95 protein-coding genes and 1 riboswitch (1 of these 96 running past the window's edge) are annotated in these 115,343 nt (G+C 33.2%); of the genes, 34 read left to right on the top strand and 61 right to left on the bottom strand.

From position 1 onward, the window contains the following. Window positions 1–1,674 carry the 5' portion of a heavy metal translocating P-type ATPase gene (locus TD29_RS00475; RefSeq protein ID WP_040278113.1) on the bottom strand. Its footprint begins 699 nt before the window's first position, so the window shows 1,674 of its 2,373 coding nt (coding positions 1–1,674); it begins with the start codon at window positions 1,672–1,674; its stop codon lies beyond the left edge, outside the window. A gap of 106 nt (window positions 1,675–1,780) precedes the next feature. On the opposite strand from TD29_RS00475, the gene TD29_RS00470 reads away from it, so the two are divergent. The 3 genes from TD29_RS00470 to TD29_RS00460 all read left to right on the top strand — a co-directional run bounded on the left by TD29_RS00470 (window position 1,781) and on the right by TD29_RS00460 (window position 5,212). After that, the gene (locus TD29_RS00470) at window positions 1,781–2,458 is read left to right on the top strand and encodes a Crp/Fnr family transcriptional regulator (RefSeq protein ID WP_040278112.1); all 678 of its coding nucleotides are present in this window, start codon (window positions 1,781–1,783) and stop codon (window positions 2,456–2,458) included. Between the two features lie 54 nt (window positions 2,459–2,512). Beyond that, complete coding sequence (locus tag TD29_RS00465; protein WP_040278111.1) at window positions 2,513–3,640, top strand: vWA domain-containing protein; 1,128 nt, start codon at window positions 2,513–2,515, stop codon at window positions 3,638–3,640. Window positions 3,641–3,745: 105 nt separating this feature from the next. Then, the gene (locus TD29_RS00460; RefSeq protein ID WP_040278110.1) at window positions 3,746–5,212 is read left to right on the top strand and encodes a sigma 54-interacting transcriptional regulator; all 1,467 of its coding nucleotides are present in this window, start codon (window positions 3,746–3,748) and stop codon (window positions 5,210–5,212) included. On the opposite strand, the gene TD29_RS00455 is transcribed toward TD29_RS00460, so the two are convergent. Genes TD29_RS00455 through TD29_RS00440 form a run of 4 tightly spaced genes read right to left on the bottom strand, consistent with a single transcriptional unit; the run spans window position 5,213 to window position 9,922 of the window. Next, window positions 5,213–5,776, bottom strand: a complete 564-nt coding sequence (locus TD29_RS00455; protein WP_040278108.1) for a YdeI/OmpD-associated family protein — start codon at window positions 5,774–5,776, stop codon at window positions 5,213–5,215. A gap of 47 nt (window positions 5,777–5,823) precedes the next feature. Next, window positions 5,824–7,155 carry a M28 family peptidase gene (locus TD29_RS00450; RefSeq protein WP_040278107.1) on the bottom strand — a complete coding sequence of 444 codons (1,332 nt, stop codon included), beginning with the start codon at window positions 7,153–7,155 and terminating at the stop codon, window positions 5,824–5,826. A gap of 6 nt (window positions 7,156–7,161) precedes the next feature. Next, window positions 7,162–8,331: a DUF6265 family protein gene (locus TD29_RS18140; RefSeq protein WP_084203359.1), complete on the bottom strand. Its 1,170-nt coding sequence runs from the start codon at window positions 8,329–8,331 to the stop codon at window positions 7,162–7,164. Between the two features lie 7 nt (window positions 8,332–8,338). Then, a complete protein-coding gene (locus TD29_RS00440; RefSeq protein WP_040278105.1) occupies window positions 8,339–9,922 on the bottom strand; it encodes a nuclear transport factor 2 family protein in 1,584 nt (527 codons plus the stop codon). An 89-nt stretch (window positions 9,923–10,011) separates the two neighbouring features. Between TD29_RS00440 and TD29_RS00435 the strand changes: the two genes are divergently transcribed. After that, complete coding sequence (locus tag TD29_RS00435) at window positions 10,012–10,392, top strand: BlaI/MecI/CopY family transcriptional regulator (protein ID WP_084203358.1); 381 nt, start codon at window positions 10,012–10,014, stop codon at window positions 10,390–10,392. Further along, on the top strand, window positions 10,393–11,802 hold the full coding sequence (locus tag TD29_RS00430) for an N-acetylmuramoyl-L-alanine amidase (protein WP_040278104.1): 1,410 nt from the start codon (window positions 10,393–10,395) through the stop codon (window positions 11,800–11,802). Between the two features lie 96 nt (window positions 11,803–11,898). Here the strand turns inward: TD29_RS00430 and TD29_RS00425 are convergent, their stop codons facing one another. The 6 genes from TD29_RS00425 to TD29_RS00400 all read right to left on the bottom strand — a co-directional run bounded on the left by TD29_RS00425 (window position 11,899) and on the right by TD29_RS00400 (window position 20,240). Continuing rightward, window positions 11,899–13,707, bottom strand: coding sequence for an acyl-CoA dehydrogenase family protein (locus TD29_RS00425; RefSeq protein WP_040278102.1), 1,809 nt, complete (start codon window positions 13,705–13,707; stop codon window positions 11,899–11,901). 35 nt (window positions 13,708–13,742) lie between these two features. After that, window positions 13,743–14,099 (bottom strand): four helix bundle protein, encoded by a 357-nt coding sequence (locus TD29_RS00420; protein ID WP_040278101.1) that lies wholly within the window; start codon window positions 14,097–14,099, stop codon window positions 13,743–13,745. A gap of 46 nt (window positions 14,100–14,145) precedes the next feature. Next, window positions 14,146–15,336, bottom strand: a complete 1,191-nt coding sequence (locus TD29_RS00415; protein ID WP_040278100.1) for an acetyl-CoA C-acyltransferase — start codon at window positions 15,334–15,336, stop codon at window positions 14,146–14,148. A gap of 120 nt (window positions 15,337–15,456) precedes the next feature. Continuing rightward, complete coding sequence (locus TD29_RS00410) at window positions 15,457–17,865, bottom strand: 3-hydroxyacyl-CoA dehydrogenase NAD-binding domain-containing protein (protein ID WP_040278099.1); 2,409 nt, start codon at window positions 17,863–17,865, stop codon at window positions 15,457–15,459. A gap of 1 nt (window position 17,866) precedes the next feature. After that, window positions 17,867–18,322 carry a MarR family winged helix-turn-helix transcriptional regulator gene (locus TD29_RS00405; RefSeq protein ID WP_040278096.1) on the bottom strand — a complete coding sequence of 152 codons (456 nt, stop codon included), beginning with the start codon at window positions 18,320–18,322 and terminating at the stop codon, window positions 17,867–17,869. Between the two features lie 142 nt (window positions 18,323–18,464). Next, the gene (locus TD29_RS00400; RefSeq protein ID WP_040278094.1) at window positions 18,465–20,240 is read right to left on the bottom strand and encodes an AMP-dependent synthetase/ligase; all 1,776 of its coding nucleotides are present in this window, start codon (window positions 20,238–20,240) and stop codon (window positions 18,465–18,467) included. Between the two features lie 205 nt (window positions 20,241–20,445). Here TD29_RS00400 and TD29_RS00395 point away from each other — a divergent pair, with 205 nt between their 5' ends. Further along, window positions 20,446–20,997, top strand: a complete 552-nt coding sequence (locus tag TD29_RS00395; RefSeq protein ID WP_040278093.1) for a hypothetical protein — start codon at window positions 20,446–20,448, stop codon at window positions 20,995–20,997. Next, complete coding sequence (locus TD29_RS00390; RefSeq protein WP_040278091.1) at window positions 20,988–21,467, top strand: hypothetical protein; 480 nt, start codon at window positions 20,988–20,990, stop codon at window positions 21,465–21,467. Before TD29_RS00395 ends, TD29_RS00390 begins: the two co-directional genes overlap by 10 nt. A gap of 63 nt (window positions 21,468–21,530) precedes the next feature. On the opposite strand, the gene purL is transcribed toward TD29_RS00390, so the two are convergent. The 4 genes from purL to TD29_RS00370 form a co-directional block, all read right to left on the bottom strand. After that, window positions 21,531–25,238: a phosphoribosylformylglycinamidine synthase gene (purL, locus tag TD29_RS00385; protein ID WP_262501075.1), complete on the bottom strand. Its 3,708-nt coding sequence runs from the start codon at window positions 25,236–25,238 to the stop codon at window positions 21,531–21,533. A gap of 165 nt (window positions 25,239–25,403) precedes the next feature. Beyond that, a complete protein-coding gene (locus TD29_RS00380) occupies window positions 25,404–26,489 on the bottom strand; it encodes an endonuclease (protein WP_052466913.1) in 1,086 nt (361 codons plus the stop codon). 179 nt (window positions 26,490–26,668) lie between these two features. Next, the gene (locus tag TD29_RS00375) at window positions 26,669–27,811 is read right to left on the bottom strand and encodes an endonuclease (RefSeq protein WP_040278089.1); all 1,143 of its coding nucleotides are present in this window, start codon (window positions 27,809–27,811) and stop codon (window positions 26,669–26,671) included. Between the two features lie 11 nt (window positions 27,812–27,822). Beyond that, a complete protein-coding gene (locus TD29_RS00370; RefSeq protein ID WP_040278087.1) occupies window positions 27,823–29,034 on the bottom strand; it encodes an RsmB/NOP family class I SAM-dependent RNA methyltransferase in 1,212 nt (403 codons plus the stop codon). A gap of 435 nt (window positions 29,035–29,469) precedes the next feature. Between TD29_RS00370 and TD29_RS00360 the strand changes: the two genes are divergently transcribed. After that, the gene (locus TD29_RS00360) at window positions 29,470–30,582 is read left to right on the top strand and encodes a WD40/YVTN/BNR-like repeat-containing protein (protein WP_040278085.1); all 1,113 of its coding nucleotides are present in this window, start codon (window positions 29,470–29,472) and stop codon (window positions 30,580–30,582) included. A 27-nt stretch (window positions 30,583–30,609) separates the two neighbouring features. Here TD29_RS00360 and TD29_RS00355 read toward each other — a convergent pair whose 3' ends face one another. From TD29_RS00355 to TD29_RS00325, 7 genes are all read right to left on the bottom strand, one after another. After that, window positions 30,610–31,059 (bottom strand): hypothetical protein, encoded by a 450-nt coding sequence (locus TD29_RS00355; protein WP_040278084.1) that lies wholly within the window; start codon window positions 31,057–31,059, stop codon window positions 30,610–30,612. 4 nt (window positions 31,060–31,063) lie between these two features. Next, on the bottom strand, window positions 31,064–31,564 hold the full coding sequence (locus tag TD29_RS00350; protein WP_040278082.1) for a hypothetical protein: 501 nt from the start codon (window positions 31,562–31,564) through the stop codon (window positions 31,064–31,066). 30 nt (window positions 31,565–31,594) lie between these two features. Then, complete coding sequence (locus tag TD29_RS00345; protein ID WP_040278246.1) at window positions 31,595–32,137, bottom strand: RNA polymerase sigma factor; 543 nt, start codon at window positions 32,135–32,137, stop codon at window positions 31,595–31,597. A gap of 300 nt (window positions 32,138–32,437) precedes the next feature. Continuing rightward, window positions 32,438–34,276 (bottom strand): ABC transporter ATP-binding protein, encoded by a 1,839-nt coding sequence (locus TD29_RS00340; protein WP_040278080.1) that lies wholly within the window; start codon window positions 34,274–34,276, stop codon window positions 32,438–32,440. Continuing rightward, a complete protein-coding gene (locus TD29_RS00335) occupies window positions 34,276–36,006 on the bottom strand; it encodes a phospho-sugar mutase (protein WP_040278079.1) in 1,731 nt (576 codons plus the stop codon). The genes TD29_RS00340 and TD29_RS00335 overlap by 1 nt, the downstream gene beginning before the upstream one ends. Before the next feature lie 96 nt (window positions 36,007–36,102). Next, the gene (locus TD29_RS00330) at window positions 36,103–37,050 is read right to left on the bottom strand and encodes a glycosyltransferase family 2 protein (RefSeq protein ID WP_040278078.1); all 948 of its coding nucleotides are present in this window, start codon (window positions 37,048–37,050) and stop codon (window positions 36,103–36,105) included. A gap of 58 nt (window positions 37,051–37,108) precedes the next feature. Continuing rightward, a complete protein-coding gene (locus TD29_RS00325; RefSeq protein WP_040278076.1) occupies window positions 37,109–37,624 on the bottom strand; it encodes a DUF4199 domain-containing protein in 516 nt (171 codons plus the stop codon). Window positions 37,625–37,799: 175 nt separating this feature from the next. On the opposite strand from TD29_RS00325, the gene TD29_RS00320 reads away from it, so the two are divergent. From TD29_RS00320 to TD29_RS00310, 3 genes are all read left to right on the top strand, one after another. Then, entirely contained in the window at window positions 37,800–38,051 is a 252-nt protein-coding gene (locus tag TD29_RS00320) for a type B 50S ribosomal protein L31 (protein WP_040278075.1), read from the top strand. 146 nt (window positions 38,052–38,197) lie between these two features. Further along, window positions 38,198–39,373: a GlmU family protein gene (locus TD29_RS00315; RefSeq protein ID WP_040278074.1), complete on the top strand. Its 1,176-nt coding sequence runs from the start codon at window positions 38,198–38,200 to the stop codon at window positions 39,371–39,373. 18 nt (window positions 39,374–39,391) lie between these two features. Next, on the top strand, window positions 39,392–40,291 hold the full coding sequence (locus TD29_RS00310; RefSeq protein ID WP_084203357.1) for a TolB family protein: 900 nt from the start codon (window positions 39,392–39,394) through the stop codon (window positions 40,289–40,291). On the opposite strand, the gene TD29_RS00305 is transcribed toward TD29_RS00310, so the two are convergent. The 3 genes from TD29_RS00305 to TD29_RS00295 are packed head-to-tail and all read right to left on the bottom strand — an operon-like array spanning window position 40,278 to window position 44,843. Further along, window positions 40,278–41,891 carry an ABC transporter substrate-binding protein gene (locus TD29_RS00305; RefSeq protein ID WP_040278073.1) on the bottom strand — a complete coding sequence of 538 codons (1,614 nt, stop codon included), beginning with the start codon at window positions 41,889–41,891 and terminating at the stop codon, window positions 40,278–40,280. The two genes, TD29_RS00310 and TD29_RS00305, sit on opposite strands and share 14 nt — an antisense overlap. Before the next feature lie 3 nt (window positions 41,892–41,894). Beyond that, entirely contained in the window at window positions 41,895–43,679 is a 1,785-nt protein-coding gene (locus TD29_RS17745) for a hypothetical protein (protein WP_052466911.1), read from the bottom strand. Between the two features lie 12 nt (window positions 43,680–43,691). Further along, the gene (locus tag TD29_RS00295) at window positions 43,692–44,843 is read right to left on the bottom strand and encodes an ATP-binding cassette domain-containing protein (protein ID WP_040278242.1); all 1,152 of its coding nucleotides are present in this window, start codon (window positions 44,841–44,843) and stop codon (window positions 43,692–43,694) included. Window positions 44,844–45,186: 343 nt separating this feature from the next. On the opposite strand from TD29_RS00295, the gene TD29_RS00290 reads away from it, so the two are divergent. Together TD29_RS00290 and mtaB are read left to right on the top strand one after the other, a co-directional pair. Continuing rightward, a complete protein-coding gene (locus tag TD29_RS00290) occupies window positions 45,187–46,083 on the top strand; it encodes a T9SS type A sorting domain-containing protein (RefSeq protein WP_040278072.1) in 897 nt (298 codons plus the stop codon). Between the two features lie 84 nt (window positions 46,084–46,167). Continuing rightward, window positions 46,168–47,499: a tRNA (N(6)-L-threonylcarbamoyladenosine(37)-C(2))-methylthiotransferase MtaB gene (gene mtaB, locus TD29_RS00285; RefSeq protein ID WP_040278071.1), complete on the top strand. Its 1,332-nt coding sequence runs from the start codon at window positions 46,168–46,170 to the stop codon at window positions 47,497–47,499. A 110-nt stretch (window positions 47,500–47,609) separates the two neighbouring features. Here the strand turns inward: mtaB and TD29_RS00280 are convergent, their stop codons facing one another. Further along, entirely contained in the window at window positions 47,610–47,906 is a 297-nt protein-coding gene (locus TD29_RS00280; RefSeq protein ID WP_174435333.1) for a GNAT family N-acetyltransferase, read from the bottom strand. Between the two features lie 116 nt (window positions 47,907–48,022). On the opposite strand from TD29_RS00280, the gene TD29_RS00275 reads away from it, so the two are divergent. The 3 genes from TD29_RS00275 (at window position 48,023) to cls (ending at window position 51,171) form a co-directional block, all read left to right on the top strand. Further along, the gene (locus TD29_RS00275; RefSeq protein WP_040278070.1) at window positions 48,023–48,688 is read left to right on the top strand and encodes an alpha/beta hydrolase family protein; all 666 of its coding nucleotides are present in this window, start codon (window positions 48,023–48,025) and stop codon (window positions 48,686–48,688) included. A gap of 72 nt (window positions 48,689–48,760) precedes the next feature. Further along, window positions 48,761–49,717: a lytic transglycosylase domain-containing protein gene (locus TD29_RS00270; RefSeq protein WP_040278068.1), complete on the top strand. Its 957-nt coding sequence runs from the start codon at window positions 48,761–48,763 to the stop codon at window positions 49,715–49,717. Next, entirely contained in the window at window positions 49,717–51,171 is a 1,455-nt protein-coding gene (cls, locus tag TD29_RS00265) for a cardiolipin synthase (RefSeq protein ID WP_040278067.1), read from the top strand. The genes TD29_RS00270 and cls overlap by 1 nt, the downstream gene beginning before the upstream one ends. A gap of 4 nt (window positions 51,172–51,175) precedes the next feature. Here cls and TD29_RS00260 read toward each other — a convergent pair whose 3' ends face one another. The 3 genes from TD29_RS00260 to TD29_RS00250 form a co-directional block, all read right to left on the bottom strand. Next, on the bottom strand, window positions 51,176–51,859 hold the full coding sequence (locus TD29_RS00260) for a hypothetical protein (RefSeq protein WP_040278066.1): 684 nt from the start codon (window positions 51,857–51,859) through the stop codon (window positions 51,176–51,178). A gap of 145 nt (window positions 51,860–52,004) precedes the next feature. Further along, entirely contained in the window at window positions 52,005–52,565 is a 561-nt protein-coding gene (locus TD29_RS00255) for a membrane protein (protein WP_040278065.1), read from the bottom strand. After that, complete coding sequence (locus TD29_RS00250) at window positions 52,555–53,454, bottom strand: DUF6263 family protein (protein ID WP_040278064.1); 900 nt, start codon at window positions 53,452–53,454, stop codon at window positions 52,555–52,557. The genes TD29_RS00255 and TD29_RS00250 overlap by 11 nt, the downstream gene beginning before the upstream one ends. A 196-nt stretch (window positions 53,455–53,650) precedes the next feature. On the opposite strand from TD29_RS00250, the gene rpmH reads away from it, so the two are divergent. The 4 genes from rpmH (at window position 53,651) to TD29_RS00230 (ending at window position 58,670) form a co-directional block, all read left to right on the top strand. Next, complete coding sequence (gene rpmH, locus TD29_RS00245; protein WP_040278062.1) at window positions 53,651–53,812, top strand: 50S ribosomal protein L34; 162 nt, start codon at window positions 53,651–53,653, stop codon at window positions 53,810–53,812. A 98-nt stretch (window positions 53,813–53,910) separates the two neighbouring features. Then, complete coding sequence (gene carB, locus TD29_RS00240; RefSeq protein ID WP_040278061.1) at window positions 53,911–56,763, top strand: carbamoyl-phosphate synthase large subunit; 2,853 nt, start codon at window positions 53,911–53,913, stop codon at window positions 56,761–56,763. Between the two features lie 140 nt (window positions 56,764–56,903). Continuing rightward, window positions 56,904–57,773 carry a T9SS type A sorting domain-containing protein gene (locus TD29_RS00235; RefSeq protein ID WP_040278060.1) on the top strand — a complete coding sequence of 290 codons (870 nt, stop codon included), beginning with the start codon at window positions 56,904–56,906 and terminating at the stop codon, window positions 57,771–57,773. 129 nt (window positions 57,774–57,902) lie between these two features. Next, complete coding sequence (locus TD29_RS00230; RefSeq protein ID WP_040278059.1) at window positions 57,903–58,670, top strand: T9SS type A sorting domain-containing protein; 768 nt, start codon at window positions 57,903–57,905, stop codon at window positions 58,668–58,670. A 152-nt stretch (window positions 58,671–58,822) separates the two neighbouring features. Here TD29_RS00230 and TD29_RS00225 read toward each other — a convergent pair whose 3' ends face one another. The 5 genes from TD29_RS00225 to TD29_RS00205 form a co-directional block, all read right to left on the bottom strand. Beyond that, complete coding sequence (locus TD29_RS00225) at window positions 58,823–59,374, bottom strand: acyl-CoA thioesterase (protein WP_040278058.1); 552 nt, start codon at window positions 59,372–59,374, stop codon at window positions 58,823–58,825. Between the two features lie 5 nt (window positions 59,375–59,379). After that, window positions 59,380–60,765: a DNA recombination protein RmuC gene (locus tag TD29_RS00220; RefSeq protein WP_040278057.1), complete on the bottom strand. Its 1,386-nt coding sequence runs from the start codon at window positions 60,763–60,765 to the stop codon at window positions 59,380–59,382. Between the two features lie 150 nt (window positions 60,766–60,915). Then, entirely contained in the window at window positions 60,916–61,710 is a 795-nt protein-coding gene (locus TD29_RS00215; RefSeq protein ID WP_040278056.1) for an ABC transporter ATP-binding protein, read from the bottom strand. Beyond that, the gene (locus TD29_RS00210) at window positions 61,711–62,694 is read right to left on the bottom strand and encodes a FecCD family ABC transporter permease (RefSeq protein ID WP_241485189.1); all 984 of its coding nucleotides are present in this window, start codon (window positions 62,692–62,694) and stop codon (window positions 61,711–61,713) included. 163 nt (window positions 62,695–62,857) lie between these two features. Then, a complete protein-coding gene (locus tag TD29_RS00205) occupies window positions 62,858–64,018 on the bottom strand; it encodes an ABC transporter substrate-binding protein (protein ID WP_040278055.1) in 1,161 nt (386 codons plus the stop codon). Window positions 64,019–64,256: 238 nt separating this feature from the next. Then, window positions 64,257–64,579, top strand: a riboswitch (cobalamin riboswitch). 29 nt (window positions 64,580–64,608) lie between these two features. On the opposite strand from TD29_RS00205, the gene TD29_RS00200 reads away from it, so the two are divergent. Further along, window positions 64,609–66,441 carry a TonB-dependent receptor plug domain-containing protein gene (locus TD29_RS00200; RefSeq protein ID WP_040278053.1) on the top strand — a complete coding sequence of 611 codons (1,833 nt, stop codon included), beginning with the start codon at window positions 64,609–64,611 and terminating at the stop codon, window positions 66,439–66,441. A gap of 2 nt (window positions 66,442–66,443) precedes the next feature. After that, window positions 66,444–67,838 carry a DUF5074 domain-containing protein gene (locus TD29_RS00195; protein ID WP_084203356.1) on the top strand — a complete coding sequence of 465 codons (1,395 nt, stop codon included), beginning with the start codon at window positions 66,444–66,446 and terminating at the stop codon, window positions 67,836–67,838. A 79-nt stretch (window positions 67,839–67,917) separates the two neighbouring features. Here TD29_RS00195 and TD29_RS00190 read toward each other — a convergent pair whose 3' ends face one another. Further along, the gene (locus tag TD29_RS00190; RefSeq protein ID WP_040278052.1) at window positions 67,918–69,360 is read right to left on the bottom strand and encodes a S41 family peptidase; all 1,443 of its coding nucleotides are present in this window, start codon (window positions 69,358–69,360) and stop codon (window positions 67,918–67,920) included. 239 nt (window positions 69,361–69,599) lie between these two features. Here TD29_RS00190 and TD29_RS00185 point away from each other — a divergent pair, with 239 nt between their 5' ends. From TD29_RS00185 to TD29_RS00170, 4 genes are all read left to right on the top strand, one after another. Continuing rightward, a complete protein-coding gene (locus TD29_RS00185) occupies window positions 69,600–70,109 on the top strand; it encodes an RNA polymerase sigma factor (protein ID WP_040278050.1) in 510 nt (169 codons plus the stop codon). Then, on the top strand, window positions 70,096–70,617 hold the full coding sequence (locus TD29_RS00180) for a hypothetical protein (RefSeq protein WP_040278049.1): 522 nt from the start codon (window positions 70,096–70,098) through the stop codon (window positions 70,615–70,617). The genes TD29_RS00185 and TD29_RS00180 overlap by 14 nt, the downstream gene beginning before the upstream one ends. Before the next feature lie 11 nt (window positions 70,618–70,628). Then, window positions 70,629–71,198: a DUF4252 domain-containing protein gene (locus TD29_RS00175; RefSeq protein WP_040278047.1), complete on the top strand. Its 570-nt coding sequence runs from the start codon at window positions 70,629–70,631 to the stop codon at window positions 71,196–71,198. A 92-nt stretch (window positions 71,199–71,290) separates the two neighbouring features. Continuing rightward, entirely contained in the window at window positions 71,291–71,836 is a 546-nt protein-coding gene (locus TD29_RS00170) for a DUF4252 domain-containing protein (RefSeq protein ID WP_040278045.1), read from the top strand. 158 nt (window positions 71,837–71,994) lie between these two features. Here TD29_RS00170 and TD29_RS00165 read toward each other — a convergent pair whose 3' ends face one another. The 4 genes from TD29_RS00165 to TD29_RS00155 all read right to left on the bottom strand — a co-directional run bounded on the left by TD29_RS00165 (window position 71,995) and on the right by TD29_RS00155 (window position 74,809). Then, on the bottom strand, window positions 71,995–72,513 hold the full coding sequence (locus TD29_RS00165; RefSeq protein ID WP_040278044.1) for a hypothetical protein: 519 nt from the start codon (window positions 72,511–72,513) through the stop codon (window positions 71,995–71,997). A 118-nt stretch (window positions 72,514–72,631) separates the two neighbouring features. Further along, the gene (locus tag TD29_RS18325) at window positions 72,632–72,811 is read right to left on the bottom strand and encodes a hypothetical protein (protein ID WP_152611433.1); all 180 of its coding nucleotides are present in this window, start codon (window positions 72,809–72,811) and stop codon (window positions 72,632–72,634) included. A gap of 10 nt (window positions 72,812–72,821) precedes the next feature. Continuing rightward, a complete protein-coding gene (gene purB / locus TD29_RS00160) occupies window positions 72,822–74,165 on the bottom strand; it encodes an adenylosuccinate lyase (protein ID WP_040278043.1) in 1,344 nt (447 codons plus the stop codon). A 65-nt stretch (window positions 74,166–74,230) separates the two neighbouring features. Beyond that, on the bottom strand, window positions 74,231–74,809 hold the full coding sequence (locus tag TD29_RS00155) for a hypothetical protein (RefSeq protein ID WP_040278042.1): 579 nt from the start codon (window positions 74,807–74,809) through the stop codon (window positions 74,231–74,233). Between the two features lie 48 nt (window positions 74,810–74,857). Here TD29_RS00155 and TD29_RS00150 point away from each other — a divergent pair, with 48 nt between their 5' ends. Both TD29_RS00150 and TD29_RS00145 read left to right on the top strand, forming a co-directional pair. After that, window positions 74,858–75,331 carry a heme-binding domain-containing protein gene (locus tag TD29_RS00150; RefSeq protein WP_040278040.1) on the top strand — a complete coding sequence of 158 codons (474 nt, stop codon included), beginning with the start codon at window positions 74,858–74,860 and terminating at the stop codon, window positions 75,329–75,331. Between the two features lie 4 nt (window positions 75,332–75,335). Beyond that, window positions 75,336–76,565, top strand: a complete 1,230-nt coding sequence (locus TD29_RS00145) for a glycosyltransferase (RefSeq protein WP_040278039.1) — start codon at window positions 75,336–75,338, stop codon at window positions 76,563–76,565. Between the two features lie 1,081 nt (window positions 76,566–77,646). Here the strand turns inward: TD29_RS00145 and TD29_RS00140 are convergent. The 7 genes from TD29_RS00140 to gcvT all read right to left on the bottom strand — a co-directional run bounded on the left by TD29_RS00140 (window position 77,647) and on the right by gcvT (window position 84,916). Further along, window positions 77,647–78,396, bottom strand: a complete 750-nt coding sequence (locus tag TD29_RS00140; RefSeq protein ID WP_040278038.1) for a YebC/PmpR family DNA-binding transcriptional regulator — start codon at window positions 78,394–78,396, stop codon at window positions 77,647–77,649. A gap of 129 nt (window positions 78,397–78,525) precedes the next feature. Next, complete coding sequence (locus TD29_RS00135; protein WP_040278037.1) at window positions 78,526–79,560, bottom strand: LIC11966 family surface protein; 1,035 nt, start codon at window positions 79,558–79,560, stop codon at window positions 78,526–78,528. A gap of 2 nt (window positions 79,561–79,562) precedes the next feature. Then, window positions 79,563–81,620, bottom strand: coding sequence for a carboxy terminal-processing peptidase (locus tag TD29_RS00130; protein WP_040278036.1), 2,058 nt, complete (start codon window positions 81,618–81,620; stop codon window positions 79,563–79,565). 52 nt (window positions 81,621–81,672) lie between these two features. After that, the gene (locus TD29_RS00125) at window positions 81,673–81,963 is read right to left on the bottom strand and encodes a 4a-hydroxytetrahydrobiopterin dehydratase (protein WP_040278034.1); all 291 of its coding nucleotides are present in this window, start codon (window positions 81,961–81,963) and stop codon (window positions 81,673–81,675) included. Between the two features lie 105 nt (window positions 81,964–82,068). Then, on the bottom strand, window positions 82,069–82,902 hold the full coding sequence (locus TD29_RS00120) for a sugar nucleotide-binding protein (RefSeq protein ID WP_040278033.1): 834 nt from the start codon (window positions 82,900–82,902) through the stop codon (window positions 82,069–82,071). Window positions 82,903–82,924: 22 nt separating this feature from the next. Next, a complete protein-coding gene (locus tag TD29_RS00115; protein WP_040278032.1) occupies window positions 82,925–83,839 on the bottom strand; it encodes a glutaminase in 915 nt (304 codons plus the stop codon). A 6-nt stretch (window positions 83,840–83,845) separates the two neighbouring features. Then, a complete protein-coding gene (gene gcvT / locus TD29_RS00110; protein ID WP_040278031.1) occupies window positions 83,846–84,916 on the bottom strand; it encodes a glycine cleavage system aminomethyltransferase GcvT in 1,071 nt (356 codons plus the stop codon). 170 nt (window positions 84,917–85,086) lie between these two features. On the opposite strand from gcvT, the gene TD29_RS00105 reads away from it, so the two are divergent. Beyond that, window positions 85,087–86,565 (top strand): aminopeptidase P N-terminal domain-containing protein, encoded by a 1,479-nt coding sequence (locus tag TD29_RS00105; RefSeq protein WP_040278030.1) that lies wholly within the window; start codon window positions 85,087–85,089, stop codon window positions 86,563–86,565. Between the two features lie 147 nt (window positions 86,566–86,712). Here the strand turns inward: TD29_RS00105 and TD29_RS00100 are convergent, their stop codons facing one another. The 4 genes from TD29_RS00100 to TD29_RS00085 form a co-directional block, all read right to left on the bottom strand. After that, window positions 86,713–87,234 carry a YybH family protein gene (locus tag TD29_RS00100; RefSeq protein WP_040278029.1) on the bottom strand — a complete coding sequence of 174 codons (522 nt, stop codon included), beginning with the start codon at window positions 87,232–87,234 and terminating at the stop codon, window positions 86,713–86,715. A 162-nt stretch (window positions 87,235–87,396) separates the two neighbouring features. Next, window positions 87,397–87,660: a hypothetical protein gene (locus tag TD29_RS00095; protein ID WP_040278027.1), complete on the bottom strand. Its 264-nt coding sequence runs from the start codon at window positions 87,658–87,660 to the stop codon at window positions 87,397–87,399. A gap of 103 nt (window positions 87,661–87,763) precedes the next feature. Then, window positions 87,764–88,084, bottom strand: a complete 321-nt coding sequence (locus tag TD29_RS00090) for a hypothetical protein (RefSeq protein WP_040278026.1) — start codon at window positions 88,082–88,084, stop codon at window positions 87,764–87,766. 49 nt (window positions 88,085–88,133) lie between these two features. Continuing rightward, window positions 88,134–88,667: a GNAT family N-acetyltransferase gene (locus TD29_RS00085; RefSeq protein WP_040278025.1), complete on the bottom strand. Its 534-nt coding sequence runs from the start codon at window positions 88,665–88,667 to the stop codon at window positions 88,134–88,136. Window positions 88,668–88,883: 216 nt separating this feature from the next. Here TD29_RS00085 and TD29_RS00080 point away from each other — a divergent pair, with 216 nt between their 5' ends. Further along, a complete protein-coding gene (locus tag TD29_RS00080; RefSeq protein WP_040278023.1) occupies window positions 88,884–90,359 on the top strand; it encodes a T9SS type A sorting domain-containing protein in 1,476 nt (491 codons plus the stop codon). 84 nt (window positions 90,360–90,443) lie between these two features. On the opposite strand, the gene arsB is transcribed toward TD29_RS00080, so the two are convergent. From arsB to TD29_RS00055, 5 genes are all read right to left on the bottom strand, one after another. Next, a complete protein-coding gene (gene arsB, locus TD29_RS00075; protein ID WP_040278022.1) occupies window positions 90,444–91,484 on the bottom strand; it encodes an ACR3 family arsenite efflux transporter in 1,041 nt (346 codons plus the stop codon). Between the two features lie 3 nt (window positions 91,485–91,487). Continuing rightward, on the bottom strand, window positions 91,488–92,102 hold the full coding sequence (locus TD29_RS00070; protein WP_040278021.1) for an arsenate-mycothiol transferase ArsC: 615 nt from the start codon (window positions 92,100–92,102) through the stop codon (window positions 91,488–91,490). A 37-nt stretch (window positions 92,103–92,139) separates the two neighbouring features. Further along, window positions 92,140–92,607, bottom strand: coding sequence for a DUF6428 family protein (locus tag TD29_RS00065; protein ID WP_040278019.1), 468 nt, complete (start codon window positions 92,605–92,607; stop codon window positions 92,140–92,142). A gap of 54 nt (window positions 92,608–92,661) precedes the next feature. Next, complete coding sequence (locus tag TD29_RS00060; RefSeq protein WP_040278018.1) at window positions 92,662–92,991, bottom strand: ArsR/SmtB family transcription factor; 330 nt, start codon at window positions 92,989–92,991, stop codon at window positions 92,662–92,664. A gap of 76 nt (window positions 92,992–93,067) precedes the next feature. Next, window positions 93,068–93,580: a VOC family protein gene (locus TD29_RS00055; RefSeq protein ID WP_040278017.1), complete on the bottom strand. Its 513-nt coding sequence runs from the start codon at window positions 93,578–93,580 to the stop codon at window positions 93,068–93,070. A 157-nt stretch (window positions 93,581–93,737) separates the two neighbouring features. Between TD29_RS00055 and TD29_RS00050 the strand changes: the two genes are divergently transcribed. Beyond that, a complete protein-coding gene (locus tag TD29_RS00050; RefSeq protein ID WP_052466909.1) occupies window positions 93,738–94,016 on the top strand; it encodes a winged helix-turn-helix transcriptional regulator in 279 nt (92 codons plus the stop codon). Between the two features lie 134 nt (window positions 94,017–94,150). On the opposite strand, the gene TD29_RS00045 is transcribed toward TD29_RS00050, so the two are convergent. From TD29_RS00045 to thrA, 5 genes are all read right to left on the bottom strand, one after another. Continuing rightward, window positions 94,151–95,320 carry an SIR2 family protein gene (locus tag TD29_RS00045; RefSeq protein ID WP_084203354.1) on the bottom strand — a complete coding sequence of 390 codons (1,170 nt, stop codon included), beginning with the start codon at window positions 95,318–95,320 and terminating at the stop codon, window positions 94,151–94,153. A 119-nt stretch (window positions 95,321–95,439) separates the two neighbouring features. Then, a complete protein-coding gene (locus tag TD29_RS00040; RefSeq protein WP_040278013.1) occupies window positions 95,440–95,868 on the bottom strand; it encodes a hypothetical protein in 429 nt (142 codons plus the stop codon). A 41-nt stretch (window positions 95,869–95,909) separates the two neighbouring features. Further along, window positions 95,910–97,208: a threonine synthase gene (thrC, locus tag TD29_RS00035; RefSeq protein ID WP_040278012.1), complete on the bottom strand. Its 1,299-nt coding sequence runs from the start codon at window positions 97,206–97,208 to the stop codon at window positions 95,910–95,912. Window positions 97,209–97,274: 66 nt separating this feature from the next. Next, entirely contained in the window at window positions 97,275–98,207 is a 933-nt protein-coding gene (locus TD29_RS00030) for a homoserine kinase (RefSeq protein WP_040278011.1), read from the bottom strand. 107 nt (window positions 98,208–98,314) lie between these two features. Further along, window positions 98,315–100,762 (bottom strand): bifunctional aspartate kinase/homoserine dehydrogenase I, encoded by a 2,448-nt coding sequence (gene thrA, locus TD29_RS00025; RefSeq protein WP_040278008.1) that lies wholly within the window; start codon window positions 100,760–100,762, stop codon window positions 98,315–98,317. 323 nt (window positions 100,763–101,085) lie between these two features. Between thrA and TD29_RS00020 the strand changes: the two genes are divergently transcribed. Then, on the top strand, window positions 101,086–102,642 hold the full coding sequence (locus TD29_RS00020) for a bifunctional ADP-dependent NAD(P)H-hydrate dehydratase/NAD(P)H-hydrate epimerase (RefSeq protein WP_040278007.1): 1,557 nt from the start codon (window positions 101,086–101,088) through the stop codon (window positions 102,640–102,642). 85 nt (window positions 102,643–102,727) lie between these two features. Here TD29_RS00020 and TD29_RS00015 read toward each other — a convergent pair whose 3' ends face one another. Further along, window positions 102,728–104,113, bottom strand: coding sequence for a TlpA family protein disulfide reductase (locus tag TD29_RS00015; protein ID WP_040278006.1), 1,386 nt, complete (start codon window positions 104,111–104,113; stop codon window positions 102,728–102,730). Between the two features lie 128 nt (window positions 104,114–104,241). Between TD29_RS00015 and hutH the strand changes: the two genes are divergently transcribed. After that, entirely contained in the window at window positions 104,242–105,753 is a 1,512-nt protein-coding gene (gene hutH, locus TD29_RS00010) for a histidine ammonia-lyase (RefSeq protein ID WP_040278005.1), read from the top strand. A gap of 473 nt (window positions 105,754–106,226) precedes the next feature. After that, the coding region (locus TD29_RS00005; RefSeq protein WP_040278003.1) for an HYR-like domain-containing protein at window positions 106,227–115,343 on the top strand (9,117 nt) is incomplete at its 3' end.

Below are 115,343 nucleotides of genomic sequence, written 5' to 3'. Positions count from 1 at the left end.
TTCAAAATGATTGAGAGAAATGATATTATTTTCATCTAAAATATCATAAAGCGTTCTACTTAATGGATGGTTAGAACCACGAAGCGTGTTTTTAAGTAATAGTTCTTCGGAAGGGCTTAAAGCCAACCCATCGTATTGTGCTGTGCTTTTTTTGTTAGACGTTATGGTTCCGGTTTTGTCAAAAATTATAGTGTTTATAGCAGCTAATTGTTCTATAACTGCAGCGTTTTTGACGTAAAATTTTAATTTTCCGAAGATACGAAGCAAATTACCAAAGGTAAAGGGAGCAGAGAGTGCAATTGCGCAAGGACAGGCAATAATCAACACTGCTGTGAATACATTCATTGCTTTTGAGGGATTTACAAATAGCCAAAATAAAGTAGCAATTACTGCTATGCTAAGTATGATAATTGTAAATTTTTTGCTTATTCTATTGGTTAAGTTTGTAAAACCATCGTCTTTATTTTTGCTAAAAATATCGTTACTCCAAAGTTGTGTGAGGTAACTTTGTTCAACAGATTTAATGGCTTCCATTTCAATAACTCCAGAGGTTTGCTTGCCACCAGCAAAGAGTTTGTCGCCAGATTGTTTACTCACACTATCAGACTCTCCTGTGACAAAACTGTAGTCTATTCGTGCATTTCCGTTAATGAGAATGCCATCAACAGGAATGAGTTCTTCGTTTCTAATGAGAAGTCGGTCTCCTTTTTTAATATCATAGACTTGTATTGGGTGCTCGCCAATTTCCGAAGATATTTTAGTAACCGCAATTGGGAAATAGGATTTGTAATCGCGCTCAAAAGATAAAAAGGAGTACGTTTTTTGCTGGAAAAATTTACCTAATAGTAAAAAGAATACGAGCCCTGTTAAGCTATCAAAAAAACCAGAACCAAGATCAAAAATAATTTCGATGGTACTTCTAATAAACAACACTGAAATTCCTAAAGCAATAGGCACATCAATATTTAAAAGTTTTGAACGCAGCCCTTTAAATGCAGAGATGAAATAATCGGCTCCAGCATAAAAAACTACAGGTATTGAGAATACAAACATCAACCAACGAAATAAATGTTTGTATTGTTCTAGCCAATATTCTCCCACTTGAAAATATTCAGGAAACGATAAAAACATGACATTACCAAAGGCAAAACCGGCAATTCCTAATTTGTAAATTAGATTTCTATTAACGTTTTGCTGTCCAGTTTTATAATCGTCTAAAGAAATATAAGGTTCATAACCTATTGAGCTTAATAATAAAACAACGGCTTTGAGCGATGTCGTTTGAGAGTTGTACGTGACTCTCACGTTCTTTTTACCAAAATTAACTTGAGACGATGATATGTTTGGATTTAATTTGTTGAGGTTTTCTAAAATCCATATACAAGAGCTACAATGTATGTGCGGAATGTATAAGGTTGCGATTTGCGTGTTTCCATCGTTAAATTCAGTTAGTTTTTCAATGATATTATCTTGCGATAAAAAATCATATTTACCCTCAATTTCTTTAGGGATTGTACCTGGAGAAGCCTGCAAATCATAATAACATGTTAAGTCATTTTCTGAGAAAATCTCATAAACAGTCTTGCAGCCATTACAGCAGAAGTTTTTTTCATCATAGGCAATAATTGTAGAGTTACAATCATCACCACAGTGGAAACAAATAGTTTGTTCCATAATTTTTGCTCATTTATACCTGTAACAAAAGTCACAAAACAAGTGGTTTTAAAATATGATATTTGTCATGTTTTAATTATTTTTACATAAGCGCAAATAAAAGGGTATGAGTAGATGCGAAAGTTGTATTGCAAGACAGTTAAACTCAATGAAGTCTATGACTAAAGCTGAGTTGAAACGAGTTTCAGATTGCAAGACCACCAAATTTTTTAAAAAAGGAGATGTTATTTTTGATGAAGGAGAATCCTTAAATGGAGTTTTTTGCGTACGAGATGGTGTCGCAAAATTGACAAAACTTAGTGCAAACGGAAATAATCAAACCATTAAGTTATTAGGTAAAGGAGAACTTCTTGGTCAACGCTCTATCATATCTGATGAGCGCACTAATTTAAGTGCTATTGCATTAAATGATATTGAATTATGTTATGTTCCTAAAGATCCAATTATGGATCCTCTGCAGGTAAATCAAGTGTTTTCTTTTGATGTATTGCAGCATTTGGCTAAAGATTTAAGAGAGGCAGAAGATGATATGATAGACATGGCTCAAAAAAGCGTAAAACAACGTGTTGCACAAGCACTTGTATATGTTGATAAAACATTTGGTGTTGATGATAACGGCTATTTAAATTTAATTTTATCTAGAGATGATTATGCAAGTATTGTTGGCACTGCAACAGAATCTGCAATTAGAATTATATCTCAATTTAAAAAAGATAAATTAATATCTACACGTGGAAAACAGATTAAAATAGAGAATCTTCAAAAATTAAAACTCATCGAGTAGTTTTATAAAAACTTTACGAAAATTACATTGAAATAGTTGTATTTTTATACGGCTATGACAAAACAAAATAATTTTAAAAAAGGGTTTGTTTTTAAACCTTATGAAGCTCCAAATCAATCTCCTTTTGAAAAGCTTTTTGAGATTTTCAAAGAATTAATTACTCACACTTCAGGTGATTTTGACGAAGCTATTTCTTGGCTTCGAGAATTAGATAAAGAATACGAATTAACAACGTCTGAGTATACCATTGACGATTTTATAGAAGATCTTAAAAAGAAAGGTTACATCAAAGAAGACATTGATCCCGATGGTAATGGAGCCATGGCAATTACTGCAAAAACCGAACGCGCAATTCGGCAACAAGCCTTAGAGCATATCTTCGGAAAAATTAAACGAAGCGGTCAAGGCAATCATAAAAGTAAAGGCGTTGGTCTTGGAGATGAACATACAGGAGATTTTAGAAACTACCAATTTGGTGATGCCTTAGATAAGGTCTCGATGACCGAAAGTTTACGAAACGCACAAATAAATCATGGTATTGGCGATTTTAGCCTAACTGAAGATGATTTGGTGGTTGAAGAAACGCTGCACAAATCTCAAATGAGTACTGTACTTATGATAGATATTAGCCACAGCATGATTTTGTATGGAGAAGATCGTATCACTCCAGCTAAGCGAGTAGCGATGGCCTTGGCCGAATTGATTACCACACGTTACCCAAAAGATACTTTAGATATTATTGTCTTCGGAAATGACTCTTGGCAAATAGAAATCAAAGATTTACCATATCTTAAAGTTGGACCTTATCATACCAATACCGTTGCAGGATTACAATTAGCAATGGATTTACTAAGACGAAAGCGTAATACTAACAAGCAAATTTTTATGATTACCGATGGTAAACCTAGTTGCTTAAAGCTGCCAGATGGTCAATATTATAAAGATAGTAATGGTCTCAATCCATACATCACCAATAAATGCTATGCGATGGCGCAGCAAGCCAGAAAATTACATATACCAATTACAACGTTTATGATTGCACAAGATCGTTATTTGATGCAATTTGTAGACGAGTTTACTAGAGCAAATCAAGGAAAAGCGTTTTATACAGGTTTAAAAGGCTTGGGTGAAATGATTTTTGAGGATTATGAGACCAATAGAAAGAAAAGAATTAAAGGGTAAAAAATAAAGAATAAAAAATAAAGAATAAAGAGAATAGAGCAAAGACTGAAGTTGTTCAGTATTGAGGGCGTTTTTTGTCTATGATCTCTTTTGTAAACATTACATATGAAAATAGAAAACATAAATACTTTAGGCGAACTAAAAGCATCAGGTTATCAATCAAAATCTATAAAAGATGAATTGCGTGATAATTTGATAGAAAAGTTAAAGAACAAACAAACAGCTTTTGAAGGTGTGCACGGTTATGAAAATACTGTAATACCAGAATTAGAACGTGCGATTTTATCAAGACATAATATTAATTTATTAGGACTTCGCGGACAAGCAAAAACACGGTTAGCACGATTAATGTTGAATTTGTTGGATGATTACATTCCTGTGGTTGACGGTTCTGAAATTAATGACGATCCTTTAAATCCTATATCTCGTTTTGCCATGGAGTTAATTACCCAAAAAGGTGATGAGACTCCAATAACGTGGCTACATAGACATGATCGTTTTGCTGAAAAACTAGCAACTCCAGATGTTACAGTGGCAGATTTAATTGGTGATGTAGACCCAATAAAAGCAGCAAATTTAAAATTGAGTTATGCCGATGATCGTGTGATTCACTACGGAATGATCCCTAGAGCCAATCGTTGCATTTTTGTAATTAATGAGTTACCAGACTTACAAGCTAGAATACAAGTGGCTTTATTTAATATTTTGCAAGAAGGTGATATTCAAATTCGCGGCTTTAAATTAAGATTGCCTTTGGATGTTCAGTTTATTTTTACAGCAAATCCTGAAGATTATACCAATAGAGGAAGTATTGTAACACCTTTAAAAGACAGAATTGGAAGCCAAATTTTAACACATTACCCAACAGATATTGAAACGGCACGATTAATAACAGAGCAAGAAGCAAAATTTGTTGAAAGTCAAAAAGAGACGGTTTCAGTTCCTGATTTAGCTAGAGATGTATTAGAACAAATTGTATTTGAAGCAAGAGATAGTGAATATATAGATGAAAAAAGTGGTGTAAGTGCACGATTAAGTATTACTGCTTTAGAGAATCTATTAAGTACGGCAGAGCGTCGTGCGTTAACCTCAGGTGATTCTCATACAATGGTGCGTTTGAGTGATTTTGTTGGAATCATTCCGTCAATTACGGGTAAAGTAGAATTGGTTTATGAAGGTGAGCAAGAAGGCGCAGCTATGGTGGCTTTTAATTTAATTGGTGAAGCAGTTAAAAGCTTGTTTCCAGAATTTTTTCCGAAGATAGAAAAATTAAAAAAAGATACCGATGAAACACCTTATGATGATATTATATCTTGGTTTTTTAATCAACAAGAAGGTTTTGAAATCTTAGATGATTTGAGAGATAAGGAGTATAAATCGATGTTAGATAGCGTATCACCTTTAGATGATTTATTAGGCGAATACCAACCTAAACTGTCTAAAGAAGATAGTTATTTCGTTAAAGAATTTGTGCTTTGGGCTTTAGTAGAATATAAGCAATTAAGTAAATATCGTTTTACTGAAGGGATTCAATTTAAAGATCCTTACGGAAGTTATATAAGTGGGATTTAATTACCTATTATCTCTACTTTTAATATTAGCATCGCAGAGTTTTATAATCTCTGCGATTCTTTTTTGTTTAGTGTCTTCTCTTTTGGCTTGATGTAACCAATAGAGATAGCTTTTTCTATACGATGGCGCAAAGTTTTGATAGTTGTTAAATGCAACTGCGTTAGTATTAAAAGCCTGCTGCAACTCTGTTGGGATGATCCCTTTTTCAACGTTGTCTAATGCTGTCCAACTGCCATTTTGTTTTGCAATTTCAATAGATTTTAACCCGTAATTATGCATCAAGTTCTCCTTAATTAATACTTTGATATGCTTTTTATTTAAAGCGCTCCAAACACTTTTAGGTTTTCTTGGGCAGAAATACTGTTTACGTTTGCCATTACCTAAACTTTTTACTGTAGAATCTATCCATCCATAACATAATGCAACTTTAACAGCTTCTTCCCATCGCATAGATGGTTCTTTATGATCTACTTTGTAAAATATGAGATAAATGCCATTGGTTTGGGTGTGGTTTTCTTCAAGCCATTGTCGCCATTTTGTATCTGTTTTAAAGTAGAGTTCCATTGTTGTTATTAGAATTTTGAAGTTTCAGGATGAGCAATCTATAGAGGTTATCTTATTATTTCATTAGGAAACACAACCACACTTTCAAAACCTTCTTCATCTACAGATGCAATTCCGAAGTAAAAATTGTCAATCACAATACCTTTCAAAGTAAATTCAGTAACGTTTTCTACATATCTGCTATGATCCCATGTTGGTGATGTGGTATCTCTCCAGTAAATTTTGTAACCTTTTGCACCATCAACCGCATTCCATTTTAATTTTGCTGATGCTTCAACAATACCACCAATAGCAACTTTTGTAGGTGCAGAAGGCGCAGAGGCCAAACTAGCCATATTAATGGCATTTACTGCAGTGAGTTTTTTTGCGTAACCAAAGTTGACGTGCTCAAATGTATCTCCATAGTTGATACCGTTTTCGGTTCTAATATCTTGGTGTTGTTGCGTATAATTTTCATGAGCTTCCATAATTCTTATACCAGGAAAGCCCAAGTCGTTAAACGGTCTATGATGTCCGCCACGACCAAAACGATCTAAACGATATACCATCATTGGGTTCATTTCTGGCATATACGTTTTAGTGGTTTTATGAATGTATCTTGCCAACTGACGAGAAACTCCATCAACCTCACCTCCATAAAAGCGTCTAGCGTTGCGTTGACGTTCGGTTTCATTTGGAGGTACTGGTTCTGAGAAAATTCTGAAAGTACGATTATCAATTACGCCATCAACACCTTTGATATTTCCAATCATGTCATTATTTAAAATGCCAATGATATCCCAACCTTTATCTTTGGCATAGGCAGCTAATCCTGCACCACCAAAAAGACCTTGCTCTTCACCAGATAAACCAACATAAATAATACTGCTTTCAAATTCATATTGAGATAAAACTCGAGCTGCTTCAATAGCTCCAGCCATACCAGAAGCATTGTCGTTTGCTCCAGGAGCATCGGTTGTAAAATCCATAGTGTCACTAGCACGAGAATCAATATCGCCACTCATAATGATATAGCGATTTGGGTATTTAGTGCCTTTTTGAATCGCAACAACATTAACAACCCAAGCATCATGAGGTACACGACGATTACCTGCTTTTGTAACAAAATCTTTTTGGTAAAATACATTTAGGCAATTGTTACAATTTTTAGAAATGGTCTCAAATTCAGTTTTAATCCATCGTCTTGCAGCACCAATTCCTCTAGTGTTGCTTACAGTATCGCTAAAGGTGTTTCTGGTTCCAAATTCTGTAAGTGTTTTTACATCTTGCCTTATTCTTTCTTCGGAAATGTGATCAATAATATCATATATCTTTTGATTAGTTTGAGCCGTCGCAACGAGACTAAACGTTGCTAATATTAGAGTGAATATGTTTTTCATAACGGTTTAATTTCTAAGTCTTAAAGTTCCGAAGATATTAGCATCAATCCAACCTTTATTTTTATCTTCTCCTTCTACAAATACAGAGCCTATAAAGTTTTCTCGTGTTTCACTTTTATCGTTATCACAATACGCCAAGGCAAAACCTATTATTTGTCCAGGTTGAAGTTTTAAAGGAGTGTTGTTTTCGTGATCGTTATAAGTGTCATCAAACAATGAAATTTTTACTTCCCAAATTGAAGTATTACCTGTTGTAATGCGCTTAGATTCTAAATGAGAATTATATAGTTTCCCTTTTTTTTCTGTAGACATATCCACAACATTGCCATCTAATGCAATGTGATAAGCAAAAGCATTGTGGTTGTATTGATGTTCGCCACCACTATTATCTGCATCAATAAAAATTTCTAAACAATCATCGTCCCACCAAGCCACTAAGGGATCATCATTATTATCAACTAAAACATCATCTTGTATTTCAGCTAATAGATAAAGTGCATCCTCAGACCATGACAATTTATAGCGACCAGCAAAATCATTTTTAGTGTAAGCGTTTCCAAGCCATAGTTGATCTAGAGGAAACCAAAACTTTGATGACCAAATATCATCATCTGCTTTACCATCAATAATAGGTTCGTTTTTAGCTTTATCTACAAAAATAATTTGGTTAATATGTTTTGGTTTAACAATATTCTTTTTATAATTAAATGTGACAATTTCTATTTCGCCTTCATCATTTTCAATATCGACATAAACATTCATTTCATTTTGACTTACTTTTTCAAAACTCATTCCTTCAAAAATGACTTGGGTTGGTGTAATTTTTTTCAACGGAAAATCAACAGTTTCATTTTTAGTTTCCCAGCCTTTTAAATCATTGTCAAAATGTTTTAACTGGAGCACTAGTGAGTTTTCGACCTCGCGTATGATTTCAATTTCATAAAACGAGACCTGATTGTCATTAATTAATTTAAATGTAGCCATCATAGAACCACCCGAAGGTTCGCTCCAAATTTCTTCAACTTGACCACCAAAGGCTTCGCCTTTCCAATGGCCAGAAATCCATTTGATGTTTTCTAGTTTTGGAGCTAGAGAATCTTTTGTTGTAATATAAGTTTCAGTTTGAGCAGATATATTTAAACTAAATATAAAGAGCAGGCTAAATAAATATTTCATATTTTTTTTATTGCATAAATGTAACTGTTGTTATTAATCCTTTTTCAATCTCATATATAGCTATGGCATAAACAATTTGTCCGTTTATAGTTACTTTTTCTTTATCAATCACCATGTTGCCTAGTATGATTCTATTGACTATTTCAACATTTAAATCTGGTGTGTTTTTAAAGAAAGCGTCATAACTTTTTTTTAGAGCAGATCTTCCATCGGTTGTTACGTTATTTGGAAACGAGTAGAGCTTTACATTTTTTGAAAACGTATTGGCAAACGCTTTAATATCTCTCTCATTATACTTGGCTAATTGATTATTTACTACGGTTTCAGGATTTTCTGTTACGGTAGAGGTTGATAAAAAAGTCATGGCATTTATTCCATTTCTATCGATTTCATAAATAGTAGCTTGGCGTCTTGTGATGTTGTTGATAAGCGCTAATTCCTCATCAATAACATAATTTTTAAAATGTATTCTATTTAATACTTTAATATTTAATTTGTCATGCTCCTTAAAAATGGTGTTGTACGTCTCTTCTAGTTTTGTTTTACCTTCATATAATTTGTCATCTGGAAAAAAATGTACCGTAACATCATCATTAAACGCATTAACAAAGTTAGCAAGTTGTTTTGTATTGTAAGGCTCAATACGTCTATCTACAATTTGAGAAGCGTCCTCTTCACTAATTGGTTGGTTTGGGTCAATTATTTCTTCTTTTACTTTTGGTACTGTTTTAATATCACCTGTAACTAGAAGTTTTGTACCATCACTATTAGTTGCTAAACGCGATATTTTGATGATACCTTCTTGATAAAGATCCTTAACTTTTTTCCAATTATTATCAACTCTCATAGTAAGTTTATAGAGAGTGCTACCATCACTAGAAAGGAGATTTTTTTTATTTAACCAACATATATCTTCTACATTAGCAATGGTGTTTGCAATAAGCCTAATTTGTCCAGAGACTGGATTTAACGATTTTATTTGCCATTGTTTTTCATTTTCTTTTGAAATAAAACTCACTAAATCTGAATTTGGAATTCTATGAAAAGAGCGCCCAACATTACTGGCCAATTTTTTACTATTACCTGTATTTAAATTCGTGCGATATAAATTGAGTTGATCACCTTCAATTACTGCCGAAACAATAATTTCTTCATTAAACCATGTGTAATATGCCACTACCAAATCTTTGATGAGCTCAGTAGATGCACCGTTTTCTAAATTATAACGATATAAGCGTTGTTTCCCATCGTTGTCTAATCTTACGGCCGAAATGTCTTTTTTCTTCGGAAATTTTAAGGGTGTATATTCTCCGCCTTCTGTTTCATTTATAAAGCTTATCGAATTGTCGTTGAGGTTATATGTGGCAATATCAGTTTGATTATTTCTGGTTGCAGCAAATAGAATGGTATGGCTATCGTAAAACGACGGTTGATTATCATAGCCATTATTATTAGATAGGTTTCTCGGATTTTCTATTTCAATTTTAGAATTGACAGTGGTAACATCAAAAAGGAAAATCTCTGGGTTAGTTTGACTATTAATCGTGATGGGTAGTGAAAGTAAACAGAATAAAATGAGATAATTACGCATAACAAATAGTTTCTTGAAAGATAGAAATTTTAAGGTAGATTTGCATGTTAATTTTTTATTACTACATTTGTAGTACTAAAACTATACTTGTGGATATAAAACAACTAAATAAAACCGAATTACAAATCATGAAATATCTATGGATTCTTAAAAAAGGATTTATGAAAGATATTGTTGAGCAATTCCCAGAGCCTAAACCGGCTTATACTACCATTTCAACATTACTTAAACGTATGTGTGATAAAGATTATATAGGTTTTGAACGTCTAGGAAGAGATAAGCAATATTATCCCGTCCTCAAGAAAAACGATTATTTTTCTAAGCAAGTTAATGGTATGATTACCCACTTTTTTAACGATTCTAAAGCACAATTTGCTTCATTTTTTACTAAAAATGCAGATCTCTCAATGAAAGAGATGCAAGAACTTCAAGAACTTTTACAAGAGAAAATTAATAATAAAAAGACTTAAATGATTGATTACATTTTTTATACCATAATAAGTTTGGGATGTTCATTCTTAGTCTATTATTTACTTCTTAAAAACCAAAAAACGTTTCAGTTTAATCGCTTTTACCTTTTAATAAGTAGCGCACTTTGTTTGTTAGCACCAATACTTGAAATTAGTACGATAGAGTCTGTGCCAAGCCTAACTGAAATTTCATTGCAATCGTTTGAAGCACATCACGTTTCCGAAGCGATTGAAATTATTGGAACACCTACGGCAACTACAACATCTAGTTTTACATTATCTAGGATACTTTGGAGTATCTATGTCATTATCTCTATTTGCCTTCTATTTAGATTTTTTAAAAATTTATTTGGCATTATAAAACTCACAAAGCAAAATTATTCTCGCATTGGGCCTTTAAAAATAGTTGAGACTAGTGATCATAAAAATGCGTCAAGTTTTTTTAATTATCTGTTTATAAATTCTGAAAGTTTAAATGATGAACCGTATTCTAAAAGTATCATTCAACATGAGCTCGTGCATTGTAACGAGTTGCACACTTTAGATGTAATTTTTATTGAACTATTACTTTGTGTGTTCTGGTTTAATCCATTTATATGGTTGTACAAAGGAGCGATAATTCAAAATCATGAATTTATTGCAGATAGTCAAACTGTAAATTCTGGAATTGATATAGAAGTCTATTCTCAAACCATTATAAAATCGGGACTTAAGGAATACCGCGTTCCTTTAACTAGCGGATTTAATTTTATTCAAATCAAAAATCGAATTATTATGTTACATCAATTAAAATCATCTTTATTAAACCGAACTTTAAAAATCTCATCTGTGATCATACTATTTGCAGGTATTTTACTACTAAGCTCTTACAAAGATTTAAAAGAACCACTTCTAGTTGTTATCGATGCAGGACATGGCGGAAAAGACTCAGGCAATTCTAATGAAAAAGATATTGTATTAGAAATCACAAATGCATTAGCGTCATTAAGCGACGACAACGTTGAAATTATACTCACAAGAAGTCATGATGAATTTTTAACCTTAAAAGATCGAGCAGAATTTGTAAACAGAAACACACCAGATTTATTTTTAAGTTTACATTGTAATGCATCTCAAAACAAGTCAATTAATGGCGTAGAAGCTTATTATGACTCTAATAATGAACATCATGATTTAAGTTTGAATTATGCTGAAATTTTAGTAGAACATCAATTAGAACTTTTTGAAAGTAGAGGTGTAAAAAGGGCTAGTTTCTTTCTTTTGAAAAATACGACTGTACCAGGACTTGTTTTAGAAATAGGATTTTTAACCAATGAAGGCGATAGAGTAGTGTTAACAGATAAGGAGAAGCAGATAGAAATAGCTAAGTCTTTATATGAAGGTTTACTCGAGATAAGAGATTTACAATAAATTTGTAAACTACAAAAGCCAATTCTAACCAAGTTTTATCTTGGAAGAATTGGCTTTCTAATTAGAATTATTTGAGTTAGTCTAATTATTGAGTTTTTAGAAGCAGTATTTCTTTTCTGCTTTTACTTTTTCTGCTATTTCGATACGTAAATCTACGATATCTGGATAGTTTGCATATTTTGTAAATCGCTTAAGTCCCATTAATAGCATGCGTTGTTCGTCACCTTCAGCAAAAGAAATAATGCTTTCTTTTCCTTTTTCTTCAACGATATCTACAGCATGATATAAATATAATTTAGCCATAGCGATTTGTGCAGATTGCTCAGCTTCGCTAGTACGTTTTACATTCTTTTCTGTTCTCAAAATTGCAGATTCTGCCATATAGATTTCAATTAAGATATCTGCAGCTGCAATTAATAATTGTTGATGCTCTTCTAATTGAGGACCAAATTTTTGAACAGCTCCACCTGCAACCATTAAGAACGTTTTCTTAAGTTTAGCAATCATTTGCTTTTCTTCAGAAAATAATTCAGAATAATCTGGAGTTTCAAAAGAAGGAATACCCATTAATTCTTCTTGTACTTTTTGTGCAGGACCTAAAAGATCTACATGTCCTTTCATTGCTTTTTTAACAAGCATCCCAACGGTTAACATTCTGTTGATTTCGTTAGTACCTTCATAAATACGAGCAATTCTAGCATCTCTCCAAGCTGCTTCCATAGGCGTTTCTTCTGAGAATCCCATTCCACCAAAAATTTGAATACCTTCATCTGCACAGTTTTGTACATCTTCAGACACAGCAACTTTTAAAATAGAACATTCTATAGCATATTCTTCAACACCTTTAAGTTCTGCTTCTTGGTGTGAATTTCCTGCAGCCTCACGTAAAGCAATTCTGTCTTCAATGTTTTTAGCAGCTCTGTAAGTAGCCGATTCTCCAGCATAGGCACTAGCAGCCATTTCTGCTATTTTAGTCTTAATAGCACCAAAGTCTGCAATAGGTGTTTTAAATTGTTTACGTTCGGTAGCATATTCTACAGCTGTTGTTAAAATTCTTCGTTGTGAATCTAAACAAGCTGCAGCTAATTTAATACGACCAACATTTAATGCATTCATGGCAATTTTAAAACCTTCACCACGTCCAGCTAACATATTTTCAGCAGGAACAACAGTATCGTTAAAAAATACTTGACGCGTAGAAGACGCACGAATACCTAATTTGTGTTCTTCTTCACCTAAAGTGATTCCATTAGCATTATCAGCATCATATTCAACAATGAAGCCAGTAATGTTTTTGTCATCTTCAATACGAGCAAAAACAATCATTACGCTACAGAAACCTGCATTTGAGATCCACATTTTTTGTCCGTTAATTTTATAGCTTTTTCCATCTGCCGAAAGTTCTGCAGTAGTTTTACCAGAATTTGCATCAGATCCTGCTCCAGGTTCTGTTAGGCAGTAAGCACCAAACCACTCACCAGTAGCTAATTTAGGAACGTATTTTTGTTTTTGTTCTTCTGTACCATATAAAGTAATTGGCATGGTACCAATTCCTGTATGTGCACCAAATGCCGTACTGAAAGATCCTGTACCAGAAGAAATATAATCACACGTTAAAACTGTAGATACAAATCCCATTCCTAATCCTTCATAAGCTTCAGGAACCGCAACACCTAAAAAGCCCATTTCACCAGCTTTTCGCATTACTTCTTCGGTTAAAGCATAATCTTTAGCTTCAAATCTAGGTTTGTGTGCAATGATTTCACGTTCGTTGAATTCCATTACGGATTCCTTCATCATTGTTTGTTCTTCTGAAAAATCTTCAGGAGTAAAAATGTCTTCACAATTTGTTTCTTTTACAAGGAATTGTCCTCCTCTTAAGATGTCTTTTTCTTCTGTTGCCATGTTTATGTTAGATTATTAGATACAAGAACCAGGAATCACGACAGCTTAAGTCTGGATTTGAAACTTGAAATCATTTTTTGTATTTGTTTTATTTTGTTTTCTAATTCTTTAAATTTTTCTTCTGAAATATAACTTTCATTAAAAGCGACATTCAGTTGTGTTTCCCATTCAAATGCCGAACCTAAACTGTGCTCTAAATAATTTGAGAAATGTTTATTTGAACTTTTACTTGTTCCTTCAGATATATTAGAAGGAATGGATACAGCACATCTATTCATTTGACTCATTAATCCATAAGTTTCAAACTTTGGAAAACTTCGAGTTATTTTGTAAGACTCTGAAACTAACTCCATACTTTCATTCCAAATTTTTAATTTTTTGAAGTTATGCATAGCGTCTAGTTTTCGTCTTGCCTCTTGGTTCTAACCGTCTTGATTCTTAATTAAGAAACTCAAATATCCCACAAGCACCTTGACCAGTACCAACACACATGGTAACTGCACCATATTTTCCTTTCATGTCTTGCTTACGCATTTCGTCAAAAAGTTGTACCGATAGTTTTGCTCCTGTGCATCCTAATGGATGACCCAATGCAATAGCTCCACCATTTACGTTAATAATATCTGGGTTAAGGTTTAGCTCTCTAATTACCGCTAAAGATTGTGAAGCAAAGGCCTCGTTTAATTCAATTAAGGCTAAATCGTCTTGTTTTAAACCTGCTTGTTTTAATGCTTTTGGAATGGCTTTTACTGGTCCGATTCCCATAATACGAGGCTCAACACCTGCCGCTGCATAGTTAACCATTCTTGCAATTGGCTCTAAACCTAACTCTTTAACCATATCTTCACTCATAACCATTACAAACGCAGCACCATCACTCATTTGTGACGAATTACCAGCAGTAACACTTCCACCAGCAGCAAATACTGCTCTTAGTTTTGCTAAAGCTTCTTTGTTGGTGCCTTTTCTAGGACCTTCATCTTTAGTTACAGTGTATGATTTAGTCGCTTTTTTACCATTAGCATCAATGTAAGTTTGTTCTACATCGATTGGTACAATTTGATCTTGAAAACGATTTTCAGCTTGCGCTCTTAAGGCTTTCATATGGGAATTGTATGCAAATTCATCTTGGTCTTCACGAGATACTTTAAACTGTTTTGCAACAGCTTCAGCCGTATTTCCCATTCCCCAATAATAATCTTCGTGACCAGATTTTACAATGTCATAGTTTAATTCTGGTTTAAAACCTGTCATTGGTACACTACTCATGCTTTCTGCACCACCAGCAATAATACAATCTGCCATTCCAGCTTGTATTTTCGCCGTTGCCATACCGATTGTTTCGACTCCTGAAGAGCAAAAACGGTTAACGGTTACTCCAGGAACATCAACGATATCTAATCCCATTAAAGAGATTAAACGTGCCATGTTTAAACCTTGAGAACCTTCTGGCATTGCATTACCAACAATAACATCGTCAATACGCTTTGGGTCTAAATTAGGCAATTCTTTCATCATGTGTTTGATGGTTTCTGCAGCTAATTCGTCTGTTCTTTTAAAACGGAACACGCCTTTTGGTGCTTTACCAACTGCTGTTCTGTATGCTTTTACTATATATGCGGTCTTCATAATTTTATTGTTTATTTTGAAAACGAGAGATAAGAAAATAGAGTAGAGAGAAAAGACTTTCAAATCTGTCTCTAAATATTCTCGTTTAAAGTCTACATTCTATTCTCTTTATTCTTTTTTCTAATTACGTAACGGTTTCCCTTTGGTTAACATGTGTTGAATACGTTCTAAAGTTTTACGTTCTGTACATAAACTTAAGAAAGCTTCGCGCTCTAAATCCAATAAATATTGCTCAGTAACTTTAGTTGGTTCAGATAAATCTCCACCAGCCATAACGTAAGCTAATTTATTAGCAATTTTCATATCGTGTTCTGAAATGTAGTTAGAGTCTTCCATAGAGTCTGTTCCTACTAAAAACATACCTAAGGCTTGTTTACCAAGTACTAAAACATCATCTCTTTTTACAGGTTGCGTATAACCAGAGTTAGCCATTAACATTGCGTGTTGTTTTGCAACCGCTATTTGACGGTCTTTATTTACAACCACGACATCTTTTCCTTTTTGAAGTAGGTTTAAATCGAAAGCTTCATATGCTGAAGTCGATACTTTTGCCATACCAATAGTTAAAAAATGCTCTTGTAACACATTAAGTTGTACGTCTCCTTTTTGGAAAAGATCTTGTGCTCTTAAAGCCATTTCTTTAGATCCACCACCACCAGGAATCACACCAACACCAAACTCTACAAGTCCCATGTAAGTTTCTGCAGCAGCAACCACTTTATCTGCGTGAAGTGATAATTCACATCCGCCACCTAAAGCCATGCCGTGAGGAGCAGAGATAGTTGGAATAGAAGAGTAGCGCATACGCATCATTGTATCTTGAAAATATTTGATAGCCATATTAAGCTCGTCATACTCTTGCTCTGCAGCCATCATGAAAATCATTCCGATGTTTGCACCAACCGAGAAGTTTGCAGCTTGGTTACCAACAACTAATCCAGCAAAATCTTTTTCGGCTAAATCAATACCTTTATTCAATCCTGCTAAAACGTCTCCACCAATGGTATTCATTTTAGATTGGAATTCTACGTTAAGGATTCCGTCTCCTAAATCTTCAATAACAACGCCTGAATTTTTAAAGACTTCGTTTGTTTTTCTAATATTATCTAAGATGATGAAACTATCTTGACCAGGAATTTTTGTTTGTGTTTTAGAAGGAATATCATAGAAATATGTTGCACCTTCTTTTACTGTATAGAAAGATGTACTTCCAGAAGCAATCATCTCATTAACCCAAGCAGCAGGCTCTAATCCTTCGGCTTTCATTAGTTCAATTCCTTTTTCTACACCAATAGCATCCCAAATTTGGAAAGGACCATGTTGCCAACCAAAACCAGCTTTCATGGCATCGTCAATTTTATAAACATCGTCTGAAATTTCAGGAATACGGTTTGATACGTAAGCAAATAATGCGGTGAAGCTTTTTCTGTAAAACTCACCTGCTTTATCTTTTCCTTTGACTAATACTTTAAAACGATCAACAACCTTATCGATTGTTTTAGTCATTTCTAAAGTCGCAAATTTTGCTTTTTTAGAAGGTCTATATTCTAAGGTGTTTAAGTCTAAAGCTAAAATTTCTTTTTTACCTTCCGCAGAAACACTCTTTTTATAAAACCCTTGTCCTGTTTTACTTCCTAACCATTTGTTTTCCATCATTGTATTGATGAAGTCTGGTAATTCAAACAGTTCTAAACGTTCGTCATTAGGACAGTTTTCTCTAATTCCGTTTGCTACGTGAACTAAAGTGTCTAATCCTACAACATCAACCGTACGGAAAGTTGCAGATTTAGGACGACCAATTACTGGTCCTGATAATTTATCTACTTCTTCAACTGTTAAATCTAAATCTTTAACTGCGTGAAATAAACTTTGTATACTGAAAATACCAACTCTATTTCCGATGAAAGCAGGTGTGTCTTTAGCAACAACAGATGTTTTTCCTAAGAATTTTTCACCATATTCATTTAAAAACTCAAGCACAGAAGCGTCTGTATCTGGTCCTGGAATGATTTCGAATAATTTTAAGTAACGTGCTGGATTGAAAAAGTGAGTTCCGCAGAAATGCTTTTGAAAATCTTCACTACGTCCTTCGTTCATGAATTTAATTGGAATACCAGAAGTATTAGAGGTAATTAACGTTCCTGGCGTTCTATATTGCTCTAATGTTTCAAAAACTTGTTGTTTAATGTTAAGTCTTTCTACAACAACTTCCATAATCCAATCGACATCTGCTACTTTCGCAATGTCGTCTTCTAAATTACCTGTGGTAATGCGACTTGCAAAAGCTTGACTATAAATAGGAGACGGTTTAGATTTTAAAGACGCCGTTAATGCATCATTAACTAACCTGTTTCTAACGACTTTATCCTCTAAGGTTAAACCTTTAGCTTTTTCTTTGTCGTTTAGTTCTCTAGGAACGATATCTAATAACAATACATCTACACCAATATTGGCGAAGTGACAAGCGATACCAGATCCCATAATACCGGAACCAATAATCGCAACTTTTTTAATTCTACGTTTGCTCATATTATTTTAATGTGTGTTCTTTTTGATTGTATATTTTTTTATTTGAAATCATATTGTTTATGACTTCGGAAACTTTATAAAAATGATTTAACTCTTCTATTGAAACATTGGCTTTAATAGTTTCATTAAATGTTAATACTTTTTCTTTAGAATAGGCTCTTTTTTCTCTTCCAAAATCGGTTAAGAAAATAAGAACACCACGACCATCCTCTGGATTAGGTTTACGTTCTATCAACCCTTTTTCTTCCATCATTTTTAATGTTCTGGAAAGACTAGTCGCTTCCATTCCCATTTTTGGTCCTAAAGATGTTGAAGGCGTTCCATTTTCTGGATCAATACTTAACAAAGCAAAACCTGTTGCCATCGTAACACCAAATTGAGAAGCTTCTTCATTATACATTTTGTTGACTGCTAACCATGTAGTTCTTAAGACGTAGTCAATGGTTTTATCCTTCATAATTTGAATTTAGAAATCCAAATATACTAAAAAATACTATGCATGCATAGTATTTTAACAAAAATTATGCATGCATAGTATTTATTTTTTCAGACTAAATGCTATAATCAGAAATATACTTGAACTAAATTAAAATGTGAGTTTATACACGATAAATTTTATCATACAAATCTTGATAGATATCAATGATAATGGCGCGTTTCATTTTCATAGTAGGAGTTAGGTGTCCGCCATCAATAGACCAAATATCTGGTGTGAGTTCAAAACGTTTTATTTGTTCCCATTTTCCGAAGTTTTTATTATACTTATCTACTTCTTTTTGAATACGTTTTATTACAATTTCAGAATTTGCAATGTCAACATCAGTGGTGCCAATTTTTAAGTTTTTATCAGCTATCCAACCACGAATAAAGTCAAAATTAGGTTGGATAATTGCAGCTGGCATTTTCTCACCTTCACCAACAACCATAATTTGTTCAATGAAAAGTGATTGTTTCATGTCATTTTCTAAAAGGGGAGGAATCACATATTTTCCGCCAGAGGTTTTAAACATTTCTTTTTTACGACCAGTAATTTTTAGGAAACCGTCGTCATCAATCATACCTTTATCTCCTGTATGGAAATAATCTCCCGTCATGACTTCGGCAGTTTTTTCTGGATCTTTATAATAACCTAGCATGACATTTGGTCCTTTTACAAGAACCTCACCATCATCAGCAATTTTGACATCTACATTTTTAATAGGTTTACCAACAGTACCAACTCTAAAATGATGATTGGCATACATTTCAACTGAAATAACTGGTGAAGTTTCTGTCAGGCCATAACCTTGCATGACTTGCATGCCTGCTGCTGCAAAAATTCTAGATAATCGAGGTTGTAGTGCAGCACTACCAGATACCATTGTGTGCAGTTCTCCACCAAGGGCTTCTCGCCATTTGCTAAAAATTAATTTGTTGGCTATTTTAAGCTTAAATTCATACCAAGCGCCATTGGCTCCATAAGGTTTCCATGTTTCTCCTAAACGTACAGCCCAGAAAAAAAGTGATTTTTTAATACCTGGTAAGTCTTCGCCTTTTGCTATAATTTTGTCAAATACTTTTTCTAATAAACGAGGGACAACGCTCATTAAATTAGGCTTTATTTCTTTTGCATTATCACCAATTTTATCGATGGCTTCAGCGAAATATATGCTAGCTCCAGCGTATTGGTATAGGTAAATGAGTACACGTTCAAAAACATGACATATAGGTAAGAAGCTTAATATTCGGGTTTCTGTGTCTTTTAATAGTGGTAAGCGAAATGATGCATCTAACGCGTTACTGGTAATATTGTTATGTGAAAGCATTACACCTTTTGGTTTACCTGTAGTTCCTGAGGTATAAATTATTGTTGCTAAGTCATGAGGTGAAACAGCCGCTTTTCTAGCTTCCACTTCTGGTTGTGTACTTTCATCTTTTCCTAGTTCAAATAATTCTGAATAGTGTTTGCAACCTTCAATATGATCAAAAGAATAGACATCTTTAATTTTTGTGTTGGCTTGTACTTTTCTAACTTTTGCGAGTACATCAACATCAGAAACAAAGCAGTAAGTTGATTCGCTATGGTTTAAAACGTATTCATAATCTTCAGCACAAATCGTTGGATAAATAGGAATGTTTTGTGCTCCAAGTTGCAGGATCCCTATATCCATGATATTCCATTCTGTTCTATTAGTAGTTGAAATTACTGCAATTTTATCATTTTTTTGAATCCCTAATTTTAATAAAGCTCGGCTCATGGCATTTGCTTTATCTAAATAGTCTTTGGTAGACGTTTTTACCCATGTACCATTGTATTTGGTAACCAAAGCTGCATCTAAATTATATGTTTCTAGTTGATAATATGGAAAATCAAAAAGTCTAGTTATTTCTGTCATTAAATGAAAGGGATAAGATTGTAGTATTGCAAAGTATGAAAATAAAAGGGATTTTCAAATATGACATAAATAAAAGGACTTAGTGATAATTAATACTTATTATTTTTATGAATTTGACAATATCTATAGATTATGATTTTAAGGCATTTAAAAGTAAAACTTAAACAGTAATATTACTTATTTTTGAAATAGAATTAAATAAATTATGATTAAAAAGCGTGTAAAACAACTTGCTTTTATTTTAATAATACTTTGTCATTTAGGCTTTTTAGCTGCAATTTTATACGAGAAACAAAATAATATTCTTGTTTCAGGATTTGTTGTTTTTGTATTAATATTACTTGTTATTTCTTATAAGAAAACGCCGTTAAGTATTACAAACCATAGTTTTGAACATGTATTAACAATTGCATTTGTTTTTTTTGGAGCTATTCTTACGTATATTTTATGCGCTTATTTTCTAATAAGTAGTGTGTTGGCTGCTGGTTTGGTGGGTTTAGCGGTAAGTTTTATTCCTGATTTTTTTAAAGATAACCGTTTTGTTAAAACAATGCCTACTGCTGTTTATTGCGGCACTTTTGTTGGTATGACAAATCTAAGTATTGCTACAGACTATATGTTTATCACATTAGCAAGCATTATAACAGGTTTACTTTTAGTAGGTACCAAAGATACTTTTAATGGTGTTGGAGGTAAGTTAGGAACTTTAGCTTTTGGAGGTGTTGTAATTACATTTTTAATCTCTCAATGGATATAGATCATTTTATATTGTTTTTAGCAGGCGCAATTTCTTCTATAGTGACTTTTGTTTTACAAATACACTATAAGTTAGGAGCTGTTAGAGCATCTGCCTTAATTGGTGTTTTTGTTGGAGTTTTTGTCTTGCTATTCCCTAAATTATGCTCTCCCTATTTGACTGAGAATTTACCATTAGTTTGTTTTGGAGCTTCGTTTATAGGTATGGTTTCTTCCGATGTTTTATCAAATTATTTTTTAATAGGAATTTCAGGAATATTATTTACCATCATATTTTTAAATACTAGTGTGTATTTCGAAGGTTTTGGAGGAGGATTAGGTTCTGCAGCTTGTATTGGGCTATTGGTAACTTTAAGTGTACCTATTTTGAAAAAAAACGGAACGTTTAGTAATGGTTTTGCGCAATTAAGAAGACAAATTCAAATTAAAAAGAGAAAGAAAAGAAAAAGAAAAGAAAAAAATAAATTTTAAATCATGTTAAAAAAAAACGGTTTAAGATGGATTCTTAAACCGTTTTTTTTATTAAAAATAATTTTATTTGTTTGTAGTTTCAATCCAAAGTCTAGCATTCACAAAAGCTTCTAGCCAAGGTGATACTTCGTCTTTTCTGCCAGCTGGATAATTTGCCCAATTCCATTGAAATGTTGATCGCTCAATATGAGGCATCATCACTAAATGACGACCTGTTTTATCACACATCATAGCTGTGTTAAAGTCAGATCCGTTGGGATTAGCAGGATAACTATCATAACCATACTTTGCAACAATATTATAGTGGTCTTCATTCTCAGGGAGACTAAATTTACCTTCACCATGAGAAATCCAAACACCTAATGTGCTATCTTTTAAAGTAGATAGCATAACCGAGTTGTTTTCTTGAATCGTTACCGATGTAAACGCACTCTCATGTTTTTGAGAATTATTATGACCCATTTTTCCATGCACGTTATGCTCAGGATTAATAAGTTCTAATTCCATAAATAACTGGCAACCGTTGCAAATTCCTACAGACAGCGTATTCTCTCTTTCAAAGAAATTTTTAATCGCCTTATTCGCATTTTCATTATATTTAATTGCACCAGCCCAACCTTTTGCAGATCCTAAAACATCACTATTAGAAAAGCCTCCAACTGCTCCTAAAAACTGAATGTCCTCTAAAGTTTCTCGACCAGAAATTAAATCTGTCATATGTACATCCTTCACATCAAAACCAGCTAAATACATCGCATTTGCCATCTCTCGTTCAGAATTTGACCCTTTTTCGCGCAGGATTGCTGCTTTTGGTCTCGGTCTGTTAGAATCTATATTTGGTAATTTTCCTGTAAAGTGCTTCGGAAATTTATAAACAAGTGGTGATTGTGCATAATTTTCAAATCGTGCTTTAGCCAAGCCGTTTGCCGTTTGCTTTTGATCTAATAAAAAAGACGTTTTGTACCATGCTGTTCTCATTTCAGAAACATTAAAAGAAAACTGATCGTCATTATTTGTTATGGTAACATTTTCTGAGTCATTAACAGATCCTATGTTAAAAAACTCAATATCTTGATCTTTTAAAATGTGTTCTACGGAAACATCTGCTTGAAAGACTAATCCTGCATTTTCAGCAAATAATACCTTTATAGAATCGTCTTCGTTTAATACTGAAATATCAATATCTGCTCCTAAATCTCTATCTGCAAAACACAGTTCTAATAGCGTCGTTATCAATCCGCCAGAAGCCACATCATGTCCTGCCGAAATTTTGTCGGCCTTTATAAGGTCTTGTATCGTGTTGAAAGTATTTTTTAAAAAGCTAGCGTTTTTAACATCTGGAGCTTGGTTACCAATCGTGTTTAAGGTTTGATAAAAAGAGCTTCCTCCTAATTTAAAATCATCTTGAGAAATATTGATATAATAAATGTTTTCACCATTGTTTTGAAAAACAGGTTCTATAACTTTAGTAATCTCATTACAATTTCCTGCTGCAGAAATAATAACTGTTCCTGGAGAAATTACTTCGCCTTCAGGATATTTTTGTTTCATTGATAATGAATCTTTACCAGTAGGAACATTGATGCCCAAATCTATAGAAAACTCAGAAATAGCTTTCACAGCTTGATATAAACGCGCATCTTCACCTTCATTTTTACAAGGCCACATCCAGTTTGCCGATAATGATACCGACTGTAAATTGTCTTTTAAAGGCGCCCAAATAATATTGGTTAAAGCTTCTGTAATAGAATTTCTACTTCCAGCTTCTGGATGAATTAAACCAGAAATAGGAGAGTGGCCAATAGAGGTCGCAACACCTTCTTTTCCATTATAATCTAATGCCATGACACCAACATTATTTAAAGGAATTTGTAGCGATCCAACACACTGTTGCTTTGCAACTTTACCACCAACACAGCGATCTACTTTGTTTGTTAACCAGTCTTTACAGGCTACAGCTTCGAGTTGCAATACTTGATTTAAGTAGATTTTGATATTTTTGGTTTTATATCTTGAGTTTTTATAGTTTCTTTTTATGGTTTGATCTGTTAGGATGGTTTTAGGCGAGGATCCAAACATATCTTCTAAAGCCAGATCCATGGGTTTATCACCTTTAGTTTTAGATTCAAAAGTAAATCTGTTGTCTCCAGTGACATCACCAACAGTGTACATTGGTGAGCGCTCACGATCTGCTATTTTTTGAAGCGTTTTTGTGTGTTCTTCAGAAATCACCAAGCCCATACGTTCTTGTGACTCGTTACCAATGATTTCTTTAGCAGAGAGTGTAGGATCTCCAACAGGTAATTTATCTAAATCAATTTTTCCACCTGTGTCTTCTACCAATTCTGATAAGCAATTTAAATGGCCTCCAGCACCATGATCATGAATTGAAACAATAAAATTTTCTTCACTTTCTACCATGCCACGAACAGCATTTGCTGCACGTTTTTGCATTTCGGGATTAGAACGTTGTACAGCATTAAGCTCAATGCCAGATGCAAATTCTCCGGTATCGGCAGATGATACAGCAGCTCCACCCATTCCTATTCTATAATTTTCACCACCAAGAATAACAATTTTATCTCCTTCTTTTGGTGTGTCTTTTAATGCTTGCTCTGCTTTACCATAACCAATACCTCCAGCTTGCATGATGACTTTGTCGTATCCTAATTTTCTAGCTGCAGATGCGCTTGACGATGCGTTTTCTTCATGCTCAAAAGTTAATACAGAACCACAAATTAACGGCTGTCCAAATTTATTCCCAAAGTCTGAAGCGCCATTAGATGCTTTAATCAAAATATCCATTGGTGTTTGGTATAACCAATCTCTAGCTTCAAATTTTTGTTCCCATGGACGATTTTCTTCTAATCGAGAGTATGAGGTCATATATACTGCAGTTCCTGCTAATGGCAATGAGCCTTTTCCTCCAGCTAATCGGTCACGAATTTCACCACCTGATCCTGTCGCAGCTCCATTAAATGGCTCAACTGTTGTTGGGAAGTTGTGTGTTTCAGCTTTTAAAGAGATGACAGATTCAAAATCTTTTTTAGTGTAGAAATCTGGAATATCTGCTCTTTTTGGTGCAAATTGTTCCACTTTAGGGCCTTTTATAAATGCAACGTTATCTTTATAGGCCGAAACGATATCATTAGGATTTTGCTTTGATGTTTCTTTAATCATTTTGAAAAGCGAAGTAGGCATTTCTTCTCCATCAATAACAAATGTGCCGTTAAATATTTTATGACGACAATGCTCACTATTTACTTGCGAAAACCCAAATACTTCAGAGTCTGTTAATGGTCGCCCTATTTTTTTAGCAACACCTTCTAGGTATTCTATTTCTTCATCATTAAGAGCTAAACCTTCTTGTTGATTATATGCTGAAATATCTTCTATGTTTAAAATCGCTTCGGGTTGAATATCTATTGTAAACGATTCTTGATTTAGACCGTCAAATTTTTCTGATATCATTGGGTCATAATCAGAAAAGTTTTCAGAAACAGCCTGGAATTCTTCAATACGAATGATGTTATCAATACCCATGTTTTGAGTTATTTCAACTGCATTGGTACTCCATGGCGTTATCATAGCTGCTCGTGGTCCAACAAAAAAAGCATCGAGAGATGCTTGTTCTAGTTTGGGTTGGTCGCCAAATAACCATGTCAATTTAGCTATGGTTTGCGTTGATAATTCTTTTGTTGCTTGAACAGCAAATATTTTACTGTTTTGGTTTCCGAAGAAATGAATCATTATATCGTATTTAGTTGTGATTTTTGTAAGCTCAAATTTACACTTTTTTCATGATAATTAAAGTGCTAATTGTTAGTGAAAATTTATAGTTATTCACGCTTTATTAACCAAAAAAAAAGCGACTTTTAGGTTGACTTTAATTTGTAAAGTTCCTAATAGTCGCTTTTGTTATAAGTGGTTTAATTGTTATTGTTTTATCAATTTTTTTGTGGTGCTTCCATTTTCCGAAGTGAATTTTACCACATAAACACCTTTAGATATACCAGAGATATTTAAGGTATTATGATTAGCTGTAATTGTTTGGACTTGTACTTTTTTGCCTAGAAGGTCATAAACTTCAGCCGCTAGTTGGTAATTAGATAGAATAGTTATTTCATTTCCTTTGGCAGGATTAGGATACATTTTGATTGTATTTGCGATTTCAAAATCATCTACAGATAAACTTTCCCATCTATTTTGTGCATCTGGTCCTCCCCAAATTACAGTTGCTAAGTAAGGGTTGTCAATAAACGGATTTCTATTGCCTTGCGCATAAGTGTTGCTTGCATTACCATGATAATCATTACGAGCAATTTCGATATCTGAAACTGGATCTTGTGCGTTCCATTCTAAAAATAAATCTATCATATCATCTGGTGTTGAGGCGTCACTACCTATGCCTACACCTGTTGGTAAACAGCGATCTCCATAGCGCAAATACATATACATTATGATACGTGCACAATCTCCTTTCCATTCGTCTCCTGGATACCAGCCACCATTAGAATTTCCAGATTCTCCATTTATAAATTGACCAGTACTTTTATCGGCAAATCTTAAGCTACCTCTAGAACCATTGCGTTGCACATCTGTTGGTCTAAGCATTTGGGCGTCAGATCCTGGTCCTGAAGTTCCTAAATTTGGGCTTCCTAAAGATTTTGGGTAGACATGTTCTCTGTTCCAATCACCAACACTTCCGCCATTATCATACTTATTTCTAGAACGATCTGTGGTCACGTTACCATCGGTATTATTATAACCGTAAAGTAGGATAACATTACTAGAATTATTAGGATCTTCGTCTGTGATTCTCGAAGCATCCCAAACATCGCTATACGATAGATAATTGACATGCTTATCAATTGTTAAATCGATGAGTTCACTTTTTAATGTAAGTCCTGTAGAATTAATTTCACTACCATAATAGGATTGTAAATCTGAAGGAGGTGTTAATTGAGCATTTGCTGTAAATGAGGTTACAAATGCTAGTAGGATAATGTATATTATTTTCATGTAATTGGGATTTTTAGTTTTAGGTGCGAGTGCAAACTTACAATATTTTGCAAAATATTCTTGAGGATATTCAGCAGGATCATGTTTAGTTATTCACGCTTTATTAACTAAAAAAAAGCGGAACTACACTTTGATATTATAGTGAATAGGATCGCTCTTTTTGTAAAATGTTGATATGATTACTGTTTTATTAATTTTTTTGTAATACTTCCATTTTCCGAAGTCAATTTTACTAAATAAACACCTCTAGATAAAGTAGATATTTGTAATTGTTTTTGATTAGTATTTATAGTTTGAACGTTTACTTTTTTACCAAGAACGTCATATACTTCGGCAACGAGGTTTATATTGGAATCTATGTATACGATGTTTCCATTTGCAGGATTTGGATACATTTTTACAATGTCTTGGGTTTGAAACTCATCTACAGATAATGCTGTTTGCCAAATTTCAAAAACAAATTGTGGGTTATCAATAAAAGGGTTTCTGTTATCTTGTCTATTAAAAATGGCATTATTTCTATCAATTTCTCTTTGAGAAACTGGATCGTTGATGTGCCAATTGTATAAGACATCTAAAAATGGTTGGTCAATTGCTTGGTTTTGTGTGCCATCAAACATAACGTAATTGAAACCATCAATTTGATCTTCATAACGTGTTGCAAAGAAAAAATACATTCTTGCGATATCCCCTTTAAATTCGTCAATAGGTTCAAAAACATCACCATTATAGCTAGATCCAACTCCTGTAGTTGTGTTTTCTCCTCGTTTTGTTCCGTTAGAATATTCATCGAATTGTGTAGTCGTATCTACAAACCCGTATGGTAAATTGGCTCTTTGTGCATTAACGTATTTATCTGAAGGAATCACAAAATGTGCATCATTACGCATTGGAGAGGCGCTATTAAATGACGATTGTGGTATAACATGTTCTCTATTAAAACGTTGACCTTCTGCTGTTCCTAATGTACCATCATCTTGTTGGTTAGAACCGTAAGTATACTCATAAGCATCTGGTAAATTTGTACTAGTGTTGTCTGGATTTTGAAAAACACCTTCAGAATACATGTCTAATAGGGTGCCATTATTTTCAAAATATACATCTATATCAGAGAATTCATAGGTGTCATAAAGTGCAGAATATCCTAAATCTTGAGCGATGTACTCTGTAGCCAGACCATCGTTATTATTATCAATAATGTTTTTTAGCTGAGTTTTTAGCACAAACCCAGTTCCTGTAGCCGAATCATAATATCCAGTTGGTATTTGAGAGAAAGCAACAGTAGAAATTAATAATGTGAGTATTAAGTCAATGTGTTTCATGCGTTTCGTTTTTATTTCTTTTCTAGTAATGCCATATAAAAACCATCAAAACCAGTTTTATGAGACAAAATACTTTTGTCTTTAACAAAAGTAAAGTCTTTTCCTAACTCAGATGTTAAAAATAGGTCAACCTGCGCTTTGTTTTCAGAAGGTAAAATAGAACACGTTGCATATACTAGTTGTCCACCTGTTTTTACCATTCTAGAGTATTGTTGTAAAATCTCTTGTTGTGTGATTTTGATGTTATCAATGAATTCTGGTTGTAATTTCCATTTTGCATCAGGATTACGTCGTAACACACCTAATCCAGAACATGGTGCATCAATTAAAACGCGGTCTGCTTTGTCGTATAGTTTTTTAATAACCTTGGTAGATTCTATAGGTCGTGTTTCTATATTCCAAGCACCATTACGCTTAGCTCTGCGTTTAAGTTCATGTAATTTGTTAGCATAAATATCTAAAGCAATGATTTGTCCCTTGTTTTCCATTAAAGTAGCTAGGTGAAGTGTTTTTCCTCCAGCTCCTGCACAAGTATCAACAACTCGCATTCCAGGTTTTACATCTAAAAATTCTGCAACTAATTGCGATGAGGCATCTTGCACTTCAAAATAGCCTTTTTTGAATGCTTCAGTTTGAAATACGTTTGCTCTTTCCTTAAGTTTAAGTGCGTTTGCATATCCTTTGATGCTTTCGGTTTCTATGCCATCATCAAATAGTAATGCTTGTAATTTTTCTTTTGTAGTATTAAGTGTGTTAACTCTTAAAACAACATCTGCTTGTTCGTTTAGAGCAGCAATTTCTTTGGTCCAAATAGATTCACCTAATTCTTTGACACCTAATTCATCTAGCCAATCAGGAATAGATTCTTTAAATTTTCGGGTATTAGATAATTCGTCAAAACGTCCTTTTATTTTACGCGTTGGTGTATTTTCAAAATAGCTCCAATCGGGTAATTTAATACCTCTTAAAGTAGCCCAAACTGCAAATATGCGCCAAATATTCTCACGATCATAAGGGGCTTTAACTTCTGCAATTTCAGTGTACAAACGTTTCCATCTAACAATATCGTAAGTGGTTTCTGCAACAAAGCCACGATCTCTACTTCCCCAACGCTTGTCACGTTTTAGAAGTTGTTGAATGACTTTATCGGCATATTTGCCTTCGTTAAGGATTAGTGTTAATCCATCGATGACTGCAAAACATAAATTTCTGTGTAGACGCATTATAAAAAATTAAGCATGCAAAGGTACATTAAAAGTTGGTATATATAGAAGACTCTAAAAAATGTTATCTTCTGAAAAGAAGTATTATGCTTAAAAAAAATGGGGTTATTGATAACAAATGGCATTTGGTCGTTGGAGATAAGAATGCTATTTATGTACTTGGTAGCGCTTAATATTTTATTGAAAATGATATTGGAGAACCTGAAAGAATTGATAATTTTCTGCACACAGAAAACTTTTTTCACATACGTAAAAATAGAGACATTAGGTATGTATAATAGGCTTAATAGAGCATCTATGGCACAATTAATTATAGATGTTAAGGCGCTTAAAAATGAAGTTTGATTGATAGTGTATTTTTGTTTTTTTTGAAAAGCTTAATGATTATGTCATGGAGCTTTTCTATTTTTAGACACACACTTCAAATTTCATGTTATGAAAAGACTATTGGTTATTGTATTGGGACCTATATTGATAATAGGACTGGGAAGTTGCGGTTTATTTAGAGCTAATACATTTAAATACGAAGCTGTTGCAAGTAAGATTCCTAAGCTTGAAATCGAAATTTTAATGCAGGATTCTACTTTAAATGTTAGAGCTTTAGAAGTTGATAAGGCAGGCACAGGGATTTTTGCGACCTCAAAAGGTGATGTAGGGTTTATTTATGAATCAAAGGGTTTAAATTTAGATTATAATCAAGAGGAGGAGTTGAGGTGTGATATATTTTATGGACTAAATTTTGGTAAAGATTCGGTAGCCAATTTTAGATCTGTCGCTAAAACGAAAAATACATTTTTTGCATTAACCATTGGGAATCCTGCAATTATGTTTTCTGCCATAGATGATGAGATTAGACCGTTTTTATATGAAGAACATCATCCAAACGTGTTTTATGATGCTATGGAGTTTTGGAATGACGAAGAAGGTATTGCTATTGGTGATAGCATAGACGGTTGCTTGTCTGTAATCATTACAAGAGATGGTGGTAATACATGGGCAAAATTAACTTGTGATCAATTACCAAAAGGTATAGAAGGAGAAGGCGCTTTTGCAGCTAGTGATACTAATATTGCTATTGTGGGTGATCATACTTGGGTAGCAACAACAGCTGGAAGACTATATTTTTCTGATGATAAAGGTCTAACATGGTCAATTTACAATACACCAATTGTTAAAGATAAAGACACAGAAGGTATTTATTCTATAGCTTTTTACGATATTAAAAACGGTTTCGCTATTGGTGGTGATTATACAAAACCAGAAGAAAATACTGCCAATAAGATGAGAACTAGAGATGGTGGTAAGACATGGCAATTAGTGGCTCAAAATGAAAGTCCGGGTTATAGAAGTTGTGTACAGTATGTGCCAGAATCTAAGGCTCAAAAGTTAGTTGCATTAGGTTTTAAAGGAATTGATTACTCTGATGATGCTGGAGATTCATGGACACATTTAAGTGACGAAAGTTTTTATACTATAAGATTTTTAAATGATAGTGTTGCCTATGCTGCAGGAGATAAAAGAATTGCTAAACTCACATTTAGGAAATAAAAAAGAAGCCTTAGGGCTTCTTTTGTTTTAAGGTGTATTTTTTTTATGCTTTTCTTTTCTTTTTTGAAACTCTTCTAGCATTTGTCTTTTAAATTGTTCTTCAGCAATTTTAAGTAGAATAATTTTTTTTGCAGGTATTGCTGTTAACAAGCTTTCAAATAGATCTGCTTTGAGATTGTGCTGTTCTTTTTCAAAAGCTATAAAATCTTTAAGAGCAGTTTTAGCTTCGGTTTCAGTAAGTGATTCTAATTTTATATTACGTCGTTTTTCTTTTTCTGTGTGACGTAGCATATCTTTTTCTTTTTCATAGGCATTGTAAATAGGCCAAAATTTTTGTGCTTCGGTTTCATTGAGTTCTAATCGCTCTGTGATGTAGGCTATTTTTAAAGCTTTAAAGCGCTCTCGTTTACCTTTGTTTTGTGAAAATGCTGTGAGCGTAATAATGCAAACTATGAGTGTTAAAATTGTTTTTTTCATATGGTTATTCTATAATAAGATCTTCAATATTAGAACTATTTAATAAATAGTCTTTTAATTGATCTTGGGTGATTTCTGATTCTAAAAAATTGTCATTACTAAGCTCTTCATAAGTTAAAAGCTGAGATAATTCATAACTGGTAAAATTTTCATCGGCTATATAATCTTCAATAGAAGCAAGGTCAAGCGAGTCAAACGTTAATTCTTCCGAAGCATTATAAAAAACATTAAACATTAATACTAATGAAGCAGCTATAGCAGAACCATAGATTACTTTTTTCCAATTAATAAGAGGAATAACTTTTGTGTCTTGTGTTGTATCTAATGATTCAAAGATGCGTTCTTCTAAAGTGTCAAAATAAGAATCTGGAATATCAAAACCAGAGTGCTCAACCTTGTTTTTTAAAGGTGTGTCACTAAGTATTTGCTCTTCAACTTGTGAAAAGTAATCTTTAGGCACTTTAAATCCTGAAGTGTTGATATCGTCTAATTTTTTTTGTTTCATATGTATAAGACTCAAAAGTTTATCATTAGTTTAATCTTGAGTTAAATAGGCTTCAATTTTTTTGGCTGCAATATGATACGATGCCTTTAAAGCGCCTTCACTTGTTTCTAAAATATCAGACATGTCTTTATATTTAATATCCTGAAAATATCTCATGTTAAAAACGAGTTGCTGTTTTTCTGGCAATGTAGCAATTGCTTTTTGTAATTTGAGTTGTATCTCATCACCTTCAAAATAGACATCTGCTGTTAAATTATTAATGGCATTTTGTTGTAATTCTTCCGAAGAAAATTTTAAACGTTTAGCATTTTTATTAAGATGTGTTATAGATTCGTTAGTTGCAATACGGTACATCCATGAAAATAATTTGCTATCACCTTTAAAATTATCTAGGTTTTTATAAACCTTTATAAACGTATTTTGTAATACATCATCTGCGTCGTCATGGGATTTTACAATATGACGTATATGCCAATATAAGCGCTCTTTATAAAGTGTTAAGAGTTCTTTATAGGCTGTGTCTTTTGTAGCAGGTTGCGTAAGTTGTTGTATAAACTGTTGCTCGTTATCCAATAAAAACGTTTTTATTTTAGACGCATTAATGTACATAAAGTTTAATGGAACAAAATATTTTTTATAAATAGTTGTAAATCAGTAGATTAAATTCATAAATATCGATAAAGTGTAAAAAATAACGATGAAATGCATATTTTTTTTGTTTTGTATGATAATTTGGATTAAATTTGTTTAAGTTTAACCTACTTTCTATTACCTTTTTCCCCAAATATGGTAATTAAACAAAAAAGGATGCTACCTCATTAGCATCCTTTTTTATATTTAAATATGGTTTTATTTTACTTCGGAAATATCTATTTATTCAAAACTCTGCATATCTACTAGTTTTTTATAAACCCCTTTTTTAGCGATGAGTTCGCTGTGCGTTCCTTGCTCAGCAATTTCTCCTTTATTCATGACGATAATTTCATCTGCATTTTGAATGGTTGATAAACGATGCGCAATGATGATAGAGGTTCTATTTACCATCATTTTTTCTAATGCATCTTGCACGAGACGTTCACTTTCGGTATCAAGTGCTGAGGTTGCTTCATCGAGAATCATAATTGGAGGATTTTTTAAAACGGCTCTTGCAATACTAAGGCGTTGTTGTTGTCCGCCAGATAATTTACCGCCAGAATCTCCAATATTGGTTTCAATACCATTAGAGAGGTCTTTAACAAACTCCCAAGCGTTAGCTACTTTTAGAGCTTCAATGATTTCTTCATCTGTTGCATTTTCTTTTCCTAAAAGCATATTGTTTTTGATAGAATCATTGAACAATATAGAATCTTGAGTTACTAATCCCATTAAATTTCTTAATGAATGTTTAGTGATGTCTCTTATGTCTTGACCATCAATAGAAATTGAACCGTCGGTAACATCATAAAAACGAGTTACGAGATTAGCGATGGTTGATTTCCCACTTCCCGATTGACCAACGAGCGCCACACTTTTTCCTTTAGGGACTTTTATAGAAAAGTTTTTTAAGACTAAATCATCTTCATATTTAAACGAAATGTTATTGATGCCAATTTCCGAAGTAAAATTAGGTTTTACAACCGCATTTGGTTTGTCTTCTAGAGTAGAAGGTGTATTGAGAATTTCTAAAACACGTTCTGCAGCAGCATTACCTTTTTTAACACTGTAACTGGCTTTACTTATTGATTTGGCTGGTGTTAAAATGTTATACGCAAGTCCCATGTAAGCAATAAAAGAACTGGCATCTAACGTCCCTTCAATAAGCACCATTCGTCCACCATACCAAAGTAAAATAGAAATTACTGTGATACCTAAAAACTCACTTGTAGGAGAGGCAAAATTTTGGCGATTCAATAATTTATTTGAGAAATTGAAAAAGCGGTATGTAGATGCTTTAAATTTATTATAAAACGAACTTTCTCCATTAAAGCCTTTAATTACTTTTAATCCGCCTAAAGTTTCTTCAACAATAGATAAGAAATTACCTTGTTCTCTTTGTACGCGATCTGATTTCTTTTTTAATGATTTTCCAATTCTAGAAATTATAAATCCAGATAATGGAATAAAAATAAATACAAATAAGGTAAGTTGAGGACTAATTAATAACATCATTATGATGGTAAAAATAATGGTAAGAGGTTCTCTAACGATGAGTTCTAATATTGATAAAAATGAGCCTTGAATTTCTTGTACATCATTAGATATTCTTGCAATAGTATCTCCTTTTCTTTTTTCTGAAAAGAAAGCGATAGGAAGCTTAGTAATTTTGTCAAATATGGCATTTCTTAAATCTTTTAATACACCATTTCTTAAAAATGTAATGAAAAACATTGCTAAATAATTAGAGATGTTTTTTAAAAAGAATAGAATAATAACCAAGCCAATTACTAGAATTAAAGCTTTTGAAGGATCATTTAAAGCATACTCATTAACTTGATAACTCATGGTGTCTTTAAAAAAATCCATTGTGTTTCCAATACCTGTCCATACAGGTTTTGTAATTGCTTCTTGCTTTACATTTGGTTGAGATGTTGGAAATAAAACATCTAACATTGGTATTAACGCAATAAAAGATAAGGCGCTAAATAATGCATAAAATATATTGCAGATAATATTTAATATGGCGAATTTTTTATAAGGTCTCGCAAAACCAAGTATTTGCTTAAAGTAATTCATTAACTAAGTTTCATGTCTTTTAAAATGGCATCAATCTTAGCTTCCAATTGTTGTTCCGTTTCTTTAAATGCAGACACATTGTCAAGTGTTGTGTTAACACTTATGTAAAATTTAATTTTTGGTTCTGTTCCACTAGGTCGTAGAGCAATTTTGCTTCCATCTTCTGTATGGTAAATTAATACATTAGATTTAGGAATATCTATAGCAGTCGTATCTCCTGTTATAGGGTTTTTAGATGTAGATAGTTGATAGTCTTCAATTAAAACTACTTTAGAGTTGTTAACCACTTTTAAAGGGTTTTCACGAGCATCAATCATCATTTGTTTGATTTCTTGAGCACCTTCAATACCTTTTTTAGTTAATGACACCAGGCGTTCTTTATAAATACCATGTTCTACATATAATTTTATTAATTCTTCATAAACACTGCTGCCTTTTGATTTTGCTTGAGCTGCTATTTCACATGCTAAAAGGGTAGAGGTTACTGCGTCTTTATCTCTTACAAAGTCACCAACCATAAAACCGAAACTTTCTTCTCCACCACCAATAAAATCTAGTTTTGGGAAATCATGTATTAATTTAGCAATCCATTTAAAACCTGTTAATACAATTTTGCAATCTACATCATATGATTTTGCTAAAACTGGCAACATAGGTGTAGATACGATTGTGCTTGCTATAAATTGATTTCCGTTAATTTTATTGTCAGTTTTCCATTGTTTTAAAAGAAAATCTGTCATTAATAACATGGCTTGGTTACCATTTAATATAACAAGTTTGTTGTCTAAATCTCTTACCACAACACCTAGTCTATCGCAATCTGGATCTGTACCAATAACAATATCACCATCAACTTTATCTGCTAACTCAATGGCCATTTTTAAGGCTTCTGGCTCTTCAGGGTTTGGAGATACAACGGTTGGAAAATCACCATTAGGTTCGCGTTGCTCTTCAACAATGTTTACGTTGGTGTAACCTGCACGTTTTAAGGTTTCTGGTACTGCTGTAATTGATGTGCCATGAAGCGAAGTAAATACAATGTTTAATTGTTTTCTAGCTTCTTCGGAAGTATTAAAGCTTCCGTTTTTTACAGATTCAGTAATAAATATATCATCAATATCTTCACCTATATATTGAATAAGATTATTATTGGCTTTAAAGTTTATTTCTGAATATTCTAAACCATTTATTACTGAAATTAATTCGGCATCTTGAGGTGGTACTAATTGTCCGCCATCTTGCCAATATACTTTATAACCATTATATTCTGGAGGATTGTGAGATGCTGTTAACACAATGCCACAATGACAATTTAAATGTTTGACAGCAAATGATAACTCTGGTGTAGCGCGTAAATCTTCAAAAAGATAGACTTGTATTCCGTTTGCAGAAAACACATCAGCAACCACTTTTGCTAATGATTTACTATTGTGTCTACAATCGTACGCAATGGCAACTTTTAATGTTTCCGAAGGAAATTGAGTTTTCATATAATTACTCAAGCCTTGGGTATTTTTTCCTAAGGTATATTTATTAATTCGGTTGGTGCCAACTCCCATAATACCACGCATGCCACCTGTTCCAAACTCTGCGTCTTTGTAAAAACTTTCTTTGAGGGTGTTTGTATCGTTGGCGATTAGATCTTTGATAGTGTTTTGTGTGTCTTGGTCAAAGGTTGGCGAAAGCCAAGAGTTTACACGTTCTAATAGTTGTGGTTCGATGTGTGTCATGAGAATTGTTTATAATAAAAAATCAAAATGGTTTCTAGGTAAAAATACGGAATTCAATAATTTTTAGAGCTTAGCAATTAAAAAATAATTTCGATTTTAAAAATTAAGTTCTTGTTTGATTAAATAGCGACTGCTATTGCGTTTAGAACGTAAAATAAGTTCGCCTAAAAATCCTGCTACAAAAAACTGAGATCCTAAAATCATGGTAGTTAATGCGATATAAAATTGAGGACGCTCAGTAATGAGTCGGCCAGTTTGATTTAGAATTAATTTATCAATACCTAAATACATCGCAAATACAAAGCCGATAGCAAACATAAATACGCCTAAAGCACCAAAAAGGTGCATTGGCCGTTTTCCGAAGCGTGATAAAAACCAAATGGTAATTAAATCAAGAAATCCATTGATAAAACGATCCATTCCAAATTTAGTTTCACCATATTTTCTAGCTTGATGTAGCACTACTTTTTCACCAATTTTAGTAAATCCTGCATTTTTGGCAAGCACAGGAATATAGCGATGCATTTCTCCATTAACATCAATATTCTTAACAACGTTGTTACTGTAGGCTTTTAGTCCGCAATTAAAATCATTCAATGTAACACCAGAAGTTCGTCGTGCTGCCCAATTAAATAGTTTTGAAGGTAAGTTTTTAGAAAGGACAGAATCGTAGCGTTTCTTTTTCCATCCAGAGACGAGGTCAAACTTATCTATAACAATCATGTTGTAGAGTTCTGGGATTTCTTCTGGATTATCTTGCAAATCTGCATCCATAGTAATGATAACATCACCTTCTGCCTTTGCAAATCCTGCGTGTAAGGCTTGTGATTTTCCGAAGTTTTTAAGAAAACGAATGCCTTTAACACTCTCGTTTTTTTGAGATAATGTCATTATGGTTGCCCAAGAATCATCGGTACTACCATCATCAATAAAAATGATTTCATATGAAAAACGATTGGACTGCATGACTTTTGCAATCCAATCGTGTAATTCTGTTATTGATTCTTGTTCGTTAAGTAGTGGTATGACTACTGATATATTCATTTAGTAATTTTGAAAATTTAATACCTCAAAAATAATGAATTTATTTAAGCTCAATAGATTATTTACTTTTCATTACTAATCCTGCTATTAAAGACCAAATTAGTCCAAAAAGTGCACTCATACCTATCCAGAATGCACTAATAATTCCTGGGCTTTGAAACATTTCAACAAATTTCATTCCTTGATCTATTTGATCTTGTGTCATATTTGGGTTTTGAGCGAGCATGTTTTCTTCTGCTACTTCTGATAATTGAGACATAAATTCTGGATCAATTACATAATTAAATATTAAAAAGTAAACGATATAAGCTATAGCGCTTATCACACCAATAATTACACCTAATTTAATAGCGTTGCCTAAGGTTAGTGTGTTGGCATTGTGTGATTTGTATTTGCTAATGGCATAAAATATAACCACAGGAAATATAATGTAGTATAAGTAATTTGGCCATTGAACACCTTCTAATGCCATACCTGTAACGTAAGTAATTACTGAAATAGCAATCATTACAACACCTAATATAATGCCGTAATTAATTCCAAATTTTCCTGCTGTAATTGGTTGAGTTTCCATAAATTTTAGTTGATTAATTAGTTAATATGTTTGGTTAGTATATATTTGTTTTGAAATGTTACAATTTTCTTCGGAATAAAATAGAATTAAAAAAAGAAAATAATTTATTGGTAATTTACAAAAATTACTTAAATTTGCACCTCCAAAATAGTAAGGAATTTTAAAGCATAAAGCGATGAGAAAAGGAATACATCCAGAAAATTATAGATTAGTAGCATTTAAAGACATGTCTAACGATGACGTTTTTTTAACTAAATCTACTGCTGAGACTAGTGAAACAATTGACGTTGATGGTGTTGAATACCCAGTAGTTAAATTAGAAATCTCTAGAACATCTCACCCATTTTACACTGGTAAGTCTAAATTAGTAGATACGGCTGGTCGTATTGATAAATTCAAAAACAAATACGCTAAGTTTAAAAAATAAGCTTAGAATTTATATAGTAACAAAGCCTTCAGGATTTTTCTCGAAGGCTTTTTTGTTTTCTATAATTAATCTACATTTGATACTTAATCAAACTTTTAAGTTAGAACTTTACAATTAACTTTAAACTTCAAACGACTCATATTGTTATGAACTATATTCTTTTTGATGGACCATCACGTCATAATCTTTTGCCTTTTACATATACGAGACCTGTTGCAGATATAAGAGTTGGAATCCTTACCATTAGAGAAAAATGGGAGAAACATTTAGGATGTACTACAACTACTATTACAGAAGAGTATTTGTCTGAAAAATACCCAATGGTTGAGCTTGATCAAAACGTAATGATTAATGCTTCATTTTTGCCTAATGCTAAGTTAGTTGCAATTATTAAAGGCTTGCAAGAAAATCAAGCTGTGTTCTCTGGTGAAGATGTGATTGCGTTTTTTACAAAAGACTCGCAAGACGAAGTCAATTTTGAAACCTATGAAGCTATTGAGTTTAATGAATCCGTTTTAAAAATAGAGCATACTTGGGATATTTTTGCAAAAAATGGAGATGCTATCCAAGCAGATTTTGATGTATTAACTCAAGATAGAACCTCACAACCTATTCCAAGCACATGTAATGTTCTTGGTGATGAACATATATTTATAGAAGAAGGTGCTACACTAAAGTTTGCTACGTTAAACGCTACTACTGGTCCAATTTATATTGGTAAAGATGCCGAAGTTATGGAAGGCAGTATCATTAGAGGTCCTTTAGCGCTTTGTGAGCACGCCACAATAAAGTTAGGGGCTAAAATTTATGGACCAACTACAGTTGGACCTCATAGTAAAGTGGGTGGAGAAGTTAATAACTCAGTCATTTTTGGGTATTCAAATAAAGGCCATGATGGGTTTTTAGGGAATTCAGTATTGGGAGAATGGTGTAACCTTGGTGCAGATACTAATAATTCTAATCTTAAAAATAACTATGCCGAAGTAAGACTTTGGGATTATCAAACCGAAGGTTTTGCAAAAACCGGATTGCAATTTTGTGGACTTATGATGGGAGATCACAGTAAATGTGGCATCAATACCATGTTTAATACTGGTACAGTTGTTGGAGTTAGTGCTAATATCTTTGGAAGCGGATTTCCTAGAAATTTTATACCAAGTTTTTCTTGGGGAGGAAGTTCAGGCTTTACAACATATTTAACTAAAAAAGCGTTTGAAGTTGCTGAAGTCGTTATGAAACGTAGAGGTATCGCGTTTACTGATGTCGATAAAAATATATTAGAACACGTTTTTGAGGAAACTCAAAAATGGAGAAAAAGTTAACCTTAAATTACATAAAACATGAAATTTATTAGTCTTATACTGTTATTATTGGCATTAAATTTTGGGTTTGCCCAAACCTATAGCATTAAAAACCTAGAGCTTAATGATGATAAAAGTCAATATGGAGTTGTATTCTATAATGGTGATAAAGTCTATTATACATCATATATGTTAGATAATAGAAATAGAGCAAGACGAGATAATGATAAACGATTAATCTTTACCATGTTTGAAGGTCAAATGACCAAAGAGGGAGAAATTATTAACCCGAAACAGTTTAATAAGTCTGAGAAATTCGTTTTTAATACCTCAAGTGCAGGTTTTAGTAATGATGGTAAATACATGTACATTACAACTAACTTCATGAAACGCGGTAAATCGTACAAAAGAAAATTAAAATCTATCAATCTCAATATTCAAAGAGGTGAATATGTTGAAGGTCGTGGTTGGACTAATTTTGAACCTTTACCTTTTTGTAAACCGAACTATAATTATGGACACGCGACGTTGAGTCCAGATGGATCTACCATGTATTTTACATCAAATGCAGATGGAGCTCATGGCCAAACCGATTTATTTAAAGTGAAAATTTTAGGAAATGGTGAGTATGGCAAAGTTGAAAATTTAGGTAAAAAAATTAATTCGCCTAGAAAAGATATGTTCCCTTTTGTGAGTAAAGACAATGTATTATACTTTGCTTCAGATCGTGTAGGAGGTGTAGGAGGATTGGATATTTATAGTTATGATTTAAATGGGGATCCAGAAACGACAGAGCCAATAAATTTACAACAACCTATTAATAGTAGGAGTGATGATTTTTGCTACATCATACATGAAGATGGTAAACGAGGTTATTTTTCATCAAGACGACCAAAGGGAGAAGGCGATGATGATATTTACTACTTTACTTTAGACTAGATTTTTTAACACGTTTTAAATCCAGCATATTAATTGGGTTGATGCCCAAACCATTAACATTTTTTCGTGTAAAGCGTACCACTTCATCATAAAATAAAGGCACAATAGGAGTTTGTGACATGACTAAACTATCCATTTTTGTATAAAGTGCCTCACGTTGCTTTGTATCGGTGATTGTAAATGCTTCTTGATACCAAGCATCAAATTGTTCACTTCGGAAATGTGTATAATTTGGACCATTAGGCGCGAAATTTTTACTAGAAAATAATGACAAGTAGTTTTCTGCATCTGGATAATCTGCAACCCAACTTGCTCTAAACATGTTTAATTTACCATTAGCTTTAGCATCTTTTAAAGTGGCTGCAGGTATAACATCAACATTAACAACAATGCCAATTTTTTGAAGCTCTCGTTGTATGTACTCACAAAAACTTAAATAATTACTGGTTGTAGTGATTGTAATTTCAGGATTTGAAATTCCCGTTTCTTGTTTAAATTGCTTTACAAGTTGTTTGGCTTTTTCTGGCTCAAATGCAAAACCTATAGATGCGTTGTAGCCTGGTAATCCCTTTGGAATAAAACCTCCATGCGCAGCAATCCCAATACCGTTACGTAAATAGGTCATCATTTTTTGCTTGTCAAAGCCGTAATTAATAGCTTGACGTAAGATTTGTGATTGCATTTCTGAAACTTCAGAATCCATAAAAAAAGCTAAATACTCTGTGTTTAGATAAGGACCTCTTATCATTTTTACATCTTTAGCATAACTGTCACGCAGCGATCCTGTAGCCGTTAAAATCTCATCTTTGTACGAGGCGTCTAAGCCAGATACAAAATCTATATTGCCTTGTGCAAATTGTAAAAATTCACTCTGCTTGTCTGGTAAAAATGTAATAGCAACAGCTTCTAGATATGGTAATTGCTTGCCATGAGTATCAATTTCAAAATACTCATCATGTCTTCGGAAAACGAGCTTTAAATTTTCTTCCCATCGTTTAAATTTAAATGGTCCTGTGCCAATTGGGTTTGATCTAAAGTCTGAATTATAATGCTCCACAATTTCTTTTGGCACTACTGAGCAATACTTCATAGTTAATAAACCTAGAAATGCAGGAAAGGGTTGTTTTAATGTGACTTGAAACAAGGTGTCGTTAACAGCTTTAAAGGTGTCTACTTTGTTGAGTGTCCATCGTCCAGGAGATGCTAATTTTTTGTCTAATAAACGGTTGAGACTGTATACAAAATCTGAAGCAACAACTGTTCTAGTAGAGTCATTTCCGAAGCGTATATGTTTATGAAACTTGACATCATCGCGTAATGAAAAAGAGTAGGTGAGTGCGTCTTGTGAAATGGTCCAATCTTTTGCAATACATGGTTGTACATTGAGATTTTCATCCATTTGCACCAAGCCATTAAAAAGTTGATTGATGGCCCAATTATCTGCATTGTCTTTTGCAAAGGCAGGATCTAATGAGCCTATGTTTTTATGTTCGTTATATCTAAAAACAAGATGATCAGTTGGTGTTGTTGTTTCATTTCCGCAGGACAAGAAAATGAAAGTCAAAAGTGATATTAATATGTATTTATAATTATGGAGCATAGGTTAACCTTCGGGAAGAGATTTCCAGTTTTTGATGATTTTGGTATAGAAGAAGATGAATATAATTCCGGAGAAAAATATAACCCAGCTCCAACCAAATTCTATTGAAGTTAATAATGTTGGGCAATCAGTATAGGTATTGTAATAATCTAAATGATAATTACAAGCATCCCTTTGATGCATGCTAATAATAGAAACTATAAGTAAAATGTATAACGGAAATCCTACCATAGAAATATTTAAAGTAATGGCAACGATGAGCTTTTTGAGGCTTTTGTAAAAAGCAAAAGGGGTTATTAAAATTAAAGTGGCAATAGCAAAAATAAGGTATACCATAAAATACTCTGAACCATCATTGTAGTCTATAATATAAAAGACTAATGCAGCAATGAGCGATATTAATAAGGTAAGTACACCAACAGATATAATACTAAATAGTAATGGTTTGAGTCCAGTGACTCTAAACATAAATATTATGGTAGCAATAAAAAAGGCTATCCACATAAATATATGAATACTTTTTAAGGGATCACTTGCTTTAATGTCTTCTATGTTTTCAAATACATTACGAAGCGCACTGTTTTCATAATGAAAGTCTGTGAGGTTGTTGTAATAAAACTCTTCAGTTTTGGTTCTATCAACTGCAATGACTTCTGGGTAATCAAATTCGCTTTTAGCGTCATCTCTAATAAAGTTTTTGACTTCAAAATTATTGGGATGATATATTAAGTTCATCCAATTAGAGGCTGTTAAGTTATGATCAATTTTGTAATAATTTGAAAATTTTAAAAAGTCTTCTAAAAGTTGATTAATTTCTTGCTTATCGTTTCGTTCTAAAAGTTCATAGTTGCGTTTATTTCTTAAGCGGTCTCTTATTGAGAATGATGTTGTATAGTTATACTCATAAGTTGAGTAATCATTATAATTATAATCATAGGTGTAATCATCATCTATTAGTGTGTCATTTCTAGAAACAAAAAAAGTAGAAGACATATTATAATAACTAGGAAAAGCCGTTTTAACTAAGCCTTGCATATTAACAACAGAGTCTTTAAAATAGTATATTCTAATAGAATCTACCGTTTTATTAAATACATAACCTGTATTTTGATTAAATTCATTTGGGCTCTCAATAACTCTGCTAGTATAAGGTTCGTTAATAGAGGTTTCTTCGGTACGAAGAGAATAGTATTGATAATCATCATCTTCAAAAGAAAGATATGATTTATTGTAATCAATAAACTTTGAGTTATTCTCGCAGTATAGCTCATAAAAAGGTTTAGGAAACCTACGTTTGTTTAAGGTGTAGTTTTCAATATCTTCAGAGAGAAATAATGCCGCATCATTAGCAATTTCAATTTCTTTAGTGATCTGCTCATCAGGATAAGTAGTAGCAATTTGAGTTTTCATTCCGTATTGATATGATATATAGAATGTCGTACAACTAAAAATAATGACGAGATAGGAGATAAATTGCCCAAATAATTTTAGCCTAGTTGATGGGTAAAAGTTTTTAAATGCATTATTTTTAAACATGTAGATGACCCAAGCAACAATCAATAAAATGGAAATAACGATAGATAAAAAGATGGATCCATTTTCAAAAAATATGCTTTTAACATGTCGTTCCTGGAGCATTTTAGGATTGGCAAGTGTAAATAAGCCAAATACAAAAAATAGTAAATGCAAAATAAAAGCTAATGAGAGCATCCAAACCAATTTTGTATTCCAAATTGTAGGATAGCGCTCAAGTAAATATTGGTTTGTTTTATATATAAATTTTTTCATGTTGAAGCAAGATTAAGAAACGAAGAATCGTCTAGTAGATTTAGTAATATTTCTAGTATAAGTAACATCAACTTTGTGTTTACCAAGCGATTCTAAAACTGAAGAAAATGGAGTGCTTTCATTAAAGTATGCTACATACAATCCGCCATTATAAATAAGTTTTTCGAGATTTAAATGCTCAAAAATAGCCATGAGTTCATCTCGTTTGGCTTCGCAATCAATTTCTACAATAAGTTGGTTGTCTTCATCAGTAACTACTTGTTTGTTGTCTTTATACTGTCCGTCTTTAAGGTAAATAACTTTATCAGAAATTTTCTCAACCTCATACAATTGCTGTGAACTTAAAATTAGAGCAATTGGGTTATTTATGGAGTTACACATAGATTTTAAGTCTTCTAAAATCACTTGTTGTGCTAGTACATCGAGATTGGCAAGCGGTTCATCAAGGAGTAATAATTCTGGTTGACGAAGTAGTGTCCTAGCTAACTCAAAACGCATTTTATAACCAGAAGACAATTCACTCCATTTAAGGTGTTTGTAATTCCATAAACCAAAACGAGCAATCATCATTAAAACTCTTGTTTCGTTTTCTTCTGGCGGAATTCCATAATTAGACAATACAAATTTGAGGTTGTCTTTTAAGCTACCATACCATTTTTGGGTACGTTGAGGTATGTAAACTAAATTGGTTCTCAAATCATACTCTGAGGCGTAAGTTGTGTCAAACTTAAAATTTAACTCACCTTCGTTATGTTTAATTTCTTTAGCTAAAACACGTAATAGCGTTGTTTTACCATTTCCATTTTCTCCCACCAAACCATAAACTTCTCCTTTGTGAATTTTTACAGATATTGGACCAAGCTTAAACCTATTATAGCCATAACTCTTAATCAAATCACGACCAATAACTACTGGGTTTTTTGTGTTATATTCTGAAATTGGAATCTTTGCAACCCGTTCTAAAATAGTAAGTGATCGCTTAATTAACTCTTCTTCTTTCTCTGGATATTGTTCTTTCCAATCGGTCAACGCAATGACTTCTCTATACAAATCCAAATCTTGAGTATCGATGACACAATCCATGAGTTTGCGATACCCAAGTACCGTATCTTTATTGTTGAGAAAAGAAATAACTTCTTTAATTCTAGCTTCTGCTTGAGACATACAATTATAAATTATTGATTTAAAACCTGAGTTTGTCATCAGGTGTTAAAGTTGAGAAAGCAAATAGATGATGACATCTTTAATATTGATAAGAATTTACTAGCTCTAAATTAGAAACAAGTAAATATAATTAGATTTTTGAGGGTAAAGAAACTATATATGTCCAATTGGCTAATTATATGTTTTTTTTGATATTGTGCTGCACTTTTGTAGTTAAAATATTTAGGTGTTTTAGCTTTGTTTTTTTTGAGTATGTTAAATAACGCATTTAAGATACTGAGAGGTGTATTTTGTAAGATAAATATTATATATTTAGATCATAATTAATCAAAACTCAATTATTATGCAAAAAAACTACTTATTTACTTACTTATTTATTTTAACAGGCTTTCTTGTAAGCGCACAAACTGTGATCTATGATCAGCCTATTGCTGGGACAAATGGAATTGTGACTGGTAATTACGCTACAGATGGCGTTTCTGTATATTCTGCAGATGATTTTAATCTTGATAACACTTATAATATTGAAGTTATCACCGCTTTTGGTTTTCAAAATGATGGAGACTTAGAAACTATAATTACTGGTTTAGATGTATTTATTTATACTGATGCTGCAGGTGTTCCAAGTTCTGATCCAACATCAACAGGTACTGGTTTATTAGAAATTATTAACTTAGATCCAGCAAGTCCAGCTTTAACCATAATAAATGATGGATTAGGAGGTTTTGCTTTTGAGATTGATGTTGCTGCAGCATCAGGATCAAGTTTAACATTAACAGCAGGTACTTATTGGCTTGTAGTAGCTCCTTATGTTCCAAGTATTGATGGTACGTCAAGATGGAATTGGTATAGTGCTACAGATGGTACGCTGTCTGAAGCTCATTTAATTGACCCGTCAGACTTGTTTGGTGCCGGAGCGACATCTTGGACACAATTAACAGCATTAGGTTTAACATTTAGTTCAACAGCCTTCACAATAGAAGGAAGTACTTTAAGTGTAGATGAGTTTGCTTTAGAAACAGTATCTCTTTTTCCTAATCCAGCAAAAAACACACTTCATCTAGATATGCCTGCGTCAATTGGTGATTTTAATACTGAAATTTTTTCTGTGCTAGGTCAATCTGTTTCTAGAAACACTAATAGTTCTCAATTAGATATTTCTAATTTAAATACAGGTATGTATCTTCTTAAAATATCAACAGATAATGGTACAATTACCAAACGATTCACTAAAAATTAAAGTTTAAATAATTTTTACAATACCAAAGAGTGCTTTTTTAGGCACTCTTTTTTTGTTAAATTTGCAGGCTCATCCACAATACGAATGAACTCAAAAAAAACCGTTGCATTTTATACATTGGGTTGTAAGCTCAATTTCTCCGAAACTTCTACGATTGCACGAAATTTTTCTTCGGAAGGTTTTGATCGTGTGGACTTTAAGGAAAAAGCAGACATTTATGTGATTAATACGTGCTCTGTTACCGAAAATGCAGACAAGCGTTTTAAATCAATCGTTAAACAAGCGCAAAAGGTAAACCCTGAAGCGTTTGTGACAGCAATTGGGTGCTATGCGCAATTAAAACCTCAAGAATTAGCAGATGTTGATGGTGTGGATCTAGTTTTGGGAGCAACCGAAAAATTTAAAATTACAGACTACCTCAATGATCTTTCAAAAAATGATTTGGGAGAAATACATAGTTGTGAAATAGAAGATGCCGATTTTTATGTTGGAAGCTACTCCATTGGAGATCGTACACGTGCCTTTTTAAAAGTACAAGATGGATGTGATTATAAATGTACCTATTGTACAATTCCTTTAGCGCGAGGTATTTCTAGAAGTGATACTTTAGAGAATGTTTTGGAGAATGCAAGAGCAATTTCAGCAAAAAATATTAAAGAGATTGTGCTTACAGGCGTCAATATTGGTGACTACGGAAAAGGTGAATTCGGCAACAAAAAGCATGAACACACATTTTATGAACTTGTGCAAGCTTTAGATAAAGTTAACGGTATAGAGCGTTTACGAATCTCATCTATTGAGCCAAACCTATTGAAAAATGAAACGATAGACTTTGTGTCTAAAAGTGACGCTTTTGTGCCTCATTTCCATATTCCTTTACAAAGTGGAACCAATGAGATGTTAAAGCTAATGCGTCGTCGTTATATGAAAGAATTATATGTAGATCGTGTACATAAAATTAAAGAAGTTATGCCACACGCTTGTATTGGTGTAGATGTAATTGTTGGTTTTCCGGGAGAAACCGATGAGTTGTTTTTAGAAACTTATAACTTTTTAAATGAGTTGGATATCTCCTATTTGCATGTATTTACATATTCTGAGCGTGACAATACTGTCGCAGCTACTCTTGATGGTGTTGTACCTAAAAAAGTAAGAGCCAAACGTAGTAAAATGTTACGAGGACTTTCAGTAAAAAAAAGAAGAGCATTTTATGAGAGCCAATTAGAAAGCTCAAGAACAGTGCTCTTTGAAAGCGAGAATAAAGAAGGATATATTCATGGATTTACTGAGAATTATGTCAAGGTAAAAACACCTTGGGATCCAGAATTAGTGAATACACTTCAAGCTGTTAAACTTACCAAAATTGATGAAGATGGATTGGTTAGATTTAATTTTCAAAAAGCCCATACTATTTAAAGTATATACTATCTAAATACAAAGTGTAGTGCTTGTGTATCTTAGATTATAAAAGGTTTGTTGCATAAAAAAATCCGAAACTAAATGTTTCGGATTTTTTTTTTTTAAGATCATATTCTTATGCCTACAGGAAGCATTTTTTTATATTTTCTATGTCTCCTTATGAACTTAGCTATTTCAGGACTGGTAGGCACGACACTCAGATTGCTTTCTGCAATATGATCAAAAACTAAGGAGAGAAACTCTTCTTCAAAATTTTCGTCGGTTACACATTCTGGAATAATAAGCTTGGTTAAAAAGATTTTCCGATCTTGACTAGAATATTCAATTATCGCTAGTTCCTCTTGAACTTTCAACTCAAATTGGCGTAGAAAGTTATTGTCTGTTAATTCAGCAGCATCAATCATAATAATTTTGTATTTAATTCAATGGTCGGTAGGGTAGAACTATACTTTTGTATAGTTTTGTGTTACAAATTTACGAAAAATATCACAGATATTACATATCGTTAACTTATTCACTTATGCAACAAGAAATTATACATGTATATCTTATGCCAGGAATGGCAGCGAATCCACACATATTTGAGTATATTAAATTACCAAAAGATCAATTTGAAATTCATTGGTTAGAATGGATGATTCCTAATAAAAATGAAACTTTAGAGGCTTATGCTAAACGAATGATAAAAACATACGTTGAGCATGATAATGTTGTGCTGTTAGGCGTATCATTTGGAGGGATTCTAGTGCAAGAAATGAGTAAATATACATCAGTTAGGAAATTGTTTGTTGTCTCAAGTTTAAAATCTAAGCATGAGTTGCCTAAACGAATGAAAGTCATGAAATATACTAAAGCCTATAAAATCCTACCGACTCAATTAGTGTCTAATATTGATTTTTTAGCAAAATATGCTTTTGGAGAAACCATAACCAAACGTATAGAATTGTATAAAAAATATTTATCGGTTAGTGATAAAGACTATCTAGATTGGTCTATAAAAAATGTCATTGAGTGGGAACAGGACGCTCCAAATGCAGATGCTATTTACATTCATGGAGATAAAGACGCCGTTTTTCCACATTCGTGTACTGGTAATTGTATCGTATTAAAAGGTGGTACTCATATTATGATTATCAATAAATATAAATGGTTTAACGAAAATTTACCAAAACTAATTTTAGAGTAACTCCAAACGCATCATTTAATTTTATACTTTTGAAATGGGACCAATTGAAGGTTGCCCATAAATAAAACGATTATGAAGATTTTAAAAAATATTTTTGCTGCTATTGGCTTAGTATGTGTCTCTTGTTTATTCATCTTTGCTGTTCAGGCAGAAGATTCAGATTCAAGTAAAGCGATATCAGATAAAGAAGTTGTAGAAACAACAAAAATGATTAATGATTATAATGTTTATGCATTGTCAGTACCCGAACATTTAGATTTTGCAGGAGAAGCTATGCCCTTAGAAGATCCAGATATTTTGGAACGAATGGATAGAGAGTTGCTAGTGAATACCTATTGGCAATCTAATGGATTATTGATGTTTAAACGTGCCGAAAAGTACTTTCCAATAATAGAGCCAATATTAAAAAAACACGGTATTCCTGAAGATTTTAAATATTTAGCAGTGATAGAAAGCGGATTGACAAATGCAGTTTCTCCCGCTGGAGCAAGAGGTGTTTGGCAAATTATGCCAGCAACTGGTCGTGAAAATGGACTAGAAATAAATAAAAATGTTGATGAACGTTACCATCTTGAAATGGCAACTGAAGTAGCATGTAAATATTTACTAAAATCTAAAGAGAATTTAGGGTCTTGGACGTTAGCAGCTGCAGCATATAATGCTGGTAATGCAGGAGTGTCTAGACGTTTGAAAGAACAAGCCGTAACTAGTTATTACGATTTGCTTTTAGGTGAAGAAACTGGACGTTATTTATTTAGAATTGTAGCACTAAAAGAAATTTTAAGTCATCCTAAAAAGTATGGCTTTAATTTTACTAATCAAGATTTGTATCAACCAATTCCAACTTACAAAGTAGAGATTGATACAGCAGTTACTGATTTTACTAAGTTCGCTCAACGTTATGGCATAAACTATAAAATTTTGAAAATTCATAACCCTTGGCTTAGAGAGCCAAAGCTTAACAATGCTTCAAGAAAAAAATATGTAATTGAAATCCCTAAAGAAGGCATTTATTCAACCAAACCTTAATGATTGATTTTTTTAAAGAACACTATTTTTATATGTTGATAATTGTCAATTATCTATTGGCAATTTCTGCGATTGTTACAGTGCTTCTTAAAAACATAAATCCTACTAAAACAGTGTCATATATACTTGTATTGGCGCTGTTTCCTTTTTTTGGACTAGTTGTATATTATCTCTTTGGGCAACAATACCGTAAGTCTAAAATTTTTAATAGAAAGAACGTAGTCAATTCTAATGTTATTCAATCTGCTGGGCGAAATTTATTGTCTAAAGAGCAAAATCTAAAAGCTTTTAACGAAAAACTTGATGATAAAATTAAACTCATTAAACTTTTAAAAGCAAGTGAAAATTCTCCTTTAACTATTAGTAATGATGTAAATATATTGTTTAATGGAGAGGTTAAGTTCGAACGTTTATTTAAGGATTTAAGAAATGCTAAAAACCACATCCATATAGAATATTACATTATTAAAGATGATACTATTGGTACAAAATTCTTAAACATTATAAGTGAAAAGGCTAAAGAAGGTATTGAAGTAAAAATGACTTATGATGATGTTGGAAGTAAATTATCCTCAAAAATGAAAAGCCAATTACTGGAATGTGGAGTTATAATGTATCCTTTTATGCCAGTTTTCTTTTCTAGTTTAACAGGGAAATCAAATTATAGAAACCATAGAAAAATTGCCGTTATTGATGGTCAAATTGGTTATTTAGGAGGAATAAATATCTCAGATAATTATGTAAATACACCAAGTTCTAAAAGGTATTGGAGAGATACTCATTTACGAATATGTGGTGAAGCCGTTAAAGTATTACAGTTTCATTTCTTGACAACTTGGGATTTTGTAACCAAACAATCCATTGAGATAAAACAAAGTTATTTTCCAGAAATTCAAAGTAAAAAAGATATTGCGGTGCAAATAGCAGCAAGTGGGCCTGATACAGATTGGGCAAATATTATGGAGGCCATTCTTACTGCAATTAATAATGCCGAAAGTTATATATACATAACAACACCTTACTTCATACCAAATGACCAAGTAACAACAGCTTTACAAATAGCTGCTAAGATAGGAGTTGATGTGAAATTAATAATTCCTAAGCAATCTGATAGTTGGGTTGCAGAAAGTGCTACAAATTCATTTTTAGAGCCTTTATTAGAAGCTGGAGTAGAAGTGTATCGTTACTGCAAAGGCTTTGTGCACGCCAAAACTATGGTTGTAGATGATATTTTTGCTACCATTGGAACTTGTAATTTAGATAATAGAAGTTTCAACATTAATTTTGAAATAAATGCACTAATCTATGATTCTGCACAAAGTGAAATTTTAAAAACACAATTTATTAAAGATATTGAAGACTGTGAGATTATAGATTATGAACGCTGGAAAGCTAGACCCAAATTTGTAAAATTAAAAGAATCTTTTAGTAGGCTTTGGGCACCATTATTATAAAGTGTTACAGCGTTGTTATAATTCCATTTTTATCTGGTTCATCACCAAAAAGTATCCGTTTGATTTTTTCATGAATCGCATCAAATGCAACTTCAGCTGTGTGATCTACATTTGAAATTGTAAACTTTTTATCAATTTTTAAAAGTTGTTTTTCTTCGGAAAAATAAAAACACGCAGGTGCTCCAAATGAATGTTTAAATGGTTTGATAATATGGCTAGCCTTATTTTTGCGCTCATCTATATACGTAACTGTAACGTTCGAGTTGTAGTTTTTAGATAGTTGTTTAGCTTTGTCTTTAGAATCCCAAAATAAAATAATGATTTCAAGCTGTCCTTTGTACAACTTTGACATTCTATTAATTTCAGCTATTTCCTCATCTTTAATTATTTCCCAAGACGATTTGGTGATTAGAAGAAAAGGATTGTCAATTGAAGCTGTTTTTAAAGTGCCTCCTTTCACTTTGTTAAGAGAAATATCCCTAATATAACTATCCTTCAAATGATTTTCAAAAAGAGAATCAAACAGAAATTTAGCTTGCTCTTTATCACCATTTAGCATAGCGATTTCAGATTTCACATTATAAGCTTTTAAATGTCGGGCGATTTGTGAATCAAAGTAGGTTTTTGGCTGTTGAGGGAACGCTAAAAACATACAACCTAACAAAAGTATAGTTGCATATACCTTCATGTCTAATTATTTGTTGTTTAACTGGTTACAAATGTAGACCTTAGTGTGGTAGTATGAGTAAAAACTCGTTGAAAGGTGATGAATATTAGAGAAATGGACACTAATTGAAGAATAAGCCGATAAAAGGAATATGGCTAAAAGTGAACTAACGCCTTCCCATATTTCGATTTCCGTAATGCTGCTTAGGACCTTGAGATCTTTTCATTCCATCTTTCATCATTTTAATTTGATCTGTTAAAATGCCTCGTTTGTCTAGTTTTTGAGCTTCATTTAATAACTGCTTAGCCTCAATTGCTCTTCGTTTACTAAAAGCAATTCCTGCTAAGTTTAATTTAGCCATAGCAACATCATGATCCATAGAAAGCCCCAAGTTTAAAGCTTTTTTAAAGTATTTTTCGGCTTCATTCATGTTGGTTTGTGATACCATAACACCGTGAAGATAGTTATAGTAACCTTCTTGTTTTTTAACTAAAGCACTTGAAGGATTCTTAATTTTATTTAACCAATTTTTAGCACCTTCAAAATCTTGTTTTCTCAGTTTTAAAAAAGCAAGTAGAATAAATTCATTTTTAAAGTATAAGAAAATAAATATAAGTGATAATAAAATGTACATAATACCATTACCTATATAGCCTTCTGTAAATTCATAAACAGCATAAGCTATTATTAATCCTGCTATGACTAATTTGATATTTTTATTGAACATGTTTTTCTATTTTATATGTGATATTAGATGTAATTGTAGTAGGCACTTTGATATTATTCATTTTGCGCATGATTGAATTACCTTCAACAGTAGATGTTGTAGTCATTGATTTTACAAACCCTGTTTCTTTTGTAATGATAAGGTTAGACGTCATATCACCATTTAAATTCATTTCAACATCTGCATCTTTATTTGTAAAGATGACACTGCTTTTTCCAGTAATAAAAATGTCTTTATCAGTATAACTGTCTAATGTCCATGTGTTTTTAGAAGATAAATCGCCTTCAAAATTATTTTCCCAACTATCACCAATGTTAACTGTTGAGCTAGGATAAATATATGTCATTTGTTCAAAACTTTTAGAAAGACTCTCATTACTAAATTCCCCTTTCATAGATTCTTTCATAACTTCTTTAGTAAACTCATCTAGATCTCCAACTGCGTTTACCATTTTTGAAATTAATTCATTTGAACCTTCAATTGATTTAATTTTACCGTTTTTATACATATCCATAGATAGATCTACAGTTACTAATTGAGCGAAAATTTTCCCCTCAATATCATCTTCAGCAACATTATCATTTGTGTTTACTGAAATAATATCACCAATTAAATTTGAAGTGGATACCATTTTAAACCGATCAAATTTAAATTTTATACCATATAAGCTATCATTGACTTCTTCTACAATAAAAGTAAAATCACCTTCAAGTACATTTTTCATTTCATGCTTTTGGCCATTCATATCTTGTAAAATATCTTGATTAGCCACTTGCTTTACTTTAAATTGATCACCAACCTTTAAATTATAAGTTAAGCTAACTTGCGCATTTAATGCACTTGTGGTTGAAATTATAGCAACAAGAATTGTTAAAAAAAAGGGTTTCATTTTAATATTAAATTTTCAGTTGACAAAGAAACTAATTTTTTGTCAATTTGTGGCTAGTTATAGGATTGTAATATTTAACATAAAATATTTTTATATTTAGGTTTGGCAAACTAAAAACTCTTTGTATATTTGCACGCAGTTTTGAGAAGAGTTCAAAACCATAAAAAGAATATAAGTTTTTTAAAAAGATACGACAATGCCAAAAAGAACGTTTCAACCGTCAAAAAGAAAGAGAAGAAATAAACACGGTTTTAGAGAAAGAATGGCTTCTGTAAATGGAAGAAAAGTTTTAGCACGTAGAAGAGCTAAAGGAAGAAAGAAATTGTCTGTATCAACTGAAACTAGACATAAAAGATAATGATTAACAATTGTTAATATTAAAAAGGCGTTACTTAGGTTTAACGCCTTTTTTTGTACCTATTTGTTAACTATTTTTGAAATCTTAAAATCAATACAATGCCTAAGAACAACAAATTAAAATCGATACTTATCATTGGCTCAGGACCAATAGTTATTGGTCAAGCCTGTGAATTTGACTACTCAGGAACACAAGCGCTTCGTTCACTCCGCGAAGATGGGATTGAAACCATACTTATCAATTCTAATCCAGCAACGATCATGACAGACCCAACAATGGCAGATCATGTGTACCTGTTGCCATTAACTACAAAATCTATCATTAAAATTTTAAAAGATCATCCTCATATTGATGCTGTTTTACCTACAATGGGTGGACAAACAGCATTAAATCTTTGTATTGAGGCAGATGAAAAAGGGATTTGGAAAGATTTCAATGTAGATATTATAGGTGTAGATATTGACGCTATTAATATTACCGAAGATAGAGAGAAGTTTAGAGAGCTAATGCTTAAAATTGGTGTTGGCATGGCACCTCAAGCAACTGCAACATCTTACTTAAAAGGAAAAGAAATTGCTCAAGAATTTGGCTTTCCATTGGTCATTAGAGCATCGTTTACTCTGGGTGGTGATGGAGCTGCAATTGTTTATAAAGAAGAAGATTTTGATGAATTATTAACACGTGGATTAGAGGTGTCTCCAATTCATGAAGTTATGATTGATAAAGCCTTAATTGGCTGGAAAGAATACGAATTAGAATTATTAAGAGATTCTAATGATAATGTGGTCATTATATGTACAATTGAAAATATGGATCCTATGGGAATTCATACTGGAGACTCAATTACTGTGGCTCCTGCAATGACATTATCAGACAAAACATTCCAAAAAATGCGTGATATGGCCATTCATATGATGCGAAGCATAGGTGATTTTGCAGGTGGTTGTAATGTGCAATTTGCTGTTAGTCCTGATGAAAAAGAAGAAATTATTGCAATTGAGATCAATCCTCGAGTGTCTAGATCTTCAGCATTGGCAAGTAAAGCAACAGGTTACCCAATTGCAAAAATAGCAGCAAAATTAGCTATAGGTTACACTTTAGATGAATTAAATAACCAAATTACAGGATCAACTTCAGCATTATTTGAGCCTACTTTAGATTATGTAGTTGTAAAAATACCACGTTGGAATTTCGATAAATTTGAAGGTTCAGATAGAACATTAGGATTGCAAATGAAAGCCGTTGGTGAAGTTATGGCCATAGGTCGTTCATTTCAAGAAGCATTACATAAAGCCACACAATCTCTCGAAATTAAACGTAATGGTTTAGGTGCAGATGGTAAAGGATATAAGGATTATCAACAAATTATTGATAAGCTAACCTATGCAAGTTGGGATCGTGTATTTGCAATTTATGATGCTATACAAATGGGAATTCCATTAAGCAGAATTCATGAGATTACAAAAATTGATATGTGGTTCTTAAAACAATATGAAGAACTACATGAGCTTCAAAAAGAAATTTCAACATTTACAATTGATACCATTGAGCGTGACTTATTATTAGAAGCAAAGCAAAAAGGTTATGGAGATAGACAAATTGCGCATATGCTTAATTGTTTAGAAAGTCAAGTGTATAACAAAAGAGACGAATTTAAAATTAATCGTGTATATAAATTAGTAGATACATGTGCTGCGGAATTTAAAGCTCAAACTCCATATTACTATTCTACATTTGAAAATGAAGTAGAAACTTCCGAAGGAAAAATATTTCCAGCCAATGAAAGTGTTGTAACTGATAAAAAGAAAATTATCGTTCTTGGTTCTGGTCCAAATAGAATTGGTCAAGGTATAGAATTTGATTACTGTTGTGTTCATGGTGTTTTGGCAGCTGCAGAATGTGGCTACGAAACCATTATGATTAATTGTAATCCAGAAACGGTATCAACAGATTTCGATATTGCAGACAAACTATACTTTGAGCCTGTATTCTGGGAACATATTTATGATATAATTCGTCATGAAAAACCTGAAGGTGTTATTGTTCAATTAGGAGGTCAAACTGCTTTGAAATTAGCCGAAAAGCTAGATCGTTACGGTATTAAAATTATAGGAACTACATATCAATCTTTAGATTTAGCTGAAGATAGAGGACTTTTTTCAAACTTATTGAAAGAAAATAATATCCCTTATCCGCAATTTGATATTGCTACTACAGCAGATGAAGCAGCAGCAATTGCAGATGTTTTAGATTTCCCAATTTTAGTTAGACCTTCATACGTTCTTGGTGGTCAAGGGATGAAAATTGTTATAAATAAACAAGAACTAGAAGAGCATGTTGTTGATTTATTAAGGCGAATGCCAGGTAATCAATTGCTTTTAGATCATTACCTCGATGGCGCTATAGAAGCCGAAGCAGATGCTATTTGTGATGGCGAAAATGTGTACATCATAGGTATTATGGAACATATTGAGCCTTGTGGTATTCACTCTGGAGATAGTAATGCAACTTTACCTCCTTTTAATTTAGGGGAATTTGTGATGCAACAAATTAAAGATCACACTAAAAAAATTGCATTAGCACTAAAAACTGTAGGTCTTATTAATATTCAATTTGCTATAAAAGATGATATGGTTTACATTATTGAAGCAAATCCTAGAGCTTCGCGTACTGTACCATTTATAGCCAAAGCTTATGGAGAACCTTATGTGAATTATGCAACTAAAGTAATGTTGGGAGATAAGAAAGTAACCGATTTTGATTTTAATCCTAAGTTAGAAGGTTTTGCTATTAAACAACCAGTATTTTCGTTTAATAAATTCCCTAATGTAAATAAACAACTTGGTCCAGAAATGAAAAGTACAGGTGAAAGTATTTTATTTATTGATAGCTTAAAAGATGATGAGTTCTATAATTTATACTCAAGACGTAAAATGTATTTGAGCAAATAACCTATTTATTCGATAAATGGCTCTTTTTAATTATCTATAAATTACTATTTTAGCTAAAAATTTTAAAACAAATAAAATTGGAATCATTATTGCTATACTTTTATAGTTATATGATTAGATTTCATTTATAAATAAAACCTATGAAAACAAAATTACTTTTTTTATCATTGGCATTATCATCCTTAGTAGCACTTTCTCAAGTGTCTGCAAATCAGGTTAATGATTTTGAAGATGGTACTACGCAAACTTGGCAAAAAGGAGCAGGTGCACCACCAGAAGAGCAACCTATGAATGTATCTACTGGAGGACCAGCTGGTGTTGATGATAATTTTCTTGAATTTTCATCAAATGGATTAGAAGACCAACCTTCTAGTAAAATGGTGATTTACAGTAGTGGTGGAGGTTCTCCTTGGACTTCAAACTATATTTCTGAAGGTGTTATAGCTATTAAAATGGATGTTAACGTATCTATAAATAATTTGAATTTGAGAGTTGCATTTCAAGGAAATGGAACAAGAATTTGTACTACTAATGCGGTTGCAGTAACTGCAGGATCTGGTTGGACGTCTATTACAATACCAATTTCTCCTTCAGATTTTACCTTGATTCAAGGTTCATTAACACCTACGCAAGTATTATCTAATGTTCAAGTTATGAGAATATTAAGCAGTGAAAATCCTGCTTGGGGAGCCAATGTTTCAGAAATAGAAGCAACACTTGGTTTAGACAACATTACAGCTTCAACGACATTAAATACGGGTTCATTAAATGCAACAACTAATTTTGAAATTTCTCCTAACCCAGCAACTTCTAAATTAAATATATCATTACCTCAAAACTTAGATAATGCTACAGTAACAGTTTATGATGTTTTAGGGAAAAAGATATGTGCAAAAGGAATAACTAATTTGTCATCATCTATTGATGTGTCAAACTGGAATTCTGGTGTATATCTTGTTAGAGTTTCTACAAATAATCAAACCCTTACAAAGCGTTTTGTGAAGCAATAGCATTTAAACAATTTATATTTTTAAACCCATTAATTAATAGTTAATGGGTTTTTTGTTTTAATTTTTTGTAATAATTGTGTTAAAAAATCACTAAATTGTAAAAGATCAGCAATTTTAATAACGATAATTATGAGAAAAAAATACACTTTTTATGTCGTTGTAATCATTTTTTGCTTTGGTGCTTTCGTTCAAAATATTAATGCTCAATTAAGAATTACCGAAGTAGACCCTTCAACAGAACGCCTTAAAATCAAAAATTTTGGAGCATCAACTATTAATATTTCAAGTTATAGACTATGCTCAAAATTCAAATATGGTACCTTGAGTGATATGACCTTAATTGATGGATTTCTCAATTTAATGCCAAATGCATCAGTAGAAGTCACAGTTGCTCTATCAGGTGGTAATGCTATAGATGATATTGCCGATATGGGTTTGTATTTACCAACAGGAAATTTTGGGACACCTTCAAGTATGATTGACTTTACACAATGGGGAAGTGGTGGTAATGGTCGAGAATCTGTAGCGGTAACCAATGGTTTATGGACAGCAGGCACCTTCATAAACGTTGCAGCTCCTTATGAATTTATAGGAGGAGTTAACGATAGAGGAGTTTCATTTTGGGATACCTTATTAAGTACTGAAAATGTTGAAGCGATTACCAAATTTAATATGGCTCCAAATCCTGCATCATTACATTTAAACATTAATGTTCCGCGTAGATTAGAAAATGCAACGCTAAGCGTATTTGACGTATTAGGTAAAAATATATTAGAGCAAACTTTAGGAGGTCTACAAACAGTATCTATAGATGTTAGCAAATGGAATACAGGTATCTATATTGTTAAAGTATCTAGTGATGAGGTAACGCAAACAAAACGATTTATAAAACAGTAAAATAATATAGCCTACAATTTCAATATATAAAAGCCATTGTAAAAAATGGCTTTATATTTTTAATACAGGTACTTAAAAAGTAATAATTTGTACTTCGGAAATATTAAAACTCAAAGCTAATGTCTACATCAATACCAATTGGTAACAAAATTTTAGTGATCTGGTAGCTCAATTTTTACACGATATTTATTTAATTCATCGAGGTAGTCTGTGTGTGAAAAATCTACATGTTCAAACTCTGTTTTTCTAGAACGTTTAGTTTGGGTACGTTTAATAGATTTCAAAAAACGTATCATTTCAGTTTTATCATTAATGATGAGTCCAGGAACTTCAACAGAGTTTCCATGATCATCTTTAGCAACCATAGTAAAATAGGAAGAGTTACAATGTTTTATCTCTCCTGTTCTAATGTTTTCCGATTCTACTCTAATGCCAACAACCATAGAGGTACGACCAACAAAATTAATAGAGGCTTTCATGGTCACTAACTCTCCAATTTCAATTGGGTTTAAAAAATCAACCGTATCTACAGAAGCCGTCACACAATACGTTTCAGAATGTTTTGAAGCACAGGCAAATGCAATTTGATCCATTAAATTTAAGATGTATCCTCCATGAATTTTTCCACCAAAATTTGAATGTGAAGGTTGCATTAATTCCGAAATGCTAATTCTTGTAGTGTCTACCTTTTTATAGTTCATCATCTTAATTATTCATTATCATTTGCTCTTCTTATAATCGGTTCTGGTAGTGATTTTTTAGCTTTAGCTCCTAGTTTTTTAAGTTTTTCAACACTTGTAATAAGGTTTCCTTTGCCTTCAACTAATTTATTCATTGCAGATGAATAGTCCCTTTTGGCATCATCAATCTTTTTTCCAACTCCTGTTAAATCCTTAACCAAACCTTCAAATTTATCATACAAAGCACCAGCTTGTCTCGCAATTTCTATGGCATTACGTTGCTGTTTTTCGTTATTCCACATACTATCCACAGTTCTTAAAGTGGCTAGTAAAGTTGATGGTGTAACAATTACAATATTTTTTTCAAAGGCTTTGTTATAAATTGAATTGTCTTCATTAATCGCAATGGCAAAAGCAGGCTCTATTGGAATGAAAAGTAATACAAAGTCCGGACTTTCAATATCGTATAAATCTTCATATTTTTTTTCAGATAATTGATCAACATGTTTTTTAATAGAATTAATATGTGCTTTTAAATACACGTTACGTTCATCATTTTCTGCATTGACATAACGTTCGTAATCTGTTAAAGACACCTTACTGTCAATAATCATTTTTTTATTGTCTGGTAAATGCAAAACAATATCTGGTAACACTCGGGTACCATCAGCTCTTGTGAAATTTTGTTGTACAAAATACTCTCTATCTTTTTCTAGACCAGATTTTTCTAGTACACGTTCTAAAACTAATTCTCCCCAATTACCCTGCATTTTACTATCACCTTTTAAAGCTCTAGTTAAATTGGTAGCCTCCTTTGTCATTTGTTGGTTCAAATCTTTTAAACCTAATAGTTGTTCTTTTAAGGCAGAGTGCATAGAGATGCTTTCCTTTTGAGTGTCATCTACTTTTTTCTCAAAAATTTGAATTTTCTCCTGTAATGGATGTAAAATATTCTTGATATTTTCTTTATTCTGTAGCGTGAACTTTTCCGACTTCTCGTCTAAAATTTTGGTTGCTAAAAGTTCAAAGTCTTTTCTAAGTTGCGATTGTCTCAATTCAATCTCTTCATCTTTTTTAGCGCTTTGTAGCTGTAAGTTTTCAAACTCAGTATTACGTCTTGCTAATTCAGTACTTAAAAAATCTTTTTCACGTCTTATCTCTTCACGTTCACTTTCTATCTTAGATACAGTTTCAGATAGTTCGTTTAATTTAGAATTAAAATAGCTGTCTTGCTTTTCATTTTCTAATTGGTGATGGCTTTTTAATGCGTCAAGTTGTTGCGCCAAATTAGAGTTGCGCTCTTCCAAGGTACTTTGGTCACTTTTACTTTTCAGCTTAATAAAAAGCATGCCCAAATAAGCACCAATGGCTGCAGAAATAAGAATGGCGATAATGAGTATGAGATTGTCGTTCATATAGAAAATAGAATTTAATCAAATATAGGTAATTTGTCATTTAGAGCATTATTGAAATCAAAATGTATTTTGATTGAAACCACAAAAACGAGGTTTGAAGAATTTCTATTAGTCACAGATTCTTTATTCAATTTATTGCTTACACTGTCATTATTTCTTCACCCTAAAACTTCCAGTAGTCTTATCAAAGCCAATTAAATCTTTTGGGAATAGCGTTTCAAAAACACCTTGCTCAATCAATCTGCATGGCGAATTTGATACAACGGTTTCCTTGGTCATCACAATCATTGTATCACACAATTGAATGGCCAAATCAATCTCATGAGAAGAAAATAGAATGGTTTTATTGGTTTCCTTCGCTAATCGTTGTAGCAATTTCAAAATATATGCTTTGTGATACATATCTAGATGCGTCGTAGGTTCATCTAAAATAATCAAATGTGTATCTTGAGCTAAGGCACGAGCAATCATCACTTTTTGAAGTTGGCCATCACTCAATTCAAAACATTTGCGATGTTTTAAGTTGGTAATATTTGTAAGCTCTATGGCTTTATTTACTTCGGAAACATCTAACTTAGATAAATTGCCTACCCAATTAGTATAAGGCTGACGACCTAATGCGACCAATTCAAAAACCGAAAGATTTTTACTCATGAGTTGCTCTGTTAAAACCAAACTCATGGTTTTTGCTAAATCTAAAGCCGAATATTGATCTAGAGTAGTATCATGTATTTTAATAGCACCATCTAAAGGTTGTTGTATAGTTGCCAAAGTTCTTAAAAGCGTAGATTTACCAATGCCATTGGCACCAACCAAACCTATAAGTTCTCCTTGTTTGAGTTCAAGATGGATGTCGTCTGCAATGATAGATTTTCCTTTTTTGGTTTGATAACCAATGGTAAGATTTGATGTTTTTAGGATGGTATGTTGGCTACTTTTTGTCATTTAAAACACCATTTTACGTTGTCGTACCAATAACCAAACTACTACAGGAGCACCAATTAAAGAGGTAATTGCATTAATGGGTAAGGTATAATCACTTGTTGGTAATTGTGCAATACTATCACAAATAAGCATAACGACAGCTCCAAATAGAAATACAGCTGGTAACAGTATTTGATGATTTGAGGTATTAAAAATTTGTCGCGTCATATGTGGTATGGCCAAGCCAATAAAAGCAATAGGTCCAGCAAAAGCGGTTATAGTTCCTGCTAATAAACTTGTGGCAATAATGATGATAAATCGGCTCGTTTTTACATCTAGACCTAAACTTTTGGCGTAATTTTCACCTAATAAGAAGGTATTTAGTGATTTTATAGAAAAGATGGCTAAAAGGATTCCGATGATATAAATTCCGAAGAAAATAAACAATTCATTCCACGATAGGTTACCTAAACTTCCAAAGCCCCAAAATATGTATTGTTGCAATTGTTCCGCAGAGCTAAAATAGGAGAGTACACTCACAATGGCTGCTGTAATACTGCCAAACATGAGTCCAATAATTAAAATCGCCATCGTATCTCTCACTTTTGAGGAGACAAGTAAAACAGCTAATAATACGAGAAAACTCCCTAAACTAGCAGCAATTACGATACTCCATTTTGAAATAAGTACACTCGCAAAAATACCTCCAAATAATCCAGAACCTAAAATGACTAATGCAACACCTAAACTGGCACCAGAGCTAATGCCTAAAACAAAAGGTCCAGCCAACGGATTTCTAAATAAGGTTTGCATCAACAATCCCGAAATACCTAAACCAGAACCAACCAAAATAGCAGTAAATGCTTTTGGTAATCTATAATCTTGAATGATATATTGCCAAGAGTCATTGCTTGAATTTCCTAAAATACTTTGAATAACTTCGGAAAAAGGGATACTCACAGAGCCTAAACTAATATTCACAACAAAGCAGAGCAATAAGAGCATTGTTAAAATTATAAATGAATATGTGTGTTTAGTTTTAATCACTTTTTTACTGTAGTTCTCATTTGTCATTTCGAAGAACGAGAAATCTCATTATTTATAAATTATAAAATTCCAATGTATAGATTCTTCGACTCCGACTGTCGTCGGAATGCTCTGAATGACATTAATCTGTTGTATCAGTTAACAATAAAGGCTTAAAAAACGTTGTTTCATAATCTTGTAATAACTCAGGATGACAGATTTTTATCATATCCTTAAGTACTAAATCTGGTCTAGCCATACCTAATTCATAATAGGTAACGCCTCCAGTTTTACCTGTGGTATTAGAAAACGTATAAATGTTCTTGTCTTTAAAAGCGCTAAACTCTTTATAATGCACATTAGATTTTTCTAAAGCCTCATAACTTGAATAATACGAGGGACTCAACCATAAATCGGTCGTTTGAGCTTTGTCAAAAACAGCTTCAAAACTCAAGGCAATACTTCCTGTTTCTTTGGTGTCACTCCAAAGATAATTAGCATTGGCATCATTTAAAAATTGTGCTTCTGCACTTGTGCCATTTGGTAAATACCATACATCTTTATACATCGCACCACATAACACTGTTGGTTGTGTTGTAGATTTTGATGCTATTTTTTTAGCTTCTAGATAATCGTTTTCAATTTGATTAAAAATAGAATTGGCTTCTTTTTCTTTGTTATAGAGTACACCAAAAAATTTAATCCATTCGGCTTTAGCTAGTGGTGATTTTTCAACCCAATCACCATTATAGATTACAGGAATTCCTGCACGCTCAACCGTTTCCATACTTTTATTGGTGCCATCAACTCCAAAAGCAACCACCACATCTGGACGTAATTCTAATAAAACTTCGGTATTGATGCCTTCGTTTTTGCCCAGCTCTCTAATACTTTCGTTATCTATTCTAGTTCTAGTTTTTTCCGAAGACACATAATCTGTTCCAGGAAAACCTATTAACGTTTTTTCAACTTCTAAAAGTTCTAATGCAGGAATATGAGTAGTTGAGGTTGCTACAATTTTTTGAACAGGTGTTATGATAATGCCATCGTAGTCATCTTTCAAAAATGTTGTTTTAGCAGCTTCTTCCGCAGAAATTAATACATATTTAAAAACTTTTTCACTCTTAGGCCAAGGACTTTTAATGGTTAGTAGTTTATAGTTTTTAGCATTTGTAACTACAAAACCTTCTGCATATTTTAACTCTTGTTGTTGCGCTGTAGGAGTTGTAATTAGGTCTTGTTTTGTCTCATTTTTACATGAACTTATGAGTAAAAGAATGAGGAAAAATTTAAAGTATTTCATTGGTAACATTTGTGACTTTTGATTTGACGTTTTATCATTAATTTTGATAAAAATTATACCATGAGAGGCGATTCAAATTTAACATTATATATTGTTGCAGGTGTTATTATTGGCCATTTTTTAATTGGGTTTATTTATCTCATCTATAAAATGAACAAGAAAAAGTAGCGATTTGTGTTATCGAATTACTTTATTATAGTACTTTTGCACTTGAATTTTGGTTTGACTAAGTCGCTAATCACATACGTAAAAGTATGGTGAGATTCTGAAACAAGTTCAGAATGACGACTACGTTAATTAAAAGGGAATCTGGTGAGACATTAATTTCAATTCCAGAACTGTTCCCGCAACTGTAAGTTTGAAACTGTTTACGAGTGTCATTCAGAGCGTAGCGAAGAATCTTTTTTATGAGATTTCTCACATTCGTTCGAAATGACAGTCAAATTTAGACAGTTTTCTCATTAATTGAGTTATTATTTTCTTCTATACCACTGGTGAATTACTGGGAAGGTGAAATAATAAAAAACAAGTCAGGAGACCTGCCAAGTTCTTAAATCAAAAATGACTTTCGGGAGAAAAGTCTTTGAGGTATGAGACAGATAACACTATTTTTTTTATTGCTGCTTTTTGGCAGTTTAACTTGGGCACAAACAACTTTAGATTCTATTCAAAAGTTGGACGAGGTGGTATTGAGTGATGTTAAATTGAAACAATACGCTAAAGGTTATAAGCTAACTGTATTGAGTGATTCACTTTTGAGAAAAAATAAAACGTCATTAACAGATGTTTTGCGTTTTAATTCTAACATATATTTTAAAGAAAACGGTTATGGCATGGTGTCATCGCCATCTTTTAGAGGAACAAATGCCTCTCAAACTGCTGTGATTTGGAATGGAATTAATATAAACTCTCAACTCAACGGCCAAGTAGATTTTAATGCCCTATCAACATCAAATTACGATAATATTAGCATTAGAAGTGGAGGCGGAAGCGTGCAATACGGTAGTGGTGCTATTGGTGGTACAATTCATTTGTCTAACGATTTAGATTTTAACCACCATTTTGATAACCGTGTCCAACTTGCCTATGGTAGTTTTGATACGCAAAATATAAATTACAATGCTTCCTTCGGAAATGGAACATGGTCAGCAAATATTGGTGCGGCTTATGTGAATTCTAAAAATGATTACAAGTTTTTAGGTACAGATCGTAAAAATGAAAATGGCGCATTTAATAATTTAGATCTCAATTTTAATTTAGGATATATACTTTCTAAAAAGGACGTTTTAAAAATATATCATCAAAACTTTAGAGGTGATCGTGAGTTCTCATCAACACTGTTAGCACCTTCAAATAGTAAATATGAAACCCAAGACTATCGTAGTATGATAGATTGGACGCACATAGGTAATCAATTTACATCATCTTTAAAAGCAGGTCATTTACAAGAACGATTTAAATACTTTGAAAATAAATCATTAGATAATTTTTCTGAAGGTAAAACCAATACCTTTTTAATTAAGCATAGTTACAAACAACAATTTTCTAAACGACTCAGTCTAAATGTAATTACAGATTTTAATCACATCACAGCAATTGGTAATAGCTTTAACGAGCCCAAACGTAACGCTTTTTCTGCAACAGCTATTCTAAATCATAGACCAAGTAAAAAATTACAATACAATTTAAATGTACGCCAAGATGTAATATCAGATTTTGATAGCCCTTTAGTGTTTGCTGGTGATGTAAATTATCAAGTTTTAGAATGGTATGCGATAAAGTTGAATGCTTCTAAAAACTTTAGAGTGCCAACATTCAATGATTTGTATTGGAATCCTGGAGGTAATTTAGATTTAAACCCAGAAGAATCCTATCAAGTAGATTTAGGTCATGAGTTTAATTATAAGAAAGCGACTTTAAAACTGAACACTTATTATATCAAAACATCAGATTTGATTCAATGGCGACCAAATAGTGCTACAGGATACTGGAATCCTGTAAACGTAGCTAATGCCAAACACTATGGATTAGAAGCAGAGTTCGGCATCCAAAAAACATTCAATAAACATACATTTAATTTTGTAAGTGCCTACTCATATACAGAGACCGAAGATGTAGAAAAAAATCAACGTTTGTTTTATGTGCCTTTACACAAAGCAAATGTGTCTTTAGCTTATAATTATAAGTCTTTTACTGCTTTTTATCAACATTTATATAATGGTGAAGTTGAAATTATAGGTAATACACTTGACGGTTTTGATGTTGGGAATCTAGGTGTAGCTTATACGTTTAATACAACAGGAGATTTGACTTATGAGGCCGATTTCAGAATAAATAATATTTATAATACTTATTACGAAAACGTAGCATTGCGACCAATGCAAAATAGAAATTTTACAATCAATTTAATACTTAAATTTTAACAATGAAACTTAACAAATTAATGCTAGTAGCCTTATTAATAGGCGCAATTTTTACATCTTGTAGTAACGATGATGATATTAGTGGAAGCTCAATTTCTGAAATAAGAATCCAGTCAGCTCAGGATACTTATGATGAGACAGTAGGCAATGCTATGTTTAATATTATTTCTACTCAAACTTTTGCCGCTGATGTAGAAATCACCTATTCTGTTTCTGGAACTGCAGAAGCAGGTTTAGATTACGATGCTTTATCTGGTTCTTTAATGCTTCCTGCAGGAGAAAACTCTATTGATTTAGTTGTTAGTATTATTGACGACTTAGATATTGAGAATGATGAATCTCTAATTATAACTTTAGAGGCCGTTGATGGAAGTTTAGAACTTATATCAAATACGAATTCTGCATCTATTACTATAATAGATAATGAAACAGCGCCTTTTGAAAATGGGATTTTAATATCTCATGAAGGTAATTTTGGACAAGGAAACGCTTCTGTATCGTTTGTGTCTTATGATTTACAAACGGTTGAAAATAATATTTATAGTACTGTAAATTCTAATCCGTTGGGAGACACAGCTCAAAGTATTGGGTTTAATGGTGGTTTAGCTTATATCATATTAAATGCGACTAATTCTATTGAAGTTGTAGATCGTTACACGTTTGAGTCTGTAGCAACAATTGATACAGGATTAAATAACCCTAGATTTATTGCATTTGCAAACGGAAAAGGATATGTGACAAATTGGGGTGATGGATCTGTTGCTACAGATGATTATTTAGCCGTAGTAGATTTGTCATCTAATACACTAACTGCTCAAACAATTTCTGTTGCAGAAGGTCCTGAAGAAATCATAGCGGGTAATAATACACTTTATGTAGCTCATCAAGGTGGTTTTGGTCAAAATAACGTGATATCTGTTATTGATGCGACTTCAGATGTGGTGTCTTCTACAATTACTGTTGGTGATGTTCCAAATTCTATGCAATTAGATAACTCAGGAAACTTATGGGTATTAGCAGGTGGTAAGCCATCTTGGACAGGTGATGAAACTGGTGGAAAATTATCAAAAATAAATACGGCAGATAATAGTATCACGTCTATAGATTTTGCAGTAACAGAACACCCAAACCATTTAGCTTTAGATAATGGATCATTATACTATTATTCTGCCGGAAGTGTTTTTAAAATGACAACTAGTGACACAACATTACCAACCACTGCAGAAATTACAGGTTTAAGTTTCTACGGAATGACAGTAAATAACTCAGTATTATATGGTGTTGATGCAGGAGATTTTACAAGTAACGGAACTCTGTCATCATATAACTTGTCTTCTAATACATTAGATGCAAATGCAACAGTAAATATTATTCCTGGTGGAATTTACTTTAATTAAGATGTAATTCTAAAATTAAAACTAAATCAAATAAAAAAAACCACTCAAAAAGAGTGGTTTTTTTATGTTTTAAACTCGATTAATTAAAGTTTAACCGGTTTATGATTACATCATCAGTATCTAAATACATACCTTCTTCAAACGGTTTTAAATTTAGATTCGTTTTAATTGGTCTATATATTTCGCTAGACTGATTAAAGCGTCCGTCACCTTGAATATCTGCAATTGCTGCTGCAAGAAGTGGTTCGTTGATATTACCTAATAAGCCAAAATTTCTAGGTGATTCTAAAATGATTATATTGGGTATCAATCCAGATGGAGGTACTTCTTCATCATTTACGTTGACAGAATTGGCAATTAAAGGCTGTATAGCGTAAGTATGATTTGGGTTAATATTTTCATTTTCTAATGTTGGCGAATCGTAAAACGTACGAGATGCTTGTGTTTTTCCAGTTGTTACATCTCCAATATGGATTACATTAATATAAGCGCTTAAACTGTTTATAACGAGTTCGCTTGCAGAAGCAGATCTATTGGTGGTCAAAATATATACTTTACTTAAATTTAGACTGTTTATTGCATTACCATCAAAACCGTTTACAAAATTGAAATCTCTGTTGGACGCTTGTTGATCATTATTAAAAAAAAGTTTAGAATATACGTCTCCTGTAAACTGTCCAGTAATCATGCTTCCTAAATATGATGCGGTCAGTACAGATCCTCCTGGATTATACCTTAAATCTAATACCAAATGCTGTACATTACTAGCTTGAAGTTGAGCAAATGCAGCATTTAATTGATTATCAAAACTTCCAGTGAAACCGTTATACACCAAGTATCCAACATTTTCTCCATCCACATCAATAACTGTTGTTAAATGAACTGGGTTTTCGGTATAGACTTCTTTTGTTAATGCTTGACTGTTTGTAGTTGATGTAATCGTATCATCATCTACGGTATCTGTTCCATTATCATTATAAGTTCCAAAATTTAAGGTATAGTTATCTTGATTTAGTAATGTTTCTAAATTATTTACATTTAATTGTATGCCATTAACAGCATCAAATATTTGACCACGCTGTAATCCTAAATTACTAGCAACGCTATTATTGAGTACTAATCTAATAATACCAAAAACTTCGGTATCGCTTCCAGGCTCAAGATAGAGGTTGAATTCTAGTCCGTTGCTTTTTGAAGTTCCAGCTAATTGTTGCTCAAATTCAATGTAATTTGGTATTAGCCTACTAAAACGATCTACTGTTTCTGGTTGAAATATTAAAGAATTAAATAAATCTTCTGGTTCAGCAAAATCACTTAAATAATTACCGTACTCCTCATTCGTCGTAAACCTATCATTTGCTAAATTAGGGATTTCATCTTTATATAAATATACGGCATTCATACCTTTCCAAACAAAATCATTAATTTCACTTGCAGATATAAGGTTGTCATCTTGGTCTTCAAAACAACTTGTTAATGACAAAGTTAAAATGAACAACAGACTAATTTTAAATATCTTCATGTAGTTTTCGTGTTTTAAAATTTCCGAAGAAAAAAAGAGATCATAGCATTGTTCTACTTTTATTCTGAAATTTTAGATTAATTTTCTTTTTCAATAGATACAGACTCATCAGTCTAGTAAACTCTAAATTTACTTACATTATTGTAAATTAAAAAATAACTTGTAACAAAACTGAAGCATGCTCGTCGTAATAATAAGAAGCGGAATTAATCACTCGTTTTTTAACTAACCAACCACAAATGACACAAACTGATTTTACAAAATTGGTATTGCCTTTTAAGGATAAGGTCTTTCGTTTAGCAAAAAGACTGCTCGTTTCTCGTGAAGAAGCAGAAGATGCAACGCAAGAGATTTTACTGAAATTATGGAAGAATAAACAGAAAATTGCCGAATACAAAAACGTTGAAGCATTTTCTATGACCATGACAAAGAATTTTTGTTTAGATCGTTTAAAATCAAAACAGGCACAAAATTTGAAAATAGTTCATAGTAATTACGAAGAGAAAAACACCTCATTAGAAAAACAAGTAGAAGCAAGAGATAGTGTAGATTGGGTGTCTAAAATAATTGAAGAGTTACCTGAGCAACAAAAAATAATATTACAGCTTAGAGATATAGAAGAGTATGACTTTGATGAGATTGCAAAAGTAGTAGAGATGAATCCTACGGCAATTAGAGTCGCATTATCTAGAGCTAGAAAAACAATAAGAGAAAAATTAACTAATACACATCGCTATGGTATTAAATAGTATAGAAAAACTACTGGAAAAGTACGACAATGGTGAAACCACCATTAAAGAAGAGCAGCAACTCAAAGCATATTTTGCTCAAGATGAGGTAGCACCACATTTGGAGTCGTACAAACCCCTATTTCAATACTTTAACACAACAAAACAAGAGGATTTATATACAAAGGACGTTCCAGCAAAAACTAAAAAGAGTTACATCTATCAATGGATTTCTGTCGCAGCATTATTAGTACTCTCGTTAGGGATTTTCACCACCCAATTTGGTGATACTAAAAAGACATTTAGTGATCTTTCTGCTGAAGAACAGATTGCTTATAACCAAGCTGTAGAAGTTTTTGACCTTGTAGGTTCAAAATTTGAGCAAGGTGAAAGTAATATAGCCGCTTTTGGATTAATGTCTAAAAAATTATCTGAAGGTGCTGAGAATTTTGAACATGTGTCTGAATTTTCTAAAGCTACCAACAAGATTTTAAAATCAAAAAAGAAAAAACAAAACAAAAACAAGTAAAAATTAAAATTATGAAGAAATTAATAGTAATAGTCGCAATAGCATTAATAAGTTCAGTCTCATATGGTCAAAGTATGTTTGATAAATATGAAGATATGAAAGACGTGAGCTCAGGTGTAATCAATCAAAAAATGTTTAGTATGCTTGCATCTATAGACATTGATTTAGATGATCCAGATGCTCAGAAATTCTTAGAAATGGCCAAGAAAATTGAAAGTGTGAAAATTTTAAGTACAGGTAACACTACAATTTCTAAAAATATGAAAGCAGATGCCGAAGGTCATATCAACAAAGCAAACTTAAGTGAATTAATGCGTTTTAAAGATGGTGACCAAACCGTAAAATTTTATGTAAAAGAAGGACGAGATGAAAACCACGTAAAAGAATTATTTATGCTTATTAGTGGGTTAGGAGAACTTACAAAAGAAAAGAGCGTTGTCATCAATGGTGAAAAACGTGAGTTTGAAACAGTTGTCGTATCAATTACAGGTGATATCGATTTAAGAGAAATCTCTAAAATTACAAGTACCATGAATGTACCTGGAGGTAAGAATTTAGAAAAAGTTGGTAAAAAGAACTAATTATGACCCGAGCATGTTAAAAGCATTATCGTTCAAGAGAATTATGAACAGCGAACTGCATGTGGCCATTGAAAAATAATAAATATAAACACATGAACACATCAATCAAATCAATAATCACAATGTTCATCTTGGTTGTAACTTTACAAAGTTGCAATCAAGATCAAACATTGCAAACGTACTACGTTGATAATGAATTGGCACCAGGATTTACATCATTAGATGTGCCAGTGAGTATCTTAGATATCGATGAAGCGTCCCTTACAAAAGAGCAATTAGAAGCTTATGAGTCTATTGAAAAATTGAGTTTAATTGCCTTTGTTTTAGACGAGAGTAATCAAGCACAAATGGATATAGAGTACGCTAAGGTTAAAACCATTCTTAAAAATCCTGAGTATGAAGAATTAATGCGTGGCGGAAATTCTACCGATGGAAAATTCGTCATTAAATGTATAGGCGAAGGTGATGCTATTGATGAGTTTATTCTCTTCGGAAATTCTAATACGGCAGGATTTGGCGTTATAAGAGTTTTAGGTAATGATATGAATTTTAATAAAATAGCAGAGCTAGCCAAAGTCATACAAGATTCTGATATAGAAAACTCACCATTAGAGAAGTTTTCAGGATTTTTTAATTAAAACCAATACTTATCACAAGTATTTTAAACCAATAGCACTATTGATTTAAATGTTAATTACCACTTCAGGTCTGACCACTTGAGGTGGTTTTTTTGTGAGCCTATTTCCGAAGAAAAAAGAAGAGTAATGAATTTTAGTTAGAAATTAATACTGCTATACTAATCATTAAGAGTACTCGTTTCACTTACAATTTTATTGATTCTAGGTTGAATAAACCAAATGCCTATAGGAAAGAACCAAATCATAAAAAATTCTCCAATAAAATCGCTAAAAGAGACGTTTTTTTGTAGCTCTACAGTTTTTATTGTTTTAGATGAAACATACAGTAAATAAAACATACAGAACATGGAAAATAAATGCATTGGGACAATAAACAGCATCATTTTACTCATTATGCCTGCAGCTGCATGATCTCCAGAGGATACATTATAAAAAGTAGATGAGATGAGCATCATAAAAAATAAGATATAAAGGAGCGGAATGAAAAAGAATATTTTAAATTTTTTTAAATTCAACCTAAGCTCTATTGGGATGTGTTTTTGTAATCCAATGGCAATAGACCAAAACCAACCAAAAAACAGTCCCATATAAATCACCATAATGATTGGGAATAATGTAAAAAAATCAACCATAAAGGTAGGGTCTGGATGCTCACGCACTTCAAATTGAGAGGACATCGAGCTAAACATAAAAATTTGTAATATAATTGGTAGCCCATACATTAAAACAAATATATGCCAATGTTTAGCTTTTAGAAATCGGTTTATCATAACACTCAATTCTAATTAAATACCATTACTCGACCTCAGAATCTTTCATTACAATACATATCAAATAGAATGCTAATAAGGAGAATGAAGAAAATAAAATCACCTTTACAATGAAATAATCTAAAATATCTAAAATGCCAAATACTAAAAAACAAAGCTCAATAACTCCTGTAAACAAAAGTGCTAGTGTGTTTTTAGAAGGCATTTTCATAATATTAGATTCCTGTATAGTTGCTTGGGTTAATAGCTTTTAATTCGGTTTTTATGTCTTCGGGAACGTCTAAGGTATCAATAAATTCTGAAATAGAACGTTCGTTGATTGTGTCGTTGGTTCTAGTTAAGCCTTTTAACGCTTCATAAGGATTAGGATAGGCCTCACGACGTAAAATCGTTTGGATAGCTTCGGCAACCACAGCCCAGTTATTCTCTAAGTCTTGAGCAAACTTAGGTTCGTTGAGTAATAATTTGTTTAAACCTTTAAGTGTAGATTTAAAACCAATAATGGTATGTCCAAAAGGCACACCAACGTTTCTTAATACTGTACTATCAGTTAAATCGCGTTGCAGTCTAGAAATAGGTAGTTTTGCAGATAAATGCTCAAAAATCGCATTTGCGATACCTAAGTTGCCTTCAGAGTTTTCAAAATCAATAGGATTTACTTTGTGTGGCATTGCGCTGCTTCCAACTTCTCCTTTTTTAATTTTTTGCTTAAAATAATCCATTGATACATAGGTCCAAATATCTCTATCCAAATCAATAAGTATTGTATTGATGCGTTTTAAAGCATCAAATAACGCAGCCATATGGTCATAATGTTCAATTTGCGTGGTAGGAAATGAATGTTGTAAACCTAGTTTTTCTTGCACAAAATTAGTTCCAAAAGCTTTCCAGTCCTTTTTAGGATAGGCCACTTTATGCGCATTAAAATTACCTGTTGCTCCACCAAATTTTGCAGCACTTGGTACATCGTTTAATAAATTAAATTGTTCTTCTAAACGGGTTACAAAAACCTGAATTTCTTTACCCAAACGTGTAGGAGATGCAGGCTGACCATGTGTTCTTGCAAGCATTGGGATATCTGCCCAGTCATTTGCTAATGCTTTTAATTTATTTAGTACTTCAAGATATTCAGGGACATAAACATCATTCATTGCCTCTTTAATACTTAAAGGAATGGCTGTATTATTAATATCTTGTGATGTTAATCCAAAATGGATAAACTCTTTATATGCTTCTAATTTTAAGGCATCAAATTTTTCTTTAATAAAATACTCAACCGCTTTTACATCATGGTTTGTAATGGCTTCAATATCTTTTATAGCTTGCGCATCTTCCGCAGAAAAAGACGTGTAAATGGCTCTTAAGTCATCAAAAACTGACGTGTCAATACCTTTAAGTTGTGGTAAATCGGCTTCACAAAGCGCAATAAAATATTCTATTTCTACTAAAACTCTGTATTTAATAAGTGCTTCTTCAGAGAAATAAGGTGCAAGATTACTAACTTTACTTCTATAGCGACCATCAATTGGTGAGATGGCGTTAAGTGATGATAATGACATGGTTGTGGTTTTGTTGCCTATTAATAAAGTAAACAAAGATAACATTTGATTCTCTATTAGCTAGGCTATGATCGGGATTTTTGCTTATTAATTTTTTTAAGTATATGCCTAGCTCTCGCTTTAAAAGCAGCACTTTGTGAGGAGAAATCGCGCTCCAAAATCAGTGCTAATTCTGGGTGAATCCAATCTATTTCTGTGCCAAGTAGGTATAATGCATTCATTCCGTAGGCTTTAGGTGCGACTTTTTCGTCATTGATTAACCAATCAAAACAGGATTCAACAATTTTTTCTTTATGATGATGTAGTAGTGTGTTTTTTACGTTATTGTCTTCTTTGCCATAATATGCATTTGCTAAACACTCACAAACTTTTGCTACTGGTCGAACAGCTGGATCTAAGTGTACACGATGTATGTTTTCGGTAAATACATCTAAATAAGGAATGCAAGACTCAATATCTTTACTACACATAAATTCAAAAACCCATGCAGCTCTACAAGAAATCTTATCATCAACCCTAAATAAAATATCTAGTAACTTCGGAATCAATTCAGGATGGTCAATCACCAAATTCGCATAATGCAAACGCTTTTCTCGCGAGTGGTTTACATAGTTTAATTCTTTATAAAGTGCTTCGGTAGTCAAATGGATTGTTTTACTTTTATAGCTTAGTCAATATATAAATATAACCACATGAAAATTATAAAAAAAATACTCGTTGCATTATTAATTGTTTTTATCATTATGCAATTTTTTGGACCAGATAGAAACGAAGGTGATATAACTACAGTGAATGCGTTTTTATCTGAAACGAATCCGCCAAGTGATGTTAAAAGTATATTAGAGAATACTTGTTATGACTGTCATACAGATGTAACACGATACCCTTGGTACAATAAAATAACACCTGTAAATTATTGGTTGGCAGATCATGTTGAAGACGGAAAAAAACATTTCAATATGTCGGCTTGGGATGGTTATGATTTAAAAAAGAAAGAGCATAAAATACACGAAATGGTTGAAGAGGTTGAAGAAAAAAAGATGCCTCTAGAATCTTACACTTACACTCATGGTGATGCAAATTTAACCGATGCGCAAATTGCTGCAGTTGTTGCTTGGGGAAAAGAAGTACAAGCTAATTATCAAGAACAATTAAAAGCGCAATAGCCTTTTGAATTCAACAGTATTAATCATCGGTTTTGTTTGGCCAGAGCCTAAAAGTTCTGCTGCAGGAAGCAGGATGATGCAATTAATTTCCTTTTTTCAATCCCAAGGATATCATATCACCTTTGCAAGTGCTTGTGCTAAAAGCGATAATGCGTTTGATTTAGCATCTATTGGAGTTGAGAAAGCTACGATTGAACTTAATAGTTCTAGCTTTGATGATTTTGTATTAACATGCAATCCAGATGTCGTTTTGTTTGATCGGTTTATGACAGAGGAGCAGTTTGGCTGGCGAGTTTCTCAACAGTGCCCAAAAGCGATAAAAATTCTAGATACCGAAGATTTACATTTTTTAAGACGTGCCAGGCAGCAAGCGTTTAAAGATAATCTTGAAGTTACAACTGCTAATTTATATAATGATACCACAAAACGCGAAATTGCAAGTATCTATCGTTGCGATTTGAGTTTGATTATTTCTACTTCGGAAATGAGCCTACTTCAAAACACGTTTAAAATAGATACATCGTTATTACTTTACCTACCGTTTCTGGTTGCGCCAATTTCCGAAGAAAAGAAGAATAAGTATCCTGCTTATCAAGAACGACAGCATTTTATATCTATTGGAAACTTTTTACATGAACCTAATTATAATGCTTTACTCTATTTAAAACAAACCATTTGGCCAGGTATTAGAGCCAAATTACCAAATGCTCAAATACATAATTACGGCTCGTATGCGTCACAAAAAGTAAATCAATTACACAACGAAAAAGAAGGCTTTTTAATACAAGGATTTGCTGAAGATGTTAACCTAGTTATGCAAAATTCTAAAGTGCTTTTGGCTCCAATTAGGTTTGGAGCTGGACTAAAGGGGAAACTGTTTGATGCCATGCAAAACGGAACGCCGTTTGTGTCCACTACAATTGGAGTAGAAGGGATTGTTGATGATTCTAATCAAGATTTTGTTTGTGATGCTTCGGAAGCATTTATCCATCATGCTATCAAATTATATACAGATAATTCTATCTGGACCACACAACAAGATTTAGGCTTTGAAATTTTAGAACAGCAATTTTCTAAAGATCATTTTGAAAGTGAACTTCAAAATCGACTACAAGAATTAATTGATAATTTAGAGGCTCATAGGCAGCACAATTTTATTGGTCAATTGTTACAGCATCATACATTACAAAGCACAAAGTATATGAGTAAGTGGATTGAGGAGAAGAATAAGTGAGTTTTTTGTCATTTGGAGAGTTCTGTCATTTGGAGAGTTTGGCATTTGGAGATTTTTGTCATTCAGAAGGAGGCCGACTGAAGAATCTTTTATTTAAAGAAGTTGGATTTTCAAAGAGATTCTTCGCTACGCTCTGAATGACAATTGGTATTTAAAATATAATCAAGTTAGTATTAGATTTCGTTCGGTCATTCAGAAGGAGGTACGACTGAAGAATCTTTTATTTAAAGAAGTTGGATTTTCAAAGAGATTCTTCGCTGCGCTCTGAATGACAATTGGCATTTAAAATATAATCAAGTTAGTATTAGATTTCGTTCTGTCATTCAGAAGAAGGCACGACTGAAGAATCTTTTATCTAAAGAAGTTGGATTTTCAAAGAGATTCTTCGCTGCGCTCTGAATGACAATTGGCATTTAAAATATAATCAAGTTAGTATTAAATTTCGTTCTGTCATTCAGAAGGAGGCACGACTGAAGAATCTTTTATTTAAAGAAATTGATTTTCAAAGAGATTCTTCGCTACGCTCTGAATGACAATTGGCATTTAAAATATAATCAAGTTAGTATTAGATTTCGTTCTGTCATTCAGAAGGAGGCACGACTGAAGAATCTTTTATCTAAAGAAGTTGGATTTTCAAAGAGGTTCTTCGCTGCGCTCTGAATGACATTTGGCATTTAAAAAAACACTCTACTTAGAATTAAAATTCACTTTGTCATTCAGAAGGAGGCACGACTGAAGAATCTTAAGTTTAAAGAAGTTCATTTTCAAAGAGATTCTTCGCTACGCTCTGAATGACATTTGGTAATTAAAAAAAACACTCTACTTAGAATTAAAATTCACTTTGTCATTCAGAAGGAGGCACGACTGAAGAATCTTTTATTTAAAGAAGTTGCTATTCAAAGAGGTTCTTCGCTGCGCTCTGAATGACATTTGGCATTTAAAAAAACACTCTACTTAGAATTAAAATTCACTTTGTCATTCAGAAGGAGGCACGACTGAAGAATCTTTTATTTAAAGAAATTGATTTTTAAAGAGATTCTTCGCTTCGCTCTGAATGACAATTGGAATCTGCAAAAAAGAGTTACTCCTCAGTAGACTCTTGCATCGTGTGATATACATTTTGTACATCATCATCTTCTTCTAATTTTTCGAGTAGTTTTTCAACATCTTGAGCTTCTTCTGCCGATAAAGGCTTTGTAACTTGGGGAATTCGCTCAAAACCAGATGAAATAATTTCGATATTATTTGTTTCTAAATACGACTGGATGTTTCCGAAGCTTTCAAAAGGTGCATAAATCATAACGCTTGTAACTTCGTTACCTTCTTCATCTTCATCGGTATCTTCAAAAATTTCTTCTACTCCAAAATCTATGAGTTCTAATTCTAGGTCTTCTAGGTCTAACTCTTCACCTTTAACTTTAAAATTACAAGTATGATCAAACATGAAAACTACAGAGCCTGATGTACCAAGACTACCATCGGTTTTATTAAAATAGGAACGTACGTTTGCAACTGTACGCGTGTTATTATCTGTTGCTGTTTCTATAAGCACTGCAATACCATGCTGTGCATATCCTTCAAAAAGGACCTCTTTGTAATCGCCTTGATCTTTTTCGCTAGCCTTTTTGATAGCACGCTCTACATTATCTTTTGGCATGTTTACAGCTTTCGCATTTTGAATTACAGCACGCAAACGAGAGTTAGAATCTGGATCTGGTCCACCTTCTTTTACAGCCATAACAATGTCTTTACCTATACGAGTAAAGGCTTTGCTCATTGCAGACCAACGTTTCATTTTTCTTGCTTTACGAAATTCAAAAGCTCTTCCCATGTAAATGTTATTTAAGTGTCCGTAAAAAACGGAATATGTTTTATTGTGATGTTATTAGATTCAAAATTATTGAAATTATATGGAATTGACAATATTTGTGGTTGGCATATTTCCGAAGTAATTAAAGAATTAATCTTTTGGAATATGCTTTGACAAAAAGTTAACGTTTGTAGCGTTTAAACCATTAATAACATTTTGACGTTTTGTGTTCAATTGAGCATTTACTTTATTATAATTATTTGCTCCATTATTAACCTCTTTTACTTTTTTATTATAGTTGTCAACTTGCTCTTTTGTACGTTTGCGCTCGTTGGTTTGTTCTAGAGCTGTTTTTATTTTTACGAAGTCTTCATTGAGTATTAAAAACTCTGTGATTTTTGGGATTTGGATTTCACCTTCTTCAATAAAAAATTCGAAGGCTTTTTTTGTAGCTTCTATAATAGATTTATCGTTTTTATAAGTGTTTTTTGTTTTTAGAATTTCTAAGCCTTCTTTTGCAGCCGTTACAAGTGCATTTGCGTTTTGCTGAATGGCACTCACATCATTTTTTTGTATAGCGTCCATGAGATAAACCTCATTGATGTACACTTTAAAATAGGTTAAATATAAGTCGTGATAATGTTCAAAAACCTCATTTGAAATTTTCATTTTTTTACCTAAATCTGACTCGCTTTCTATAATTTGAATGTTGTGTTTCGCTGTGAATTCATAAAAGTTTCTCTCGTATTCTTGTTGAGATTCTTCCATTTTTTGATCTGCCATTTCTTGAGCGAGTATATAAGCTTCCATGGCATCATATGATTGTTCTGCGACCTCTTTCATATCAATGATTTTAGCATAATCTTGATTTAATAAGTCTTTATTAAAGGTCATGTGTTTCAATACTTTGTTTTTGTAATCGTCATCTTCAAAACCGTCTGCTTTTGAAATTTTTGCAATGGCTTGATCTATGGTTTTAAGTAATTTTTTTCTTTTGCCATCAATACTTCTAGCACTTTTACTATGTGCAACAGCTTTGGTGTATTTCCACATGTTTTTAGTGATTTCTTCTTGCTCTTCGGCTATAAAATCTAAATATTCTGATGCATTATTGAAGGTTTGAGCACTCATTGACGTTGCTACAAATAAAACAATTAGAGTTAATTTTAAAGTTATTGTTTTCATATTTAGTTTAGAGAGATTAAGTGAAGTAAATCTTGAAGAATAGCTTGAGCTTCCTCTATGTAAAGATCGTTTTTAAGATCCTTTATAATGGATTGGTTGATTATTTTTTTGTCTTCATTATAACTTATGACTTCATTAGTATTTGCTGTGTTATTAATGGTAAACCTAGAATTATGATTTTTAAGAGGTGAATTTATTGTTTTCCATTGGGTTCTATAAGATGTTATTTCATTAAAGACGTTCTCTAGAGTTAGGAGATACTCGGTGTCTAATTCAAAATAATTTTTGATTATTAATTGATTTAAATCTTTAACAGCTTCAAAATTTGAGTTGTTGCTCACCCTAGTTATACTTTGTTTTTGCAATTGATTAATTGGTAATTTTTTAAGTTGAGGATATTTTCTGCCAACTATAGAGTCGTTTTTAAGTGCATATGCTGTAAATGCTTCTTGAGTTTTAAAATCATCATAGAGATTTGGCAAAATAATATCAGGAACAACACCAAGAGCTTGGTGGCTTTTTCCTGTTACGCGATAAAATTTTTCTACCGTGAGTTTTGAAAATCCTAATGTGCCATTGTTATCTAATGGTAAAATGACTTGAGCTGTTGCTTTGCCATGTGTTGTTGACCCAACTATGATTGCTCTATTATAATCTTGCATTGAAGCTGCAAAAAACTCAGATGCAGATGCGCTATAGTTATTTACTAAAACAACAATTGGTTTTGTGAATAGAGCTCCTCTATTAGTATCATTTACAGTGAAAGTTTCTCCATTTGAATACCTTAAAATAGATAAAGGACCTCTATTTATAAACATGCCAGAGAGATCTGCAGCTTCTTTCATGGAGCCACCACCATTAAATCGTAAATCTAATATGAGGCCTTCAATATTTTCTTTTTGAAGTTTATATAATTCTTTAGCAACATCATTTGCTAAACCTAAACCGTTAGGAGATTCTAAATCTGAATAAAAACTAGGAATACTAATATATCCAACCTTAGATTTATCTTCAATAATAAAGCCTGAGACTGTGTTTTCTTCTGTTTTGGTTTTGGTTTTTGTGAGTTCTACAGATTTTAGTGTCCCGTTTTGCTTTTTAATTTTAAACGTTACTGTATTATGATTTTGATCACTTGTAAAGGACATTACATCTTCATTAGAGACACAATATGTTTCTAGCGTTTCAGAATTTGATTCTAATGATTTTATGACATCATTAACTTCAATGTTTTCATTGTTAAATGCTGCGCTTCCAGGTGTAATATGCACGATAGTAATATCGCCATCGTCATTTTTTTCTGTGATAATGCCAAATGACAATTGATCATTAGACAATGCGTTTTCAAAAAGTTCCTTTTCCGAAGCATTAAAAAATGTAGAGTTGGGATCGTGATAGTGTAAATACGCATTTAAGAAGGTTTCTTTTACAAAATGATCAACACTGCCTAAACGATGTTGGAGTTCTTCTAATTTGCAAAGTTCTTTTTGGATGAGTTTAGGTTTTAATTCGCTCTCTAGTGCTTTAAAATTAGTTTTAAGATGCTCTAAAACAGAATCATTTTCAATAAGTGTGTATAGTATATTGTAGCGTAATCGTTTGCTCCAATAGCGTTTTATAGTACTTTTATTTTTAAAATAGACAAATTGTGACTCTGGAGTAAATCGTAAAGTGTCTATTCCAGAATAGTCAAAATTTTCTGATTCTAATTTAGAAATAATTTTTTTTGACTGTTCTATGCGCTCATTGAGGATAGTTACGTATTTGTCAATAAATTCACAGGTGTTGTTTTTGATATAATTATCGAGCATAAACCGATCATTCTCAAATAAAGTTACATCGCTTTGTGTGAGCAAGCGCTTATCTTCATCGAGGTTATCTAAAAATAATTCAAAGACATGAGTAGATAAGCTGTCATTAATAATTTTGGGCTGATAATGGTTTTGCTCTATAACGGTTGTTAATGCTTTTACCTGTTGGCAAAACACATCTGTTTCTTGGCTGTAACCAAAAACAGTGATGAAAGTAAATAACAAAAACGGACGTATGTTTTTTAGCATATTAAATTTAAAATGAATAGCTTAGGGTAGGATTAACAACTATTGAGCTTATTTAATCTTCAACTTCTACTATGGCTTCTATGGCATCTGCCAATTTAAAATCTTTTTCTGTAACACCATTAGCATCATGCGTAGATAATGAAATCTTAAGTACATTATAAACATTGGTCCATTCAGGATGGTGATGTTGTGCTTCACACTCAAATGCGATACGGCTCATTGCACTAAAACAATCTTTAAAATTATCAAATTCAAACTCTGCATATATTGCATTATTTCTATATTCCCAATCAGGAAAACGTAGTAGTCGTTTTTCTATATTTTCGTCTGTAAGTAAATCCATAGCTTTATTTTTACTTAAATGTAGCACATTTTTGTTGTAAAATAGATGTAATTGGTTTTACATTCTAGAAAAAAAGATAAACCGAATGGTTTTTACCACAAACTGTTATTTTATTAAATCTTCTAACACTTCTGTGCTGGTGATTTCTAAATGTTTAGGTAGTTTATTGAATTTTGGTAACACGGCTAGATAACGATCTTCATTAGTGGTATAAACGTGTTTGTAAGTCACACCGTTTTTTGATGATATTTGATTAATTATATCTTTAAAATAATCATCATGATGCACTAAATCGGTACTTCCTAAATGGAAAATACCGTATTTCTCTTGGTTAATAATGTAATGAATTTGCTGTGTCAATTTAGAATCTGTAGTGACATTCATTATAATATTAGGGAAAATCTCAATGGCAGTTTTATCTTCTAGATGCTGTTTTATTTCTTTAAGTCTTGGGGATTGAGACCCTAACACCATTGGTAATCTTAGTATGGCTACTTTTTTCTTGGGAAGACGTAGCAACATGTTTTCAATCTTTATCTTAAAATGCCCATATACGCTTCCGCTCAAGGTTTTATCTAATTCGTAACTAGGGTATTTACTGTAGGCATCAAATACATTAGCAGACGATAAGAAAACAAGTTTCGTGTTATGTGCTAGAAGATATTCAGCAATATGTTGATGTGCGATGGTTTGAGCTCTAAATTCGCCACGCAAACAAGATATAATTATGGTTGGTTTTGTGGCTTCAAGAATTTCATAAACGTCATCTTCTTCAACGTTATATTGAAAAAATTGATGGTTGTCCTCATATATTTTCTTCGGAATTCTGTACGTGCCAAACGTTCTAAAGTAACCCAATAGCTCTTTATAAATGGCATTGCCAATAAATCCGCTTGCACCTAAAATTAAGATGCGATGTTTACTCTTGTAAGTTTTCATTATGGATTAGGGCAATTTGTAATTAGAAAATTGATAAATTGGTTTTGGTCGTAAAAATTTCTAGCGCTTGCATTCCTAATTTTGAGTTGCCTTTTTCATTTAAGCCAGGAGACCATACTGAAATAACAAACTCTTTAGGTAAAAGCGCAATGATACCACCTCCAACACCACTTTTTCCTGGTAAACCTACTTCAAAAGCAAACTCTCCAGCTTCATCGTAAAATCCGCAAGTAAGCATTATAGCATTAATACGTTTTGTTTGGCTTTTTTTAAGATGGACTTTCTCTAACATACAAATTCCTTTATTAGCAAACACGTAAAACGTTTTAGACAATTGCTCACAGGTCATTTCTAAAGAACATTGATGAAAATAGAAATCTAAAACCTCTTCAACGTCATTATTTAGGTTTCCAAATGATTTTAAAAGGTTGGCTCCAGCATAATTTCTATAACCCGTTTCTTTTTCAGATTTTGCAACGGTTTCATTGTAATTGATGCTCTCATCATTAGCCAATTGCCTTACAAAATTTAAAAAATCTTGCTTTGGATTTTTTAATTGAGATACGAGAATATCTGCAATAACGATAGCACCAGTATTTATTAAAGGGTTTCTTGGTATACCATTTTCTTGCTCTAACAATGACAAATGGTTAAATGGATTTCCAGAAGGCTCTACGTCAACACGTTCCCAAAGGTTATAACCTTCAATTGAAATGGCTTTAGCTAATGTTAATACTTTAGAGATACTCTGTATTGAGAATTTTTCTTTATAATGTCCTACACCATAGGTTGTATCTCCAACCACTTGAAGGTGAATACCCAAAGCATTTTTATCAACATGTTTAAGCTCAGGAATGTAAGATGCTACAGTTCCCTTGTTTTCTTCTTTGCTCAGTTTAGAGTGGATGTCATTTAAAATGCTTTGGTAATCTTGCATATACTATTATCCTTTATAAAAAGGTAGTTTTACTACAGTTGCAGGCACTGCATTTTTACGTATTTGAATGTTGATTTTACTACCTACAGCTGTAAAAATAGTAGGTACATAACCTAAGCCAATCCCTTTTCCTAAACTAGGAGACATGGTTCCAGAGGTAACTTCTCCAATAGTTTTACCACTAGAGTCTACAATATCATAACCTTGACGCGGTATACCACGTTGGTCAATTTCAAACGCTACTAATTTACGTTCTGGCCCACGACGTTTTTGATCTTCTAAAGCTTTGGAGTTTGTGAATTCTTTTGAGAATTTTGTAATCCATCCTAAACCAGCTTCAATAGGCGATGTGGTATCGGTAATATCATTTCCGTAGAGACAATAACCCATTTCCAAACGTAGCGTATCACGTGCGGCAAGTCCAATTGGTTTTGCTCCAGCTTCAACAACTTTATCCCAAATTTGTTTCACCTCAGAGTTTTTACAGTAAATTTCAAATCCGCCACTTCCAGTATAACCAGTTGCCGAAATAATAGCATGCTCAATGCCTGCAAAATCACCCACTACAAAGTTGTAAAATTTAATCTCTGCCAAATCATGGCTCGATAATGATTGCATCGTTTCAATGGCTTTTGGGCCTTGAATTGCTAATAATGAGTACTCTTCACTCAAATCTTTCATGACAGCTCCAACATCGTTTTTAGACGAAATCCAGTTCCAATCTTTCTCAATATTACTGGCATTAACTACCAAAAGGTAGGTCTCTTCTTTAATTTTGTAGATGATGAGATCATCAACAATTCCGCCATCATCGTTAGGTAAACAACTGTATTGTGCTTTGCCAATTGTTAATTTAGACGCATCATTACTGCTCACTTTTTGAATTAAATCTAAAGCCTTTGGACCTTCAATTAAAAATTCACCCATATGTGATACATCAAATACGCCAACACCAGTTCGTACGGCTTCATGTTCTAAGTTGACACCATCATATTGTACTGGCATATTATATCCTGCAAACGGAACCATTTTTGCTCCAAGTGCTTCGTGAGTTGCTGTTAAGGCTGTATTTTTCATTATAATTAGTATTTAATTCAGTAAAATTTGTGTCACAAATGTATCGAAAATTATCTGTTATATTAGACGTGGTGATGTATTAAAATCGATTAAATAAATGTTAATATTATTTTTTTTTCTTCGGAAGGTTGAGATATTTCTTTATTTTCAATGCGTAAATAATAGAACTTATGAAACTCTTGATAACGGTATGTTTTACTTTGATTTTTTTCTGCGGAAGTTTTGCTCAAAACGGAACAGCACAAGATTTTCTAACGGCAACATTTCATAAAGAACGTCGCGATGCACTTCGTGCCAAAATGCCAACAAATAGTGTGGCTGTTTTTTTTGCAAATCCGGTGAGAAATCGTGCCAACGATGTGGATTATGTCTATCATCAAGATCCCAATTTTTATTACCTCACAGGTTATAAAGAACCTCATGCTGTTTTGGTGATCTTCTCTGAGAATTATAACATTTCCGAAGAGAAAATAGTAAACGAACTCCTGTACGTACAGCAACGCAACGCACAAGCAGAGCAATGGACGGGTCGCAGACTAGGTACAGAAGGCGCAAAAACAGAACTTGGTTTTGAGAATGCCTTAAATGGTCGTGATTTTTTAGAATCTGGCATTGATTTTACAACCTTTGATAAAGTCATGTACGAAGATTTTAAAGACGATTATAGAGATTCTAGAAATCCAGCAGATTTATTTAGTTTGGTGCAGTCGTTTAAAACACAAATTAAACTTATTAATAACTACACCATTGATCATAAAACCAACAATGTTGAAGTAGATGCTAGTTCAAAGTTAGCAACCAAAACTGTAAAAATAGATACTAGACGCTTATCTACTTTAATGGCCAGTTTACGAGAAATAAAAACAGCCGATGAGTTGGTATTGCTTAAAAAAGCAGTTAGAATATCGGCAATGGGACAACGGGAAATTATGAAAGCGATGCATCCAGGCATGTCTGAAACCGAAGTGCAAGGCGTACACGAATACATTTACAAAACATATGGTAGTGAGTATGAAGGGTACCCAAGTATTGTAGGTGCAGGCAATAATGGTTGTGTGCTGCATTATGTTGAAAATTCTAAAATGAAAGTAGAAAATGATCTCGTACTCATGGATCTTGGCGCAGAATATCATGGTTACACAGCAGATGTCACGCGAACTATACCTGCAAATGGTAAATTTTCAAAAGAGCAAAAAGCCATTTATGATATTGTGTATGACGCGCAAGAAGCAGGTATAAAAGCAACCATAATTGGTAATACAATGCAAGCACCAGATACGGCTGCACGCGAGATTGTGTACCAAGGTTTAATCGCATTAGGCATTGCTAAAAATAGGAGCGAAGCGAGACAGTATTTTCCTCATGGTACGTCGCATCACATTGGTTTAGATGTGCATGATCCAGGAACTTACGGTAAATTACAAGCCAATATGGTGATTACCGTTGAGCCAGGAATTTATATCCCAATTGGTAGCGATTGCGACCCAAAATGGCATGGAATTGCAGTGCGTATTGAAGATGATATTTTAATTACAGAAAACGGACCAATAAATTTATCGGCCGAAGCACCTCGTACATCCTCAGAAATTGAAAAGTTGATGAAACAAAAGAGCGTTTTAAATGGTTTAAAGCTTCCTAATCTGGATTAATTTTTGAATTTCTTCGAAAATTTTAATGTTGTAAACTATAGCTTTTATTTGCGTATTTTGATTGAGCACTCGTTACAAACGAGCGCTAGCTAGACAAACGAGTTCTTGCAAAGTTTAGATTAAGGTTTTTATAATTGTTGTGAGTTTTTAATTCTCTACTTTTTTTAATGGTGAATGATGTTCACTAACGATTTTCCAACCACTCGCAGTGTCTACAAAAAGAAGCGAAATCTGGTCATTTACAACGACAAGGTTTTCTCCAAATTTGAGATGAAAATCAGAATGAAACGTAACATTAGCAACATCACCATACACGGCAACTTTCATGTCGTTAGTTTCAAATTTAACGACCTCAGTAATAGCGCCAAAAGTATTGCGTTCAAATTCTTCATTGGCCACACTACCGTTTCTAGGCGCACCATTTTTGAATTCAGTGAATTTTGGACTATAAGCATGAAAAGCGATTAATTTATCCATGTCGCCATTTTTTACGCTTTGTACAATGGCTTCCCAAGTTTGTTTAATTTCTTTTTCAGCTTCAGGAAAAGTGTCATTGATCAAGTCAATTTTAACGTCTTCAACGGCAACTATAGCTTTTTCTTCCTCTTGTTGTTTGCATCCAATACTTAATAATATTAAAATTAGAGCACATGTCATTTTTGATTTCATGTAAATGTATTTAACTGATTATTAGCTTTTTATAAAGATACAATAAAATTGTTAATGTAGATTTAGCCAATTAAAAAGATGTGAAATGCTTCGGAAATTTTAACGATGTCAGCTATTGCTTTTGTTTGAGAATTTTGATTGAAGATATATCATAAACGACCGTTAACGAAGTGAATCAAATGCTCTTGTCGCTTTATAAAGTCCAGCTACAATGGCAAAAATTAATATGGTTAATTGAATTAGCTGTGTTTTTTTGTTTGGTTTTCTATATATCGAGACTATATTCCAAATGAATAATGTAAAGATAATTGCGGTCAAAATTTGTTCCCAAATAAAACTCATTTTTGAGAGTAAAGTAAAATACATTGCAAAATATAATCCAATTATAATGGAGAATACTGTGTTTAAAATTGTTGTTAATTTCATGCAATGAAGTCTTGTTTTTCTGTTTTTGAAATATTGAGGATTATGGCTTTAACTATCATTTGGTTTGATTTCCAATTTCCGTAGTAAAAAGAACAGCAGCACATTATTTTCTATACGAGCTGTATCCTACTAGGCTCCAAATAACAAATAATCCTAACAAACCAATCCTTACATAACCAAAAAATGCACTAATTAAGAGTAGAAGGCTAAGCGCAAGTCCTATTATTTTCATATCGTTTTTGAGCTTTCCTTTAGGCTTTGATTGCTTATTATTTATTAACTGATCTAAATACATATCATCAGATTTTTTTAAATAATACTGTATTTCAGATTCCTCAAACCCTTTCGCTTTCAAGTTCTCTATTATTTCGTTCGAGCTGAGACCTTTTTCTCTTAAGGATATGCTATAATCTAATTTATTCATGCTAATTGTACCTATTGTTTTTAGATAAACAGGAGCTACTATTTTTTAGTTATTTGTTTTTAAAATCCTTAACCATAATGTTCATAACGAAACGTTCATCTCCAATGTTTAAATCAAAAGCATCATCATTATAAAAATCGTTTTTTAAATAGAAATTAATAGCCTTAATGTTAGTGCTCAATACAGCCAACCACATCTTGTCGCAATCGAGCGCATTAACTTTGTTAAGAATATTGGACCATAGTAAACGTCCAATTTTCTTTGAATGAAAATCACTAAAAACATATAAATTTATGAGTTTACATACGTTTTTGCCTTTAACATGATCTGATACAACATTCATTTCAATTTTAGCATAACCTATAGGTAGATCATTAACATATGCTATCCAGAAATACGCATTTGGATTATCAATAAACGATTTAATGGTCTCAATTGAAAAATTTTCATCTGCATATTCTTGAACATGTATTCTTTTTTTGAATAAAGAGCTAAATGTTTCAATCCAAGTTAGTCTTCCTAAAAGTGCAAGTACTTCTAGATCTTTAATATCGGCTTGTTTTATTTTAATGGTTTCTGTCAATGAGGTTTTTTATAAGTACTTGATATATAATAATTAACTTATCTCTTTCCGAAGTAAAACGAAGTTCGACTATTTATTTGAGAACGTCAAATTTAATTTTCTAGGTGTCACTGTCTTAGAATATAATTAGCGTTGATATCTCATAAAAGTAATTTTTTAACAGTCATTGCAACTATAATTTTTTAATTTTAGTGAAATTCAAAAACTCTCAATTCTATGAAAAAACTATTACTCAATTTATGTTTTACTTTAGGTATCGTTGGATTAATTTCAGCACAAGGATATACAACACCAGATACTGGAATGACTTATACCTTAGACGACCTGGTGACGTTAAGTCCATCTACGATTTCAGCATCAGGAACAACTTACACATTAGTAGATGATCTTACAATTTCTGCAACAGACGCATTAATCATTAGTACAGATGTGACGTTAGAAATTGGAGCAGACATTAGAATTACCGTGGCTGGAACGTTTGACGTTAATGCCACTACTTCTTTGTTTACAGCTATTGATACAGCTGCTCCTTACGAAGGGTTTCGTTTTGAAGAATTGTCTATCATAAACATACAAAATGCTACCATAGAATATGGAGGCGGATTACGTGTGTTAACTGAGACGTTTACCATTAATAACTGCGTGTTAACCAACAATGTTTCTGGAGTCTCTACAGGAGGCGTAATTGGACTTTCTAGAGGGATGCCTCAAATAACCAATAATACGATTACATTTAATCAAACTCCAGCAATAAGCTCTGGAGCAAATACAGCATCTTCTCCATATATATTTAACAATTATATAGAAGGAAATAACCAAGCCAACTCTAATAGACCTCAAATTAATATGGGAATAACTATTGCTGACGAGCCTATTCAAATTGTAGGTAATACTATAATTGGTGATCGTAATTTAACTTTGGTAGGAGGTATTTCTGTGTCAGATTTATTAAGTGCAGGCGTTATTAATGCCATAATTGATGACAATATTATCACTGATCATCGTTACGGTATCGTAATACAAAGCAACAATGTGACTGCTTTTGTTAGAAATAATGTTATTGAAGACAATAATTCACAAGGTGAGCCTTTTCAAGGAGGAAGCGGTATATCCTTGATTGCCTCAGTAGAGGGAAATAATATTGTGGCTAGTGGTAATGAAATTCGTAGAAATTTATGGGGAATTACGCTTCAAGGCGAATCTATGATAAACTTGGGCGACAATGTTGGCAATGTTGGACAAAATGTGTTTTCTGAAAACGGAAATGGAGGAGCTACTTACGCACTATTTAATAATACAGATAATCCATTAACAGCCTTGCATAACTGTTGGGACGAAGCTAATGTGCCAAATACATTAGCTGATGCCGAAGCAGTTATTTCTCACCAAAATGATGATGGCACTTTAGGATTAGTCACTTTTGATCCGATAGATTGCGCCTTTTTAAGTGTTGATGATGTCGCTTTTAATGCTTTATCGATGTTTCCAAACCCTACAGATGGCCAGCTGTACTTAGACAATAACACGCTGTTTAAGCACATGAAGGTTTATAGCATTGAAGGTAAGTTAATTGATGAAAAAACACTTCAAATGGGTTCTAATGAGATGCATTTAGAATTACATTCTGGACTATATATTTTAGAGTTTAATGGAGAGCATCAAAAAGCGGTTAAAAAGCTTATCGTTAATTAATATCTCATCTTCTTAAACAATATTATAAAGCTCCATTTTTTAAGTGGAGCTTTTTTTAAATTAGATTTATTTTCTTCGGAAATGTTACCCTTTCAAGTAATACTTTTTCCGAAGCCAAAAAGCGACTCTAACCAATAAAATTAAAGCTGGTACTTCTACCAAAGGTCCAATAACACCTGCAAATGCTTGTCCAGAATTAAGACCGAAAACCGCAATTGCAACGGCAATGGCTAATTCAAAATTATTACCTGCTGCAGTGAAGGCTACAGCTGCAGTTTTATCATATTCTGCTCCCATTGCTTTTGTGAAGAAAAAGCCAATAATGAACATTAAGGTGAAATAAATAAGCAACGGAACAGCAATAATTAAAACATCCATTGGGATTTCTACAATGAGTTCACCTTTAAGCGAAAACATGATCACTATGGTGAATAGTAATGCGATTAATGTTAAAGGAGAAATAGTAGGAATAAATTTTTTAGTATACCACGCTTCACCTTTAAGTTTTACTAAAATCAACCGACTCAAGATTCCCATTACAAACGGGATTCCTAAATAAATAGCAACACTCTCTGCAATAGTCCCAATAGAAATATCTACAATAGCACCTTCAAATCCAAAATAGGGTGGAAGCACAGTAATAAAAAGCCAAGCATAAAAACTGTAAGCAAACACTTGAAAAATACTATTAAGCGCAACTAAACCTGCACCATATTCACTGCTACCTTCTGCAAGATCATTCCAAACGAGAACCATAGCAATACAGCGTGCTAGACCAATTAAAATAAGGCCAACCATATACTCAGGATAATCGCTTAAAAAAATAATGGCTAAAATGAACATTAATACAGGACCTATAATCCAATTTAGAATTAAAGAAATAGAAAGAATTTTTGTGTTTCTAAACACTTTTGGCAAGAGTGCATAATTCACTTTTGCTAAAGGAGGATACATCATTAAAATTAAACCAATAGCAATTGGGATATTGGTTGTGCCACTGCTTAATGAATTTACAATATCTGGAAAAGACGGATTAAAATAGCCAATTCCAACACCCAAAGCCATGGCTATAAAAATCCAAAGCGTTAGGTTTTTATCTAGAAAACTTAATTTTTTTGCTGCCATGTTTTAAGCGTCGATTTGTGAGAAAATATAAAATAACTCTGTTGCGATTTGCAGACTTCTTTCGTTGTATTTTTCTGCTTGTTGAGGTGAGTTGTCAAATGCTTTTGGGTCTTCAAACGTCATTGCTATACGTTTTTCAGCACCAGAAACAAAAGGACACGCTTCATTTGCAGAGTCACAAGTCATAATTGCTACAAACTCAGTTTTAGGATTAAAATCATCATCCAGTTTTTTAGAAAAGCCGATAATTGGATGTGCATTGGCCGCATATTTTATACTGTAGATTGGGTTTTTTCCTTCGGAAATCATCTTTACCTCAAACCCAGAATTTTCAAGCGTTTTTGCGGCTACCGGAAATAATGCTGTAGCTTCTGTACCACCAGAATAGCAATACACATGTTTAATATTAAAATGGTAAGCCATAGTTTGTGCCCAAACTTGAGACAAATGACTTCGTCTAGAATTATGTGTGCAAATAAAATTAATGCGAATATCCTGATTATTAGATACTTTTGTTTGAATAAAATCTGCTAAAGGTTGTAAAACTGTTTTTCGTTCTTTAGAAATTGCCTCAGGATTTAAATCCTTGAGTAGTGTTTCTATATCTTGAAATAGCATAGGTTTTAGGTTTTTTTATTTCGTATTGTGAATTAATCTAGCAGCAACCGCTTCCTGGTTCACATGAGTTTCCAGTTTGCATATCTGAAAATTGTAATTTAGGCTTCTCTACAGGAATACCACATTGGTCTTTTGCCAGGCAATCGGTTTGTTTGTTGGTTAATAGAAAATGGGTTCCGTCAAAATCCAATCCAAATTTTCCAATTGTGTCTCCTTGATATTCTACTTCAATGTCTAAATCTTCAATGCCTAAAACTTTTTCAGAAAGCTCTATAATATTCACTAGTTTTTCAGGATGTAGCCTGTGATCATAATCATTTGCATTCCATAATTGAAAATTAACAACTTCTTCATGTCTCACTGTGCCACCACAATCTATAAAATGTTTTGTTATTTTTCCAACCTCAGTCACATGAAAATGGTTTGGTACTAAGTCGCCATTTGGTAATTGAAATGAAATTGTTTCCAATTCATTTAGTTTGTGTTTAATTTCTGATAATTTCATGATAATTATTTTATTTGTTTATTGCGATAATGCGATTAATAAGTTTAAATTTTTTTAACAACAATCTGTTTTAGAAATATCTTGATTTAAAAATTGGTTCATAATGGCTTTCATTTTCACCCAATTTTCAGCATCTATACAATAGCAAACACTAGTGCCTTCAACATTTCCTTTAATTAATCCTAAATGTTTTAATTCTTTAAGATGTTGTGAAATTGTGGGCTGTGCTAAACCAATTTCGTTTACAAGATCTCCACAAACACAGGTGTCCATCTTAAACAAGTGCTGTAAAATAGCTACGCGTGCAGGATGTCCAAAAACTTTTGCGAATAAGGCAATTTCGTTTTGTAAATCTGAAAATATTTCGGTTTTTGCTAATCCCATTAGTGTACTTAAATTTGTTCATTGCAATATTACGATTAATACTTGGAATGGCAAAATAGATTTGCCTAATTTACATTTATTTTGAATACGCACCAGATGAATATGTTAACTCATAGCTATGTGTATAGATTTCAAAAATAATCCCAAAAGGATCTTCTACGTAGCACATTTTAAAGGGCTTGTACTCAGGGTAATATGCTCTAATAGGCATGCGTTGTTTGCCTCCATAAGCCACAATTTTATCTATAAGTTCTTCAATATTTGGGTCTTGCACGCAAAAATGAAAAAGACCTGTATTAAATGGGTTAAATTCGGGTGCTTCTTTTTTGCCCTGCGGAAATGTAAATAACTCAACACCTATGCCATCTGATGTTGCTAAATGCGCAATTTCAAAGGTTGTCCAATCATTTCCGAAGACATCTATACACATTTGACCTATGGCAGTTTGAGTTTCTTTTTTTACAGTTGACGGTTCCATAATCACGTACCAACCCATAACTTCTGAGTAAAATTTTACAGCTTGCTTTATATCTGGTACTGTAAGGCCGATATGTGAAAAGGATTTCGGGTAATTTTTTAAATCTTTCATATGTTTTAATTTAGAATGCAAAATTAATTTATATTTGCCTATTAGGCAATAACTTACTAAAAAGTAGTATAGTTACTAAAAAGAGTAAATTGTTGATTATTAAACAAATAAATGTATAGATTTGAGTAAAGAAATTGATTGTCCGTTACATTATACCATGAATTTGATAGGTACAAAATGGAAGCCTCTTGTTTTATTTCATTTATTAGATGGTGCATTACGATCAGGCATCTTACAAAAGAAAATTCCTGGTATTTCTAATAAAATGTTTACACAAACGGTTAGGGAGTTAGAAAAAGACGGACTCGTTTTAAGGCGAGTGTTTCCCGTTGTGCCTCCAAAAGTAGAGTATAGTTTAAGTAAGCGTGGGAAATCTCTTGAAGCTATTTTACAAGGTTTAGATACTTGGGGATTGCAGGATTTAAAGATTGATTAAATTAGTTCGTTTAACCTTTTTATGTATGATTTGATTGCGTGTGTTAGCACTAAAGTTAGTAAAAAAATTACGGATTGAAAGTCCGAAAGGACTTTCGTAAGTAGGCTAGAACTAGCAATGAATTATACACGGTGTTAGGCAACGTTTTCTCTTATTTTTTTTAATATTTCAGGTATTTCATCCCAATCATCTATCCAAATTGTTTGAACACCAAATGATGCAGAATCATTTTCTTCAAATCTTTCATAAATTTCGGTTAATAGTTTTATAGTTTCATCAAAATCAAGACCAGCATTATTCTTATTACTTATAATTTGGGGTGATTCAAGCATCTTTTTTAGTTTTTCGCTTAGTTGTTTATCATCAATTTTCTTTTTAAAAATATAATGATGCTTACGTTTATTTCCTTTTTGTTTTAAAGCGATATCTAAAAGTCTTCTAATATTTGGGTCAGTCAATGAACTTCCTATAAAAATACAAGTGTTTTCTCTAAATTTATTTATTTGAACCATATTATTCCAACTATACAAATCAGAGTATTGTTGGTGATAATTACTTTCACCAAAAGTAATTTTGTTTGAATCAGTTAATTTTTTGTCTTCAGGTAAATATCCGTGAACGTGATAAATTGGAAGTTCTCCATTTTTGATTTCAATACCAAGACCGTAAACTGATTTGAATGGAACTTCTAATCCGGTTTTATCAAGTTTATATTCTAGAATGTCATCAAAATTATATGTTATTATTGAATCTAAATTTTTACTTTTTCCTGGTGCTACGCATATTTTTACAATCTCATTCATTAATTCTGAATCTTTGTCTTTATCAATTTTAGAATATAGAACTTCTCTAACCATTGATTCAAAAGATGACGAATTGTTACTATCAAAATATTCTTGAAGATAACGTCCAGCAATTAATGGATTTGGTGTAAAAATATCATTGAACAATTTTGATAAAACGCTTGAAACATTATTTTCTTTTTCAATGGTGTGAACCATTAAGTTTTGCAAAAGTAAATTCCAGGATGGAACACCAAATTCTAATGATATTCCTGCTCCTAGGACCAAAACTAATTTTTCATTTTGGTAAGCGTTTGAGATGTTTTTTAATGATTGTCTTTTACTTATACTAGCCGATTTAGGTAAATTCCCTAACAAACTATTATAGTCAATTTTAGAATTTTTTAAAATTTCAGTATATCGTTTAAATGTATCTTGATAGTCAGAATCATTTTTATTCAAATACTTCCTAATTATTCTATGAGCATCTATAAAGGATTCATTAGATTTGTTTTCTGCCATTATCGTTTTATTTAATGTTGCCTAACTTGCGGATATCGACTGTTTCAATTGTCGATATCTGCAGTTAAACGAAGTTCGACTATTTTTTTGAGAAAGTCTAGTTAGATATGTTCTAATATTTAATCAATAATAGATTCATGTCCTGTGTAGTAAAGTAAGAAGTTGTTGTTATCATCCTGAGAAATATCAAAAGAAACACCTCTAAATTCAGCATTAAAAAGACCTTTGCCTTTTGTGTTTAAAATGTCATTAAACCTTTTGTTATTGTGATCAATATGCATTACAGCTTGCGCACATAAACCATTACCTTGTGTGTAGAATACTAGATAATGCTTGTTGTCTTTTTCTATATAATCTGCTAACCAAAATCTTAGCTTGTCTTGTCCAACTAATTCAATTTGATGTACAACTTCTCTTTGATAAGTTTTGCTTAATATCTCATTGTTTAAAAATATAGCATTGTCTGTCTCGCAAGACAGTTTATCACAGGAATACAAAGAGAATAGGAGTAAACCGCTAAGAATAATTTTTGAGATTGTTGTTTTCATCTGCTAATAGTTGGTTTTATGACTAACGCAACTATTGCTTTTTAAATTGTATTTAGCAAAAACCCTTTTAATCCGTTATAATCAGAAATCTGTAAGGCCACTTTCTCTTTATCCATAACCGCTTCTATTTGAGAAGGTAACTCTACTTTTGTTTTAATAACATTTTCTACAACATCTAAAAACTTGGTTGGGTGTGCCGTTTCAAGAAAAACACAATGCGCATTTGGGTTCGTTTTTAAATACGCTTTACAGCCTAAATAACCAACTGCTCCATGAGGATCTGCAACGTAATTATAAGTTTTGTAGATTTCTAGTAGTGCTGCTTTTGTTTGCTCATCGGTATAACTAAATGATGATAAATTGGCTTGTAAACGTTTAAAATCGTTATTATATATTTCTTGAATGCGCACAAAGTTACTTGGGTTTCCAACATCCATGGCATTACTAATAGTTGCTACAGATGGTTTTGGGTTGTATTGTGCTGTTTGTAAATATTCTGTGACCACATTATTGGCATTATTAGACGCAATAAAATGTTTGATTGGTAATCCTAATTGTTGCGCTACCATTCCTGCGCAGATATTTCCGAAGTTACCACTAGGAATAGAAAACACAATCTCATCATGCTTTTTATGTAGTTGCTTATAGGCAAACATAAAATAGAATAATTGCGGTAACCAACGAGCTACATTGATAGAATTGGCTGAGGTTAATTGTATTTTACTAGTAATCGTCTCGTCTAAAAATGCTTGTTTCACCATGTCTTGGCAGTCGTCAAACACACCATCTACCTCTAATGCTGTGATATTTTGACCAAGTGTTGTGAGCTGTTTCTCTTGTATATCACTCACTTTACCCGAAGGATATAAAATCACAACCTTTACACCTTTTACACCTAAAAATCCGTTAGCAACAGCACCTCCAGTATCTCCTGAGGTAGCTACCAAAACTGTAACTTCTTTCGTGTTGTTTTTATTAAAGTGACCCAAGCATCTTGCCATAAAACGTGCACCAACATCTTTAAAAGCCATCGTTGGGCCATGAAATAACTCTAGCGTTGAAATGCTATCATCTAATTGTACCACAGGAAAATCAAACGATAGCGTTTCTTCTACTATTGTTTTTAAAGTGTCTTCGGAAATTTCAGGACTCACAAATTGTTTAATCGCTTCAAATGCAATCTCAGGGTAAGATTTGTTGTCAATATCTTCAAAAAAAGACGCAGGTAAAGGTGTTATTTCTTCAGGAAAATATAATCCTTTATCTGGTGCAAGCCCTTTAATAACTGCATTTTCGAAATTTGTTTTTGGTGCTTTTCTGTTTAAACTATAATATTCCATGGTTTCTTTTTAATAGCAATGTCCTTTGTGAAACGATTTGTTGTCTTGCGTAATACTTTATAATTACTATTGGTGAGTATTCAGTATTTTAATCCCTTCTGTATTAATCTTCGAAACATAAATCTCATAAGAAATCCCTGTTTCGGCATATATATTTTTAATGGCTTTAGCTACTTTTTGAGTCGTATCATTTCCGTAGCATAAACTAAAAATGGAAGGTCCAGATCCTGAAATTCCGCAGCCCAAAGCACCATGGTCAAGTGCTGATTTTTTAACATCTTCAAAATAAGGAATCAACTGACTACGAAAGGGCTCAACGACCACATCTGTTAATGAATTACTCAACAATTTATAATCATTTGTGTGCAGTGCGTGTACTAAACTGCCAACATTTGACCATTGCGTGATGGCATCTTTTAAATCTATTTTCTTCGGAAGGATGGCTCTAGCATCCGATGTTTTTATTTCAATTTGAGGATGTATAATCACTGCAAATAAATCATTAGGCGTTGGTAGTTGTAAAATATCTAATGGTGCAACAGATTTTACTAGTGTAAAGCCACCAAAAATAGCAGGAGCAATATTATCTGCATGCTCACATTGACTGGCCAAAGCTTCACCTTTCATGGCAAAATTGGTGAGTTGTGTTTTATTGTAAGGTCTACCTAATAGCTCGTTCATCCCAAACACACTACCAACTGCACTTGCAGAGCTGCTGCCAACACCACTTCCAGGTTTTATGTTTTTATAAATTTCAATTTCAAAACCAAAATCTGGTTTTGCATCCTCTAGCATAGCTAAGGCAGAAACACCAGCGACGTTTTTTTTGGCCTCAAAGGGTAAATCGTAGCCTTCAATTTTAGTGATATGAATGCCTTTTTTATTAGTTTTTCTAATCACCATATCGTCTCCAATAGTATCTAAGCAAAAACCTAACACGTCAAAACCGCAAGAAACATTGGCAACGGTTGCTGGTGAGAAAATTTTGATTTCGTTCATATCTTCTGTTCCGCAAATGCGAAATATTTTAGTTTCTATTTTTCCGAAGAAAAACTAGTTATCTATTAATTTTGTTTATCTAAATTAGACTGTTGTTTTTAAATGTATTACTTGTTACTTGCTCTAATGATGTCTGCGAATAAGCCTGAAGCAGTGACCTCTGCTCCAGCTCCAGCTCCTTTTATAATCATGGGCTGCTCTGGATAACGTTGCGTGTAAAACATGACGATATTATCTTTGCCTTCTAGGTTGTAAAAAGGATGCCCTTGAGGGATTTCTTTTAAACCAACTTTGGCTTTGCCTTCATTAAATTGTGCGACATATTTTAACTGACAATTATTAGCTTTGGCTGATGCAAATAATTTTTGAAAATGGGATTCTTCATCAATTAAGGTGTTGTAAAAATCATCAACGGTGTCACTCTCTAGATTGGTTTTTGTTAAAAAAGAATCGTTGGTTATGTCCTCAAGGTTCATTTCTGTGCCACTCTCTCTAGCTAAAATTAGAATTTTTCTTGCGACATCAACACCACTTAAATCAATTCTTGGATCTGGTTCTGTATAGCCTTCTATTTGCGCTTGCTTAACAACATCATGAAACTTAGTTGTATCATTAAAATTATTGAACACAAAATTTAAACTACCAGATAAAACGGCTTGTATTGATGTGATTTTGTCTCCAGAAGCGACTAAGTTATTAAGTGTGTCTATAACTGGTAATCCTGCACCAACATTGGTTTCAAACAAAAATGGAGCATTATATTTAAGAGATAATTCTTTGAGTTGATTGTAGTTTTCGAATTGACTAGAACATGCGATTTTATTACAAGCTACAACAGCAATGCTATGTTTTAAATACTCTCCATATAATTGAGAAACAGCTTCATTTGCCGTGACATCAACAAAAATACTATTGCGTAAATTTAAATGTTTTGCGTGTTCTAGAAAACCTTGTAAAGTTGCTTTTTCACCGTGTTGCAATTGTGATTTCCAATCTTTTAAATCTAATCCATTAGGATTAAAAATCATAGTTCTAGAATTTGATAAGCCAACAACTTTTATATTCAGTTTTAACTGTTCTTTGAGGTACTTTTTTTGTTGTCTAATTTGTTTAACCAAATGTGCACCAACATTACCAACACCTGTAATAAAAATATTAAGTTGTTTGTTTTTATCTTCAAAGAAACATTCGTGTAACGTGTTTAGAGCTTTTTTTACATCCCTTTCTGCGATAACGGCAGATATGTTACGTTCTGAAGCACCTTGAGCAATCGCTCTAATGTTAATGTTGTTTTTGCCGAGGGTACTAAACATTTTGCCACTAATGCCTTGGTGACTTTTCATTCTATCACCTACTAATGCTATGATTGATAGGCCAGTCTCAATAATTATAGGGTCTATTTTATGTAACGAAATTTCATTCTCAAAACTAGTATCTATAGTAATTTTAGCGAGTTGAGCATCTTTTTCATCTATACCAAAGCAAATAGAATGTTCTGATGAGGCTTGAGTAATAAAAATAATATTGATTTTCTCATTTGCTAAAGTTTCAAATAATCGTTTAGAAAAACCAGGAATGCCAACCATACCATTACCTTGAAGTGTTAACAAAGCAACAGTATTAATATTAGAAATTCCTCTTACAGGTCGAGCTGTGTTTTCTATAAATTCACTTGATATTTTGGTGCCAAAAGCTTCAGGATCTAGTGTGTTCTTTATGTGTATTGGAATTTTTAAATCTAATACAGGTTGAACCGTTGGAGGATATAAAACTTTAGCTCCAAAATGAGAAAGCTCCATTGCTTCTTGGTAAGATATATTTTTAATAGGAAAAGCTTGCTTTACTAATTTAGGGTTGGTAGTAAACATCCCACTAACATCTGTCCATATTTCTAAAGAATCAACTTGTAAGGCAGCTGCAACAATGGCTGCAGTAAAATCGGAACCGCCTCGACCTAAGGTTGTTACTTCTCCTTGTGCAGATTTAGAAATAAAGCCTGGTAAAATGGTGATTTGCTGTGTTGCTTCTTTAAAGTAACTTGTGATCGTCGTATTAGTTTGTTGATATTGAACTTCTGCCTTGGTGAAATTAGAGTTAGTGACAATCAAGTCTTGGCTATTTTTTCGTGTGCAATCCAAACCTCTACTTTTCATGGTCTCAGCAATCATGAACGATGATAGAAGTTCACCAAAACTGACTAATTTATCTGATGTTTTTGGTGATAATTCATTGATTAAATAGATGCCGTCTAACAAGTTTTTTAGCTCTTGAAGTTTATGAGAGACATGCGTTGAGATTTGTTTGTTTTCCTTCGGAATTAGCTCTTGAATAATGTCATGATGCTTTTTTGAAATAGCTTCAAATTCTGAAATATAATCTTGGTTTTTTTCTTGAGCTAATTCTGCACATTTTAAAAGTTTATCTGTAATTCCTCCAACAGCAGAAACGACGCAAATCACTCGATTTTTTTTAGAATAATTTTCGAGTATTGATATGACTTTATTTATGTTTTTTGCAGAGCCTACAGATGTTCCGCCAAATTTTAAAACATTCATTTTTAGAAGTTTAGATGATTATTTTGATTGTTAGTCTTTTGTTTAAAGACCTATAGTTTAATGAGGAGAGATATAGCTAAAAACCCCAAAGGGTAATCATACCAATAGTCATCCCAATAAATGTAGAGATGCAACTAAGTGAAATATTTTGATTTAGGTTTGTCATTTTTTAAGCCTATACGTATCAAATGTATTATTTTTACAGTAATAAAAAAATTTTGAAAGATGTTTTGCGCATTTTTCACTTTATAACGAATCTATTCAATAATTCTTCGTTTTTACAATTAAAAATGAGGAATCTGTTATTAATATAAACCTTATTCATGAAGATATTTTCTAAGGAACAAATTTACGAAGGAGATCAGCTTACAGCTAAAAAGCAAAACATTACATCAACAGAATTGATGGAACGTGCAGGAATTCAAATATTTAATTGGTTACATGTGCGTATGCAAGGAGCTCAAGTGCCAATTCATGTGTTCTGTGGGATTGGTAATAATGGAGGAGACGGTTTGGTGGTTGCTAGACATTTGATCACACATGGTTATAATGTAAAAACCTATGTGGTAAATTGCAGTGATAAGAGAACCAAAGATTTTTTAATTAATTATGACCTTATAAAGCAGACCACTAAAAAATGGCCAGATATGCTAGGTTGTGAAACAGATTTTCCTGAAATTCATAAGGATGATATTATTGTAGACGCCGTTTTTGGTATCGGGTTAAATAGACCAATTAATGATTGGGTTAAGGCATTGTTTCAACACTTTAAAAAGAGTCAAGCTTTTACTTTAGCGGTTGATGTGCCATCTGGAGTATATACGGATAAACCAATTGAGGATGAGTTTGGTGTAGTTTGGGCAAATTATACACTAAGTTTTCAATCACCAAAATTAGTGTTCTTTTTGCCAGAAACAGCTAAGTTTTCCACCCAATGGGAAGTTATTGACATAGGAATAGATAGAGAATTTTTATACGCTACAGAAACCGAAAGTGAAATTATTGGTAAAAATGAAGTGCTTCCTATTTATAAACCAAGAGAGAAATTCTCACACAAAGGTGATTTTGGGCATAGTTTAATTATTGGTGGTAGCTACGGAAAAATGGGGTCAGTTTTGTTATCTAGTCGTGCTGCACTATTAATAGGTGCTGGATTGGTAACATCTTACATTCCAAAATGTGGCTATCAAATTATACAAAGTTCGTTTCCTGAAGGTATGGTTATTACTGATGAAAGTGAGACTTTAATTTCTAATATCAAATTTAATATTGAACCTACGGTTATAGGCTTGGGTGTTGGTTTAGGAACTGATGCTAAAACAGTTTTAGCTCTCGATACATTTTTAAAAATAAATAAAACTCCATTAGTTATTGATGCAGATGGACTCAATATTTTATCTAAGAAAAAAGCGCTTTTAAAATTGTTGCCAGATCTATCGGTATTAACACCACATCCTAAAGAGTTAGAGCGTTTAATTGGATCATGGAAAGATGACTTTGAAAAACTAGAAAAAGCGAAGTCATTTTCTAAAAAACACAATGTTATTATAGTGATTAAAGGCGCAAATACAATTACTGTTTTTAACGAAAAATGTTATGTCAATACAACTGGGAATCCAGGTATGGCAACCGCAGGAACTGGAGATGTTTTAACAGGAGTAATTACAGGTTTAATATCACAAGGATATGACGCATTAGGAGCTACAGTTTTTGGAGTGTATTTGCATGGTAAAGCTGCAGATATTGCTATTGAAGATTTAGGATATCAAAGTCTCACGGCTAGTCATATTATTAATGCTTTAGGAAGTGCGTATATTGATTTATTTAAACAGCCAGAACAGCCTCAAGAACAAGCGCAGAAAACTGACGATAAAAAGTAAATTAATTGCGTTGATATAAAGACAAAAAAAAACACTTCTATTGAAGTGTTTTTTTTTTTTTTTATTTATAATAATTGAAAGTACCCTATGGTTCAATCTTTAGTTCTTTTTCTAATAGTTCTACTAACTTAGGGTCTGATGGTCTTGGTGCATCTGCGCTTACAATATTACCGTTAGGGTCAATTAATATAAATCTTGGTATGCCTTGTATGCCATACTCTCTTACAAATTGAGAACTCCAATCCCTATCTGCCATTAACTGTACACCACCTAAATCTTTATCCTTAACCATGCTCACCCATTTATCATGATCTTTAGCTTGGTCTATAGAGGTACTAACAAATTCTACATTTTGACCATGAAATTGTTTTTCAACTTCTTTTAAAGAAGGGATTTCTCTAATACATGGTCCACACCAGGTTGCCCAAACATCGACATATACATATTTTCCTTTTAAATCTGTAAGTGATAGATCGCCTCCTTTATGATTTTCATAATTTACAAACTGAGGAGATGGTTTTCCTTTAATTAGATTTTTGTTTTTTTCAAACGATGCTGTTAACTTTTTCTTAGTGTCCTCATTTGTAGAATTGTTTACAAAGAAATTATAAATAGATTCCATGTTTTCATTTCCTGGGGAGACTAAAAAACTTGATAAATAGTCAATCACATCATTTTTTAAGGGTTGAATCTTAATATCAGAAACACCTTTTAAGTCCTCTGTTGTAACAGATGAGATGTCATCTCCTAGGTTTTCAAATATACCTCTTAAAGCATTATCAAAAGCCATATCCTTATAAGAACTCGAAGACTTATAAGCTCTTGAGTTATCAAAAACCATATTTTTTAATTCTGTAGGGATAAAGCTTTCCGAAACTTTAAAGTCTTTTTGTTTAGTAAAATAGGCGTGTCCTTGACCATATTTGTTTAGTAATGCATAATTATCGTAAACTAGGTTTTGTTTTTCCGCAGAAATAAACGCTTCATCGGTATTTGTTAAACCATTTAAAAGGGTTTCGTTTGTTGATTGTATTTCAGATAGTCTAGCTTTAAATGCATCTTCATTTAGAGAATATAACTCGGCTTCGTTAGCAGTTGCTTTGATATTGTTAAGTGTTTTTGCAGCTAAATAATTATTTTTATCAGCACCTTCACCAGTATATTTTATGGTTTCATCAAACTTATTGGCATCTAACTTAATGTTGATATTGTTGTCAAAATCTAAATGTATAGGTGTAAATTCTCTTCCAATAGACATGGTAAAAAATCCATGTTCAGGAATATGAAGAGTGTCTGCAAATGTGCCATCTTCATTAATAACTATTTCAGCTTCAAAGTCTACATGTTTAATAATCGCCTTTTTTGCTTTAGAATTGTCTACTTTTCCAGTGATTATAGCGTAGTCGACTTTTGGTTCTTGCTTACAAGCAAAAATTGATAACATCACAAGTGCAATAATTAATCTTTTCATATTATATAATAGTTTTAGTTAAGCAAAAATACAGATTATCCATTTTTCACATACATATTTTATTAATTATTAACATTTGTTGCATAGTCTAAATGTTATTCAGAATTTTGAACAGATAAAATATAACTATGAGTACAACGCATATTATCTCTTCGGAAACTTTAGAACTTTCAACTATTGGAGATGTCCTTTTTCAGAATAAAAAAATAGAACTATCAAAAGAGTCAATCAAGAAAATTGAAGATTGTCGTCATTATTTAGATGAGAAAATAAAAAAAGAAAACCAACCTATTTACGGAATTAATACAGGTTTTGGGTCATTGTGTGATGTGAAGGTTTCTAATGATATGCTCACCAAGTTACAAGAAAACTTGGTCATGTCACATGCCTGTGGAGTAGGAGAACGCGTGCCTACAGCCATAGTTAAGCTTATGTTGCTACTTAAAGTACAATCATTAAGTTATGGTCATAGTGGTGTGCAACTTAAAACAGTTCAACGACTTGTAGATTTTTATAATAATGATATATTTCCAATTGTATTTACTCAAGGTTCATTAGGAGCATCTGGAGATTTAGCACCTTTGGCACATTTAGCTTTGCCACTTATAGCAGAAGGTGAAGTAGAATATAATGACGAAGTTTTTAAGTCTCATGACATTTTATCAAAATTTAATTGGGATCCTATAGAGTTGCAATCTAAAGAAGGGCTAGCTTTATTAAACGGAACACAATTTATGAGTGCCTATGGCGTACATTTACTATTAAAATCATATAAGCTGTCTTATTTCGCCGATTTAATTGGGAGTATTTCTTTAGACGCTTTTGATGGAAGAATAGAGCCGTTTAATGAATTAGTGCATCTAGTGAGACCACATAAAGGTCAATTGAAAACCGCACAACGAATAAGGGAATTTCTTGAAGGTAGTGAGTTGATAGCGCAAGAAAAAGCTCACGTGCAAGACCCTTACTCATTTAGATGTATGCCTCAAGTACACGGAGCAACAAAAGATACGTTGGATTTTGTGCATAAAACATTTAAAACTGAAATAAATTCGGTTACCGATAATCCTAATATTTTCGTTGGTGATGATGAAGTTATTTCTGGTGGAAATTTCCATGGGCAGCCCCTAGCGTTAGCTTTAGATTATTTAAAAATTGCTGTAGCAGAGTTAGGGAGTATATCAGAGCGAAGAACCTATCAGTTAATCTCAGGATTAAGAGGGCTTCCTGCGTTTTTGGTCGATAACCCAGGATTAAACTCAGGTTTTATGATTCCGCAATATACAGCAGCAAGTATAGTGAGTGCAAACAAGCAACTTGCAACACCTGCCAGTGTAGATAGTATTGTGTCAAGTAATGGCCAAGAAGATCACGTAAGTATGGGAGCTAATGCAGCAACACAATGTTATAGTTTAGTTAATAATGTAGAGCGTATTTTGGCTATAGAGCTTTTAAATGCGTCTCAAGCTCTTTTTTTTAGAAAACCAATACCGTCTTCACCTCTAATAAATTCGTTTCTAAAAAGTTATAGGTCTGAAGTTGAGTTTGTTTCTGAAGATAAAGTTTTTTATAAACTCATGATGAAAACACAGTATTTCATCGGTGATTTTTACATCGAAAACGACTTGCTTTTCGATTAAATGCAGAAAAAAATGTTCAACGGTTTAATACCTAAAAAAAGGTTAAATTTATTTGGACGACAGTATTTTATAATATATTTTTGACCTAAGGTTGAGGTGAATACTCTTTATTTTTAACCTAATAATAGATTAAATTAATAGCAAATTAATCTATTATTCTTACCCGAAAAATTGTTTAATAGCACAACAATTGATTATTAGCATTTATTGATTTAGAATGATTTCATTCTAGTTGATGTTCTAAATTTTATAGTACATCAATATTTAAGTTTAAGCTTACACGTAAATCTTGTATTTGCGTTTTGCCGGCAATACGTGTATTGTCTATATAAATGTTAAGATAATTTTAATTTAAACCAAATGTTATGTTTATGAGCAATTTTACCCGAAGCGGTGGGCGCGCCAAAATTTGGCAATCCATCACGAATTTATCGTGTTGTAGTATTGATCTTTTTACTAAACGAAATTTCAGCATGAAGGCTTTAGTCTTTTTCATGCTTTTCTCGTTTAGTGTGAGTTCAGTGATCGCACAACAAACAGAAAGGAGTATATTCATTAGTGGATGTCAATCAGAGGCTCCTACTGGATTTACTGAAGCAGAAATAGCTGCGTTGTATGAAAATGAATGTGGAGATAATACTCCAACTGTAGAAATCACCCCTTTCTTAGATGGTGATGACTGTAATTGGACTTTAAAAATTTATTATAAAATTTATTGCGGTGAATTTTATGCTGAATTTGCAGTAGATTATTTCGGAGGAGATAATACACCTCCTACATTAAATGAAGGAGCAGAAATACCTGAAGGTGGTCAAGGTCTTGATTTATGTCTTGACAATGTTCCTGTAGGTCCAACTGCTGCTAGTATTGCAGCTTTGTATTCTGATAACTGTAGTGACGTTATCGTTACTAAATCAGGAGCTCCTTCTGGGAGTGATTGCGAATGGTCTGTAGACTATTTATATTCTATTCAAGATGCGTGTGGTAATATGGCATCAGATTTTATTGTATCTTATAGTGGTGGAGATAATCAAGCACCTTACCTTAATAAAGGAGCTGTTATTCCAACAGGAGAATCAGGATTAAACTTATGTTTTTCTGATAAGTCAGAAGGACCAACAGTTGAAGATATTGCATCATTGTTTTCTGATAACTGCGGAAATGTGATTGTTGAAAAACAATCTGTCTCTAAAGGGTCTGATTGTAAGTGGCTTGCAGAGTATACATACATTATAAAAGATGATTGTAATAATTTTGCTGACTCTATAGTTTTACAATATTTTGGTGGTGATCAAGAAAACCCAGAATTATCCGGAGTGCCAGAAGATATTACGGTTAATTGTGTTGATGAAATTCCATTAGCAAGTACTAAAGGTATCTATGCAACAGATAACTGTAGTGATAAAATATTAATATCATCTTCGGATGATACAAGTAGTTTGGGAGATGCTTGTGAAGGAGGTGTTGTAATTAGAACATATTCGGCTACAGATGACTGCGGAAGATCAGTTGCTCAATCTCAAACAATCACAGTTTTACCAGCACCAGAATCTACTGTTGTAGCACCAGAATTACCAACAAGTATTTCTTGTGAAGAAGCTACATCTTATGTAGCGCCAGATGCGACCTATAATAATGGTGTTTCTCAGGGAGCTTGTTCAATTGCAGGTTCGATCGAAGGAGAGGTAAGTACACAATATAGTGTTTGTGGTGGAGAATTATCTATTACATATAATGGTGTTGATTCTTGTGGTCGCACATTAACTGCGGGACCGTACGTAATTTTAGTAGAACCAGCACCAGCTGCAGAATTTGACAGCATTGTAGGAGGAAGTTTAACTTGTGAGGAAGCAGATACGTTTGTAGCTGAATCATTAGGTTATTCAAATGGTTCTGATGGAGTATGTTCAATCGAAGGGTCGGTTGAAGGTGTTATATATAATGAATATACTATCTGTGGAGGATTTTTATACGTAGATTATATATTCACAGATGATTGTGATAGAACAATTGCTGAAAAGATAACTTATACTGTAGAACCAGCACCAATGGCGATATTTGGTGAAGTAGAAGACATGGTAATTTCATGTGAAGAAGCAGGATCATTTACAGCAGGTTCATTAGGATATACAAATGGAGCTTCAACAGAGGGATGTTTAATTGCAGGATCAGTAGACGGTGAATTAAGTGGAGAGTACACAGAATGTGGTGGAGCACTTACAGTAAACTGGACGTACACTGACGAATGTGAAAGAACAATTCAGGCAAGCCAAACGATTACAGTTGAGCCTGCGCCTTTAGCAGTATTTGATGAAGTCGAAGACATGACAATCTCGTGTGACGAAGCAGGATCATTTACAGCAGGATCATTAGGATATACAAACGGAGCTTCAAACGAAGCATGTGTAATCGAAGGATCAGTAGACGGTGAGTTAAGTGGAGAATACACAGCATGTGGAGGAACACTTATGGTAAACTGGACTTACACTGATGAATGTCAAAGAACAATTGAGGCTAGCCAAACGATTACAGTTGAGCCAGCACCAATGGCAGTATTTGATGAAGTCGAAGACATGACAATCTCATGTGATGAAGCAGGGTCATTTACAGCAGGATCATTAGGATATTCAAACGGAGCTTCAAACGAAGCGTGTGTAATCGAAGGGTCAGTAGACGGTGAGTTAAGTAGAGATTATACAGCATGTGGAGGAACACTTACTGTAAACTGGACTTACACTGATGAATGTGAAAGAACAATTGAGGCTAGCCAAACGATTACAGTTGAGCCAGCACCAATGGCGATATTTGACGAAGTAGAAGACATGACAATCTCATGTGAAGAAGCAGGATTATTTACAGCAGGATCATTAGGATATACAAACGGAGCTTTAAACAAAGCATGTGTAATCGAAGGATCAGTAGACGGTGAGTTAAGTGGAGAGTACACAGAATGTGGAGGAACACTTACAGTAAACTGGACCTACACTGACGAGTGTAAAAGAACAATTGAAGCTAGCCAAACGATTACAGTTGAGCCAGCACCAATGGCAGTATTTGATGAAGTCGAAGACATGACTATTTCATGTGAAGAGGCTGGATCATTTACAGCAGGATCATTAGGATATACAAACGGAGCTTCAAACGAAGCATGTGTAATCTCAGGGTCAGTAGACGGTGAGTTAAGTGGTATGTACACAGAATGTGGAGGGTCGCTTACTGTAAATTGGACTTACACAGATGCTTGTGAAAGAACAATTGAGGCAAGCCAAACGATTACAGTAGAGCCAGCACCAATGGCAGTATTTGATGAGGTTGAAAACATGACAATTTCATGTGATGAAGCAGGATCATTTACAGCAGGTTCATTAGGATACACAAACGGAGCTTCAAACGAAGCATGTGTAATCGAAGGATCAGTAGAAGGTGAGTTAAGTGGAGATTACACAGAATGTGGAGGAACACTTTACGTTGATTGGACGTACACTGACTATTGTGAAAGAACAATCACTACGAAGCAAGAAATTACGGTTGAGCCAGCACCAATGGCAGTATTTGATGAAGTAGAAGATGTGACCATCTCATGTGATGAAGCAGGATCATTTACGGCAGGATCATTAGGATATACAAACGGAGCTTCAAATGAAGCATGCGCAATCGAAGGATCAGTAGACGGTGAATTAAGTGGAGAATACACAGAATGTGGAGGAACACTTACAGTAAACTGGACTTATACAGATGATTGTGAAAGAACTATTGAGGCTAGCCAAACTATTATAGTTGAGCCAGCACCAATGGCGGTATTTGATGAAGTAGAAGACATGACGATTACATGTGATGAAGCAGGATCGTTTACAGCAAGTTCATTAGAATATACAAACGGAGCTTCAAACGAAGCGTGTTTAATAGCAGGATCAGTAGACGGTGAATTAAGTGGAGAATACACAGAATGTGGAGGAACACTTACAGTAAACTGGACTTATACAGATGATTGTCAAAGAACAATTGAGGCTAGCCAAACGATTACAGTTGAGCCAGCACCAATGGCAGTATTTGATGAAGTAGAAGACATGATGATTACATGTGATGAAGCAGGATCGTTTAAAGCAAGTTCATTAGAATATACAAACGGAGCTTCAAACGAAGCGTGTTTAATAGCAGGATCAGTAGATGGTGAGTTAAGTGGAGAATACACAGAATGTGGAGGAACACTTACAGTAAACTGGACTTACACAGATGATTGTGAAAGAACAATTGTGGCTAGCCAAACGGTTATAGTTGAGCCAGCGCCAGTTGCAGTATTTGATGAAGTAGAAAACATGACAATTTCATGCGAAGAGGCTGGATCGTTTACAGCAGAATCATTAGGATACACAAACGGAGCTTCTAATGAAGCGTGTGTAATCGAAGGGTCAATAGACGGTGAATTAAGTGGAGATTACACAGAATGTGGAGGAACACTTTACGTTGATTGGACATACACTGATGAGTGCGATAGAACAATCACTGCGAAGCAAGAAATTACAGTTGAGCCAGCACCAATGGCAGTATTTGATGAAGTGCAAGACATTACAATTGCTTGTGATTTAGCAAATCAATACCAAGTTGGGTCATTAAGTTATACAAATGGAGCTTCAAATGAAGCATGTTTGATCTCGGGATCAGTAGACGGTGAATTAAGTGGAGAATACACAGAATGTGGAGGAACACTTTACGTTGACTGGACCTTTACTGATGAGTGTGATAGAACTATAACTGCTAGAAAGACAATAACTGTTTCACCAGCACCTTCTGCAGCATTTGACGAAGTAGATGACATGACAATCTCATGTGATGAAGCAGGATCATTTACAGCAGGTTCATTAGGATATACAAACGGAGCTTCAAACGAAGCGTGTTTAATCGAAGGATCGGTAGACGGTGAATTAAGTGGAGAGTACACAGAATGTGGAGGAACACTTACAGTAAACTGGACATACACTGATGATTGTGAAAGAACAATTGAAGCTAGCCAAACGATTACAGTTGAGCCAGCACCAATGGCAGTATTTGATGAGGTTGAAAACATGACAATTTCATGTGATGAAGCAGGGTCATTTACAGCAGGTTCATTAGGATATACAAATGGAGCTTCAACTGAGGCATGTTTAATTGCAGGATCAGTAGAAGGTGAATTAAGTGGGACGTACACAGAATGTGGCGGAACACTTTCTGTTGATTGGACTTACACTGACGATTGTGAAAGAACAATCACTGCTAAGCAAGAGATAATAGTTGAGCCAGCACCAATGGCAGTATTTAATGAGGTAGAAGACATGACAATCTCATGTGAAGAGGCTGGATTATTTGTAGCAGGTTCATTAGGATATACAAACGGAGCTTCAAACGAAGCATGTGTAATCGAAGGATCGGTAGACGGTGAGTTAAGTGGAGAATACACAGAATGTGGAGGAACACTTATGGTAAACTGGACTTACACTGATGAATGTCAAAGAACGATTGAGGCTAGCCAAACGATTACAGTTGAGCCATCGCCAATGGCAGTATTTGAAGAGGTGGAAAATATCACAATCTCATGTGAGGAAGCAGGATCATTTACAGCAGGATCATTAGGATATACAAACGGAGCTTCAAACGAAGCGTGTTTGATCTCAGGATCAGTAGAAGGAGAGTTAAGTGGTGAGTACACAGAATGTGGAGGGTTGTTATTTGTTGATTGGACTTATACTGATGATTGTGACAGAACAATTACAGCAAGACAGCAAATCAAAATTAATCCAGCACCAATGGCAGTATTTGATGAAGTAGAAAATATCACAATCTCATGTGACGAAGCAGGATCATTTACAGCAGGTTCATTAGGATATACAAATGGAGCTTCTAATGAAGCATGTGTAATCGAAGGGTCAGTAGACGGTGAATTAAGTGGAACATACACAGAATGTGGAGGAACGCTTACTGTAAACTGGACATACACTGATGAATGTCAAAGAACAATTGAGGCGAGCCAAACTATTACAGTAGAGCCAGCACCAGCGCCAGTATTTGATGAGATAGAAAACATGACAATCTCATGTGACGAAGCAGGATCATTTACAGCAAGTTCTTTAGGATATACAAACGGAGCTTCAACTGAGGCTTGTTTAATCTCAGGGTCAGTAGAAGGTCAATTAAGTGGAACGTACACAGAATGTGGTGGGACACTTTATGTTGACTGGACTTACACTGACGATTGTGAAAGAATAATCACTGCTAAGCAGGAGATTGAAGTTGAGCCAGCACCAATGGCAGTATTTGATGAAGTAGAAGACATGATAATCTCATGTGAAGAAGCAGGATCATTTGCAGCAAGTTCTTTAGGGTATACAAACGGAGCTTCAACTGAGGCTTGTGTAATCGAAGGATCTGTAGACGGTGAGTTAAGTGGAGAGTACACAGAATGTGGAGGAACACTTACAGTAAACTGGACATACACTGATGATTGTGAAAGAACAATTGAGGCTAGCCAAACGATTACAGTAGAGCCAGCACCAATGGCAGTATTTGATGAGGTTGAAAACATGACAATTTCATGTGACGAAGCAGGATCATTTACAGCAGGTGCTTTAGGATATACGAACGGAGCTTCAAACGAAGCATGTGTAATTGCAGGATCAGTAGAAGGTGAATTAAGTGGAACGTACACAGAATGTGGTGGAACGCTTTCTGTTGATTGGACTTACACTGATGATTGTCAAAGAACAATCACTGCTAAGCAAGAGATTACAGTTGAGCCAGCACCAATGGCAGTATTTGATGAAGTGGAAGATATGACAATCTCATGTGAAGAAGCAGGATCATTTACAGCAGGTTCATTAGGATATTCAAACGGAGCTTCAAACGAAGCATGTGTAATCTCAGGATCAGTAAACGGTGAGTTAAGTGGAGAGTACACAGAATGTGGAGGAACACTTATGGTAAACTGGACTTACACTGATGAATGTGAAAGAACAATTGAGGCTAGCCAAACGATTACAGTTGAGCCAGCACCAATGGCAGTATTTGATGAAGTGGAAGATATGACAATCTCATGTGAAGAAGCAGGATCATTTACAGCAGGATCATTAGGGTATACAAATGGAGCTTCAAATGAGGCATGTGTAATCGAAGGATCAGTAGACGGTGAGTTAAGTGGAGAATACACAGAATGTGGAGGAACACTTACAGTAAACTGGACATATACTGATGAATGTCAAAGAACAATTGAGGCTAGCCAAACGATTACAGTTGAGCCAGCACCAATGGCAGTATTTGATGAAGTGGAAGACATGACGATCTCATGTGAAGAAGCAAATTCATTTGTAGCAGGATCATTAGGATATACAAACGGAGCTTCTAATGAAGCATGTTTAATAGAAGGTTCTGTTGATGGAGAAGCTACACCAGATTATACGGAATGTGGTGGAACAATATTAGTTAACTGGACTTACACAGATGATTGTGAAAGAACAATTGAGGCTAGCCAAACGATTACAGTTGAGCCAGCACCAATGGCAGCATTTGAAGCTATCGAAGATGCAACGATTGCATGTGAAGATTTAGCATCTTATGAAGCAGAATTCTTATCATACACAAATGGCGGTACAGAGGCTTGTTTAATTGCGGGATCTGTTCAAGGTGAAGCACAGCCTTTCGAGGGAAGTTGTGGAACTTTTGAAGTAGACTTTACTTTCACAGATGATTGTGGACGTACAATTACAGCTAAGCAATTAGTAACTGTAATTGATGAAACTGCTCCAGTATTAGTAGGAGAGTTACCAATGGGAGAATCTGATGTAAATGTATGTTTTGCTGATGCACCAGAAGGACCAAGTGTTGAAGATGTTGCTGCGTTATTTACTGATAACTGCGGAAATGTAAACGTAACTAAAACTGTCTTCTCGCCAGATGAGAACACAGATTGTCTATGGGCAATTGTAATTAGATACGATGTACAAGATGATTGTGGTAATTATGCAACTCCAGTTAAGATAGCTTATAATGGTGGTGATACATCTGCTCCTGTTTTAGAAGGAGAATTACCAGTAGGTACTTCAGGGTTACAGTGTTTAAGCGAAAATCCAGGTGCTCCAGAAGCAGGTGCGATTCGTGCAGCATACACTGATAACTGTGGAGATGTAATAGTAACTGCATTAGAGCCTTCAATTGAAGGTGATGATTGTGGGTGGATTGCTACATATACTTATACTGTAGAAGATTCTTGTGGAAACTTCGCAGATAATGTAGTAATCGTTAATAGTGGTGCTGATACAATGGCTCCAGTATTAGTTGGTGAAACACCTCCTACAATTGTTAATTCTATCGATGCTTGTAAAGATGGAGACCTAGGTGAGCCATCAGCAGAGGATATTGCAGCATTATACTCTGATAATTGTAGCGAAGTTACAGTTGTTAAAGTTGAGAAGTTGTCTATAGGATCAGATTGTGAGTGGATCAAAGTATTTGAATATACTGCAAAGGATGTTTGTGGTAACACAGCAGAATTAATCAAATTCACGTATTCAGGTGGTGATCAAACTGCTCCTGAACCAACAGGTGTTTGTGATAATGAAGTGATGACAATAGGTACTGAAGTGGGTGCAACTTGTCCAGCAGATGCTTCAATCTCTCTTGAAATAGGAGATGAGATCACTGCAGGAGATAACTCTTGGTCAGTAGCAGGATTAACTGTAGCAGATATGAACGGTACTCTAGTGCCATGTTTCACAGATAACTGTGCAGATGTAAGTGAATTAACTTATAGAGTTACAGATAAAGGTATGACAGGAGATGATTGTTCTAAAACGTTAACGATTACTTTTGAAGTTGAAGATAACTGTGAAAACGTATCTGAACCATTTACATGTACATTTATCATTGTTGATGATACTGCACCTGTAGTAGAATGTCCAGAAGGTGAAGATTATGGTGTTGTTGCTGAAACTCCATCTGGTTTTGCTGATAAAGCGCCTTATGCTGATAACTGTCAAGAAGATGGTCAAACTCAAGATTACGAAGATGTAATTACTGAAGCAGTAGGTGAAACAACTTACGTAAGTGGTGATTTTGTATTCACTTTTGAAGAAGGGTATGTATTAACATTAGGAGGTTTGCCAACGGGAACTCAAAATGATAATCCTTACTACAGTGGATCGATAACTGACTTAAATGGAAGCCCATTATCAAACTATGGAACTTTCGAGGTTATCTATAACCCATCAAGTGGACAGTATGATATCATGCAAGATTTAGGAAGCGGAGCTTCTGTAGCAGGTAGTGCAACAGCAAATGCTTTTGATATGTGTGATGCAACAGCATGGATATTTAATGCTCAAGACGGTCATAATAAAGCGTTTACTTTAGAATGCCCAGAGTATGAAACTACTATTGATTATACTTTAGTACGTACGTTTACAGCTAATGATGGTTGTGGTAATGAAGCATCTTGTGATGTGACATATACTTGGACTATTGCAGATGAAGACAATGCTGTTGATTTAGAATGTGGAACATCTGTGACTGGTGATACGAGTGATGGAGGTGCAGAAGATGTTACTATAGTTATTGATTATGGA

Source organism: Psychroserpens damuponensis (genome assembly GCF_000826655.1).
Taxonomy (GTDB): domain Bacteria; phylum Bacteroidota; class Bacteroidia; order Flavobacteriales; family Flavobacteriaceae; genus Psychroserpens; species Psychroserpens damuponensis.
The sequence above is the reverse complement of the archived record's forward strand: the minus strand, read 5'-3'. Positions and strand labels throughout refer to the sequence as shown.

Excerpts from the sequence above, each read along its gene's own strand:
- TD29_RS00015 (WP_040278006.1), bottom strand. The coding sequence starts at position 104,113 with ATGAAAAGATTAATTATTGCACTTGTGATGTTATCAATTTTTGCTTGT.
- TD29_RS00450 (WP_040278107.1), bottom strand. The coding sequence starts at position 7,155 with ATGAAAAACATATTCACTCTAATATTAGCAACGTTTAGTCTCGTTGCG.
- TD29_RS00370 (WP_040278087.1), bottom strand. The coding sequence starts at position 29,034 with ATGCGTCTACACAGAAATTTATGTTTTGCAGTCATCGATGGATTAACA.
- TD29_RS00050 (WP_052466909.1), top strand. The coding sequence starts at position 93,738 with ATGAATTTGATAGGTACAAAATGGAAGCCTCTTGTTTTATTTCATTTA.
- TD29_RS00090 (WP_040278026.1), bottom strand. The coding sequence starts at position 88,084 with ATGAATAAATTAGATTATAGCATATCCTTAAGAGAAAAAGGTCTCAGC.
- TD29_RS00275 (WP_040278070.1), top strand. The coding sequence starts at position 48,023 with ATGCAACAAGAAATTATACATGTATATCTTATGCCAGGAATGGCAGCG.
- TD29_RS00150 (WP_040278040.1), top strand. The coding sequence starts at position 74,858 with ATGAAAATTATAAAAAAAATACTCGTTGCATTATTAATTGTTTTTATC.
- TD29_RS00350 (WP_040278082.1), bottom strand. The coding sequence starts at position 31,564 with ATGAAACAAAAAAAATTAGACGATATCAACACTTCAGGATTTAAAGTG.
- TD29_RS00280 (WP_174435333.1), bottom strand. The coding sequence starts at position 47,906 with ATGATTGATGCTGCTGAATTAACAGACAATAACTTTCTACGCCAATTT.
- TD29_RS00175 (WP_040278047.1), top strand. The coding sequence starts at position 70,629 with ATGAAGAAATTAATAGTAATAGTCGCAATAGCATTAATAAGTTCAGTC.
- TD29_RS00340 (WP_040278080.1), bottom strand. The coding sequence starts at position 34,276 with ATGAATTACTTTAAGCAAATACTTGGTTTTGCGAGACCTTATAAAAAA.
- TD29_RS00065 (WP_040278019.1), bottom strand. The coding sequence starts at position 92,607 with ATGAAATTATCAGAAATTAAACACAAACTAAATGAATTGGAAACAATT.
- TD29_RS00215 (WP_040278056.1), bottom strand. The coding sequence starts at position 61,710 with ATGACAAAAAGTAGCCAACATACCATCCTAAAAACATCAAATCTTACC.
- TD29_RS00400 (WP_040278094.1), bottom strand. The coding sequence starts at position 20,240 with ATGACAGAAATAACTAGACTTTTTGATTTTCCATATTATCAACTAGAA.
- TD29_RS18325 (WP_152611433.1), bottom strand. The coding sequence starts at position 72,811 with ATGCCTTCTAAAAACACACTAGCACTTTTGTTTACAGGAGTTATTGAG.
- TD29_RS00115 (WP_040278032.1), bottom strand. The coding sequence starts at position 83,839 with ATGCAAGATTACCAAAGCATTTTAAATGACATCCACTCTAAACTGAGC.
- TD29_RS00080 (WP_040278023.1), top strand. The coding sequence starts at position 88,884 with ATGAAAAAACTATTACTCAATTTATGTTTTACTTTAGGTATCGTTGGA.
- thrC (WP_040278012.1), bottom strand. The coding sequence starts at position 97,208 with ATGGAATATTATAGTTTAAACAGAAAAGCACCAAAAACAAATTTCGAA.
- TD29_RS00380 (WP_052466913.1), bottom strand. The coding sequence starts at position 26,489 with ATGAAAATAATATACATTATCCTACTAGCATTTGTAACCTCATTTACA.
- TD29_RS00295 (WP_040278242.1), bottom strand. The coding sequence starts at position 44,843 with ATGTCTCAAGCAGAAGCTAGAATTAAAGAAGTTATTTCTTTTCTCAAC.
- TD29_RS00455 (WP_040278108.1), bottom strand. The coding sequence starts at position 5,776 with ATGGAACTCTACTTTAAAACAGATACAAAATGGCGACAATGGCTTGAA.
- TD29_RS00330 (WP_040278078.1), bottom strand. The coding sequence starts at position 37,050 with ATGAATATATCAGTAGTCATACCACTACTTAACGAACAAGAATCAATA.
- TD29_RS00185 (WP_040278050.1), top strand. The coding sequence starts at position 69,600 with ATGACACAAACTGATTTTACAAAATTGGTATTGCCTTTTAAGGATAAG.
- TD29_RS00315 (WP_040278074.1), top strand. The coding sequence starts at position 38,198 with ATGAACTATATTCTTTTTGATGGACCATCACGTCATAATCTTTTGCCT.
- gcvT (WP_040278031.1), bottom strand. The coding sequence starts at position 84,916 with ATGAAAAATACAGCCTTAACAGCAACTCACGAAGCACTTGGAGCAAAA.
- purB (WP_040278043.1), bottom strand. The coding sequence starts at position 74,165 with ATGTCATTATCATCACTTAACGCCATCTCACCAATTGATGGTCGCTAT.
- TD29_RS00170 (WP_040278045.1), top strand. The coding sequence starts at position 71,291 with ATGAACACATCAATCAAATCAATAATCACAATGTTCATCTTGGTTGTA.
- TD29_RS00210 (WP_241485189.1), bottom strand. The coding sequence starts at position 62,694 with ATGCTCTTATTGCTCTGCTTTGTTGTGAATATTAGTTTAGGCTCTGTG.
- TD29_RS00230 (WP_040278059.1), top strand. The coding sequence starts at position 57,903 with ATGAGAAAAAAATACACTTTTTATGTCGTTGTAATCATTTTTTGCTTT.
- TD29_RS00430 (WP_040278104.1), top strand. The coding sequence starts at position 10,393 with ATGATTGATTACATTTTTTATACCATAATAAGTTTGGGATGTTCATTC.
- TD29_RS00095 (WP_040278027.1), bottom strand. The coding sequence starts at position 87,660 with ATGAAATTAACAACAATTTTAAACACAGTATTCTCCATTATAATTGGA.
- TD29_RS00410 (WP_040278099.1), bottom strand. The coding sequence starts at position 17,865 with ATGAGCAAACGTAGAATTAAAAAAGTTGCGATTATTGGTTCCGGTATT.
- TD29_RS00290 (WP_040278072.1), top strand. The coding sequence starts at position 45,187 with ATGCAAAAAAACTACTTATTTACTTACTTATTTATTTTAACAGGCTTT.
- TD29_RS00165 (WP_040278044.1), bottom strand. The coding sequence starts at position 72,513 with ATGTCCTCTCAATTTGAAGTGCGTGAGCATCCAGACCCTACCTTTATG.
- TD29_RS00390 (WP_040278091.1), top strand. The coding sequence starts at position 20,988 with ATGGATATAGATCATTTTATATTGTTTTTAGCAGGCGCAATTTCTTCT.
- hutH (WP_040278005.1), top strand. The coding sequence starts at position 104,242 with ATGAGTACAACGCATATTATCTCTTCGGAAACTTTAGAACTTTCAACT.
- TD29_RS00310 (WP_084203357.1), top strand. The coding sequence starts at position 39,392 with ATGAAATTTATTAGTCTTATACTGTTATTATTGGCATTAAATTTTGGG.
- TD29_RS00105 (WP_040278030.1), top strand. The coding sequence starts at position 85,087 with ATGAAACTCTTGATAACGGTATGTTTTACTTTGATTTTTTTCTGCGGA.
- TD29_RS00470 (WP_040278112.1), top strand. The coding sequence starts at position 1,781 with ATGAGTAGATGCGAAAGTTGTATTGCAAGACAGTTAAACTCAATGAAG.
- TD29_RS00255 (WP_040278065.1), bottom strand. The coding sequence starts at position 52,565 with ATGTTCAATAAAAATATCAAATTAGTCATAGCAGGATTAATAATAGCT.
- TD29_RS00130 (WP_040278036.1), bottom strand. The coding sequence starts at position 81,620 with ATGCTAAAAAACATACGTCCGTTTTTGTTATTTACTTTCATCACTGTT.
- TD29_RS00260 (WP_040278066.1), bottom strand. The coding sequence starts at position 51,859 with ATGAAGGTATATGCAACTATACTTTTGTTAGGTTGTATGTTTTTAGCG.
- thrA (WP_040278008.1), bottom strand. The coding sequence starts at position 100,762 with ATGAATGTTTTAAAATTTGGCGGAACATCTGTAGGCTCTGCAAAAAAC.
- TD29_RS00045 (WP_084203354.1), bottom strand. The coding sequence starts at position 95,320 with ATGGCAGAAAACAAATCTAATGAATCCTTTATAGATGCTCATAGAATA.
- TD29_RS00270 (WP_040278068.1), top strand. The coding sequence starts at position 48,761 with ATGAAGATTTTAAAAAATATTTTTGCTGCTATTGGCTTAGTATGTGTC.
- TD29_RS00415 (WP_040278100.1), bottom strand. The coding sequence starts at position 15,336 with ATGAAGACCGCATATATAGTAAAAGCATACAGAACAGCAGTTGGTAAA.
- TD29_RS00060 (WP_040278018.1), bottom strand. The coding sequence starts at position 92,991 with ATGGGATTAGCAAAAACCGAAATATTTTCAGATTTACAAAACGAAATT.
- TD29_RS00140 (WP_040278038.1), bottom strand. The coding sequence starts at position 78,396 with ATGGGAAGAGCTTTTGAATTTCGTAAAGCAAGAAAAATGAAACGTTGG.
- TD29_RS00325 (WP_040278076.1), bottom strand. The coding sequence starts at position 37,624 with ATGGAAACTCAACCAATTACAGCAGGAAAATTTGGAATTAATTACGGC.
- TD29_RS00335 (WP_040278079.1), bottom strand. The coding sequence starts at position 36,006 with ATGACACACATCGAACCACAACTATTAGAACGTGTAAACTCTTGGCTT.
- TD29_RS18140 (WP_084203359.1), bottom strand. The coding sequence starts at position 8,331 with ATGAAATATTTATTTAGCCTGCTCTTTATATTTAGTTTAAATATATCT.
- TD29_RS00425 (WP_040278102.1), bottom strand. The coding sequence starts at position 13,707 with ATGGCAACAGAAGAAAAAGACATCTTAAGAGGAGGACAATTCCTTGTA.
- TD29_RS00420 (WP_040278101.1), bottom strand. The coding sequence starts at position 14,099 with ATGCATAACTTCAAAAAATTAAAAATTTGGAATGAAAGTATGGAGTTA.
- TD29_RS00205 (WP_040278055.1), bottom strand. The coding sequence starts at position 64,018 with ATGAAATACTTTAAATTTTTCCTCATTCTTTTACTCATAAGTTCATGT.
- TD29_RS00395 (WP_040278093.1), top strand. The coding sequence starts at position 20,446 with ATGATTAAAAAGCGTGTAAAACAACTTGCTTTTATTTTAATAATACTT.
- TD29_RS00030 (WP_040278011.1), bottom strand. The coding sequence starts at position 98,207 with ATGAACGAAATCAAAATTTTCTCACCAGCAACCGTTGCCAATGTTTCT.
- cls (WP_040278067.1), top strand. The coding sequence starts at position 49,717 with ATGATTGATTTTTTTAAAGAACACTATTTTTATATGTTGATAATTGTC.
- TD29_RS00320 (WP_040278075.1), top strand. The coding sequence starts at position 37,800 with ATGAGAAAAGGAATACATCCAGAAAATTATAGATTAGTAGCATTTAAA.
- rpmH (WP_040278062.1), top strand. The coding sequence starts at position 53,651 with ATGCCAAAAAGAACGTTTCAACCGTCAAAAAGAAAGAGAAGAAATAAA.
- TD29_RS00120 (WP_040278033.1), bottom strand. The coding sequence starts at position 82,902 with ATGAAAACTTACAAGAGTAAACATCGCATCTTAATTTTAGGTGCAAGC.
- TD29_RS00360 (WP_040278085.1), top strand. The coding sequence starts at position 29,470 with ATGAAAAGACTATTGGTTATTGTATTGGGACCTATATTGATAATAGGA.
- TD29_RS00190 (WP_040278052.1), bottom strand. The coding sequence starts at position 69,360 with ATGAAGATATTTAAAATTAGTCTGTTGTTCATTTTAACTTTGTCATTA.
- TD29_RS00465 (WP_040278111.1), top strand. The coding sequence starts at position 2,513 with ATGACAAAACAAAATAATTTTAAAAAAGGGTTTGTTTTTAAACCTTAT.
- TD29_RS00225 (WP_040278058.1), bottom strand. The coding sequence starts at position 59,374 with ATGATGAACTATAAAAAGGTAGACACTACAAGAATTAGCATTTCGGAA.
- TD29_RS00355 (WP_040278084.1), bottom strand. The coding sequence starts at position 31,059 with ATGAAAAAAACAATTTTAACACTCATAGTTTGCATTATTACGCTCACA.
- TD29_RS00235 (WP_040278060.1), top strand. The coding sequence starts at position 56,904 with ATGAAAACAAAATTACTTTTTTTATCATTGGCATTATCATCCTTAGTA.
- TD29_RS00200 (WP_040278053.1), top strand. The coding sequence starts at position 64,609 with ATGAGACAGATAACACTATTTTTTTTATTGCTGCTTTTTGGCAGTTTA.
- TD29_RS00250 (WP_040278064.1), bottom strand. The coding sequence starts at position 53,454 with ATGAAACCCTTTTTTTTAACAATTCTTGTTGCTATAATTTCAACCACA.
- TD29_RS00375 (WP_040278089.1), bottom strand. The coding sequence starts at position 27,811 with ATGAAACACATTGACTTAATACTCACATTATTAATTTCTACTGTTGCT.
- TD29_RS00180 (WP_040278049.1), top strand. The coding sequence starts at position 70,096 with ATGGTATTAAATAGTATAGAAAAACTACTGGAAAAGTACGACAATGGT.
- TD29_RS17745 (WP_052466911.1), bottom strand. The coding sequence starts at position 43,679 with ATGAAAAAATTTATATATAAAACAAACCAATATTTACTTGAGCGCTAT.
- TD29_RS00040 (WP_040278013.1), bottom strand. The coding sequence starts at position 95,868 with ATGAAAACAACAATCTCAAAAATTATTCTTAGCGGTTTACTCCTATTC.
- TD29_RS00135 (WP_040278037.1), bottom strand. The coding sequence starts at position 79,560 with ATGAAAACAATAACTTTAAAATTAACTCTAATTGTTTTATTTGTAGCA.
- TD29_RS00070 (WP_040278021.1), bottom strand. The coding sequence starts at position 92,102 with ATGCTATTTCAAGATATAGAAACACTACTCAAGGATTTAAATCCTGAG.
- TD29_RS00405 (WP_040278096.1), bottom strand. The coding sequence starts at position 18,322 with ATGAAGGATAAAACCATTGACTACGTCTTAAGAACTACATGGTTAGCA.
- TD29_RS00055 (WP_040278017.1), bottom strand. The coding sequence starts at position 93,580 with ATGAAAGATTTAAAAAATTACCCGAAATCCTTTTCACATATCGGCCTT.
- TD29_RS00125 (WP_040278034.1), bottom strand. The coding sequence starts at position 81,963 with ATGGATTTACTTACAGACGAAAATATAGAAAAACGACTACTACGTTTT.
- arsB (WP_040278022.1), bottom strand. The coding sequence starts at position 91,484 with ATGGCAGCAAAAAAATTAAGTTTTCTAGATAAAAACCTAACGCTTTGG.
- TD29_RS00195 (WP_084203356.1), top strand. The coding sequence starts at position 66,444 with ATGAAACTTAACAAATTAATGCTAGTAGCCTTATTAATAGGCGCAATT.
- TD29_RS00460 (WP_040278110.1), top strand. The coding sequence starts at position 3,746 with ATGAAAATAGAAAACATAAATACTTTAGGCGAACTAAAAGCATCAGGT.
- TD29_RS00305 (WP_040278073.1), bottom strand. The coding sequence starts at position 41,891 with ATGCTCCATAATTATAAATACATATTAATATCACTTTTGACTTTCATT.
- TD29_RS00100 (WP_040278029.1), bottom strand. The coding sequence starts at position 87,234 with ATGAAATCAAAAATGACATGTGCTCTAATTTTAATATTATTAAGTATT.
- TD29_RS00440 (WP_040278105.1), bottom strand. The coding sequence starts at position 9,922 with ATGCGTAATTATCTCATTTTATTCTGTTTACTTTCACTACCCATCACG.
- TD29_RS00220 (WP_040278057.1), bottom strand. The coding sequence starts at position 60,765 with ATGAACGACAATCTCATACTCATTATCGCCATTCTTATTTCTGCAGCC.
- TD29_RS00020 (WP_040278007.1), top strand. The coding sequence starts at position 101,086 with ATGAAGATATTTTCTAAGGAACAAATTTACGAAGGAGATCAGCTTACA.
- carB (WP_040278061.1), top strand. The coding sequence starts at position 53,911 with ATGCCTAAGAACAACAAATTAAAATCGATACTTATCATTGGCTCAGGA.
- mtaB (WP_040278071.1), top strand. The coding sequence starts at position 46,168 with ATGAACTCAAAAAAAACCGTTGCATTTTATACATTGGGTTGTAAGCTC.